This window comes from Pseudodesulfovibrio mercurii (assembly GCF_000189295.2).
GTDB classification, from domain to species: Bacteria; Desulfobacterota; Desulfovibrionia; order Desulfovibrionales; family Desulfovibrionaceae; genus Pseudodesulfovibrio; species Pseudodesulfovibrio mercurii.
Genome location: NC_016803.1, coordinates 1,184,915 through 1,299,215, shown reverse-complemented (window position 1 = coordinate 1,299,215; position 114,301 = coordinate 1,184,915). Strand labels below are relative to the sequence as shown.

General features: G+C 65.5%; 96 protein-coding genes and 1 tRNA gene (2 of these 97 cut by a window edge). 52 read left to right on the top strand and 45 right to left on the bottom strand.

Annotation, left to right across the window (positions count from 1 at the left end):
* Positions 1–38 carry the beginning of a ferritin-like domain-containing protein gene (locus DND132_RS06025; RefSeq protein ID WP_014321821.1) on the bottom strand. It extends 496 nt beyond the left edge of the window, so 38 of the gene's 534 nt are visible here — the first part of the coding sequence; its start codon is at positions 36–38; the stop codon falls past the left edge of the window.
* A 265-nt stretch (positions 39–303) separates the two neighbouring features.
* Here DND132_RS06025 and DND132_RS06020 point away from each other — a divergent pair, with 265 nt between their 5' ends.
* The gene (locus tag DND132_RS06020; RefSeq protein WP_014321820.1) at positions 304–768 is read left to right on the top strand and encodes a methylglyoxal synthase; all 465 of its coding nucleotides are present in this window, start codon (positions 304–306) and stop codon (positions 766–768) included.
* Positions 769–793: 25 nt separating this feature from the next.
* A complete protein-coding gene (locus tag DND132_RS06015; protein WP_014321819.1) occupies positions 794–1,498 on the top strand; it encodes a DUF6901 family protein in 705 nt (234 codons plus the stop codon).
* Positions 1,499–1,583: 85 nt separating this feature from the next.
* On the opposite strand, the gene nhaB is transcribed toward DND132_RS06015, so the two are convergent.
* From nhaB to DND132_RS06000, 3 genes are all read right to left on the bottom strand, one after another.
* Entirely contained in the window at positions 1,584–3,206 is a 1,623-nt protein-coding gene (gene nhaB, locus DND132_RS06010; RefSeq protein WP_014321818.1) for a sodium/proton antiporter NhaB, read from the bottom strand.
* A 183-nt stretch (positions 3,207–3,389) separates the two neighbouring features.
* Entirely contained in the window at positions 3,390–5,189 is a 1,800-nt protein-coding gene (locus tag DND132_RS06005) for an SLC13 family permease (RefSeq protein ID WP_014321817.1), read from the bottom strand.
* A gap of 45 nt (positions 5,190–5,234) precedes the next feature.
* Positions 5,235–5,705: a universal stress protein gene (locus DND132_RS06000; protein ID WP_014321816.1), complete on the bottom strand. Its 471-nt coding sequence runs from the start codon at positions 5,703–5,705 to the stop codon at positions 5,235–5,237.
* A 705-nt stretch (positions 5,706–6,410) separates the two neighbouring features.
* Here DND132_RS06000 and DND132_RS05995 point away from each other — a divergent pair.
* Positions 6,411–8,510: a S16 family serine protease gene (locus DND132_RS05995; RefSeq protein ID WP_014321815.1), complete on the top strand. Its 2,100-nt coding sequence runs from the start codon at positions 6,411–6,413 to the stop codon at positions 8,508–8,510.
* 4 nt (positions 8,511–8,514) lie between these two features.
* Here the strand turns inward: DND132_RS05995 and DND132_RS05990 are convergent, their stop codons facing one another.
* Together DND132_RS05990 and DND132_RS05985 are read right to left on the bottom strand one after the other, a co-directional pair.
* The gene (locus DND132_RS05990) at positions 8,515–9,846 is read right to left on the bottom strand and encodes a sigma-54-dependent transcriptional regulator (protein ID WP_014321814.1); all 1,332 of its coding nucleotides are present in this window, start codon (positions 9,844–9,846) and stop codon (positions 8,515–8,517) included.
* Positions 9,843–11,255 (bottom strand): sensor histidine kinase, encoded by a 1,413-nt coding sequence (locus DND132_RS05985; protein ID WP_014321813.1) that lies wholly within the window; start codon positions 11,253–11,255, stop codon positions 9,843–9,845. The genes DND132_RS05990 and DND132_RS05985 overlap by 4 nt, the downstream gene beginning before the upstream one ends.
* Positions 11,256–11,535: 280 nt before the next feature.
* On the opposite strand from DND132_RS05985, the gene DND132_RS05980 reads away from it, so the two are divergent.
* The 4 genes from DND132_RS05980 to ybaK are packed head-to-tail and all read left to right on the top strand — an operon-like array spanning position 11,536 to position 15,502.
* Complete coding sequence (locus DND132_RS05980) at positions 11,536–12,105, top strand: TetR/AcrR family transcriptional regulator (protein WP_014321812.1); 570 nt, start codon at positions 11,536–11,538, stop codon at positions 12,103–12,105.
* A gap of 60 nt (positions 12,106–12,165) precedes the next feature.
* Entirely contained in the window at positions 12,166–13,401 is a 1,236-nt protein-coding gene (locus tag DND132_RS05975) for an HlyD family secretion protein (protein ID WP_014321811.1), read from the top strand.
* Between the two features lie 2 nt (positions 13,402–13,403).
* Positions 13,404–14,978, top strand: a complete 1,575-nt coding sequence (locus tag DND132_RS05970; RefSeq protein WP_148266950.1) for a DHA2 family efflux MFS transporter permease subunit — start codon at positions 13,404–13,406, stop codon at positions 14,976–14,978.
* Positions 14,979–15,037: 59 nt separating this feature from the next.
* Positions 15,038–15,502: a Cys-tRNA(Pro) deacylase gene (gene ybaK, locus DND132_RS05965; RefSeq protein WP_014321809.1), complete on the top strand. Its 465-nt coding sequence runs from the start codon at positions 15,038–15,040 to the stop codon at positions 15,500–15,502.
* Positions 15,503–15,667: 165 nt separating this feature from the next.
* On the opposite strand, the gene DND132_RS05960 is transcribed toward ybaK, so the two are convergent.
* Positions 15,668–19,972 carry a VCBS domain-containing protein gene (locus tag DND132_RS05960; RefSeq protein WP_014321808.1) on the bottom strand — a complete coding sequence of 1,435 codons (4,305 nt, stop codon included), beginning with the start codon at positions 19,970–19,972 and terminating at the stop codon, positions 15,668–15,670.
* A 457-nt stretch (positions 19,973–20,429) separates the two neighbouring features.
* Between DND132_RS05960 and DND132_RS05955 the strand changes: the two genes are divergently transcribed.
* From DND132_RS05955 to DND132_RS05935, 5 genes are all read left to right on the top strand, one after another.
* Positions 20,430–20,687: a hypothetical protein gene (locus tag DND132_RS05955; protein ID WP_041915713.1), complete on the top strand. Its 258-nt coding sequence runs from the start codon at positions 20,430–20,432 to the stop codon at positions 20,685–20,687.
* Between the two features lie 128 nt (positions 20,688–20,815).
* Positions 20,816–22,819 (top strand): GNAT family N-acetyltransferase, encoded by a 2,004-nt coding sequence (locus tag DND132_RS05950; RefSeq protein WP_014321807.1) that lies wholly within the window; start codon positions 20,816–20,818, stop codon positions 22,817–22,819.
* A gap of 11 nt (positions 22,820–22,830) precedes the next feature.
* Positions 22,831–23,442 (top strand): SET domain-containing protein, encoded by a 612-nt coding sequence (locus DND132_RS05945; RefSeq protein WP_014321806.1) that lies wholly within the window; start codon positions 22,831–22,833, stop codon positions 23,440–23,442.
* Between the two features lie 162 nt (positions 23,443–23,604).
* Entirely contained in the window at positions 23,605–24,963 is a 1,359-nt protein-coding gene (locus tag DND132_RS05940) for a dihydrolipoyl dehydrogenase family protein (protein WP_014321805.1), read from the top strand.
* Complete coding sequence (locus DND132_RS05935) at positions 24,960–25,859, top strand: Lcl C-terminal domain-containing protein (RefSeq protein ID WP_014321804.1); 900 nt, start codon at positions 24,960–24,962, stop codon at positions 25,857–25,859. Before DND132_RS05940 ends, DND132_RS05935 begins: the two co-directional genes overlap by 4 nt.
* A 7-nt stretch (positions 25,860–25,866) precedes the next feature.
* On the opposite strand, the gene DND132_RS17550 is transcribed toward DND132_RS05935, so the two are convergent.
* Positions 25,867–29,223 (bottom strand): hybrid sensor histidine kinase/response regulator, encoded by a 3,357-nt coding sequence (locus DND132_RS17550; RefSeq protein ID WP_014321803.1) that lies wholly within the window; start codon positions 29,221–29,223, stop codon positions 25,867–25,869.
* 251 nt (positions 29,224–29,474) lie between these two features.
* Here DND132_RS17550 and DND132_RS05925 point away from each other — a divergent pair, with 251 nt between their 5' ends.
* Positions 29,475–30,515 carry an HD-GYP domain-containing protein gene (locus DND132_RS05925; protein ID WP_014321802.1) on the top strand — a complete coding sequence of 347 codons (1,041 nt, stop codon included), beginning with the start codon at positions 29,475–29,477 and terminating at the stop codon, positions 30,513–30,515.
* Positions 30,516–30,527: 12 nt separating this feature from the next.
* Here the strand turns inward: DND132_RS05925 and DND132_RS05920 are convergent, their stop codons facing one another.
* The 4 genes from DND132_RS05920 to DND132_RS05905 all read right to left on the bottom strand — a co-directional run bounded on the left by DND132_RS05920 (position 30,528) and on the right by DND132_RS05905 (position 35,564).
* Positions 30,528–31,313, bottom strand: a complete 786-nt coding sequence (locus tag DND132_RS05920; RefSeq protein ID WP_014321801.1) for a hypothetical protein — start codon at positions 31,311–31,313, stop codon at positions 30,528–30,530.
* Between the two features lie 4 nt (positions 31,314–31,317).
* Complete coding sequence (locus DND132_RS05915) at positions 31,318–33,255, bottom strand: DEAD/DEAH box helicase (protein WP_014321800.1); 1,938 nt, start codon at positions 33,253–33,255, stop codon at positions 31,318–31,320.
* 136 nt (positions 33,256–33,391) lie between these two features.
* On the bottom strand, positions 33,392–34,171 hold the full coding sequence (locus DND132_RS05910; protein WP_014321799.1) for an NAD kinase: 780 nt from the start codon (positions 34,169–34,171) through the stop codon (positions 33,392–33,394).
* Between the two features lie 64 nt (positions 34,172–34,235).
* Complete coding sequence (locus DND132_RS05905; RefSeq protein WP_014321798.1) at positions 34,236–35,564, bottom strand: citrate synthase; 1,329 nt, start codon at positions 35,562–35,564, stop codon at positions 34,236–34,238.
* Positions 35,565–35,952: 388 nt separating this feature from the next.
* On the opposite strand from DND132_RS05905, the gene DND132_RS05900 reads away from it, so the two are divergent.
* The 3 genes from DND132_RS05900 to DND132_RS05890 all read left to right on the top strand — a co-directional run bounded on the left by DND132_RS05900 (position 35,953) and on the right by DND132_RS05890 (position 37,947).
* Complete coding sequence (locus DND132_RS05900) at positions 35,953–37,050, top strand: 4Fe-4S dicluster domain-containing protein (RefSeq protein WP_014321797.1); 1,098 nt, start codon at positions 35,953–35,955, stop codon at positions 37,048–37,050.
* Positions 37,040–37,501 carry a hypothetical protein gene (locus tag DND132_RS05895; RefSeq protein WP_014321796.1) on the top strand — a complete coding sequence of 154 codons (462 nt, stop codon included), beginning with the start codon at positions 37,040–37,042 and terminating at the stop codon, positions 37,499–37,501. The genes DND132_RS05900 and DND132_RS05895 overlap by 11 nt, the downstream gene beginning before the upstream one ends.
* Positions 37,502–37,611: 110 nt before the next feature.
* Positions 37,612–37,947, top strand: a complete 336-nt coding sequence (locus DND132_RS05890; RefSeq protein WP_014321795.1) for a tRNA-binding protein — start codon at positions 37,612–37,614, stop codon at positions 37,945–37,947.
* 378 nt (positions 37,948–38,325) lie between these two features.
* On the opposite strand, the gene DND132_RS05885 is transcribed toward DND132_RS05890, so the two are convergent.
* The 3 genes from DND132_RS05885 to DND132_RS05875 form a co-directional block, all read right to left on the bottom strand.
* Positions 38,326–38,937 (bottom strand): nitroreductase family protein, encoded by a 612-nt coding sequence (locus DND132_RS05885; protein ID WP_014321794.1) that lies wholly within the window; start codon positions 38,935–38,937, stop codon positions 38,326–38,328.
* Between the two features lie 264 nt (positions 38,938–39,201).
* Positions 39,202–40,257, bottom strand: coding sequence for an N-acetyl-gamma-glutamyl-phosphate reductase (gene argC, locus DND132_RS05880; protein WP_014321793.1), 1,056 nt, complete (start codon positions 40,255–40,257; stop codon positions 39,202–39,204).
* 11 nt (positions 40,258–40,268) lie between these two features.
* Complete coding sequence (locus DND132_RS05875) at positions 40,269–40,556, bottom strand: DUF1844 domain-containing protein (RefSeq protein WP_014321792.1); 288 nt, start codon at positions 40,554–40,556, stop codon at positions 40,269–40,271.
* 252 nt (positions 40,557–40,808) lie between these two features.
* Between DND132_RS05875 and DND132_RS05870 the strand changes: the two genes are divergently transcribed.
* From DND132_RS05870 to DND132_RS18160, 4 genes are all read left to right on the top strand, one after another.
* Positions 40,809–42,050 (top strand): efflux RND transporter periplasmic adaptor subunit, encoded by a 1,242-nt coding sequence (locus DND132_RS05870; RefSeq protein WP_238528339.1) that lies wholly within the window; start codon positions 40,809–40,811, stop codon positions 42,048–42,050.
* 3 nt (positions 42,051–42,053) lie between these two features.
* Complete coding sequence (locus tag DND132_RS05865; RefSeq protein WP_014321790.1) at positions 42,054–45,206, top strand: efflux RND transporter permease subunit; 3,153 nt, start codon at positions 42,054–42,056, stop codon at positions 45,204–45,206.
* Between the two features lie 168 nt (positions 45,207–45,374).
* Positions 45,375–46,133, top strand: coding sequence for a substrate-binding periplasmic protein (locus DND132_RS05860; RefSeq protein WP_238528337.1), 759 nt, complete (start codon positions 45,375–45,377; stop codon positions 46,131–46,133).
* Between the two features lie 378 nt (positions 46,134–46,511).
* On the top strand, positions 46,512–47,378 hold the full coding sequence (locus tag DND132_RS18160; RefSeq protein WP_014321788.1) for a hypothetical protein: 867 nt from the start codon (positions 46,512–46,514) through the stop codon (positions 47,376–47,378).
* A 62-nt stretch (positions 47,379–47,440) separates the two neighbouring features.
* On the opposite strand, the gene polA is transcribed toward DND132_RS18160, so the two are convergent.
* The 4 genes from polA to cbiR all read right to left on the bottom strand — a co-directional run bounded on the left by polA (position 47,441) and on the right by cbiR (position 52,620).
* Positions 47,441–50,107: a DNA polymerase I gene (gene polA, locus DND132_RS05855; protein ID WP_014321787.1), complete on the bottom strand. Its 2,667-nt coding sequence runs from the start codon at positions 50,105–50,107 to the stop codon at positions 47,441–47,443.
* Positions 50,108–50,266: 159 nt separating this feature from the next.
* Entirely contained in the window at positions 50,267–51,262 is a 996-nt protein-coding gene (locus DND132_RS05850; protein WP_014321786.1) for a DHH family phosphoesterase, read from the bottom strand.
* A 3-nt stretch (positions 51,263–51,265) separates the two neighbouring features.
* A complete protein-coding gene (locus DND132_RS05845; protein ID WP_014321785.1) occupies positions 51,266–51,775 on the bottom strand; it encodes a bifunctional adenosylcobinamide kinase/adenosylcobinamide-phosphate guanylyltransferase in 510 nt (169 codons plus the stop codon).
* Complete coding sequence (gene cbiR / locus DND132_RS05840) at positions 51,772–52,620, bottom strand: cobamide remodeling phosphodiesterase CbiR (RefSeq protein WP_014321784.1); 849 nt, start codon at positions 52,618–52,620, stop codon at positions 51,772–51,774. The genes DND132_RS05845 and cbiR overlap by 4 nt, the downstream gene beginning before the upstream one ends.
* A 50-nt stretch (positions 52,621–52,670) precedes the next feature.
* Between cbiR and DND132_RS18445 the strand changes: the two genes are divergently transcribed.
* Positions 52,671–52,814, top strand: a complete 144-nt coding sequence (locus tag DND132_RS18445; protein WP_014321783.1) for a hypothetical protein — start codon at positions 52,671–52,673, stop codon at positions 52,812–52,814.
* Here the strand turns inward: DND132_RS18445 and DND132_RS05835 are convergent.
* Entirely contained in the window at positions 52,811–55,909 is a 3,099-nt protein-coding gene (locus DND132_RS05835; protein WP_014321782.1) for a UvrD-helicase domain-containing protein, read from the bottom strand. The genes DND132_RS18445 and DND132_RS05835 overlap by 4 nt on opposite strands.
* A gap of 95 nt (positions 55,910–56,004) precedes the next feature.
* Between DND132_RS05835 and DND132_RS05830 the strand changes: the two genes are divergently transcribed.
* Genes DND132_RS05830 through DND132_RS05815 form a run of 4 tightly spaced genes read left to right on the top strand, consistent with a single transcriptional unit; the run spans position 56,005 to position 61,232 of the window.
* Entirely contained in the window at positions 56,005–56,475 is a 471-nt protein-coding gene (locus DND132_RS05830; RefSeq protein ID WP_014321781.1) for a MarR family winged helix-turn-helix transcriptional regulator, read from the top strand.
* A complete protein-coding gene (locus DND132_RS05825; protein WP_014321780.1) occupies positions 56,472–56,984 on the top strand; it encodes a hypothetical protein in 513 nt (170 codons plus the stop codon). The genes DND132_RS05830 and DND132_RS05825 overlap by 4 nt, the downstream gene beginning before the upstream one ends.
* Positions 56,984–58,051, top strand: a complete 1,068-nt coding sequence (locus DND132_RS05820) for an efflux RND transporter periplasmic adaptor subunit (RefSeq protein WP_014321779.1) — start codon at positions 56,984–56,986, stop codon at positions 58,049–58,051. Before DND132_RS05825 ends, DND132_RS05820 begins: the two co-directional genes overlap by 1 nt.
* A gap of 10 nt (positions 58,052–58,061) precedes the next feature.
* Positions 58,062–61,232 carry an efflux RND transporter permease subunit gene (locus DND132_RS05815; protein WP_014321778.1) on the top strand — a complete coding sequence of 1,057 codons (3,171 nt, stop codon included), beginning with the start codon at positions 58,062–58,064 and terminating at the stop codon, positions 61,230–61,232.
* A gap of 74 nt (positions 61,233–61,306) precedes the next feature.
* Here the strand turns inward: DND132_RS05815 and DND132_RS05810 are convergent, their stop codons facing one another.
* Complete coding sequence (locus tag DND132_RS05810; protein ID WP_014321777.1) at positions 61,307–61,603, bottom strand: late competence development ComFB family protein; 297 nt, start codon at positions 61,601–61,603, stop codon at positions 61,307–61,309.
* A gap of 155 nt (positions 61,604–61,758) precedes the next feature.
* On the opposite strand from DND132_RS05810, the gene DND132_RS05805 reads away from it, so the two are divergent.
* Entirely contained in the window at positions 61,759–62,373 is a 615-nt protein-coding gene (locus DND132_RS05805) for a hypothetical protein (RefSeq protein ID WP_014321776.1), read from the top strand.
* A gap of 280 nt (positions 62,374–62,653) precedes the next feature.
* On the opposite strand, the gene DND132_RS05800 is transcribed toward DND132_RS05805, so the two are convergent.
* The 6 genes from DND132_RS05800 to DND132_RS05775 form a co-directional block, all read right to left on the bottom strand.
* Positions 62,654–63,829 (bottom strand): pyridoxal phosphate-dependent aminotransferase, encoded by a 1,176-nt coding sequence (locus DND132_RS05800; RefSeq protein WP_014321775.1) that lies wholly within the window; start codon positions 63,827–63,829, stop codon positions 62,654–62,656.
* A 76-nt stretch (positions 63,830–63,905) separates the two neighbouring features.
* Complete coding sequence (locus DND132_RS05795) at positions 63,906–64,334, bottom strand: FKBP-type peptidyl-prolyl cis-trans isomerase (protein ID WP_014321774.1); 429 nt, start codon at positions 64,332–64,334, stop codon at positions 63,906–63,908.
* A 69-nt stretch (positions 64,335–64,403) separates the two neighbouring features.
* On the bottom strand, positions 64,404–65,393 hold the full coding sequence (gene trpS, locus DND132_RS05790; RefSeq protein ID WP_014321773.1) for a tryptophan--tRNA ligase: 990 nt from the start codon (positions 65,391–65,393) through the stop codon (positions 64,404–64,406).
* 24 nt (positions 65,394–65,417) lie between these two features.
* A complete protein-coding gene (locus DND132_RS05785) occupies positions 65,418–66,059 on the bottom strand; it encodes a site-2 protease family protein (protein WP_014321772.1) in 642 nt (213 codons plus the stop codon).
* A gap of 74 nt (positions 66,060–66,133) precedes the next feature.
* Positions 66,134–67,102, bottom strand: coding sequence for an HD-GYP domain-containing protein (locus DND132_RS05780; protein WP_014321771.1), 969 nt, complete (start codon positions 67,100–67,102; stop codon positions 66,134–66,136).
* A gap of 180 nt (positions 67,103–67,282) precedes the next feature.
* On the bottom strand, positions 67,283–67,654 hold the full coding sequence (locus DND132_RS05775) for a response regulator (RefSeq protein ID WP_014321770.1): 372 nt from the start codon (positions 67,652–67,654) through the stop codon (positions 67,283–67,285).
* Positions 67,655–67,872: 218 nt separating this feature from the next.
* On the opposite strand from DND132_RS05775, the gene DND132_RS05770 reads away from it, so the two are divergent.
* From DND132_RS05770 to lepB, 6 genes are all read left to right on the top strand, one after another.
* Positions 67,873–68,070, top strand: a complete 198-nt coding sequence (locus DND132_RS05770; RefSeq protein ID WP_014321769.1) for a hypothetical protein — start codon at positions 67,873–67,875, stop codon at positions 68,068–68,070.
* 11 nt (positions 68,071–68,081) lie between these two features.
* Positions 68,082–68,999, top strand: a complete 918-nt coding sequence (locus tag DND132_RS05765; RefSeq protein ID WP_014321768.1) for a PP-loop family protein — start codon at positions 68,082–68,084, stop codon at positions 68,997–68,999.
* A gap of 4 nt (positions 69,000–69,003) precedes the next feature.
* Positions 69,004–70,023 carry a glycosyltransferase family 2 protein gene (locus DND132_RS05760; RefSeq protein WP_014321767.1) on the top strand — a complete coding sequence of 340 codons (1,020 nt, stop codon included), beginning with the start codon at positions 69,004–69,006 and terminating at the stop codon, positions 70,021–70,023.
* A gap of 64 nt (positions 70,024–70,087) precedes the next feature.
* Positions 70,088–70,480, top strand: a complete 393-nt coding sequence (locus DND132_RS05755) for a RidA family protein (protein WP_014321766.1) — start codon at positions 70,088–70,090, stop codon at positions 70,478–70,480.
* Complete coding sequence (locus DND132_RS05750; RefSeq protein WP_014321765.1) at positions 70,477–71,595, top strand: threonine synthase; 1,119 nt, start codon at positions 70,477–70,479, stop codon at positions 71,593–71,595. Before DND132_RS05755 ends, DND132_RS05750 begins: the two co-directional genes overlap by 4 nt.
* 16 nt (positions 71,596–71,611) lie before the next feature.
* The gene (lepB, locus tag DND132_RS17545) at positions 71,612–72,460 is read left to right on the top strand and encodes a signal peptidase I (RefSeq protein ID WP_014321764.1); all 849 of its coding nucleotides are present in this window, start codon (positions 71,612–71,614) and stop codon (positions 72,458–72,460) included.
* A 7-nt stretch (positions 72,461–72,467) separates the two neighbouring features.
* Here lepB and DND132_RS05740 read toward each other — a convergent pair whose 3' ends face one another.
* From DND132_RS05740 to DND132_RS05710, 7 genes are all read right to left on the bottom strand, one after another.
* Entirely contained in the window at positions 72,468–73,496 is a 1,029-nt protein-coding gene (locus DND132_RS05740; RefSeq protein ID WP_014321763.1) for a Ppx/GppA phosphatase family protein, read from the bottom strand.
* Between the two features lie 82 nt (positions 73,497–73,578).
* Positions 73,579–74,646, bottom strand: a complete 1,068-nt coding sequence (gene mltG / locus DND132_RS05735) for an endolytic transglycosylase MltG (protein ID WP_014321762.1) — start codon at positions 74,644–74,646, stop codon at positions 73,579–73,581.
* Positions 74,619–75,035, bottom strand: coding sequence for a Holliday junction resolvase RuvX (gene ruvX / locus DND132_RS05730; RefSeq protein WP_014321761.1), 417 nt, complete (start codon positions 75,033–75,035; stop codon positions 74,619–74,621). The genes mltG and ruvX overlap by 28 nt, the downstream gene beginning before the upstream one ends.
* Positions 75,036–75,446, bottom strand: a complete 411-nt coding sequence (locus DND132_RS05725; RefSeq protein WP_014321760.1) for a PaaI family thioesterase — start codon at positions 75,444–75,446, stop codon at positions 75,036–75,038. It abuts the gene before it with no gap.
* Between the two features lie 16 nt (positions 75,447–75,462).
* On the bottom strand, positions 75,463–76,413 hold the full coding sequence (locus DND132_RS05720) for an AEC family transporter (RefSeq protein ID WP_014321759.1): 951 nt from the start codon (positions 76,411–76,413) through the stop codon (positions 75,463–75,465).
* A 61-nt stretch (positions 76,414–76,474) separates the two neighbouring features.
* Positions 76,475–79,996 (bottom strand): FAD-binding and (Fe-S)-binding domain-containing protein, encoded by a 3,522-nt coding sequence (locus DND132_RS05715; protein WP_014321758.1) that lies wholly within the window; start codon positions 79,994–79,996, stop codon positions 76,475–76,477.
* 141 nt (positions 79,997–80,137) lie between these two features.
* Entirely contained in the window at positions 80,138–82,084 is a 1,947-nt protein-coding gene (locus tag DND132_RS05710) for a HAMP domain-containing methyl-accepting chemotaxis protein (RefSeq protein ID WP_014321757.1), read from the bottom strand.
* 329 nt (positions 82,085–82,413) lie between these two features.
* On the opposite strand from DND132_RS05710, the gene DND132_RS05705 reads away from it, so the two are divergent.
* Positions 82,414–83,553, top strand: coding sequence for a pyridoxal-phosphate-dependent aminotransferase family protein (locus DND132_RS05705; protein WP_014321756.1), 1,140 nt, complete (start codon positions 82,414–82,416; stop codon positions 83,551–83,553).
* A 117-nt stretch (positions 83,554–83,670) separates the two neighbouring features.
* On the top strand, positions 83,671–84,855 hold the full coding sequence (locus DND132_RS05700; protein ID WP_014321755.1) for an NAD(P)-dependent oxidoreductase: 1,185 nt from the start codon (positions 83,671–83,673) through the stop codon (positions 84,853–84,855).
* A 64-nt stretch (positions 84,856–84,919) separates the two neighbouring features.
* On the opposite strand, the gene DND132_RS17540 is transcribed toward DND132_RS05700, so the two are convergent.
* The 3 genes from DND132_RS17540 to DND132_RS05685 are packed head-to-tail and all read right to left on the bottom strand — an operon-like array spanning position 84,920 to position 88,922.
* A complete protein-coding gene (locus tag DND132_RS17540; protein WP_014321754.1) occupies positions 84,920–85,630 on the bottom strand; it encodes a DUF3298 and DUF4163 domain-containing protein in 711 nt (236 codons plus the stop codon).
* 9 nt (positions 85,631–85,639) lie between these two features.
* Positions 85,640–87,958, bottom strand: a complete 2,319-nt coding sequence (hypF, locus tag DND132_RS05690; protein ID WP_014321753.1) for a carbamoyltransferase HypF — start codon at positions 87,956–87,958, stop codon at positions 85,640–85,642.
* Positions 87,959–87,998: 40 nt separating this feature from the next.
* Positions 87,999–88,922 carry a DUF362 domain-containing protein gene (locus DND132_RS05685; protein ID WP_014321752.1) on the bottom strand — a complete coding sequence of 308 codons (924 nt, stop codon included), beginning with the start codon at positions 88,920–88,922 and terminating at the stop codon, positions 87,999–88,001.
* A gap of 79 nt (positions 88,923–89,001) precedes the next feature.
* Here DND132_RS05685 and DND132_RS05680 point away from each other — a divergent pair, with 79 nt between their 5' ends.
* The 4 genes from DND132_RS05680 (at position 89,002) to DND132_RS05670 (ending at position 91,592) form a co-directional block, all read left to right on the top strand.
* The gene (locus tag DND132_RS05680) at positions 89,002–90,498 is read left to right on the top strand and encodes an ATP-binding cassette domain-containing protein (RefSeq protein WP_014321751.1); all 1,497 of its coding nucleotides are present in this window, start codon (positions 89,002–89,004) and stop codon (positions 90,496–90,498) included.
* 245 nt (positions 90,499–90,743) lie between these two features.
* Positions 90,744–91,010 (top strand): RNA recognition motif domain-containing protein, encoded by a 267-nt coding sequence (locus DND132_RS05675; protein WP_014321750.1) that lies wholly within the window; start codon positions 90,744–90,746, stop codon positions 91,008–91,010.
* 104 nt (positions 91,011–91,114) lie between these two features.
* On the top strand, positions 91,115–91,267 hold the full coding sequence (locus tag DND132_RS18440; protein WP_014321749.1) for a hypothetical protein: 153 nt from the start codon (positions 91,115–91,117) through the stop codon (positions 91,265–91,267).
* A gap of 94 nt (positions 91,268–91,361) precedes the next feature.
* Entirely contained in the window at positions 91,362–91,592 is a 231-nt protein-coding gene (locus DND132_RS05670) for a cold-shock protein (RefSeq protein ID WP_014321748.1), read from the top strand.
* On the opposite strand, the gene DND132_RS05665 is transcribed toward DND132_RS05670, so the two are convergent.
* A complete protein-coding gene (locus DND132_RS05665; protein WP_014321747.1) occupies positions 91,589–93,550 on the bottom strand; it encodes a molybdopterin biosynthesis protein in 1,962 nt (653 codons plus the stop codon). The genes DND132_RS05670 and DND132_RS05665 overlap by 4 nt on opposite strands.
* A gap of 177 nt (positions 93,551–93,727) precedes the next feature.
* Positions 93,728–94,930, bottom strand: a complete 1,203-nt coding sequence (locus tag DND132_RS05660; protein WP_014321746.1) for an aminopeptidase — start codon at positions 94,928–94,930, stop codon at positions 93,728–93,730.
* A gap of 288 nt (positions 94,931–95,218) precedes the next feature.
* On the opposite strand from DND132_RS05660, the gene DND132_RS05655 reads away from it, so the two are divergent.
* From DND132_RS05655 to DND132_RS05635, 5 genes are all read left to right on the top strand, one after another.
* Positions 95,219–95,407, top strand: coding sequence for a ferredoxin (locus DND132_RS05655; protein WP_014321745.1), 189 nt, complete (start codon positions 95,219–95,221; stop codon positions 95,405–95,407).
* A gap of 283 nt (positions 95,408–95,690) precedes the next feature.
* The gene (locus DND132_RS05650) at positions 95,691–96,509 is read left to right on the top strand and encodes a YkgJ family cysteine cluster protein (RefSeq protein ID WP_014321744.1); all 819 of its coding nucleotides are present in this window, start codon (positions 95,691–95,693) and stop codon (positions 96,507–96,509) included.
* A gap of 3 nt (positions 96,510–96,512) precedes the next feature.
* The gene (locus tag DND132_RS05645) at positions 96,513–96,878 is read left to right on the top strand and encodes a hypothetical protein (protein ID WP_014321743.1); all 366 of its coding nucleotides are present in this window, start codon (positions 96,513–96,515) and stop codon (positions 96,876–96,878) included.
* A 15-nt stretch (positions 96,879–96,893) separates the two neighbouring features.
* Positions 96,894–97,520, top strand: a complete 627-nt coding sequence (locus tag DND132_RS05640) for a tetratricopeptide repeat protein (RefSeq protein WP_014321742.1) — start codon at positions 96,894–96,896, stop codon at positions 97,518–97,520.
* An 84-nt stretch (positions 97,521–97,604) separates the two neighbouring features.
* Positions 97,605–98,294: a DVU0298 family protein gene (locus tag DND132_RS05635; RefSeq protein WP_014321741.1), complete on the top strand. Its 690-nt coding sequence runs from the start codon at positions 97,605–97,607 to the stop codon at positions 98,292–98,294.
* A 63-nt stretch (positions 98,295–98,357) separates the two neighbouring features.
* Here DND132_RS05635 and DND132_RS05630 read toward each other — a convergent pair whose 3' ends face one another.
* Both DND132_RS05630 and DND132_RS05625 read right to left on the bottom strand, forming a co-directional pair.
* Positions 98,358–98,762, bottom strand: coding sequence for a VOC family protein (locus DND132_RS05630; protein WP_014321740.1), 405 nt, complete (start codon positions 98,760–98,762; stop codon positions 98,358–98,360).
* A 44-nt stretch (positions 98,763–98,806) separates the two neighbouring features.
* Positions 98,807–99,532 (bottom strand): NYN domain-containing protein, encoded by a 726-nt coding sequence (locus DND132_RS05625; protein WP_014321739.1) that lies wholly within the window; start codon positions 99,530–99,532, stop codon positions 98,807–98,809.
* 179 nt (positions 99,533–99,711) lie between these two features.
* Between DND132_RS05625 and DND132_RS05620 the strand changes: the two genes are divergently transcribed.
* From DND132_RS05620 to DND132_RS05575, 9 genes are all read left to right on the top strand, one after another.
* Positions 99,712–99,786 (top strand) — tRNA-Val (locus DND132_RS05620).
* A 215-nt stretch (positions 99,787–100,001) separates the two neighbouring features.
* Positions 100,002–101,939: a threonine--tRNA ligase gene (thrS, locus tag DND132_RS05615; protein ID WP_014321738.1), complete on the top strand. Its 1,938-nt coding sequence runs from the start codon at positions 100,002–100,004 to the stop codon at positions 101,937–101,939.
* Between the two features lies 1 nt (position 101,940).
* The gene (infC, locus tag DND132_RS05610) at positions 101,941–102,471 is read left to right on the top strand and encodes a translation initiation factor IF-3 (protein WP_081475893.1); all 531 of its coding nucleotides are present in this window, start codon (positions 101,941–101,943) and stop codon (positions 102,469–102,471) included.
* Positions 102,472–102,512: 41 nt separating this feature from the next.
* Positions 102,513–102,710, top strand: a complete 198-nt coding sequence (gene rpmI, locus DND132_RS05605; protein WP_014321736.1) for a 50S ribosomal protein L35 — start codon at positions 102,513–102,515, stop codon at positions 102,708–102,710.
* A 184-nt stretch (positions 102,711–102,894) separates the two neighbouring features.
* Complete coding sequence (rplT, locus tag DND132_RS05600; RefSeq protein ID WP_014321735.1) at positions 102,895–103,248, top strand: 50S ribosomal protein L20; 354 nt, start codon at positions 102,895–102,897, stop codon at positions 103,246–103,248.
* Positions 103,249–103,251: 3 nt separating this feature from the next.
* The gene (gene pheS / locus DND132_RS05595) at positions 103,252–104,304 is read left to right on the top strand and encodes a phenylalanine--tRNA ligase subunit alpha (protein ID WP_014321734.1); all 1,053 of its coding nucleotides are present in this window, start codon (positions 103,252–103,254) and stop codon (positions 104,302–104,304) included.
* Between the two features lie 231 nt (positions 104,305–104,535).
* Complete coding sequence (gene pheT / locus DND132_RS05590; protein ID WP_014321733.1) at positions 104,536–106,938, top strand: phenylalanine--tRNA ligase subunit beta; 2,403 nt, start codon at positions 104,536–104,538, stop codon at positions 106,936–106,938.
* Positions 106,939–107,361: 423 nt separating this feature from the next.
* Entirely contained in the window at positions 107,362–107,670 is a 309-nt protein-coding gene (locus DND132_RS05580; RefSeq protein WP_014321732.1) for a MerR family transcriptional regulator, read from the top strand.
* 26 nt (positions 107,671–107,696) lie between these two features.
* On the top strand, positions 107,697–109,856 hold the full coding sequence (locus DND132_RS05575) for an AsmA family protein (protein WP_014321731.1): 2,160 nt from the start codon (positions 107,697–107,699) through the stop codon (positions 109,854–109,856).
* Here the strand turns inward: DND132_RS05575 and DND132_RS05570 are convergent.
* The 4 genes in view from DND132_RS05570 to fliF are tightly spaced (at most 3 nt apart) and all read right to left on the bottom strand, a layout consistent with a single transcriptional unit that may run on beyond the window.
* Positions 109,853–111,277, bottom strand: a complete 1,425-nt coding sequence (locus tag DND132_RS05570) for a FliI/YscN family ATPase (protein ID WP_014321730.1) — start codon at positions 111,275–111,277, stop codon at positions 109,853–109,855. The two genes, DND132_RS05575 and DND132_RS05570, sit on opposite strands and share 4 nt — an antisense overlap.
* A 1-nt stretch (position 111,278) precedes the next feature.
* Positions 111,279–112,028 carry a FliH/SctL family protein gene (locus tag DND132_RS05565; protein WP_014321729.1) on the bottom strand — a complete coding sequence of 250 codons (750 nt, stop codon included), beginning with the start codon at positions 112,026–112,028 and terminating at the stop codon, positions 111,279–111,281.
* The gene (fliG, locus tag DND132_RS05560) at positions 112,015–113,013 is read right to left on the bottom strand and encodes a flagellar motor switch protein FliG (RefSeq protein ID WP_014321728.1); all 999 of its coding nucleotides are present in this window, start codon (positions 113,011–113,013) and stop codon (positions 112,015–112,017) included. The genes DND132_RS05565 and fliG overlap by 14 nt, the downstream gene beginning before the upstream one ends.
* A gap of 3 nt (positions 113,014–113,016) precedes the next feature.
* A protein-coding gene (gene fliF, locus DND132_RS05555) for a flagellar basal-body MS-ring/collar protein FliF (protein WP_014321727.1) crosses the window boundary here: on the bottom strand, positions 113,017–114,301 show its 3' portion. The gene runs 308 nt beyond the window's last position; only the last 1,285 of its 1,593 coding nucleotides appear in the window; the start codon falls outside the window, past its right edge; it ends in the stop codon at positions 113,017–113,019.

Genomic DNA, 114,301 nt, shown 5'->3' with positions numbered 1-114,301 from the left:
TCGACGACTTTCGCGCGCCGTTCTTCCTTGGTAGCCATTGGTTCTCTCCTTTGATCGCCGGGGCGGCCCGCCTTGCGCGGTCCGACCGGGCTTTGTCGTTGCGGTTGCTCAATAGGTCATACCTGAGGCATACATTGATAGTGCGAATGGTAACTATCGACCCGCGTTGCGTCAAGGCGGGCAGGCGAATTTCGGAGCTGGGTCGCACGGTCCGGCCCGGCTTGTCGCGGCCCCCCGCAGGTGGTAGGAAACCCCTGGGGGCCGACGGCCCGTCGCGGCCCCGAGACCACGCCCGGAGGCGTCATGGACAGGATCAAGAACATCGCGGTGGTCGCCCACGACAACTGCAAGGAAGAACTGCTCGACTTCATCGCCTGCAACCGCGAGGCCATGATCCCGCACAACCTCATCGCCACCGGGACCACCGGGCGGCTGGTGGAGTCCCTGCTGGCCGAGGGCGTTGCCCGGGGACAGGAGCCCAAGCGCGTCCAGCGCCTCAAGTCAGGCCCCCTGGGCGGCGACCAGCAGCTCGGGGCCATGATCAGCGACGGCAAGGTGGACGTGCTCATCTTCTTCTGGGACCCCATGGAGCCGCAGCCCCACGACGTGGACGTCAAGGCCCTGCTGCGCCTGGCCGTGCTCTACAACATCCCCACGGCCAGCAACCGCTCCTCGGCCGAGTTCCTGATCTCCTCGGCCTATTTCGACCACGAATTCTGCATCAAGCCGGGGCGCTATTTCGAGTACGCCGATCGGGCCCTGAAGTAACGCACGCCCATCGAGGGAGGCCCGCATGAAGTTCACGTTTCTCGTCACCCTGGACGGCATCGAGCAACTGGAGGTCCAGGCCGACATCGCCCGCCTGACCGTGGAATTCCGGGGCAGGAAGCCTGCGGCGGACTTCGTCTGCCGCCGCACGGCCTACCACTGCGACCGCTGTCGCGAGGTGGACGCCGAGGGCCGGGAGACCGGGACCTGTCGCGCGGTCCTGAATATCTTCGAGCTGTGCCGCTACTTCGTGAACACCAAGTCCATCGACATGGTCGAGATGACCGCCATCCACAACGACCGCTGCCGGGTGACCTCCCGGCGTCGGGCCGACGACGCCCTGGTGGAGATGATGCTGGTCATCATCGCGGCTTCGGGCTGCGCCCGGTTCGGCAGGCTGCGCTGGGCCTGGGACTACTGGAACTACGAGTCCGACCTGGACCATCTCTTCTACAATCTCTTCTCCGCCTTCCTGGTCCTGGAGAGCCTGACCGGCGACGGCCGCGACTCCCTGAACAAGGCCATCGGCCACGTGCACGCCAAGATCGACAAGGTCCAGCAGTTCGTGGGCGCGACCATCGATCAGGTCCGGGAGGACTACACGGCCGTCCGTGCCGACGCGGCATCCACCGCCTTGGCGACCATCTGGGCCATCGGCGACATCTTCCGCCTCCAGACCAGCGACCGTCTCGACCGTCTCCGCGAGCGCATCCTGGCCACCCAGCCCTGACCGCATTTCCCGCCGACCCGCGAAAAAAGGGCTCCCGAGATGGTCTCGGGAGCCCTTGCGCATTGGATGACTTGGGAATGAAGGCCTAGAGGAAGACGTACACGGCCATCAGTCCGGTCAGGGACATGGTGATGGTGTACGGCAGCGCCAGCCAGACCATTCTTCCGTAGGAGAGACGGATGACCGGGGCGAGCGCCGAGGTCAGCAGGAACAGGAAGGCCGCCTGGCCGTTGGGGGTGGCCACGGACGGGATGTTGGTCCCGGTGTTGATGGCCACGGCCAGCTTGTCGAAGTGCTCCATGGTCTCCTTGACCAGGGCCGCCGCGTTCTGCGGCAGGGTGGCCAGCACGTCGGCCCGCGCCAGGTGCGGATCGGTCATCTTTTCCATCAGGGCCTGCCCGGTCATGCCGATGTCCGGGATGGCGCCCAGCACGTTGATGAAGTGCAGCTTGGTCTCGGAGATGTAGACCGTGGCCACGAAGACGTTGTCGGAGATGGAGGAGAGCAGGCCGTTGGCGACGAAGTAGGCCACCAGCTGGTTCTGTCCCTTCAGGCTGAGGACGAATTCGATGATCGGGGTGAACAGCTCCTGGGAGTGGATGACCGCGACCACGGAGAAGAAGACCACAAGCAGGGCGGTGAACGGCAGGGCCTCCTCAAAGGCGTGGCCCAGCTGATGCTCCTCGGTGATGCCGGTGAAGGCGGTCAGCAGGATGATGACCGACAGGCCGATGAGGCCGACCGCGGCCAGGTGGAAGGCCAGGGCCAGGATCAGCCAGATGCCGGTGCAGGCCTGGAGGACCAGCTTGAGCTTGCCCTTGGCGCCCTGCTTTACCTCCATCTGCACGGCGGTCTCCAGCAGGAAGGAGCGGATGTTGCCGGGCAGCTGGTAGCCGTAGCCGAAGATGTGGAACTGCTCCACGGCGAGGCAGGTCAGCAGGCCCATGGCCAGGACCGGCATGGTCACGGGCGCGGCATGCAGGAAGAAGGGCACGAAGTGCCAGCCCATCTCGCCGCCCACCAGCAGGTTCTGCGGCTCGCCCACCAGGGTGCACACGCCGCCGAGCGCGGTGCCCACGGCGCCGTGCATCATCAGGTTGCGCAGAAAGCCCCGGAACTGGAGCAGCTCTTCGCGGCTGGTGTCCTTGACGCCGTCGTCGTCGATCAGGTCGTGGGTGTCCCCCGCGCCCTTGCCGGACACGAACCGGTGGTAAATGTTGTAGAAACCGAAGGCCACGGCCATGATGACCGCGGTCACGGTCAGGGCGTCCAGGAAGGCGGACAGGAACGCGCCGGCCAGGCAGAACAGCAGGGCGATGACCTTCTTGGAGCGCACGCGCACCAGGATGCGGGTAAAGGTGAACTGGAGGAAGTCCTTCATGAAGTAGATGCCCGCGACCATGAAGATCAGGAGCAGGATGACTTCGAAGTTCTTCAGGGCTTCATGATACACGGTCTCCGGGGAGGTCATGCCCATGATCACGGCTTCCAGGGCGAGCAGGCCGCCCGCCGGCAGCGGGTAGCATTTGAGCGCCATGGCCAGGGTGAAGATGAACTCGGCGATGAGCGCCCATCCGGCGATGAACGGGCCTACCGTGAGCATGAGCACGGGGTTGAGCACGAGAAAGGCGATGATGGTCAGTTTGTACCATCCGGGCGCGTTCCCGAGGAATGTTTCGACAAAGGTCTTCGACAACGGTGTCTTCATTCGTTTCTCTCCTTCAATACGGCAAAAACGCCCCGGGCGGCCGTGATGGATGGACAGTCGTCCTTCCTGGCCGAGGCGTAATGTCGATGAAAAAATCCTTTGCGGGCTATAGGTTACAGGGGGCCTGGTCCTCATTTGCCAAAAAAAGGGCGCCGGTAATGATTACCGGCGCCCCGTCGGATGTCAGTAGAATAGCATCAAGGCGGACAACATGACAACCATGTAAAGCACGGTCATCCCGGCCCCGCTCTTGACGTAATCGATGGTGCGGTACCCGCCCGGGCGCATGATCAGCGCGTTGACCTGATGGGTGGGCAGAACGAAGGTGTTGGACGCGGCCACGGCCACGGTCAGGGCGGCCACCCTGGGGTCCACGCCCGCATTGAGGGCCATGTTCATGGACAGCGGGACGAGCAGGACCGTGGCACCCACGTTGGAGGCCACCAGGGTGAAGAAGGAGGTCAGCACGCCGATGACCGCCAGCAGGACCAGGGCGGACGGCGTGCCCAGGGCCGCCATGATGGTGTCCGCGATGAACTTGGCCGCGCCCGTGTTCTCGAAGGCCATGCCCAGGGGAATGAGCCCGCCGAGCAGGAACACGGTCATCCAGTCCACGGACTGGTAGGCCTCGTCGATGGTCAGGACCTTGGTCAGGACCATGCCCAGGGCGCCGGTCAGGAGCGCGATGGACAGCTGGACGTGGAAGCCCAGGATCATGACCAGGGACACGGCCAGCCACATCAGCGCGATCTTGGCCTTGTCCGTGCGCAGCAGCTCGCCCTTGACGGTCTCGGTGAAGACCAGGTCGGGCAGCCCCTTGAGCATGTGGAACATCTCCCACCGTCCGTGCAGGAGCAGGGCGTCGCCGGACTCGATGATGATGTCCGAAAGCCCGCTGACGAAGATCTTTTCGCCCCGGAAGATGGCCAGGGGAGAGACCTGGAATCGTTCCCGGATGCGTAGTTCGGCGATGGTCTTGCCCATGAACTCGGACCGGGGGGTGACGATGCCCTCCATGATGCCCGCGTTGTTGGGGGAGAGTTCCTCGGCAAAGGTGGTCAGTTCCGGCCGCAGTTCCCAGCCGAGGTCCTCGGCCAGGTGCTCCACGAACTCCTGCGGGCCCACGACCACGATCTGGTCGCCCGGCCGGATGATCTCGTCGGGCAGGGGCGCGAAGATGTGCTGCTTGCCGTTCTCGCGGCAGATGGCCACCAGGGTGCAGAAGTAGATGGGTCGCAGGTCCAGGGCCTTGAGCGGGGCGTCGTTCCTCCAGTCGGCGGGCACTGCCAGCTCGAACAGGGAGCCGACGTTGTTGTAGGTCCCGGTCAGGATGGAGGACATGGGGCCGGAGCTTTCGTCCTCGGACCGGTTGGGCAGGATGAACCGCCCGAGCAGGATGAAGTAGAGCAGCGCGGCGGCCACGAGCAGCAGGCCCACGGGGGTCACGCTGAACAGGCCGAAGGCCTCGTACTTCTTGCCGCCCACGACCATCAGGTCGTTGAGCAGGATGAGCGGGCTGGAGCCGACCAGGGTCAGGCAGCCGCCGATGATGGCGCAGAAGCCCATGGGCATGAGCAGCCGCCCCACCGGCACGCCGGTCTGGTTGCCGATGCGCTTGGCCGCAGGCAGGAACAGGGCGGCCGCCCCGATGTTCTGCATGAAGCCGGAGATGAGGGCCACCGTGCCCGCGATGAGCGTCATGATCCGCGATTCGCTCTTGCCCGCGAAGCGCAGGATGACGCGGGCCATGGAGTTCATGACGCCGGTCTTGTCCAGCCCGGCGCCGATGATGATGACCGCGATGATGGAGACGACGGCGTTGCTGCTCAGTCCGCTGATGGCCTGTTGCGGCGTGACCAGGCCAAGCAGGGGCAGGAGCACCATCATGATGATGCCGACCACGTCCACCCGGACCCATTCGAAGATGAAGAGAAGTACGGCGAATACGAGAACGGCCAGAACCGTTATGATTTCCGGGGTCATGTTACGTCCTTGGGAAACGTGATGTTTCGACGTTGCGGGCGGAGTTTATCTCGCCCGCAACGTGGCTCGGGTGTACACGGGAATGCTGCTCCTGTTCTTGCAGACGGCTGCGGAGTCGTCCATGACGTAACGGAAGCTCGGATCGGTTTCGTGCATCCGGGCGACGATGGCGTTCTCGTCCCCCTGCTGGATCTCGTGACGGAAGGTCAGGCCCGCGTCGGCCGCCTTCTTGTTGAAGTATTCGATGTTGCGTTCGGCCTGGCTGCGGAACCCGGCGAAGTCCCTGCCGGACTCGTCGATGTTCAGGGCCACCAGGGAGCTGCGGGTCTTGCAGGCCATGTCCACGGCGTAGTCGGCGATGCCCCGGGAGAACTCCTGGCCCTTGCAGACGATGAGGATTTTGCACTGCTGCTTCTCGCGGCAGCCGCAGTCGGCGGCGGCAGCCGCCGCGACAGTCGGAGCGGTGGTGACGGGTTGGCGGCGGGTGCCGGTGATTCGCTTGAAAAATGCCTTCATCGAAGAGCCTCCCGATTTCTCCAATAAATGATTTTCATGGCAGACGACCCACGTGCCCACACTGCACGTGTTGCAGTTTGCCGCGGCCTGCGCCGCATAATGCCTGTCCACAACTTGCTTGACTGCATTGAAGAGGGCCATGTCTCAACTCCTAGCTTTTAGGTTTGGAGGTTGCCTGTTCACCTCTGCGTTCAGGCTTGTGAATCAAAACACATGCCAAGTCCGATATCCAGTGCAACATGTTGAAAAATATAGATTAAATAAAAAGACGACCCTGTGTGGGGACTCAGTGTGATGCCAAATGCAACGGTCGCCCCCCGATTTCCAGCCGGAATATGGCTATACGCCGCCATTCGGCGGTTTCCGGCGGTGATGCAGGATGCAACGGTGTCGCGGCTGAAGTGGCCCCGGTGGTGACACGGGCGAAAAAAGCGGTTTTTCCCCGGTAAACGGCTTTTCGGAAGGGCCTGGATCGAGTGGGGTGAAAATGCGGTATGCCAAGGAGTTAAGCCCTTTTTACCGGGCGGCGCGGTTCCTGGAAAAAGTTGGTTCGGATCGGGGTGGGGCAAAATGGGCCGATGTTGCTTATTGCAACCTTAACAACTTCAAGTTAGCGTGATAGGTAACTATTATAGGCCAATAAGGCGTCATCGCTTGTGAAAAGGCGATGTTTCTCCGTTCAACGGGTAGCAGGAGGCAACGGTCATGGGCTGGTTCGGCAAACGCAAGGCTTCCACCCCTCGGGAAGCGGCGCCCGTCGCGGTGGAGACTCCCTCCGCACCGCCCGCCGCCGCCCCGGTCCGGGCCCACGACTCCCTGCGCGAGCAGGTGGAATCCGCCGGGCTGCCGCCGGAAATCCTGGATACGGCCCGCGCCGAGTGCGACCGCATGGACAGCGTTGACCCGGCCTCGCCCGAATACGCCATCAGCCTCAATTTTCTCGAGGTCATCCTCTCCCTGCCGTGGAACACGGCCACCCGCGACAACCTGGACATCGCCAGGGCCGAGGAGGTCCTGAACGCCCGCCATTACGGATTGCAACGGGTCAAGGACCGGGTCCTGGAGTTCCTGGCGGTCAAGAGCCTGTGCGCTCGGCGCAATCCGCGCATCCTTTTGGTGGATGATGAGCTCATCGCCCGCGAGAACCTGACCATCGTGTTCGAGGCCGACGGCTACGACGTGGAGGCCGTGGGCAACGGGCTCGAGGCCGTGGCCGCCATGGAGCGCGAACCGGCCAACATCGTGGTCTCGGACCTGAAGATGGAGGGCATGGACGGCATGGAGCTGTTGCAGGTCCTGCGCAGGCGCTGGCCCGACACCAAGGTCATCATGATCACCGGCTACGCCACGGTGAAGACCGCGGTGGACGCCATGCGCCGGGGCGCGGACCAGTACCTGGGCAAGCCGGTCAACCTGACCAAGCTGCGCCGGTACGTGGCCGAGCTGTGGGAGCAGAGCCTGCGCGCCCAGCACCTGCGCGGGTTCGTGCTCTGCTTCACGGGCCCTCCGGGCATGGGCAAGACCTCCATCGGCAAGGCCATCGCCGAGGCGTTGGGGCGCAAGTTCATGCGCCTGTCCCTGGCCGGACTGCGCGACGAGGCCGAGCTGCGCGGCCACCGGCGGACCTACGTCGGGGCCATGCCCGGCCGGATCATCCAGGGGCTGCGCAAGGTCGGCACCCGCAACCCGGTGATCATGCTCGACGAGGTGGACAAGGCGGTCCAGGACTTCCAGGGCGACGCCACGTCGGTTCTGCTCGAGATGCTCGACGCCGAGCAGAACACCGCCTTCGTGGACCACTACCTGGGGCTGCCCTTCGACCTGTCCGGAGCCCTGTTCATCTGCACGGCCAACGGGGTGGAGCGTTTGCCCGCGCCGTTGCGCGACCGGTTGGAGGTCATCGAGTTCCCCAGCTACACGCCGGGGGAGAAGTTGCAGATTGCAACCCGCTACCTCATTCCCGAGGTCCTGGCCCAGCACGGCCTGGACGAGAAGCTGGTGACCGTCCCGGACGAGACCGTGGACCTGCTCATCCGGGGCTATGCCCGCGAGTCGGGGTTGCGCAGGCTCAGGCAGCAGATCGCCTCGCTCTGCCGCAAGCTGGCCAAGCGGGTCCTGACCGAGGGCGCGGGCGCGGTCACCGTGGACCGGGCCATGCTCCAGGAACTGCTCGGCGCGCCGCCGTTCACCTCCACCGCGGCCCAGAAGCGGCCCAAGGTCGGGCTGGCCACCAGCCTGGTCTGGACCGAGATCGGCGGCGAGATCATTTTCGTGGAGGCGGCCCGCATGCGCGGCTCCAAGCAGCTCATCCTGACCGGCTCCCTGGGCGAGGTCCTGCGCGAGTCGGCCCAGACCGCCCTGAGCTTTTGTCGCAGCCACGCGGCCGCCTTCGGCATCGACCCGGAGTTCTACGCCACCTCGGACATCCACGTGCACATCCCGGCGGGCGCGGTCTCCAAGGAGGGGCCCTCCGCAGGCGTGGCCATCACCATCGCGCTCCTCTCCCTGCTCACCGGACGGCCGGTGCGCCAGGACGTGGCCTCCACCGGCGAGCTGTCGCTCCTGGGCGAGGTCCTGCCCGTGGGCGGGGTGCGCGAAAAGCTCATGGCCGCCCGGAGCGCGGGCATCCCCGTGGTCATCCTGCCGCGCGGCTGCGAGGCCGGGGTCAGGTCCATCGAGGACGAGGTGGTCGAGGGGCTGGACATCCGCTACGTCACGACCATGGAGGAGGCCGCCGCCATCGCCCTGTGTGATGCGGACAATGCGGACCTTGCGGACGGCGCGGCGGAGAACGCCGCGCAGTAGGGCGCTATTCCAGGTGGTAGCGCTTGATCTTGCGCCACAGGGACACGCGGTCGATGCCCAGGATGCGCGCGGCCTGGGTCTTGTTCCCGGCCGATGAGGCCAACACCTTCTTGATGTAGGATTTCTCCATGTCCTCCAGGGTGGGCAGCGGGGCCTTGGTCTCGGTCGCCGCTATCTCGGCGGGCAGCAACTCGGGCGTGAAGGTCGTGCCCTGGCCCAGGGCCAGCGCCCGCTGGACGATGTTTTCCAGCTCGCGCACGTTGCCGGGGAACGGGTAGGACATGAGGATGTCCAGGGTGTCCTGGTCGATGGCGTTGATGGTCTGGCCCGGCTGGCGGTGCTTTTCCAGGAAGTGGCCGATGAGGATGGGGATGTCCTCGCGGTGCTCGCGCAGGGGCGGGGCGTGCAGGGTGACCACGTTCAGCCGGTAGTAGAGGTCCTGGCGGAACTCGCCCTGCTCCACCAGTTCGTGCAGGTCGCAGTTGGTGGCCGCAATGACCCGGATGTCCACCGGAATCTCCTTGGTCCCGCCCACGCGCAGGAAATTGCGCTCCTGCAACACCCTGAGCAGCTTGACCTGCATGTTCAGCGGCAGCTCGCCGATCTCGTCGAAAAATACCGTGCCCCCGTCGGCCGCCTCCAGGATGCCCTTCTGGCCCCGGTTGGCCCCGGTGAAGGCCTCCTTTTCGTGGCCGAACAGCTCCTTGTCCATGAGTTCGGCCGTGAAGGTCCCGCAGTTGATGGCCATGAACCGCTCGCCCGAGCGCGCCGAGAGCATGTGGATGCCCTGGGCCACCAGCTCCTTGCCGGTGCCGGTCTCGCCCTGGATGAGCACGTTGCAGTTCATCTGGGCCAGCTGGCGGACGTCCTTCTTGAGCTGGATGAAGGCGTCGCTCTCGCCCACCAGGGGCAGGTCGCGCTTGCCTTGGGCGATGATCTCCCGCAGGCGGCGGACCTCCACGGACAGGGCGTGCTGCTCCAGGGCGCGCTCCACCTGGAGCCTGAGCTCGTCGAGCTTGAGCGGCTTGGCGATGTAGGAGTGTGCGCCCTTCTGCATGGCCTTGACCGCGTTGGCCACGGTGGCGTGGCCCGTGACCACGATGACGATGGTCAGGGGATGGTGGGCGCGGATGTGTTCGAGTATCTGGATGCCGTCCATGCCGGGCAGCATCAGGTCGGTGATGACCAGGTCGAACTCCTTCTTGTCCAACTCGCGCAGCCCCTCCTCGGCCGAGGCGATGGCCGTGACCTCGTAGCCGCTCCCGGTCAGGACGTGGGTCAGGTTCTCGCGGGCGATGCGCTCGTCTTCAATGACCAGGATGGACGCGGCGGTCATGCGTTCTCCTCGGGTTCAAGGGGCAGTTTGATGGTGAAGGACGTCCCCTCGCCGGGTGTGGAGTCCACCCGGATGGTCCCCCGGTGCTCCTCGATGATGCCGTAGACGATGTACAGGCCGAGCCCCGTGCCCTGGCCCACCTCCTTGGTGGAGAAGAACGGGTCGAAGATGCGTTGCAGGGTATCCGGGGACATGCCTGGCCCGTTGTCGGCGATGGTCAGGACCTTGTGGTCCGTCTCCCGCGAGGTGGTGATGGAGATGGTTCCCTCGGCGTCGCCGATGGCCTGGATGGAGTTGATGATCAGGTTGAGCAGGGCCTCCTGGAAGCGCTGCCGGTCCAGGTACAGGGTCACGTCGTCCGGCACGCGGATGTCCACGTTGATGCGCGGCCCGAGCTGGCCCGAGACCAGGCGCACCGCGCTTTCCAGGACTTCCTTCAGATTGCACGGCGCGGGCGAGAAGTCCTTGTGCCGGGAAAATTCGAGCAGCCCCTTGACGATGTCCCGGGCGCGCAGGGTCTCCTGGATGATGTTGTGCATCATCTTGTCCGCGAACTCGTCCTGTCCCCTGGTCTCCTCCTCCAGGATCTGGGCCGAGGTGGAGATGTTGTTCAGGGGGTTGTTCAGCTGGTGGGCGATGCCCGAGGCGAGCGTGCCGATGGACGAGAGCTTCTGGGCCTGGACCAGCTGGGTCTGGCGCTTCTTCAGCTCCTCGACCATGGAGTTCAGGGCCACGAAGACCTGCTGGATCTCGTCGCCGTCCTCGCGCACGGCCAGGGGCACGAAGGTCCCCTGGGCGATGCGCCGCGTGGCCGCCTGGACCTGGGTCAGCGGCCCGAGGATGGCCTTGGACACGAAGAAGACCAGGGCCAGGACCACCAGGGCCACCACGCCCATGGAGATGAACAGGGTCATGCGCAGCCGCTGGTTGATGTTCAGGATGTTGTCGCGTTCCAGCTCGGCGATGGCCCTTGAGTGTTCCACCAGGCTCTGGCCGGTTTCGCGCAGGGCGTGGGCGGCCGGGGAGTCCTCGCCCACGTCCACCGAGCCCGCGCCGAACCGGGCGAGCCACTCGCCGTACTGCTTCATGCCCCGCGCCAGTTCCGTGCCGTGGGCCTGGCCGTGGAGCGCGGCGATCTCGCCGGACAGCTCGTCGAGGATGGTTCCGGCCCGGTCCAGGTTGTCCCGGCCCACGGAGAACAGGGCCGCGTCCTGGTACAGGAAGAAGTTCTTTTCCTCGCGGCGGATTTCCAGGATCAGGTTGCGCAGGTCGTCGGCCCGCTCCACCAGGAGCACCGCCTCCTGCAACCGGTTCAGGTTCGACAGGGAGAGCAGGGCGATGGAGCCGAAGGCCAGGGTGAAGATCGCTATCCCGAATATGATGGTCTGTCGCAAATTGGGTCTAACCACTGCCGTATCCCTTCATCCGTATGATTTGCATGTGTTTTTCACACTATGCCGCAGCGGTCGAAAAGGCAAGGGGGGCGGCCCGCCAGGGCCTGCCGGTCGGTCCGGAACCGGCCCCTTGGTGAAGAAATGCGAAAAAATCCCAGTACCCGGGGTCAGTAGTTGACAATGCAACTAATTCGGGCGTAGTCCATGCCTCTCGAAAACTGACCGGTCAGTACCGGGATCGAAACGGCCGCCCCAAGCCGGGCGGTCCCGGCCGCCGACGTCGCGGAGAGGGCTCATGAAGGAAGACAAGGAAAAGGAACAGCGCATTCTGGACACGGCGGCGGAGCTGTTTTCCCGGCAGCCCTTTCACAAGGTTCTCCTGAGCGACGTGGCCCGGGTGGCCGCCGTGGGCAAGGGGACCCTGTACCTCTATTTCAAGAGCAAGGACGACCTCTACTTCGCGGTCCTGTTGCGGGAGTTTTCCTCCCTGGTCGCGTCCATGCAGCGGTTCCTGGACGAGAACGACCTGACGCCGGACGAGGAACTGGCGGGCGTGGTCGGCATCCTGGCCAGGCACGTCTACGCCCGGTCCTTCAACATCGAGCTCATCGGCTACGTGGTCACCTGCCCGGTGACCGAGGAATGGCAGCGGCTGCGCGCCAGCCTGTGGGACCTGTTCGAGGGCATCATCCAACGCGGCATCGACCAGGGGCTGTTCCGCGATGAGAGTCCCGCCCTGACGGCCCGGTACATCTCCGGCCTGGTCCGGGCTGTCTGCCTGTTCACGCCCGCCGGGGCCGACCTGGACGAGCTGTGCCGCCACGCGGCCACCTTCGTCCTGCGCGGGCTCGGCGTGCAACGCTGACCGGAGCGCATGTCCCGGCCGGTTCCCGAGCGCATAAGCAATTTCATTTGAGAGAGATAGATGACTAGCGAGAAGACGCACGACAACGCCGCTTCCGGCGGGCCCGCCTCCGCGCGCAGCCGCCTGAAGTCCCGGAAGACCCTGTTCGCCCTGGGCGCGGCGGTCATTGTCCTGACCACGGTCCTGGGCTACCCCCTGTATCTGCGGATCATGTCCCACGCAACCACGGACGACGCCTTTGTGGAGGCCCACGTGATCTCCATGAGCCCCCGCGTGGACGGCCACGTGGCCGAGGTGCCGGTGCACGACAACCAGTGGGTGGAGAAGGGCGACCTGCTCGTCCGGGTGGACCCGCGCACCTTCGAGGTGGCCTTGGACATCGCCCGCGCCCGGTTGCAGTCCGCCAATGCGGCCAGGGAGGAGGCCGAGGCCGAGGTGGCCGCCGCCCGCTCCCTGGTGGACCAACGCAACGCGGCCCTGTCCTCCAACCGTTCCGAACTGGCTCAGGCCAGGGCCGGGGTGGAGGAGTACGCCGCCGGGCACGACCGCGACCAGAACGACTTCAAGCGCATGGACGAGATGGTCGAGGCCGGGGCCGTGTCCCGCCAGGAATACGACCACGCCCGCGCCCAGGCCGCCGTGTCCAGGGCCAAGCTCCTGTCCGCCCGGAAGAGGATCGACACCCAGTCGGCCCAGATCCGCCAGGCCGTGGCCTCGGCCCAGGCCGCCGGCGACGGGTTGCGCCAGGCCCAGGCCGCCGTGGTCAAGCGCCAGGCCGAGGCCCGCGAGGCCGAGGCCGAGGTCCGCCAGGCCGAGCTGGACCTGTCCTACACCCGGATCACCGCCCCGTGCGCGGGCTTCGTGACCAAGAAGTCCGTGGAGCCGGGGGCCTACGTCCAGGTGGGCCAGAAGCTCCTGTCCGTGGTCGGCCGCGACGTCTGGGTGGTGGCCAACTTCAAGGAGACCCAGATTGCAGGCATGCGCCCCGGCCAGCCCGTGGACATCGAGGTGGACGCCTATCCCGGCAGGACCTTCGAGGGCCACGTGGACTCCATTCAGCGGGGCACCGGCTCCCGCTTCACCCTGCTGCCGCCCGAGAACGCCACCGGCAACTTCATCAAGGTGGTCCAGCGCGTGCCGGTCAAGATCGTCCTCGACCATCCAAACGGCGAGGGCGGCTGCCTGCTCGCGCCCGGCATGTCCGTGATCCCCAGCGTTGACGTGGCCGCGCGGGCCGACGCCCGCCACGCCGAATCCGCCTGCGCCGATGCGGTCCCCGCGACCGCCGTGCAATAGCCGTGAGCGCGTACAGGGACCCGGAGCACATGGCTCCGGCCGAGCGGTGGGTCATCGCCCTTACCGTGGTCTTCGGGGCCTTCATGTCGGTCATGGACACCAGCGTGGTCAACGTGTCCATGCCCCACATGATGGGCGGCTTCGGCACGGACCTTTCGGCCATCACCTGGGTGGCCACCAGCTATTCTATCGCCGAGATCATCATGGTCACCATGTCCGGCTGGTGGAGCGCGCTCATCGGGCGCAAGAACTTCTACCTGCTCTCGTTCGCCCTGTTCACCATCGGCTCCATCCTCTGCGGCACGGCCGTCACTTTCCCCCAGATGATCGTCTACCGGGTCATCCAGGGCATCGGCGGCGGGGCGCTCATCCCCGTGTCCCAGGCCATCCTGCGCGAGACCTTTCCCCCGGCCCAGCAGGGCATGGCCATGGCCCTGTACGGCATGGGCGTGGTCCTGGCCCCGGCGCTGGGGCCCATCTGCGGCGGCTGGCTGACCGACGCCTGGGGCTGGCCTTGGATCTTCTACATCAACGTGCCCGTCTGCGCCCTGGGCATGCTCCTGACCATGCGTTTCGTGCACGACCCGCCGTTCCTGCGGCGCGGCATCCGCTCCGTGGACTGGCTGGGCATCGGCCTGTTGACCGTCTGCCTGACCGGTATGCAGGTGGTCCTTGAGCGGGGCAACGACGAGCAGTGGTTCGAGTCCCCCATGATCGTCTGGTGGACCGCGGCCACGGTGGTCTCCCTCGTCGTCCTGGTCTTCTGGGAACTAAGGAGCGACGAGCCCGTGGTCAACTTCCGGGTGCTCAAGGACCGCAACCTGGTGCTCGGCTCGGTCATGGGGTTGGTCTTCGGCGTCTCCCTGTTCGGGACCACCTTCGTCCTGCCCCAGTTCACCCAGAAGATTCTCGGCTATCCGGCCTTCGAGTCCGGCCTGGTCCTGGCCCCGCGCGCCCTGGTCCTGCTCGCGTTCATGCCGCTGGCGGGCTGGGCCTTCCAGCGGGTGGGGGCCAAGCCGCTGCTCTTCGCGGGCATCGGGGTCATCGTCCTGGCCTACTACGAGCTTATGCGGCTCTCCACCACGGCGGGCTACCTGGACCTCATTCCGCCCCTGATCATCATGGGGATCGGCATGCCGTTCATGTTCGTGCCCCTGTCCACGGTCTCCCTGATCTCGGTGGACAAGAGCCTGATCACCGACGCGTCCTCCATCTATACCCTGACCCGTCGGGTGGGCGGCAACATCGGCTACAGCCTGGCCGCCGTGCTCCTGGACCGGGGCGTGGCCATCCACCGCGTCTACCTGACCGATCACATCAGCGACCTGAACCAGGCCACCCGCGACTATCTGACCCAGGCGGTCCAGACCCTGCTGGCCAAGGGCGTGGGCGCGGCCCAGGCCCTGCCCCTGGCCCTCGGCCTGCTCGAGAAGAAGGTCATGCGCCAGGCCACCATGCTGGCCTACAACGACATCTCCTTCGCCTTCGGCTGCCTGTTCTTCGTGCTCGTGCCCATGGTCTTCCTCATGCCCGGCCGGGCGACCATCCGGACCCTGACCGGCAGGCGGGGAAAATGATCCCGAAACCCGCCGCGCGTCCCTTGCGCGAACGGGCTCCATTCGATAGGTAACCGTCCATGACGCCAGCCATCAACGCGGCCAAGAAGGCCAAGATTCCGTACACGGTCCACGAATACGAACACGACCCCGCCGCCCCTTCCTTCGGGGTGGAGGCGGCCGAAAAACTCGGCGTATCGCCCGAGCGGGTCTTCAAGACCCTGGTGGTGGACGCAGGCGGCACCCTGGCCGTGGCCGTGGTCCCGGTCCTGCTCAAGCTCGACCTGAAGGCCGTGGCCAAGGCGCTCGACGCCAAGAAGGCGGCCATGGCCGAGGTCAAGGTGGTCGAGCGGACCACGGGCTACGTGGTCGGCGGGGTCTCTCCCCTGGGCCAGAAGAAGCGGCTGCCCACGGTCATCGACGAGTCCGCCCTGGCGTGCGGGACCATGTTCGTCAGCGGCGGCAGGAGGGGGCTCGACATCGAGCTCGCTCCCAATGACCTGGCCGGGCTGACCAGGGCGTCCTTCGCGCCCGTGGCTCGCTAGCCCCGGCCGCTCCCCGCACTTTTTCCCGCAGGTCGCCCCGCACCACGCGGGAGAGGCCCGGAAGGGGGGTCTTCCAGGCCTCTCGGTTTACGGGTTCTCCGTTCATCCGCGCTCGTCCGTTTTGCCCGCGTCATCGACTGGGAGGACCTTTCCGGCCCCGATCCCCTAGAGGATGCTGTCGTTGCCGGAGTCGATGATCGTCTGGATGAGCTGGTTCAGATCGTCGCTGGTGGTGATTTCCACCGTCTGATCCACAGCGTCGTGCACCGGGGCAACCCCCAGCAGGTTGACCGTGATGTCGTCGCTGCCGTCAATGTCGGAGAACACCAGATTGACGTCGTTGCTGTCCGAGGTGATGGTCACGTTCGCCCCCTCCATGTTGCCGAGCACCAGCCGGTCGCCGTCGCTGAAGTCCGTGACGTTGACCGTGCCCGCGTCGCTGCCCAGGTAGACCGGGTCGATGACGATGGCGTCGTGGCCGGACCCGGAGGACACGGTGTCGCCGTCCGCAGCGAAGAGGACGTCGTTGCCGTCGGTGCCCGACAGGGTGCCGGAGCCGCCGGTCACGCCCGTGGTGTTCACGTTCAGGGAGACCTCGATGGAGGCGGTGTCGGTCCCGCCCGAGCCGTCGGACACGGTGTACTCGAAGACGTCGGTCGCGCTGTGGTCCAGGTTCTGCCAGCCGCCCTCGCCGTCCGTCTGTTCGGTCGGGGTGTACGACCATTCGCCGGTCTCGTAGATCTTCAGCGAACCGAACTCGCCGTCCACGATCCAGTAGTTGCCGTCCAGGTCGCTGCCCGCGCTGGGGGCGTTGCCGGGCACGTTGGTGGAGTCGATGTCGGACACGGACAGCTCCATGAGGCTCGGGTCGCCGCCGGCCGCCGCGTCGTCGAAGGTCACGTTGTCCACGTCGTAGTCGTTGGCCAGGACATTGCCTTCGGCCGTGCCCATGAGCAGGTTTTCGCCGCCGGTGACCGTGGTCAGGCTCTCCATGCCGAAGGAGCCGTCCGGGATGAAGACGATGGTGTCGAAGTCGAAGCCGGGGGTGATGAATACCGCGTTGCCCACGTTTTCGTACATGACCGGAACGCCGCCGCCGATGGGATAGACCCAGGCGTTGACGTGGTTGTTGCCCTGGGCGATGAACTCGATGCTGAAGGAGCTCTGCGGATCGTCGAACTCGAAGGTGATCTGCTCCTTGCCGTCCAGGTCATCGACCTTCTGGTCGTCGCCGGTGCCGTTGGTGTAGATGCCCAGGTGCTGGTCGTTGCCCCAGGTGGTGAACTGGACGTCGCTGATCGGGTTGTTCTCGGCGTCGAAAGCCTCGGCGGTCACGGTGTAGCCCGGACCGTAGATGACCGAGCCGGACACGCCGCTCCAGTCGTCGATGACCGTTTCCACGGTGTTGGTGATGAAGATCTCGTGCGAGCCGTCATGCACCGCCACGGGCGAGTCGTTGGCCGGGTCGATGGTGATGGTCAGAGTCGCGGTGTCGGTCAATGCGCCGCCCGCCTGGTTGTCGCTGACCACGTAGGTGAACACGTCGCTCACCGGATCGTCGCCCACGTTCAGCGGGTCGGTCACATCCTTGTCCTCGACGTAGTGGTAGCTGCCGTCGTTGTTCAGGTACAGGGTGCCGTACTGGCCTTCCACGATGTGGTCCGCCGTGTAGGCGTCGCTGACCCGCACGGGCGGGGTGCCCGCGCCGGAGTAGGCGATGTCGGTCACGGACAGTTCGAGCCCGGTGTTGTCGATGTCGGTGTCATTGGCCAGGATCTTGCCGGACACGTCGCCGGGGGCCGCGTCGTCCACGGCCTCGGTGAACGAGTTCACGTCAACCGTGGCCACGGGCGAATCGTTGGCCCCGCCGATGGTGATGGTCAGGGTGGCGGTGTCGCTCAGCGCGCCGCCCGCCTGGTTGTCGCTGACCTCGTAGGTGAAGACATCGGTCACGGCCGCGTCATCGCTGTTCAGCGGATCGGTGGCCGTCTTGTCCTCGACGTAGTGGTAGCTGCCGTCGTCGTTCAGGTACAGGGTTCCGTACTCGCCCTCGATGACGTGGTCCGCCGTGTAGGCGTCGCTGACGCGCACGGGCGGGGAGCCCGCGCCGGAGTAGGCGATGTCGGCCACGGACAGCTCCAACCCGGTGTTGTCGATGTCCGTGTCGTTGGACAGGATGTTGCCGGACACGTCGCCGGGCAGCGCGTCGTCCACGGCCTCGGTGAACGAGTTCACGTCAACCGTGGCCACGGGCGAATCGTTGGCCCCGCCGATGGTGATGGTCAGGGTGGCGGTATCGCTCAGCGCGCCGCCCGCCTGGTTGTCGCTGACCTCGTAGGTGAAGACGTCGGTCACGGCCGCATCGTCCGTGTTCAGCGGATCGGTGGCGGTCTTGTCCTCGACGTAGTGGTAGCTGCCGTCGTTGTTCAGGTACAGGGTGCCGTACTCGCCCTCGATGACGTGGTCCGCCGTGTAGGCGTCGCTGACGCGCACGGGCGGGGAGCCCGCGCCGGAGTAGGCGATGTCGGCCACGGACAGTTCCAACCCGGTGTTGTCGATGTCCGTGTCGTTGGACAGGATGTTGCCGGACACGTCGCCGGGCAGCGCGTCGTCCACGGCCTCGGTGAACGAGTTCACGTCAACCGTGGCCACGGGCGAATCGTTCGCGCCCGTGATGGTGATGGTCAGGGTGGCGGTGTCGCTCAGCGCGCCGCCCGCCTGGTTGTCGCTGACCTCGTAGGTGAAGACGTCGGTCACGGCCGCGTCGTCGGTGTTCAGCGGATCGGTGGCGTTCTTGTCTTCGACGTAGACGTAGGAACCGTCGTCGTTCAGGTACAGGGTGCCGTACTGGCCTTCCACGATGTGGTCGGCCTCGTACAGGTCGCTGACCCGCACGGGCGGGGTGCCCTCGCCGGAGTAGGCGATGGCCTCCACGGTCAGTTCGGGGGTGCCGGGATCGCCGAAGTCCACGTTGTCTACGTCCGCATCGTTTTCGAGCACGTTGCCGGACACGGCGTGGGCGGTGGCGTCGTCCACGGCCTCGGTGAAGGCGTTCACGTCGACCTCGGCCACGGGCGCGTCGTTGGAGCCGATCACCGGGATGCGCAGGTAGGCGTAATCGTACTTCTCGCCGTCCCACATGGCGTAGCCGAAGTGTTCGTCCGGGGCGTCGCCGATGTTCAGCGGGTCGGCCTCGGCCTGGTCCAGGGTGTACTGATAGGAGCCGTCGGCGTTGATGACCAGGGTGCCGTATTCGCCGTCAACCGTGAGGTTGCCGTCCCCGTCCGGGGTGCTGTCGAATTGGCCGGTGCCATAGCTGTAGATGCTGGTCACGCCCAGCTCGACAAGGTTGTCGGGGTCGGTGGGCAACTGATCCCTGTAGGTCGGGTCCAGATCCTCGTACCCCACGTTGTCCACGTCGGAGTCGTTGTGCAGCACGTTGCCGGTCACGACCGCGACGCCGGCCACCTCGGTGCCCTGCTCGACGACGTCGGGGGAAACGTCGTCCAGGGCGTCGGGCGCGTCGTTGGTCCCGACCACGGTGATGGTCAGGGTGGCGGTGTTGCTCTCGTTGCCGTCCGGGTCCATGGCCGTGTACCGGAACTGCTCAAGCACTTCCTGCCCCTGGCGCAGGGGATCGGCCAGGGTCTCGTCCAATAAATATTCATAGGAACCGTCGGCGAACACGGTCAGGGTGCCGTATTGGCCGTTGACCTGGGTGCCGGTGTCGGTGACGGGTTCCGGGCCGGGATTGTCGCCGTTGAAGTCCGGGCCGGGGAAGTCGATGGAACTGACGACCAGCTCGGTCTGGACGCCGCCCGTCTCGGGGTAGTCGATGTTGTCGCCGTCATAGTCGTTGAGCAGCAGGTTGCCGGTGGCCGAGCCGTAGTATTCCTGGCCCTCGTAGTGGCCGTTCTCGCCCTCGCGGTTCCAGCCGCTCTCGATGATCTGGTTCACGTCGTCCACGGCCACCGGGGGAACTGGTTCCGTCTCGGGCAGGCCGACGGTGATGGGTTCCAGGGTGGGGAAGAGGTGGGTGCCGTAAGCGTCGCCCTGCGGGCCCAGGGCGTTCAGGCCGTCGAACAGCGCGCCGGGGTCATCGTTGTATTCACCCGCGCCGGAGCCGGAGGTGGCCCCGCCCGCCGCGGTTTCGATGTCCTGCTGGGTCACGGGCTGGTCGCTTTCAAAAGCGAAAAGATACACCCCGCCCGGCACCTGCTGGCCGTCGAGCATCTCAAACACGGGAAGGGTGTCGGCCTCGGCCAGGACCAGATAGTCCTGGAGGATGATCCGGCCGCCGCCTTCCACAATGATTTCAAGGTTGTTGCCATTGCCGATGAATTCCGCTTCCGCGAGGTCAAAGGCGAACCGTACCGTTGCGTCCGCCGTCAGTCGATACGACGCGGACCGGCCCGCACCAGGCAGCGAAACCTGGATTTCCGGGCGTTGGGTGGTGCTGGTGTCGGTCATGATGTCCTCCCATCAGGGTATGAAATATATCGAGTCGTTGTGTTGTATCGGTGTCTATTAAAATATACGAACTGCGTGTGGGGAATGGTACCAAAATAAAGGCTGTAATACTTGATGGTTAAATTGTGTAAAACATGAGATAAAACCCCGCTTCGGCCCGGGTGGAGACCACTGTTGAAAGTGCTGATTTCGTCATTCCCCAGCCGCATCAAGCAATTGTTTACACATGAGCATGTGGAAAACTATTTTGACGAAAATGGGTTTTTCACCGTTCAAACAAATGATTGAGAATGATTATCAGTTTGATTTTATGGAGTATTTTACCCGGATCAAAATATAACGGGAAATTTCTCTGCCGATGGCGGAGGGAATTGTCCCCTGGCCGGGCTGCGTAAAGCGCCGTTTTCCGTTGTTCGGATTTCCGGCTCCTGTCTGGCCGTCCCGATGCCGCTGGGCCGTGGTGCTCATCGGCCACGACATGGACTTCGTGGCCGAAAACTGCGAGCGCGGCGTCTGCCTGGAGGCCTTGCGGCTGCGCTTCGACGGCCCGGTGGCCGAGCTGTTCACCCGCGCGAAACTGCTGCGTTCCTGCGGCCTTCTGCCGTGCCGGGTGGCCCGGCTCCGCGACCGCTTCGCGGTCCGCCCGGAGCGCTGTGCGCCCGACGCATTCCTGGCTGCCCTCGGAGGCCGGGGAGGGGGCTTCGGCGGGGCCTGATCCGTGCCGCAAAAAAGGTCCGGCGCACCCCCGCGATTTGTGTTTACCTGCCGCAGGACCCGGTATATGGGATGTCCATTCTCGGGCGCGTCATGCGGCCCGGGTGTCCTGCAACTTCGGGAGGCTTCATGAGCCTTGCGTGCGAGACGTCCTCCGTCTCCTTTACGTCCTCGTCCGTCCGTCCGGCGACCCTGGACGACCTGCCTTTATTCGAGGCCTGCGAACAGACCGGATTCAGCGAGAACCGGCGCAGTTCAAGGGCCAGCCTGCGGCACAGCATACTGAGTCCCACCCAGACCGCCTTGGTCATCGAGGGCAAGGTCCGGCGCAAGAAGCCGGTCCCGGCCGGGTGCGCCGTGGTCTTCCAGTACAAGCGCTCCCTGCGCGTCTACTCCCTGGCCGTGCTCAGGGAGCACCGCATGCTCGGCCTGGGCGAGGCCCTGGTCCGGCACATCGTCGAGTTCGCCGCCAGCCACGGGTACGAGCGCGTCACCCTGGAAGCGGACATGAACAACCCCAAGCTGGTCAACTGGTACCGCAAGTTCGGCTTCGAGCCGGTGCGCACCCTGCCGGACTACTATGGGCCGAACGAGCCCGCCGTGCGCATGGTCCTGTCTCCGGCGAACCGCGACGGCTCGCCCGAGAGCGTGGTCATCGTGGTGGACGAGCCGGGCCGGGTCCGGGACTGCTGCCCCGGCGTCCAGTTCGTTTCGGCCACGGACTACCTGGCGGACACCAACTACGCCGGGTCCAACCGGTTCCACGTCCTCAACCTGTGCACCTCGTACAAGACCCACTCCATGGGTTACTACGTGTCCCTGCTGGCCACGGCCCGCAACCACCGCGTGACCCCCTCGGTCATGACCGTCAAGGACGTGACCACGCCCCTGGTGGCCCAGAGCCTGCTCGACGAGATCAAGGAGTCCCTCCATCCCCGGCCCCTGCCGGACAAGGGGGCCGTCCTGGAGCTGACCATCATCCTCGGCCGCACCCCGGACCCGTGCCGGGCGGAGCTGGCCCGCAAACTTTTTTCCCTGTTCGCGGTCCCGTTTTTCACCATCACCATGGAGCGCCAGGAGGACGGCTGGAAGTTCCGCAGGGTCAAGCTCCTGCACCTCAAACAGGTGGCCCGGCTCCATCCGGACCTGCTGCGAACGGCCCTGGAGGCCTTCTGCCTGCGCAAGCGCTACAACCGGCCCCGGCTCAAGAGCTACCAGTACGATCTGGCCATCCTGGCCGACGCGGCCGAACCCACGCCGCCGTCCAGCCCCATGGCCCTGGAGAAGTTTCGCAAGGCCGCGGAAAAGGTGGGCTTCTTCGTGGAGTTCATCACCAAGGCGGACCACCGGCGCATCTGCGAGTTCGACGCCCTGTTCATCCGCGAGACCACGGCCATGGACAACCACACCTACGCCATGTCCCGCCACGCCTACACCGAAGGGCTGGTGGTCGTGGACGACCCCTGGTCCATCATGCTCTGCTCCAACAAGGTTTACCTCCAGGAGCGGCTGGCCCACGCCGGGGTGAACCAGCCGCGCGGCTGGCACCTGACGCGCAAGGAGTGCACGCCCGCCTTCCTGCGGACCCTGCCCCTGCCCCTGGTCCTGAAGCTGCCCGAGAGCTCCTTCTCCCTGGGCGTGTTCCGGGTGTCCTCGGTGGAGGAACTGGGCGACAAGCTGGTCGATATGTTCAAGCACACGGACCTGGTCATCGCCCAGGAGTTCCTGGTCTCGGCCTTCGACTGGCGCGTGGGGCTGCTCGACAACAAGCCGCTCTTCGCCTGCCGGTACTACATGGCCAAGAACCACTGGCAAATCTACAACTGGCAGGAGAGCGACGACCAGGACCGCGAGGATTTCAGCGGCCGGTCCGAGACGCTGCCCGTGGAAGAGGCCCCGGCCCACATCCTCAAGGCCGCGGTCCAGGCCTCGTCCCTCATCGGCAACGGCTTCTACGGGGTGGACCTCAAGGACATGGGCGGCAAGGCCTACGTCATTGAGGTCAACGACAACCCCAACGTGGACGCGGGCATCGAGGATCTGGTCCTGGGCGACGAGCTTTACGAACGCATCATGCGCTCCATCTACAACCGCATCGAGGCCGAACGGCACCAGGTGCGCTACATCTACTAGCGAGGACGCAAGTGATCCATCCCCATACCAGGGTCCTGTCCGGGGACCCGGCCATCGGCGTGGGCGTGTATGCCACCCGGCCCATCCCCCGGGGGACCATCGTGGTCGTGCGCGACCGCTTCGACATGACCATGAGCCCGGAGGCCTTTCTTGCCCTGCCCGAGCCCCAGCGCGCGGCCATGGAGACCTACATGTACCACGACAAGTGCGGCAACCTGGTCCTCAGCTGGGACCACGCCCGGTACATGAACCACAACTGCCTGCCGAGCACCATGATGACCGACTACGACCTGGAGATCGCGGTCCGCGACATCGCGGCCGGGGAGGAGCTGACCACCGAGTACGGGCTGCTCAACATCCAGGAGCCCTATGCCATCTGCTGCGGCTGCGAGCATTGCCGCGAGCACCTGCGCCTGGACGACATCGACGTGTACGGCGACGAGTGGGACGTGCGCATCCGTGAGAGCCTGGCATGCATCCCCCTGGTGGAGCAGCCCCTGCTGCCCCTGATGACCGGCGCGCCGCGCGCCCGCCTGGACGCCTTCCTGACGGGGAAGGCCCCTTATTCGTCGGTACGCAACCTCAAGTGGCTGGCCGAGCCGGTCTGCGGCCCGGACGCATAGTCCCGCCGCCGCTCGATCTTTTCGCCATGGGGCGGGACCGCTCCGCACGGGGTGGTCCCGCCCTTTACATTCCGGGCGAATGTGCGAGGATGGACGAAAGATGCCCGCCTCGGGCGGTCGTCTCCCCGAATCGCAATTTGGAACGGAATCCGGAGCGGAATAGTGACTCGACAGACATTCGACGTGATCGTGATCGGTTCCGGCCCGGCGGGCGGCATCGTCGCCCGCAGGCTCGGCGACGCCGGGCTGGACGTGGCCGTGGTGGAGAAGGACGGCTGGGGCGGGGTCTGCCCCCTGCGGGGCTGCGAGCCCAAGAAGACCCTGGCCGACATGGCCCACGAGGTCGTCCGGGTGCGCGACATGGCCGCCCACGGCGTGGCCGGGACCGTGCGCGTGGACTGGTCCGCGCTCATGCGCTACAAGCACTCGGTCATCGATCCCATCGCCGGCAGGGTCTTCGACTCCTTCCACGGCCGGGGCATCACCACCTTTCACGGCCGGGCACGGTTCACCGGCCCGGACACGGTGGAGGTGGACGACCTCGGCCCGCTCACGGCCCGGCACATCGTCGTGGCCGCCGGGGCCGTGACGCGCCCGCTGGGCATCCCCGGCGAGGAACTGCTTCTGACCAGCGACCAGTTCCTCGACCTCGAGACCCTGCCCGAATCCATGCTCTTCATCGGCGGCGGGTTCATCTCCTTCGAATTCGCCTGCATCGCGGCCGCGGCCGGGGCCAGGGCGACCATCCTGCACCGCAGCGGGCGCGTGCTCAGGGGATTCGACGAGCACCTGGGCCACAAGCTGATCCGGGCCATGCAGGACCAGGGCATTGCCGTGCACGTCGATCACCCGGTCAAGGCGGTGATGCCCTTTGACGACGGCGTGCGCGTCGTCGTCAACGGTCCGGACGACGTGGAGATGGAGTTCGTGGCCGCGGCCGCCGTGACCGGGGCGGGCCGGGTGCCCGACCTGGACGGCCTCGGCCTGGACAAGGCGGGCGTGGACAGCGGCCCGCACGGCATCCGGGTGGACGAGTACATGCGCAGCCCGACCAACCCCGTGGTCTACGCCGCCGGGGATTGCGCGGAGCCGGGCCACTCCCTGACTCCGGTGGCCGCCCTGCAGGCCGACACCGTGGTCCGCAACATCCTGGAGGAGGGCTCGGCCCGGTCCGACCTCAGGGGCACGGCGGGCGCGGTCTTCACCCATCCGGTCCTGGCCTGCGCCGGGCTCCTGGAGGAGCAGGCCCGTGAGCAGGGGTACGACTTCAAGGTCTACGAGGGCGACGCGGCCAAGTGGGCCGAACATGCCCGGCTGGGCATGACCCACGCGGGCTACCGGATACTGGTGGAGCGGTCCACCGGGCGCATCCTCGGGGCGCACTACCTGGGCGCCCACGCCGAGGAGGTGGCCAACATCTTCGGCCTGGCCATCCGCTACAACCTGACCCGCGAGGACCTCCTGGCCCAGCCGTGGGCCTATCCGTCCTTCGGCTACGCCGTGCGGTACATGCTGGGATGACCGGCCCCGTCGATCCGCCCCGGTTCGCGGTCCGGGACGAGGTCGTCGAGGACCGCGCCACCGGCCTGGTCTGGCCCCGGTTGGCCCAGCCCGCCGAGACCGGGCTGTCCTGGCCCGAGGCCTTCGACTTCGTGGCGGCCATGAACCGCGACAAGCGCTTCGGGTTTTTCGACTGGCGGCTGCCCAACCGCCGGGAGCTGTATTCCCTGGTGGATCACGCCGAGCGCGAACCCGCCCTGCCGTCTGGCCACCCCTTCGAGCACGTCTGGGCGGGCAAGTGCTGGACCGCCACCACCTCGGCCCGCGACCACGCCTATGCCTGGTGGGTCCAGTTCAGCGGCGGGCGCATGTTCTTCGGCCGGAAGGCGGACGACGCCGTGGTCTGGCCCGTGCGCGGTATTTCCGGGACCCTGTGGGCCACTGGCCAGACCGGCTGCTTCGACGTGAACGGCCGTCCCGTGGACTGCGCCGGGACCGGCCAGGACGGGGCGTTGCGCCTGGGCCGCGCCTGGCCCGAGCCGAGGTTCGAGCCGCGCGGCGGCCAGGTCCTGGACCGCATGACCGGGCTGATCTGGCGGCGGAACACGGATCTGGCCGGGGGTATGGTCGATTTCGACGCGGCCCGGCATGCGGTGGCTGCGCTGGCCGGGGAGACGGGCCTGGCCTGGCGGCTGCCCGCCATCATGGAGCTGGAATCCCTGACCGACTGTTCTCGGGCCGACCCGGCCCTGCCCCAGGGCCATCCCTTCGAGGCCGTGCGCGAGGCCTACTGGTCGGCCACGGACAGCGGCTACGACCCGACCTGGTCGTTCTGCTGCTACCTGCACAAGGGCGCGGTGGGCGTGGGTTTCAAGGAGAAGGCCGAGTTTCACGTCTGGGCCGTGCGTTCGGCCTGAGCCGGAATCAGGCGTCGGGGTCGGAATCCGGGGCCGTGCCCCCGCCGCTCCGGCACTGATCCTCCAGCTCGCGAAGGGTTCCGGCCGCGGTGGTGAAGTCGAACTGCTCGATGAGCCGGGCCAGTTCCCCGGCGTAGGCCGGAGCGTTTTCCCACAGCCGCCCGCGCAGGGCGCGGAACTGCTTCCGGGCGTCGATATCGTGGCGCTGGAGCAGTTCGAGCAGGGCGTCCAGTTCGGGGAGCATATCCCGAATCTCCTCCTCCCGCACCAGCTCCCGGTCGTTGTCCCCGGTCTCGGCTTCCTTTTCGGACGGGAACGCCTCGTTGATGCCGGCGATGACCCGGCGGGACTCGCCCACGGCCTCGTTCAGGCGGGTGTGCAGGTCCCCCTGGCCACCGAGCAGGGCCTGTTCGAGCCGGGCCAGGGCTTCGCGCATGCGCTCGGCTCCGATGTTGGCCGCCACGCCCTTGAGGTTGTGGGCCACGGCCCGGCAGGCCTCGAACCGTTCGTCGTCGGCGTCGGCCGAGAGCTTTCGGAGGAGCAGGTCGCCGTCCTGGGCGAAGTCCCTGAGCAGCTTGCGGTAGAGCCTGTCGTTGCCGCGCAGCCGGGCCAGGGCCTGGTCCGTGTCCACGCCGGGCAGGCGAGGCATGGCCTCGTCCTCGGCGGGATGGAGGGCGGGCCGGGGCGCGGCCTTGGGCCGAGACGCCGCCTTGCCGTCGCCGTCCGGCAGCCAGTGGGACAGGGTCCTCATCAACTCGTCGGGGTCGATGGGCTTGGTCACGTGGTCGTTCATGCCCGCCTCGAGGCTCTTTTCCCGGTCGCCCACCAGGGCGTGGGCGGTCATGGCGATGATCGGCAGGGCGGTCTTGCCCCCCGCGCGGATACCCCTGACCGCCTTGAATCCGTCCATGACCGGCATCTGGATGTCCATGAGCACGGCGTCGAAGTCCCCGGCCAGGGCCATCTCCATGGCCTTCCGTCCGTTGTCCGCGATGGATACGCGGATGTCCGCGCCCTCCAGAATCTCGCGGGCCACCTGCTGGTTGATCTCGTTGTCCTCGGCCAGGAGGACGTGCGCCCCGCGCAGGTTTTGCGGCACCCCGGACGGGTCCGCGCGCGGGGTCAGCCTGGCCCGGCTCTCAATGCCGCCGCTCAGGGCGTCCATGACCGTGTCGAACAGGATGGAGCGGTTGAAGGGCTTGAGCATGTACCCGTCCAGGCCGATCTCCTCGGCCCGGCGTCGGATGGACTCCTGGCCGTAGGCCGTGAGCATGATGATCCTGGGCTTGCGCCGGATGTTCGCGGCCGTGCGGATGCGCAGGGCCAGCTGGATGCCGTCGATGTCCGGCATGTTCCAGTCCGTGATGACCAGCTTGAAGGGATCGTCCGCGTCCCGCGCTTCGAGCAGCTTCAGGGCGTCGGTTGCGCAGCTCGCCTCGGTCACCTTGAAAGTGAAGGATTCGAGCATCTTGCACAGCACCATGCGGGACATCCTGCTGTCGTCGACCACCAGCACGGGCAGCCCTCGGATTTCGGTCGGATATTCGAAGGTGTCGTTGGCGTGGTCGGGCTGGAGCTTCAGGGGGAGGGTGAAGGAGAACTCGCTGCCCTTGCCCGGCTCGCTGACCACGGCCATGTCGCCGCCCATCATCTTCACCAGCCTCTTGGAGATGGACAGGCCGAGGCCGGTCCCGCCGAACTGGCGGGTGATGGAGCCGTCGGCCTGGCTGAAGGGCTGGAACAGCTGGTCCAGGTGCTCCGGACCGATGCCGATGCCCGTGTCCCGGACGCTGAAGCGGATGACCGCCGTGGTCCCGTCCTGCTCCAGGAGGTCGGCCTGCAGGATGACCTCGCCCTTTTCGGTGAACTTGATGGCGTTGTTGGTCAGGTTGAGCAGGACCTGGCCCAGCCTGAGGGCGTCGCCCCGGACCCGGTTGGGCACCGTGCTGCGGACCAGGAGCAGAAATTCGATGCCCTTCTGTTCCGCGGACAACCCGAGCATGTTGATGATGTTGTTGAGCACGTCGTCCAGGAGGAAGTCCGCCTCGTCCACGGTCAGCCTGCCCGCCTCGATCTTGGAGAAGTCCAGTATGTCGTTGATGATTCCGAGCAGGGAATTGGCCGACAGGGATACTTTGGCCAGGTAGTCCGCCTGCTTGGCGGTCAGTTGGGTCTTGAGCGCCAGGTGGGTCAGGCCGATGATGGCGTTCATCGGTGTACGGATCTCGTGGCTCATGCGCGCCAGGAAATCGCTCTTGGCCCGGTTGGCCTCTTCGGCCGCCCGCCGGGCGGTTTCGAGTTCACGGCCGTTGCGCTCCCTGGCGGCGATGAACCGGGCCCGGGTCAGCCCGATCAGGGCCGACATCAGGAAGATGCCTCCTAAGATGGCCAGGTAATGGCCGCGCACGGGGTCCACGTGGGCCCGGATCACGGCCGTGGAGGTCATGCAGACCACCTTCCAGCTCTGGGCGTTGGCCACCTTGACCGTGGCGCCCGCCGTGGGAGCGACGCTGATGGTGCTGGTCGTGTAGATGCCCGTCGGGGTGGTGAACTGGCCCTGGTCCATGGCCTGGATCCTGGCCCAGGCCCTGGGGTGCTCCAGACTGAAGCGCAGGTCCTCGCGGCCCTTGAACATGAAGGCCCAGTTGCGCTCAGGGTAGGGCGAGGCGAGCCAGTAGCCGTCCTCGTTGAGGAGCATGGTCACGCTGTCCTGGGTCGTCTTGTCGTCGTTCAGGCGGTCGATGATCCTCTGGCCGAGGTAGTTGAGGATGGCGATGCCGATGCGGCGCCCGGTGTCGTCGTATATGGGGGTGGAGACCCGGATCATCGGCTTCAGGGGTACCTCGATCTTCTTGTTCTCGATGTTCAGGTCAAAGGGGGAGACGTAGATCTCGCCGTTCTCCAAGGGCAGCGATTCCTGGAAATAGTAGCGGGCCGCCTTGTTCTGGAGCCTGTCGGGCGCGACCGCCTCGGGATGGCCGCCGTTGTAGTTGACCCGGACCAGTTCCATGCCGTCGTTGTCCAGGATGCGCAACTGGTCGTAGGCCCCGGTGATGGCGCACAGGGACAGGAGTTCGGCCTCGAGGTCGCGGCGCGTCCGGTCGGTGCGGTATTGCAGGAAGTGCCTGGTCTCCACGTAGTTGGCCACCAGGTAGAGGTCGATGAACAGGGTCTTGAGATCCAGGTTGACGCTTTGGGCGATCATCCGGTTGTGCAGGGATTCGTTCAGCTTGAGGGAATCCGTGATGGACGTGGCCTCCCGGTCGTAGAGAAAGTAGAGGCCCAGGGCGGCGAGCCCGGTCAGGAACAGGACGGTCCCCAGAAAGCTGCGGACAGCCAGAGAAATGTCGGAGTAATGCTTCATGGACTTCTCAAGTGGCGCTTTCGTCCCGGTTCATCGGTTTGAGTATATATATCCATAAAGAGTGTGCGCGTTGTATTATAATCGATTTTTTTTCGGTTCATTCGCACATCCCGTTGATTCCCCCGGGACTTGTCCGCCACGCAGGGGCCGGGAAACGGTCCGGGAACAATAAAACGATTATAATTGCCTGCGGTTCCTCCGGTGAGGAAGATTTCAGACAGACAGAGTCGGAGAAGAGACAGGGAGCCCGCATGGGAGACAGGGAAAAGCAGACCGTACTGGTCGTGGACGATATCCCGACCAACCTCGATCTGCTCGTGGAGACCTTGAAGGACGAATATCGCGTCCTGGCCGCGCTCAACGGCCGGGAGGCCCTGGAAATAGTGCATTCGGCGACCCCGCCGGATATCGTGCTCCTGGACGTGATGCTGCCCCACATGGACGGTTACACGGTCTGCCGGGAGATCAAGGCGGACCTGCGTTCCCGGAACATTCCGGTGATCTTCGTCACGGCCCGCGACCAGGAGGAGGACCAGACCAGGGGGTTCGAGGCGGGCGGCGTGGACTACATCGCCAAGCCCATCAGCCCGGCCGTGGTTCTGGCCCGCGTGCGCACCCACCTGGCCCTGCACAACCAGAACCTGGCCCTGGAGCGTCAGGTCACCGAGCGCTCGCGCGACCTCTACCGCACCCGCATGCAGATCATCCGCAGGCTCAGCGTGGCCGCCGAGTACAAGGACAACGAGACCGGCCTGCACATCGTGCGCATGAGCGGCTGCTGCCGGGCCCTGGCCCTGGCCGCCGGGCTGGACGAGGGCGCCGCCGACCTCATCCACAGCGCGGCCCCCATGCACGACGTGGGCAAGATCGGCATTCCGGACCATATCCTGACCAAGCCCGCCAGGCTCGACCCGGACGAGTGGGAGATCATGAAGACCCACACCACCATCGGGGCCAAGATCATCGGCGAGCACGACAACCGGCTCATGGTCATGGCCCGGCGCATCGCCCTGACCCACCACGAGCGGTGGGACGGCTCGGGCTATCCCCTGGGGTTGGCCGGGGAGGCCATCCCGCTTGAGGGGCGCATCGTGGCCCTGGCCGACGTGTTCGACGCCCTGACCTCCAGGCGGCCCTACAAGGAGGCCTGGCCCGACGACAGGGCGTGCGACTATATCCGCGAGGAGCGGGGGCGCCACTTCGACGCCCACCTTGCGGATCTCTTCCTCGACAACCTCGAGACCATGCGCGAGATCAGGGCCAACGCGGGCGAGGACGTCTTCGACGAGTAGACGGCCGCCGGATCAGGCGAACCGTTCCCGGATCATCCTGAAGAGCGACGGCTTGCGGTCGTATTGGTGGATCAGGTGGGCCACGCGTCCGGCCCGGTTCAGGACTTCGCCGCGCCCGTTGACCTCGGGTTCGCCGCGGGTCTGGGCCAGGGTCAGGATCGGGCCCGTGTTGTCGAACAGGGTCGGGTCGCCCAACGCCCCGGTGTGGATCAGGTAGTTGTGCACGCCCTGGTCGTACCCGGCCATGCACTCGCCCGTGGACGGGGGCAGGAGCCGTCCGGTCATCCGCTCCAGGTAGGCGACCATGGCGGCGTGGTCGGCCACGGTGGTCCCGGAGCAGGACACGGGCCGGTCCGCGATGCGGTTCAGGGCCTCCGCGCCCAGGTGTTCACGCACCCAGCGGCCGTTGAACGGGCAGGACCCCACGGTGGCCGAGGGGTCCTCCAGGGTGCAGCACAGGCCGTCCGGCCAGGCGAAGGTGAAGGGATCGCGCTGGAAGACCACATCGCGCACGTCGCTGATCAGGATGCGCTCCCAGCGGACGTCGGCCCCCTTCAGGAAATCCAGGTACAGGAAGTAGCGCAGGGCGTTGCACGGCACGTCCTCAAGGCCCGGCCGCCGGACCATGGGCAGGAGCTCCGCCCCGTGGGCGCGCAACCGCTCGAGGTCGCGGGTGGTTTCCGAGACGAATAAAACGAGATCGCCCGCATACGCCGCCCTGTCCAGGGAGGCGAGAAACGGGCGAACGTCGCCGTAGTGGTAGCCCGCGGCCAGGCCGAGGACCAGGGTTCGGCCCACCGGCCTAGCTGCCCGAGGGCTTGCGCCGACGCCTGCGCCTGCGCCGCTTGATCTTGGCCTTGCCTTCGTCGCCCTCGTCGTCGGACGGCGCGGTCGCGCGCGCGGCCCGTGCGGGGCGGTCCTCCTCGGAGCGTGCGGGGCGGTCCTCCTCGAAACGTGCGGGGCGGTCCTCCTCGGAACGTGCGGGACGCTCCTCCTCGGAACGTGCGGGACGCTCCTCTTCGGATCGGGCCGGACGCCTGCTCCGGGACCGGGGCGGGCGTGACTGCTCCCTGGCCGCAGGGCTCGGCTGCTCGGCCTCGCCGGGCCGGGCTTCGGGTTCGCGCTCCTCGCGGGGCTGCCTGTCTTCACGAGGCTGCCTGTCTTCACGAGGCTGCCTGTCTTCACGAGGTTGCCGTCCCTCGCTGGGCCGGGGCTTGGCCTGGCTGGGCTCGTCGGCCGTCTCGGCCGGCGCGGGCCTGGCCTGGCGCCGTTCCCCGGAGGGCTCGTCGGACCTTCGGTTGCGGCCGCCGCGCTTGCGTGCGGGCCGTTCGCGCTGCGGTTCGCGTTGCGCTTCGGAGGCGGTGTCGGGCGCGGCGGGCTTGCCGTGCAGGGTGGGCTGGTACAGCTCGTCCAGGAGCATGGCCAGCAGGGCCAGGGAGTCCTCGTGCTCGGCGTAGGTCTTGGCCACGGGCAGGAAGCGGGAGACCCGTTCCTTCTGGAGATTGGTCAGCTTGCGGAACTTCTTTTCGAGCATGGCGGTCAGCCGTTCGCCGATGATGGCCGTGACGTCCTCGTCGGTCGGGTCCTTGATCTCCTCGAATTGGATCTTGAACCGGGCCGCGATGCGCTCCAGCTCGATGCGCTGGATGACGTCCACCAGGGTGATGGCCGTGCCCGTGGCTCCGGCCCGGCCGGTGCGGCCGGCGCGGTGCACGTAGGACTCCGGGTCCTCGGGCGGCTCCATCATGAACACGTGGGACAGCTCCGGGATGTCGATGCCGCGCGCGGCCACGTCCGTGGCCACCAGGAAGCGCAGCTTGCCCTCCTTGATGCGGGCCATGAGCGCCTCGCGCTTGTTCTGGGTCAGGTCCGAGGTCAGCCCCTCGGCGTCGAACCCGAACTGGGAGAGCAGGGCGGCGGTGAATTCCACGTTGCGCTTGGTGTTGCAGAAGATCAGGGCCGAGGTGGGGTTCTCCAGCTCGATGAGCTTGATGAGCTTGCGCTCCTTGCCCATGGCCGGAACCTCCACGAACTGGTGGGCGATGGCCGAGACGTTTTCCTCGTCCGAGGAGAGGCTCAAAAATTCCGGCTTGACCATGAACTCCTCGGCCAGGCGCAGCACGCTGGGCGGGAAGGTGGCCGAGAACATGTACGCGCCGTCGATGTTGCGCGGCAGGTAGCGCTTGACCTCGACCATGTCCGGATAGAAGCCCACGGAGAGCATGCGGTCCGCCTCGTCGAAGATGACCACGCGCAGGTCGTCCAGCGTCAGGTTGCGGCGCATGAGATGGTCCAGGATGCGGCCGGGGGTGCCGACCACCAGGTTCGCGCCCTCGCGGAAGGCGTCGAGCTGTTCCTTGTAGCCCACGCCGCCGTACACGGCCACGACCCGGAGGTTGTCGCCGGCCAGGGTGCGCGCCTCCTGGGCGACCTGCTTGGCCAGCTCGCGGGTGGGGACCATGACCAGGGCCTGGCAGGTGTGCCGGGACGGGTCGAGTTTTTCCATGAGCGGCAGGACGAAGGCGCCGGTCTTGCCGGACCCGGTGCGGGCCTGGACCATGACGTCCTGGTTGTCGAGGAGGAAGGGGATGGCGCGTTCCTGGACGGGCATGAGCCTGTCCCATCCTGCGCGGTCGCAGGCCTGCCGCAGTTTTTCGGGCAGGTTGTCGAAGGTGATCGGCGCGGGGCCGTTTTCCGGTGTGTTGGTCCCGTTTTCGGGATGCAGGGTGTCGTTTTCCATTGGTACCTACTGTGTGATGTGGATTCCGGCCATTGATGACGTTGTTGCAGGGGCCGGAATGGGAAATTCGTTCGTTGCGGGGAACACTATACCGTATTTGCCCGGTTGTACAATACGCCCGTGGGGGGTGCCCCGGTCAGTGGACGAACTGCTCGTTGAAGATACGCTCCTCCAGGGAGTGGTCCGGGTCGAACAGGACCAGGGCGGGCCGGGAATGGTCCTCGACCACGCGCACTTTGGCCACGTCGCGGACCTCGAAGGAGTCGGCGGCCGCGCCCACGGGCCGGTGATCCGGGTCGAGGATGGTGAACTCCACCACGGCGGAGTGGGGCAGGAGCGCGCCGTTCCAGCGCCGGGGCCGGAACGGGCTGACCGGGGTCAGGGCCAGGACGTTGGACCCCAGCGGGATGATCGGGCCGTGGGCCGACAAATTGTAGGCCGTGCTGCCCGCCGGGGTGGCGACCATGATGCCGTCGCAGACCAGCCGGTCGAGCCGCTCGCGGCCGTTGATGCACAGCCGGATGTTGGCCGACTGCTGGGAGTAGCGGTGCAGGGCCACCTCGTTGAAGGCCAGGGCCGAGCAGACCTGCCCCGAGACGGTCTCGGCGGTCATGACCAGGGGGTTGAGGACCAGGCGGTGGGCCCGGTTGAGCCGCTCCAGGAGCCCGTCGGGCCGGAAACGGTTGAGCAGGAAGCCGATGGTCCCCCGGTTCATCCCGTAGATGGGGATGCCCGAGTCCATGTGGTCGTGCACGGTCTGGAGCATGAACCCGTCGCCGCCGAGCGCCACCAGGGCGTCGGCCTCGTCCGCCGGGACCAGGTCGTACAGCCCGGCCAGCTGTTCGAGACCGGCCTGGGCCTTGGGCGTGTCCGAGGCCACGCAGGCGATTTTTTCTATGGGTCCTAGGGTGTGCATGGGCAGGGCGGTTCCCGGTGGGGAATGGACGGAGGCCCCTTGCCGGGGCCTCCGGTCGGTTTCGCTAGAGCCGGGAATCCAGGGGGATGTAGGCCCTGGTCTGGCGGCCGGTGTATATCTGGCGCGGGCGGTGGATCTTGGTGGTGCCGTCCGCGTAGGCCTCGTACCAGTGGGCGATCCAGCCGGGCATGCGGCCGATGGCGAACATCACGGTGAACATGTTCACGGGGATGTGCAGGGCGCGCAGGATGATGCCCGAGTAGAAGTCCACGTTGGGGTAGAGCTTGCGCTCGATGAAGTAGTCGTCGCTCATGGCCGCGTCGGCCATCTCCAGGGCGATGTCCAGCAGCGGGTCGTCGTTGCCCGTGGATTCGAGCATGTCGTGGGCCGCCTGGCGCAGGATCTTGGCCCTGGGGTCGAAGGACTTGTAGATGCGGTGGCCGAAGCCCATGAGCTTGCATTCCTTCCTCTTGACCTTTTCGAGGTACTCGGGGATGGACGTGCCGCCCGCGTGGATGTGCTCGAGCATCTCGATGACCCCCGCGTTGGCCCCGCCGTGCAGCCGCCCCCACAGGGCGCAGATGCCCGCCGAGACCGAGGCGAACAGGTTGGCCTCGGTGGACTGCACCATGCGCACGGTGGAGCAGGAGCAGTTCTGCTCGTGGTCGGCGTGGAGCAGGAAGAACAGGGTCAGGGCGCGCACCTGGGCGTCGGTCGGCTCGAACTGGCGGTGCGGGATGGAGTGCATCATGTGCAGGAAGTTCCGGCAGTAGGAGAGCTTCGGGTCCGGGTACATGAACGGCAGCCCCTGGGCCTTTCGGTAGGACCAGGCCGCGATGGTCCGCACCTTGGAGATGATCTTGGCCGCGGCCCGCAGGAAGTCCTCCTTGGAGGTGATCTCCAGCAGGTCCGGATGGTAGCAGCCCAGCGCGTTGATCACGGCGGACAGGATGGCCATGGGGTGGCCCGTGGACGGGAACCCCTCGAAATGATGCCGGAGCCCTTCGTGGAGCAGCTCCTGCTCGCTCAGCAGGTCGCGGAATTGCTGGCGCTGGGCCCTGGTGGGCAGCTCGCCGAAGATGAGCAGGTAGGCGGTCTCGATGAAGGTGCCGTGCGCCGCCAGGTCCTCAATGGGGTAGCCGCGGTAGCGCAGGATGCCCTTTTCCCCGTCCACGAAGGTCACGTCGCTCTTGCACGACCCGGTGTTGGCATAGCCGGGGTCGAAGGTGATGTACCCGGTCTCGCTCCGCAGCCGGGTGACGTCGATGGCGTGCTCGTTTTCGGTGCCGATGATCACCGGCAGTTCATAGGTTTTGTCGTCGATAATGAGTTTGGCGGTCTTGGCGCCGGCGCATTTGTCGTCTTTGAGCATCTCGTTACCTCTGGAAGTCATACGTCAAGCCTCCCGGCCGTTGTCGGGTTTCGAAGGAAATTCGGTCGTCTGGCCTGGTTCCGGTCGGCCCTCGGAGGTCAGGCCGTACCATGCGATGGAAGCTTCCGATCAAGAATGGACTTACAATCCGAATGGAATACCTATAATAAAAAGGATTGCGGTGTCAAACGCTCTGTTGGGGAGTATGGAGACAAGTGCAATAATTACTGCGTGTTGAATTGAAAAATTGACTGGTTTGCGGCGTCCGCAACGGATCGTTTTCACGGGATTTCCGCCAAACCGGTCCCTCGGGGTTGACTTTCCGGATTATACCCCTATAGGGTATTTGCACGAAGGCCGGAAGGATGTCCGGTCCGCAAACAGCATCAACAAGAGGTTGCAAAGCGACATGGCAGAGAAGAAACATCGGACGGGGACCGTCAGCCGACGCGGGTTCCTCAAGGCCTTGGGCGTCGGTCCCGCCGGGGCGCTGGTTCCGGCCGCGCCCGTCCTGGCCGCGCAGGAGCGCGTGCCCGCCCCCTCGGACGGGGAGCTGGCCACCTTGCTCGACCTGTCCAAGTGTATCGGCTGCGGCGCCTGCGTCGAGGCCTGCCGCGAGTCCAACGCCGACAAGTTCCCGGAGCCGGTCAAGCCGTTTCCGGCCATGCTCCCGTCCCGCCGGGCCAAGCCCGAGGACTGGTCCGACCTGCGCGACGTGGACGACCGGCTGACCCCCTACAACTGGCTGTTCCTGCAGAACGCCCAGGTGGAGTACGAGGGACGGTCCTACGACATCAACATACCCCGGCGGTGCATGCACTGTCAGAACCCGCCCTGCGCCAACATGTGTCCTTTCGGCGCGGCCAACAAGCAGGTCAACGGCCTGACCCGCATCAGCCCGGACCTGTGCATGGGCGGGGCCAAGTGCCGGACCGTCTGCCCGTGGCACATCCCCCAGCGCCAGTCCGGCGTGGGTCTCTATCGCCACCTCATGCCGCGCCTGGCGGGCAACGGCGTCATGTACAAGTGCGACCGCTGTTACCAGCTCCTGGACAAGGGCGAGATGCCCGCCTGCATCGCGGTCTGCCCGGAGAACGTCCAGACCATCGGCCCGCGCGCCGAGATCGTGGCCCGGGCCAAGGCCCTGGCCAAGGAAATGAGCGGCTTCATCTACGGTCTGGAGGAGAACGGCGGGACCAACACCCTGTATGTCTCCCCGGTGCCCTTCGAGCTCATCAACCAGGTCATCGACAAGGACTCCGGCCCCGGCGCGGGCCAGAACTCCGGCAAGAACGGGGGCAAGAACGCCGGCAAGGGCAAGCAGGCCGGCAAGCGCAGCCCGCTGGGCCCCGGCAAGCCGCACATGGGCCCGGTCAAGGACGTCATGGCCGACGAGACCAACCTGGCCACGGCCGCGTTCATCGCGCCGGTGGCGGGCATCGCCGCGGGTGTGCTCGGCCTGGGCTCCAGGCTGCTGAACAACGGGGAGGACGACCATGAAGGCTAGACCCTATCCGGCCTGGATATCCCGGCTGTTTATCCTCCTGGTGGCCGCCCTGGCCTTCACCGGGCTCCTCCAGATGCCCCTGGCCAAGCGCTACGCCCTGACCACCATTCCGGGCATGGCCTGGACCGGCGATTTCTACCTGGTGCACAAGATTCACTACGTGCTCGGGGCCGCGCTCCTGTTCCTGGCGGCCCTGGTCCTGGTCAACTGGCTCAAGTCCTGGAAGCACCATTTGGCCCTGACCGGCCTGGGGCTGGCCCGCGCCGTGGTCGTGGGCGGCCTGCTCGTCTCCGGCCTGCTGCGCGTCTACCGCAACCTGCCCGGCGTGACCCTGGACCCGGCCGCCATCTTGACCATCGAGTGGACCCATCTCACCCTGGTAATGGTCCTGGGCGTGCTCGCCCTGGTCGCTCTGATCCGCCGGGCTTCGGCCTACGCGGTCCGTAAATAGTTCCCACACACTCCATTCCCATAGCCGGAAAGGGGGCCTTCGGGCCCCCTTTCTTGTGCCGTGCAAACATGGTACCCCCACCCGAACACACCGCAACCGGAGGACCCCCGATGGAAACCATATCCTGGAACGATTTCGAAAAAGTGGAACTGCGCGTGGGCACCATCGTCAAGGTCGAGCCCTTTCCCGAGGCCCGCGTCCCGGCCTACAAACTCCTGGTCGATTTCGGCGAGGACATCGGCACCCGCAAGTCCAGCGCCCAGATCACCGCCCTCTACAACCCCGAAGAACTTCTGGGCAAACAGGTCGTCGGCGTGGTCAACTTCCCGCCCAAACAGATCGGCCCCATGCGCTCCGAATGCCTCGTCACCGGTTTCTACCGCCCTGACGGCGTCGTCCTCGCCGTCCCCGACAAACCCTGCCCCAACGGCCTCAAGTTGGGATAGGAATGCCTCCGGCGGCCGGGGGAAGGGGAGAGGGAAACCCTTTGGAAAAGGGCTTTCCCTCTCCCCTTCCCCCGGACCCCCATCCCCTCTCCCTTCCTAAACTTTTCCTATCCGCTTCGCGGGGCGCAAGCACATAAAAAAGGCCTTCGACTCGGTGTTGAGTCGAAGGCCTTTCCTTCTTCAATTTTTCTGGAGCGATTCGGGTGCGCAGCACCCGACAGCGGCTCTCCGCGCTGGCACAAGGCTTTCGAGAGTGGGTCAGCTGTGCATTTTCTTCCGGCCGCGACAACCGCAGCGTAGCCGTCTACGTGAGGATTGGCGCGGCCGGAAAAAATGTGCAGATGGCCCGCTATCGGAAGCCGCTCCCCGTCCAAACGCCTACTTCAAAATCATCTCATCCACGGATTGGCGCCAGGCCTTGGGGTGGACGACTAAATCAGGGGTGCGGTGGCCCACGGCGATGAGCATGGCCAGCCAGTAGTTGTCCGGGATATTGAACTCCTTGCGCACCGCATCGCGGTCGAAGCCGTCCATGGGGTGGGTGTCCAGGCCATGGGCGCAGGCCGCGTACATGAAGGACATGGCGAACAGCCCGGCGTTCTTGGTGGCGAAGGCCAGGGAGGCGTCCGGGGAGCCTCCGTACAGGGCCTTGGCGGAGTTGACCAGGTAATCGCGCTGCTCCGGCTTCATGTTGTGCTTGAAGTGGCCTTCGAAGGTGGGGTTGCCTTCCTTCCAGCCGTCTTGATCGGCCAGGACGATGAGCACCACCGGGGCCTCGGTCACCTTGGCCTGGTCGAATGCCAGGGCGCGCAGGGCGGCCTTGCGTTCCGGGTCGCGGACGACCTTGACCTTCCACGGCTGGAGATTGAAGCTCGACGGGGCCTTGCCCGCCTCGGCCAGCACGGTGCGCAGCAGGTCGTCGGGCACGTCCTGGGAGGGATCGAAGAAGTTGATGGCTCTGCGCCGTTCAAGGATGTCGTTGAAATCCATATGTATATCCTCCGGATTGTCGGTCGGGGTGAAAATATCTCCCACCAATATAACCACTGCCGGAAAAAAGAAAAGGCCGTCTGAACGACGGCCTTTGATTTCCGACGGTGCTGTTGCCATTTACTTTTGTCTCCTCCCGCAGGCTGTGCAATAGCGTGCGAGTGCAAGGCGCGAAAAAACGGCAAGACCGAAGCGTACTCTTTTGTACGCGAGGGTTTGCCGTTTTTAAAGCAACGCAGCAATCGTGCGTTTTTCAACAGCCTGCTAGGGCATCATCGGGGCCATGGGCAACCCCTCGTCGATGTCCAGGCCGCAGATGAGGTTTGCGTTCATCAGCGCCTGGCCGGACGCGCCCCGGCAGAGGTTGTCGATGGCGGACAGGATGATCAGCCGGCCCGTGCGCGGATCGACCACCAGGCCGATGTCGCAGAAGACCGTGCCGCGCACGAAGCGGGTCTCGGGCAGCTGCCCCTTGGGCAGGACGCGGACCAGCGGCTTGTCGGCGTAGAATTCGGTGTAGGCGGCGTGCACCGCGTCCAGGGAGGTCTCGGCCCTGAGCTTGGTGTAGATGGTCGACAGGATACCCCGGTCGATGGGCAGCAGGTGGGTGCTGAACGAGACCGTGATGTCGGTCCCGCCGAGCTTGGAGAGTTCCTGCTCGATCTCCGGGGTGTGCCGGTGGGTGGGCAGGCCGTAGGCCCGGAAGGAGTCGGCCACCTCGCAGAACAGGTTGCCCACCTTGGCCCCGCGTCCCGCGCCCGAGGCTCCGGACTTGGCGTCTATGACGATGTCCGAGGTCTCGACCAGTCCGGCCTTGAGCGCCGGGGCCAGGCCGAGGATGGCGGAGGTGGGGTAGCAGCCGGGGTTGGCGATGAGCCGCGCGCCCATGATCCGGTCCAGGTACAGCTCGGGCAGGCCGTAGACCGCCTCCTTGAGCAGGTCGGCGCGGGTGTGCTCCACCTTGTACCAGGCCTCGTAGACCGCCTTGTCGTTGATGCGGAAGTCGGCGGACAGGTCCACCACCTTGACGCCCGCCTCGATCAGCTCGGCCGCGATCTCCATGGCGGTCTTGTGCGGCACGGCCAGGAAGACCACGTCGCATTCTTCGGCCAGGTCGGCGGCGTCGGGCTGGGTGATGACCAGGTCGCCCAGGGGCAGCCGGTTGAGAAAGGGGTAGATGTCGGCGAGCTTTTTGCCCGCCTCGGACCGGGAGGTTGCCCGGACCAGCTCCATGGAGGAGTGGTGGACCATGAGCCGGGCCAGTTCCATGCCGGTGTAGCCGGTGACGCCCACCAGCCCGGCCTTGATGATCTGAGACATTGGTTTTCCCGCTATTTAGTCTTGTTAACGTAGGCCATCCGCAGATTGTACACAATCTCGCACAGGAGCTTCTTCTCGTCCGCGTCCAGGCCGTTGTCGAATTTTTCCTTGAGCATGCCGAGCACGTCGATGGTGTTTTTGGCCAGCTCCTTGTTGAACTCGACCTTGCCCGAGCCCGGATCGGCGGCCTCGCCCAGGGCGACCAGCGCCGAGGACGACAGGGAGTAGATGAAGGTGGTGAAGTTGATGCCCAGTGGGATGCCCTTCATGGGGTTTTCTTTGCAGGTGTTTTCGCCCATTTTCCTCTCCGTGCTGATGAAATGCGGTTGTCGCTGACCGATAAGTACGGTTTGGCCGGGCCGGAGTCAATACGGGAGCATCGGTCGAACCGCGCCGTCATGACGCAACTATACGCATTCTGTGAAAATAACCGGTATACATACTTGCGCGAAGAGGCTAAGGTGGGCACAATTGCCCATGATGATGAGAGGAATTTTTTCACAATACCATAACGCAAGGTTTTCGAGATGGTGAGCTCAGTATTGCGTTCCGTGACGGTCAGTTGTGTCGTTCTGCTCTTTTCACTGGTCCTGGCCGGGTGCTCCGGCGACAAGAAGAAGGATCAGGCGGTCGAGCAGGAACCGGTGCCCATGAAGGTTGTCAAGGCCCTGACCCGCGACGTGCCCATCTGGGGCGAGTGGGTCGGCCAGATCAGCGCCCATGAGACCGTGGAGGTCCGGGCCAGGGTGGCGGGTTTCCTGATCAGGAAGAATTTCGAGGAGGGCCGGAGCGTGAAGCAGGGCGACCTGCTTTTCGTCATCGATCCCAAGCCGTTCGAGGAGGACCTGAAGCAGGCCCAGTCCGGCCTGGAATACAATCAGGCCCTCTACGCCAAGGCCGCCAAGGACTTGCAGCGGTTCAAGAAGCTTTTTGACGAGGGCGTCGTCAGCCGCGACGAGTACGAGAGCTACGAGACCCAGGCGGCCACCTACAAGGCCCAGCTGGCCGACAACAAGGCCAAGGTCGAGAACGCCCGCATCCAACTCGGCTACACCAAGATCTATTCGCCCATCGACGGCATCATCGGCCGCGTGCAGGTGGACGTGGGCAACCTGGTGGGCCAGGGCGAGAACACCCTGCTGGCGACCATTTCCACCATAGACCCGGTCTACGTCAGCTTCAACGTCAGCGAGACGGACTACATCCGGGCCATGCGCGACACGAAGGCGCGCGAATCCGGCGAGCGGCCCATCCACCTGATTCTGGCCGACGGCAGCGAGTATGAGGAGCCCGGCAGTTACGACATGGTCAACCCGACCATCGACCCGCAGACCGGCACCCTGGGCATCCGCGTGCTCTTCCCCAATCCCGGCGACCTGCTCAAGCCCGGCCAGTACGCCAAGGTCCGGGTGTGCGTCGCCAACAACAAGAACGCGGTGGTCATCCCGGTGCGCGCCATCATGGACGTGCAGGGCATGAAGTCCGTGTACCTGGTGGACCCGGACGGGACCATCAGGAACCAGCCCGTCAAGCTCGGCACCGAGTCCATGAACCTGGCCGTGGTCGCCGAGGGCGTCCAGGCCGGGGACATGCTCCTGTCCGAGGGCATCAACCGGGTCAAGCCGGGCATGAAGATCAAGCCGGTGGTGGTCCCCATGGATCCCGACGCCCAGCAGCCAGCGGCCCAGGGCTGTGAAGCGGGCGCGTCCTCGGCCCAGGACAGTGAAGAGAGCGTGCCCGCGCCCGTGCCCGCCGCCGGCGGACAGGACGGGGCCAAGACCGCGGCGGAGTAGCCCATGTTCGTCCGTTTCTTCATTGACCGGCCCATTTTCGCCTCGGTGGTGGCCATCATCATCCTGCTGGTGGGCGTACTCTCCCTGTTCGCCCTGCCCATCGCCCAGTATCCGCAGATTTCGCCGCCGTCGGTGTCCGTGCGCGCCACCTACACGGGCGCCGACGCCGCCACCGTGGAGCAGTCCGTGGCCGCGCCCATCGAGGAGCAGGTCAACGGCGCCCAGGACATGATGTACATGAAGTCCATCTCGGCCAACGACGGCTCCCTGTCCCTGACCGTGACCTTCCAGTTGGGCCGCGACCTGGAGCTGGCCACCGTGGACGTGCAGAACCGCGTCAACCTGGCCACACCCCAGCTGCCCCAGGAGGTGCGCAACACCGGCATCTCCGTGCTCAAGCAGTCGCCGGAATTCGTGCTCATCGTCTCCCTGACCTCGGACAAGCCGGAGTACGACACCCTGTTCCTGAACAACTACGGCAAGATCAACCTCTACGACGCGCTCCGGCGCATCGAGGGCGTTGGCGACGTGAACATGTTCGGCGACCTGGACTACGGCATGCGCCTGTGGCTCGACCCGGACAAGCTGGCCGCCTACAACCTGACGGTCAGCGACGTGATCAACGCGGTGGAGGAGCAGAACACCCAGGCCCCGGCGGGTCAGATCGGCATGCCGCCCACGCCCAAGGACCAGCAGTTCCAGATGACCCTGCGCGTCAAGGGGCGGCTGGCCGATCCCGAGGAGTTCGGCAACATCATCCTCAAGGCCGAGGCGGACGGGTCCACCGTGCGCATCCGGGACGTGGCCAGGGTGGAGCTGGGGGCCAAGAACTATTTCACCTTCGCCCGCCTGAACGGCAAGGCCAACGCCTCCATGCTCATCTACCAGCTGCCCGGGTCCAACGCCCTGGACGTGGCCAGCCAGGTGCGGGCGACCATGGAGGACCTGTCCCGGTACTTCCCGGAGGGGGTCCACTATTCCATCCCCTACGACACCACCCGGTTCGTCAACTCGTCCATCGAAGAGGTCATGTCCACCCTGTACGAGGCCCTGATCCTGGTCTTCCTGGTGGTCTTCATCTTCCTGCAGAACTGGCGCACGACCATCATTCCCATGGTCTGCGTGCCCGTCTCCCTGATCGGCACCTTCGCCCTGTTCCCCATGCTCGGGTTCTCCATCAACACACTGACCCTGTTCGGCCTGGTCCTGGCCATCGGCATCGTGGTCGACGACGCCATCGTGGTGGTGGAAGCGACCCAGCGAAACATCGACGAGGAGGGCATGACCCCCAAGGAGGCCACCAAGAAGGCCATGAGCGAGGTCACCGGCCCGGTCATCGCCAGCACGCTGGTGCTCATCGCGGTGTTCATCCCCGTGGCCTTCATGGGCGGCATCACCGGCCAGCTGTACAAGCAGTTCGCCCTGACCCTGTCCGTGTCCGTGGCCATCTCGTCGGTCAACGCCCTGACCCTGTCGCCCGCCCTGTCGGCCCTGATCCTGCGGCCGTACAAGCCCATCCGCGGGCCGCTCGGCTGGTTTTTCGACAAGTTCAACGCCACCTTCGACTGGGTCACGAAGCGTTACAACGCCGCCGTGGCGGCCATGGTCCGGCGCGCCTTCATGGGCGTGCTCGTGGTGGCCGTGCTTGTGGGGGCCTGCGGCGGGCTGTTCGCCATCCTGCCGTCCAGCTTCGTGCCGGACGAGGACCAGGGGTATTTCATCATCAACGCCTCGCTGCCCGAGGGCGCGTCCCTGGAGCGGTCCGACGGGGTCATGCGCAAGATCGAGGCCTACCTCAAGGACGCGCCGGGCATACACAACTACGTGGTGCTCGGCGGCTTCAACCTCCTGACCGGGGCGTACTCCTCGTACACCTCGGCGGTCTTCGTGGTCCTCGACGACTGGGCCGATCGGACCACCCCCGACCTGTCCCTCAAGTCCATCATGGGCAAGGCGCAGAAGGCGTTCTGGGGAATCCAGGAGGCGGTGGTCATGGGCTTTGCGCCGCCGCCCATTCCGGGGTTGTCCTCCACGGGCGGGCTCCAGTTCGAGTTGCAGGACCGTTCGGGCAACACCGTGTCCGATCTGGCCGCCGTGACCAGGCAGTACATGGCCGAGGCGTCCAAGCGTCCGGAGATAGCCAACCTGTTCACCACCTTCAGCGACAGCGTGCCGCAGTACTTCGTGGAGATCGACCGCGACAAGGTCAAGAAGCTCGGCGTGCCCATCTCCGACGTGTTCAAGACGTTGCAGACCTACCTCGGCGGCTACTACATCAACGACTTCAACAAGTACGGGCGCACCTACCGGGTCATGGCCCAGGCCGAGTCCCAGTTCCGCACCCGGCTTGAGGACCTGAACCGGTTCTACATGCGCTCCAACACGGGCCAGATGGTCCCGCTGTCCACCCTGAGCCACGCCAAGCGCATCACCGGCCCGGAGTACATCCAGCGCTACAACGTTTTCCGCACGGTGGAGATCAACGCGGCCACCCCGGCCGGGTATAGCTCGGGCCAGACCATGGCCGCCATGGAGGACGTGGCCCAAAAGAACCTGCCCGACGGGTACGGCTACGACTGGACGGCCATCGCCTACCAGGAGAAGGCCGCCGGGGGCCAGACCGGGCTTATCTTCGGCCTGGCCATCGTCATGGTCTTCCTGGTCCTGGCCGCCCAGTACGAGAGCTGGACCACGCCGTTCGCGGTCATCCTCTGCGTGCCGCTCGGCATCTTCGGGGCCATGTCGGCCCAGTGGATGCGCGGGCTGGACAACAACGTCTACGCCCAGGTGGGGCTGGTCATGCTCATCGGCCTGGCCGCCAAGAACGCGATCATGATCGTGGAGTACGCCAAGGACAAGCACGACTCGGGCATGTCCATCCTGGATGCGGCCAAGGCCGCGGCCTCTCTGCGCTTCCGGCCCATCCTGATGACCTCGTTCGCCTTCATCCTGGGCGTCATCCCCCTGGTCCGGGCCTCGGGCGCCGGTTCGGCCAGCCGCCACGCGCTCGGCACCTCGGTCTTCGGAGGCATGATCGCGGCCACGGTGCTCGGCGTGCTCGTTGTCCCGTCCCTGTATACCGCCATCCAGGGCGCGGGCTCGTGGATCGGCCGGTTCCTGCGGAGCGAGGGCATCGCCAACAAGAAGGAAGAATAGTCCGACATGGACGGATGGATTTGAAAAAGCCGCCTTCGGGCGGCTTTTTCATCCGCATGATTTTTCTCGTTGCGAGAGGCCGTATCTTGTTGACTGACCGTAAAAATCTGCTACCGTTGCAGCATGTTCCACTATTTCTTGCGAAGATTGTCCGGCCGTGCCGGACGGATGCGGGCGACCCTTTGCCTGGCCGCCGCATTGCTGGTCTTCGCTTCGGGAGCCCTGGCGGCCGAGCCGCTGAAGGTGGTCTATCCCGACTACTGGCCCTTCTTCACCCGGAACGACCAAGGGGTCATGACCGGTTTCTTCTACGACATCGTCCATGAGGCCCTGGAACGCCTGGGCATCGAGTCCACGTGGCGGACCTATCCGTGGAGCCGCTGTCAGGCCCTGGTCCGGGACGGCGAGGCCGACGCCATGATCACGGTGCCCACGGCCGAGCGGCTGGTCTACGCGGCCACCCACGACGATCCCTTCTACCTGAAGCAGCTCAAGGTCTTCACCACAGTGGACCACCCCAAGCTGGCCGAGATCCGCGCCATCCGCTCCATCGACGACATCCACCGCCTGGCCCTGGTGGTGGTCACCTACCACGGCAACGGCTGGAACGACAAATACATCCGCTCAAGGGGCATCAAGACCTACGACTCCCCGCTGCTCAAGAACGTCTGGCTCATGCTGGCCAACCACCGGGGCGACATCGCCATCGAGTGGCCCCTGGCGGCCTGGCCGCTCATCAAGGACGGCGGGGTGGCGGGCCGCATCGTGGAAACGGACGTCTCCCTGGAGGCCATGCCCTTCCACCTGCTCATCAGCCGCGCCTGCCCCTGTGCCGACCTGCTGCCCGAGTTCAACGAGGTCATCAAGCGGATGCAGGCAGAGGGCCGGATCGACGACATCATAGGGAAGTACGTGGTCCGGCAATAGCGGTCGCCGGGGTCCGCCTTCGAGCAAGAATGAAAAGAGAAGAGCAAGAGAGAAGAATAAAGGAAGGCCCCGCCCAGCGGGGCTTTTTCTTTGGAAGCGGAAGAGGGCAAGCCTGCGGCTTCCCGAAAGGCCGGGCCGCGGGCGGGAAAGCCGCTGCGCGGGCTACGCAAGCCGCTCCTAGCTTCCGCTCAGACCGTTCCGTTTCTGCTACAGTCGCCCGCTCCGCTCTCTCTAAGGTTCGAAGAACTGCTCCGCCGTTCCGTCAGTTCTAGGCCCGACGGAGAGATAACTGAAATAGATTTTTATACATAGTTTTTAAAATTAATTGGACATATAATTAAAAATCAACTACGTATAAATTAAAAAACGGTGGGATTTATGAGAATCAGATTGTATGCTCAGGGCGGAGATTTTGAAGGTAAACCGATTTTATCAGCAACTATTAGCCTTCTAAGTGGTCTTGAGACGACATCATATTATTGTCTTACTAAATCATTCGAAAAGTATTCTTCGTCAAAATATCGACTTCCACAGCCTAAAATTTATTTAGAAAAGTTGAAGCAGGGGTCGTTAGAAACACTTATCACATGCGATATACCTCAATTTGCAGCTTTGATCGCTCCAGTTATCAATTCATACTCTTGGGAGTTATTTTCAGCTACTTTTGAATATATTAAATTTGCAGTTGAGCATTTCAAGTTTACAGGTAAACCGTTAAGCCCAGAAATTGATAATTCGCCAAATTCAACAAATCTGATCGTTGTTAACAACGGCGAAATAACAGTAAATAATAGTGTATTACTGGCGGCTAATAGATTAAGCAAAGATATTACTGGGTTAGCTGAACAAATTGGAAGTAATGGTCCCAATTCAATTCTGTTTGAGAATATTGAAGACGAATCGCAAAGAGTTTTAGGTTCATTTTCTATCGATGAAAACAATTGTCAACTGTATAAAGTTAATGATGAGCAAAGAAAAGGGTCAGAAGAGATTGAAGTACAATGCCAAGTGTATAAGTTAAATAAAAAAACTAAGAATGGGGGATTAGAAATAGTAGATGATGAAGGAGAATCTAGAATAGTTCAATTTACTATTCATAAAGATGTTGAGAGTATGCGTGACTATGTTAATGCGATGAGCTGTAACCGGTCGTTTTTAAAAGGATTTCCTGAATACAAAATAAATGCTTTGGGTGAGAGCTCATTAATACATATAACGGCTACCGGAATAAAAAATATCACATAGATAGGCTGTCAGGGCCTTTTGGCTAGTTATATGGGAAAGTGTGAGTAAGCCCCCTAATTGTTCTAATGCGCTTCCGCCCAATTCTTCCCAACCCCCATATCCACCTTGAGCGGGACGTCCAGTTTGGCGACGGTCTGCATGATTTCCAGTAGGCGCCCGCCCGCTTCCTTGATGTTCGCTTCGGGGGCCTCGATGATCAGTTCGTCGTGGACCTGGAGGATGAGTTGGGCCCCCAGTTCGCGGAGGCGCTTGTCCTTGTGGGCCTGGACCATGGCCATCTTGATGATGTCGGCGGCCGAGCCCTGGATGACCGTGTTGACCGCCTGGCGGCGGGCCTGGGCCGAGAGCTGGTTGTTGCGGGAATGCAGCTCGGGCAGGAGGCGGCGGCGTCCGGCCAGGGTGGTCACGAAGCCGTGGGTCTCCGCGTCCTTGACCACCGTGTCGTAGTACGCCTTCAGGGTGGCCATCTTGGCGAAGTATTTTTCCGTGAATTCCTGCGCCTCGGTCTGCTTGATCTGAAGCTCGCGGGCAAGCTTCTGCACGCCCATGCCGTAGATCAGGCCGAAGTTGATGGTCTTGGCCCCGCGCCGTTCGTCGGGCGTGACCGCCGAGATGTCCTTGTCGTGGATCAGCGCCGCCGTGCGCGCGTGGATGTCCTCGTCGTGCCGGAAGGCGTCGATCAGCTCCGGGTCCTTGGAGAAGTGGGCCAGGACGCGCAGTTCGATCTGCGAATAGTCCGCCGCGGCCAGCATGTTGCCCTCGGCCGCGTTGAAACAGGCGCGCATACGCGGGCCGTGCACCCCCCGGATGGGGATGTTCTGGAGGTTGGGCTGGGAACTCGACAGCCTGCCCGTGGCCGTGGACAGCTGGTTGAAATGGGTGTGCAGGCGGCCGTCCTCGCCGACCATCTTGGGCAGCGGCTCCAGGTAGGTGGAGCGCAGCTTTTCGAGCATGCGGAATTCGAGCACCGCGTCCACGATGGGGTGCTGGTCGCGGATTTTTTCGAGCACCTGGTTGGCCGTCGAGCGCAGCCCCGTGGAGGTCTTGGACCCGGCCTTGATGCCGAGCTGGTCGAACAGGACCACGGCCAGCTGCTGGCTGGAGCGGATGTTGAATTCCTCGCCCGCGTACCCGATGATGGACCGGGTCAGTTCGTCCAGCTGCGCATTCACGTCATTGAGGAACGCCTGGAAGGCCGCGTCGTCGATGGAGATGCCCGCCCGCTCCATGGCCACCAGCACCGGGATGAGCGGGATTTCCAGCTCGCGCATGAGGGTGTTCAGGTGCGCCCCCTCCACCTGGCCCCGGATGCCGGTCATGTAGGCCAGGGCGGCCAGCCCCTGGGAGTGGGGATGCAGCCCGCGCGCGGCCTCGGCGAACTCCGGGCGGCCGTCCTGGAACATGGACTGGCGCAGCCGCGCCCAGGTGTAGTTGCGCGACTCGGGGTCGAGCAGGTAGGCGGCCAGGCTGAGGTCGAACCACTGGCTCGACAAAATGTAGCCCCACGCCGGGTCCGCGCGCAGCAGGTCCTGCACGCTCGGCGTGGCGATGATCGAGGCGTGCTGGACGGCCCGCACCAGCTCCCCGGCCGGACCGGCGTAGCGGTACTCCGCGCCGTTCACGCCCAGGAAGAAGGCGTCGTCCTCGAAGGTCAGGCCCACGTCCTCGCCGCCCAGGTCGGGCAGGTCGTCCACTGTGGCGGCCACGTTGACCTCCAGCGGCTGCTCCGGCTCCTTCTTGTCCGGTGCGGCCATGGTGTCGCCGAACAGGGAGAGCATGCCGTCTTTGGGCGTGGCCTTGGCCGCCTGCTTGACGGTCTCGGCCAGGGGGGCCTTGGGCGCGGCCGCCGTGTTCCTGGGCAGGAGCTGTTGCAGGCCGCGCAGCTCGTATTCCTCGAAATAGCCGTTCAGGGCGGACAGGTCCGGCGTCTGCAGCCGGAAGAAATCCAGGGCCTGCTCGCAGCAGTTGGTCTTCATGCGCGTCAGCTGGCGGTAGGTGAAGACCTGGTCCAGCTCGGGCTCGACCTTGGCGCGCAGCTTGTCGGGCAGGGAGGCCAGGTTGTCGCGCAGCTCCTCCAGGGTGGGGCCGGTGGCGGCGAATATCTTGCGCGCGGTCACCGGGCCGACGCCGGGGATGCCGGGGATGTTGTCCGCCGAGTCGCCGATGACCGCCTGGAAGTCCGGCCAGGTGGCGGGTTCCATGCCCTCGGCCTCGCGGAAGGAATCGAGGGTGTGGATGGTCTCCTTGCGGCCCATCTGGCTGACCATGACCACCTGGTCGTCCAGGCACTGCTTGATGTCCTTGTCCGTGGCCAGGATGATCACCGGGCGCTCCGCCTTGTAGCGGTCCGCCAGGGAGCATATGCAGTCGTCCGCCTCCACGCCCTCGGACACGAGCAGCGGGATGCCGAGCAGCCCCACGCCCCGGCGCACGGGCTCCACCTGTTCCACCAGCGGCTCGGGCATGGCCGGGCGGTTGGCCTTGTACCCGTCGTACAGCGCGTTGCGAAAGGTCGGCCCCTTGCCGTCCATGACGAAGCCCACGTGGAGCGGGTCCTCGTCCTTGAGCAGGTTCATGAGCACGCGCATGACCGTGTTGATGGCGTTGGTCGGAAACCCGTCCGAGCGCGACAGGTCGGCGCGGGCGTAGAAGGCGCGATAGAGCAGGGCGGTACCGTCGATGAGGTACAGCGGGTCCTTATCGAAATTGAGGCGTTCTTTTAACGACATTCGTTCCGCTCTTTTTTCGTTTTTTTATAGGAAAACAGCTGGCTGTTCCAGGGGGTTCGGGTGCAGGGCGCAAGAAAAAATCAGGGCCGAAGCGTATGGCGCGATACGTGAGGGGCTGATTTTTTCGCGGCAACGCGGCAATCGGGCCCGCTGGGACAGTCAGATTCTGCGGATGGGCGACTTGCGCCCGTGCCCGAGGCGCTTGAGCATGAAGATTTCCGGGTCCACGCCGTCCAGGGCGGACAGCTCCACCTCGGCCCGCGCGGCCTGCTTGTGCCCGCCCGCCGAGCCGAGCCCGTTCATGATTTTCTGGGCCATGGTGCCCATGTCGCGCCTGAGCCCGTCGCCCCGGAAGATGCACACCAGCTTGTCGTCCGCCGTGCCCGAGACCACCACCCAGGCCACGTTGTGCGCCCGGGTGAAGAAGTCGGCCACGATGACCAGGATGTCCGGGTTGTCCACGTTGCCGCAGTGGGCGAACAGCCCGTGGCCGATGCGCCGCAGGTTGTAGAAGGCGCGCGAGAAATAGCGCATCCAGTCCAGATGGAATTCGCTGCGGCTGATGCGGTTCATCAGCTTGGAGTCCGCGAACTTGCTCAGGTACTTGAAGGCGGCCATGTCCGCGTCGATGAACTCGCGCTCGAAGGTCCTGGTGTCGCAGCGGATGCCGTACATGAGCGCCGTGGCCAGCAGCTTGGCCGGGCGGATCTTCATGTTGTACAGGTACTCGGTCATCATGGTGCAGACCGCGCCGTACTTGGGCCGGATGTCCACGAAGTCGGCGCTGACCAGGTTCTCCTGCTGGATGGGGTGGTGGTCGATGACCACCGTGAACTGGAAGGGCTTGAATTCGGGGTTGTGGTGGGGTTGGGAATCCACCAGGGCGAATTTGTCGTACTGGGCCGCGAGGTTCGGGATGAGCTTCTGGGTGGGGATGCGGCAGTAGCGGATCATGGACAGGTTGTCCGGGCGCTTGATCTCGTTGATCTGCGCGATGGCCGCGGCGTTCACCCGCCGGGTCATGATCCGTTTGAGGGCCAACGCCGAGCCCAGTGCGTCCGGGTCGGCGTTGATGACGATCAGCCAGTTGTCTTCTTTCTTGAACAGGCCGAGCAGTTGATCGACCTGGTCGTCAAGTTGTCGGAAAAGTGCCACGTATTATCCCTGTTTCAGGGTTAACGGCAAGCCGGCCGCCACCAGGTACGCCTGGTCGGCCCGCACGGCGACAGCTTGGTTGAGCGCGCCGAGGCTCCGCACGAAGGCCCGGACCGCACTGCCTGCGGGCAACGGTCCAAGCCCTGTCTCACAGGAGACGAGTATCAAGTCCGTGGAGCCCCAGTCGTTGAGAACTCCGAGGAATTCCGCAACATTGTCCGGCTCGCATCCGGCCTCGCCGCAGGCGAACAACCAGTAGTCCAGGCTGTCCACCAGAATGGCCGGAAACGAGAATTTAGCCTTTTGAAGCCGTTGAGGCAAGTCCTCGGCCGTTTCCATCACTTCGATTTCCGGCCCCCGGCTGACCCGGTGTCGGCGTATCTGCTCGCGAAATTCCATGTCCCGTGCCTTGCCCGTGGCCACGAACAGGGCCGGACCGGGGCATCGGGCCAATAAATCGAGGGCGAAATCGGATTTTCCGGATTTGTTGCCGCCGAGCACCAATGTGATCATTTTTTTTCGCTCCAGTCGGCAAACCATCGGCCCAGGAGGTCCAGGGAGTCGAACAGCTCCTCCTTGCGAAAGAGTTCGATGGTCACGGTGAAGTCCGACGCCCGGTCGAGCATGGCCCGCAGCAGGACCTGGCCCACGGGGTCCAGCTCGCGCAGGGGCCAGTGGCGCATGTCCCGTTCGGCCCCGTAGATGTGGAGCATACGCACCCGGTCCCACAGGCCGGGCAGTTGCAGGATGTCGCGCTGGCCGTAGGCCTGGATGTGGCCGATGTCCAGGCAGGCCGAGTAGCCGCCCTCGACCACCTCGTCCCAGACCCGGGTCAGGTTGCACTGGCCCACGTTCTCGATCAGGAAGCGGGCCGGGTCCACGCCCTTGTCGCGCAGCCGGTCGGCCAGGGGCAGGAGCATGTCCGGCGCGGTCGGCGGATGGAGCACGTAGACCCGGGGCGAGACCGGGGCGAGCTTGTCCACCAGCCCGTCGATCTTTCGCCACACGGTCTCGAACCCGGCCTGCCACGGCAGGTCCAGCGGCATGTGCACGTGCCAGGTGCAGGGCAGGTCGGCCAGGCTCGGGGGCATGTCCTCCTCGGTGTAGGCCAGGCAGGCCTCGGTCTCGAAGAAGAGGATGGCGATTTCCGGGAAATAGTCGGCCAGGAACACGCTGTTCTCGGCCAGGCCCGCGCGTAGCACGGACGAGGGAGCGGCCAGGGGGAAGGGGAAGCGCACGCCCCATTTTTCCTCCACCTGGCGCACGGACAGGGTGTCGGAACCGGCATGTTTTTGCCGGTCTGGTCCGGGGGCGGGCGGGGAACCCGCCGGTTTTGTTGACTTGGGATTTCGGGGCATGGTTATTGCTGGATTATTTGGACGATGAACGATTTGCCGAGGTTTCGCATATGACCACGTTTCGCGAATATTGCCAACACAGGTTCAACCCCCTGCATGTCTTCTGCCGGTTGCGCCGCCTCGGCCTGCCGCGCGCCGCGGCCCGCAACGTTTGCTGGGTCTACGAGCGCGGGCTGTACCGCCTCCTGCTCTAGTCGAGCAGGCCGAGCTGTTTTTCCTTGGTCACCTTGCGCGCGGCCAGTGTGGATCGGGTCAGGAGGTTCTCGGGGATTTCCCGCAGGTAGCGCGACCTCGGCAGGATCAGGGTCTTGCCGAAGAGCTGCCGCTGGCCGGCGTGGCTGAGATAGAGGTTGCGCCGGGCCCTGGTCATGCCCACGAACATCAGCCGACGCTCCTCGAAGAACCGCTGGCCCCGGCCCGGGGTCAGGGTGACCTTGGCGGTGAGCAGGTCCATGCCCGCGAAGGGCAGGATGCCCTCTTCGCAGGCGGGCAGGAACACGGCCTCGAATTCCAGCCCCTTGGACGCGTGCAGGGTCATGATCTGGACCTTCTCGGCGGTCTTGCGGACCAGCTCCAGCTCGGTCTGGAGGGACACCCAGTTGACCAGTCCCTGCCAGCCGCCGCGTCGGTCGAACTCCTTCTTGAGTTCCTTGAACTGGCGGCTTTCCCAGAAGAACTGGTCGAACGGCGGGGTCTCGCTGAGAAAGGCGGCCAGCCCCACCGGGCCCTTGGCCAGGATGTGGTCCGGGATCTCGATGGTGTCCTCCACGCCGGACAGGGTCATGCCCAGAAAATGCTCGGCGGCCTTGAGGATGGCGGCCACGCGCGGCTCCTGCCAGAACCCTTCCAGCTCCGGGGTGGAGACCGGCACGCCCGCCCGCTTGAGGGCCTTCTCGTAGACCGGGATGAGCGCCTTGAAGCGGACCAGCACCGCGATGTCGCCCGGCGCCAGATCGCCCGCCCCCTCGCTGTCCACGATGGAGTGGCTGGTGGCCCCGATGAGCCCCTTGATCTTGTCGCTGATCCAGGTGGCTTCGCGCATGGCGTCCGGGGCCTCGAACAGGTGCATGGTCGCGTCCACGTCCCTGCGTGCGATCAGGCGCGGGGAGTCCGGGAAAAGATTGCCCGCCCCGTCCAGGATGACCTGGCCCGAGCGGTAGTTGTCGGTCAGGGTGACCTGCTCCATGTTCGGCCAGAGCCCGTTCAGGTGCGTCTGGACGTCGCTCACGGCCCCCCGGAACCCGTAGATGGACTGCTTGGGGTCGCCGATGCAGAACAGCCCTTCGCCGGACGCACCGGCGATGCCCCGGACCACGGCCAGTTGCAGGGGGGTGAGGTCCTGGACCTCGTCCACCAGCACGTGGGCGTAGGGCATGTGGAAGGTCGGCGCGCCGGACTGTTCGAGCATGAATTCCAAAAGGTCCGTGTAGTCCACCAGGTCCCAGTGGTTCTTCTGGTTGCCGTAGTTGATATGGGCGTCGGCCAGGTCGGCGGGCAGCTCGGTCAGCTGCTCGCGGGCCAGGATGTACTTGGTCCAGTAGTGGTCCAGGTTCTTGCCCGCGAACTCGGGATTGACCTCGGCGAAGAGCTTCTTGGCCGCGATCTCGGGGACCACGATGGGCGTCTCGGAGTAGGCGTGCTTCCAGTAGTCGAAGCACAGGGAATGGAGGGTCCCGGCCTGGGGCATGTCCGCGTTCTCGCCGCGCAGGGCGCGCAGCCTGTCGCGCAACTCCTGGGCCGCCCGCCGGGTGAAGGTCAGGGCCAGGATGCGCTTGGGGTTGACCCCCTCGTCCATGAGCCGCTCCACCCTGCCCATGAGGGTCTGGGTCTTGCCCGTGCCGGGGCCCGCCAGGACGAGCACCGGGCCGGGACCGGCGTCGATGGCCGCCTGCTGGGCGTCGTTGTAGGCCAGGGGCACGGCCTCGACCTTGGGCCGGGAGACCACGCGGCAGGGCGCGGTCAGGCCGGGATCGGGCCGGGTCTCGGGCCGGGGGATGTGGATCAGGGTGGCCCCGTTCTTGATCTGGGCGCGCTCCTTCTCGGAGAAGACCGAGATGACCCCGTACTCGCCGTCGAACCCGGCCTTGCGGATGACCTGGCCGTCGCGCATGCGGGTCAGGCCCTCGGCCAGGTGGCAGGAAAAGCGGCTCAGGTCCTCGGCGGGCACCCGCTGGAGGATGTCCAGCTCGTTGCCGAACTCGAGGATGAGCTTCATGTACAGGTGGTTGACCTTCTTGGACCCCGCGCCCACGCCGAGAACCTCCGACAGGATTTCCTTGAGCGGGATGAGCGAGACAAAGCCGGGCGCGCCCGAGGGCTGGACCGGCTCTTCGCGGTCGGCCAGCTCCAGGATGCGGTTGTACACGCCCACGGTCACGGGCTTGCCGCAGACCGGGCAGATGCCGTCCCGGGCGATGGTCTCGTGGGGGTCCATGACCACGCCGCACTTGCGGTGGCCGTCCATGTGGTATTTGCCTTCCTCGGGGAAGAACTCCACGGTGCCGAGAAATTTGTGGCCCAGCCCCTCGCCGCGCAGGGCACGGTAGATGCCCTCGTAGGAAATTTCGCCCCGGAACAGGTTGGCCTCGCGGCCGAGCTTTTCGCCGGAGTGGGCGTCGGAGTTGGAGATCAGCCGGATGCGGTCCAGCTCGGACCAGGTCCAGTTCATCTCGGGGTCGGAGGACAGCCCGGTCTCCATGGCGAAGATCTCCTCGGCATAGTCGCCGAAGCACTCGCGGATGGAGTCGAAGCCGGACTTGGAGCCGAACAGGGAGAACCACGGGGTCCAGATGTGCGCCGGGACCAGGAAGGCCTGGGGGTGGGTCTCCAGGACCATGTCCAGGAGGTCGCGGGAGTCCAGGCCGAGGATGGGGCGGCCGTCCGAGGCCAGGTTGCCCACCTGGGCGAGCTTCTCGTTGAACCTTCTCACCGCGTCGAGGTTGGGCATGTAGACCAGATTGTGGACCTTGCGGACCTTGCCGCCGCGCTTGTAGATGGAACTGATCTCCGTTTCGAGCATGAACCGGGTCCGGCCGGGGATCTCCCCCTCGAACTCCGGGATCTCCTTTTCCAGCCCGTCGGGCTCCCTGAGGACGAACAGACCCTTGCCGTTGTCCTCCAGCTGCTCCTCGATTTCGGCCAGCCATTCGGGGTGGGTGAAGTCGCCCGTGCCCAGCACCGAAAGTCCCTTCATGCGTCCCCAGGCGGCCAGGTTCCGGATGGTCAGGTTCTTGCTGGTGGCGCGCGAAAAACGGGAGTGGATGTGCAGGTCGGCGGTGAATCTTTCCATGGGGTGAACAGTATAGGCATCCTCCTATTATTGCAACCCGTGTACCCGCCCAAAATGGGTTGACGCATGTGTTTGTTGCAGATACAACAATCGCCATGTTTCTCGAACGATTGAATCCGAGGGAGTCCATCGGCTTCCTTGCATGGAAGGTGGCCCGCATCTTCGCCAACGACCTTGCCGCCCGCTTCGCCGAAGCCGGGGTCAAGGTCACGGTGGAGCAATGGCGGGCCTTGTTGCCGGCGTACAAGGCCGACGGCCTGACCCAGGGAAAGCTGTGCGACATGCTCTCCCAGGAGAAGACCGGGGTCAGCCGGCTGGTGGCGGCTCTGGAAAAGCAGGGGCTGCTGCGCCGCGAATCCGGGGACGAGGACCGGCGGGTGAAGTACATCTACATCACGGACAAGGGTCGTGAGCTGGTGGACTTCACCCTGGAGATCGTCCTGGAGAGCCGGACGGCGATCACCAGGCACCTGGACCCCGAGGAGTTCGCGGTGTGCAAACGGGTCCTGTGGCAGATCATCGAACCCCACCTGGACGCAACCTGTTGCCTCAAGGACGGCTCATGATGAAACTCGGGACCACGGGACAAAAGTGGCTGAAGGGGCTGCACATCTGCGCGGCGGCCTGCTGGGTCGGCGGCGGCGTGGCCCTGATCCTGCTCTATTTCCTCAAGCCGGGCGTGACGGACGGGGGCGTGCTCTACGGCATGAACCAGGCCATCCACCACGTGGACACCTTTGTGGTCGTCATCCCCGGCGCCTTCGGCTGCCTGCTCACCGGGCTGGCCTATTCCCTGTTCACCGGATTCGGATTCCTCAAGCACGGCTGGGTCATCCTCAAGTGGGTGGTCACGGTCTCGGCCATCGTTTTCGGCACGGTCTGCCTCGGGCCGTGGGAGCGGGCCATGATGGACATTTCGGGCGCCCTCGGCATCGGCGCCCTGGGCGACGCCGCCTACCTGTACAACGAAAGGATGAACTTCATCTGGGGACTGGTCCAGGTGGCCATCCTGCTGGCCACGGTTTTCATATCCGTCTTCAAGCCTTGGAAAAACATAGGAAAAAAGGGAGCGTGATGGTGAGAGTCCTGGAGAGTGCGGCAGTCTTTTGTCTGGCGGTCCTGCTGGCCGCCACGGCCTTCGCTCAGGGGGGCGAGCGGCCGCCGTCCCCCGTGGTCACGGCCAAGGTCACCAGCGGGGACATGGCCCCGGAGACCGAGTTCATCGGCACGGCCTATTTTTCCGAGATATCCAACGTGGCCGCCGAGGTCGAGGGCAAGGTCGTGTCCCTGGACGTGGAGGACGGCCAGCGGGTCAAGCGGGACGCGCCCCTGTTGACCCTGTCCTCGGACATCCTGGACAGCAGCATCGCCAACGCCCGCGCCCTCGTGGACCAGGCCCAGGCCGACTTCGAGCTGGCCAAGCGCGAGAACGAACGGACCACCAAGCTGTTTCAGAGCCGCACCGTGGCCGAGGGCGAGTACGATTCCAAGCGGCTGGCCGCCCTGTCCTCCGAAAAGAAGATGATCGCGGCGAAAGCCATCCTCAACCGGCTGCTCACCGAGCGCGGCAAGAAGACCATCCGCGCCCCCTATGACGGCGTGGTCCTGGAGCGCAAGGTCTTTCGCGGCGACTGGGTCTCCGTGGGCTCCGTGGTCACGGTCATGGCCCGGGACGAGGACTTCGACGTGGTCGTCAACGCCCCGCGCGAGGCTTTCGGCGTGGTCAGCCCCGGTCTTGAGGTGACCGTCAAGGTGGCGGGCAAGGAACTGCCCGGCGCGGTCTTCGCGGTCATCCCCAAGGGCGACGTGGCCACCCGCACCTTCCCGGTCAAGATCCGCGTCCACAACGACGGCTCCCTGGCCGAGGGCATGGAGGCGCGCGTGGTCCTGCCCAAGGGGCTGGGCGGCAAGACCATGATCGTGCCCCGCGACGCGATCATCTCGACCCGCGGCCAGGTGGTCGTCTGGGTCGTGGCCGACGGCAAGGCCGTGCCCATGCCCGTGTTCGTGGTCGGCTACCGGGGGCTGGAGGCGGGCGTCAAGTCCAAGACCCTGCAGGAGGGCATGGACGTTGTGGTCAAGGGCAACGAGCGGCTTCAGCCGCAGCAGCCCGTGGCCGCGCAACCCGTGAAACAGCCGTAGGGGGTCCACGATGGATATCGTCGGAACCTCCATTCGCAAGCCGGTGGCCGTCCTGGTGGGCGTCATCCTCGTCGTCATGTTCGGCGTGGTCGCCCTCATGGGGCTGCCGTATCAGCTTTCCCCCAACGTCACCGAGCCGGTCATCACCGTGACCACCACCTGGACCGGGGCCACGCCCTACGAGATGGAGCGCGACGTCATCGAGGAGCAGGAAAAGGTCCTCAAGGGCATCCCCGGCCTGATCCAGATGGAGAGCTCCAACTACAACGCCCGCTCCGAGCTGACCCTCAAGTTCGAGATCGGCACCGAGATCGACAAGGCGCTGCTGCGCGTGTCCAACAAGCTCGACGAGGTGCCGGAATACCCCGACGACGTGGATCGGCCGATCATCTCGGCCACGGGCGCGTCCACCTCTCCGGTCATCTGGCTGACCATGGAGACCCTGCCCGGCAACGACCGGGACGTGACCACCTACCAGACCTTTTTCGAGAACGACGTCCGCCAGTACATCGAGCGCGTGGAAGGCGTGGCCGACCTGTTTGTGGGCGGCGGCCGCGAGGACGAGATGGACATCATCGTCGATCCCGTGAAGCTGGCCTCCTACAACCTGACCGCCACCGAGCTGATCAACGTGCTCAGGAGCGAGAACGTGTCCGTGTCCGCGGGCACCCTCGGCGTGGGCCGCCGCGACTACCGCATCCGCACCCCCGCCGAGTTCAAGACCCCGGAGGACATCGAGTCCGTGGTCATCTCCTCGTCCGGCCAGTACCGCGTCACCCTGGGCGATGTGGCCACGGTGGAGCGCGGCAACGAGAAGCCCACGGTGGCCATGCGCCACAACGGCAAGACCGGCATGGTCGTGGGCATCCGGCCCGAGCCGGGCATCAACGTCCTGACCATGACCGACCGGGTCTACAAGGTCATCGAGGACCTCAACGACGGCCCACTGGCCGAGCAGGGCGTGCGCTTCAACTGGATCTACGACCAGCGCCCCTACATCAACGGGGCCATCGACCTGGTCAAGCGCAACATCCTCATCGGCTCCATCCTGGCCATCGTGGTCCTGTTCGTCTTTCTCCAGTCGGTCAGCTCGACCATCATCGTGGCCGTGTCCATCCCGGTGTCCATCGTGGGCGCGTTCATCATGTTCGCGGCCGCCGGGCGGTCCCTGAACATTGTCTCCATGGCGGGCATCTCCTTTGCCGTGGGCATGCTCGTGGACAACGCCATCGTGGTCCTGGAAAATGTGGACCGCCATCGGCGCATGGGCAAGAGCCCGTTCCACGCGGCCTATGACGGGGCCAGCGAGGTCTGGGGCGCGGTCCTGGCCTCCACCCTGACCACCGTGGCCGTGTTCCTGCCCGTGGTCTTCATGGAGCAGGAGGCCGGGCAGCTGTTCAAGGACATCGCCATCGCCGTGACCTGCGCCATCGCCCTGTCCATGTTCGTGTCCATCCTGGTCATTCCCATGCTGGCCAACCAGTTCTACCGCATCGCGGACAACAAGAAGCGCCGTAGGGAAGGGACCGACGGTCCGCGCTCCCCGGCCGGGCTTTCACTGGCCAAGCGGGTGCTCAAGCCCCTGACCGCCCTGGGCGGCAGGCTGGCCGACGGGATCATCCGGCTTCTCGCCCTGGCCATCGACAACTGGAAGAGCCGCCTGCTCACGGTCTTCACCCTGACCGCCGCGTCCGTGGTCATGGTCGTGACCATGTTCCCCAAGATGGAGTATCTGCCCCAGGGCAACCGCAATCTGATCCTGAACATCCTCATCCCGCCGCCGGGCCTGTCCTTTGAGGAGCGCGACGACATCGGCAAGTACATCTTCGACCAGGTGGAGCCCAACTTCCGCAAGGAGGTGGACGGCGCGCCCGGCGTGCAGGACCTCTTCTACGTGTCCGCGCCGACCATCAACCTGTTCGGGGCCATCTCCACCCAGGAGCAGCACGGCGCGGCGCTCATCCCTGGCTTCATGCGCATCATCGGCTCCATCCCCGGCATGTTCGGCGTGTCCCTCCAGGCCTCCATCTTCGAGCAGGGACTGGGCGAGGGCAGGGTCATCAACGTGGACTTCTCGGGCGACGACCTGAACCAGTTGGTGGCCGCGGCCGGGACCATGTTCGGCATGACCATGCAGGCCATCCACGGCGCCCAGATCCGGCCCATCCCGTCCCTGGAGCTGCTCTATCCCGAGGTCCGCTTCCACCCGTACCGCGACCGGCTCAAGGCCGTGGGGCTGTCCTCCGAGGACCTGGGCACCGCGCTGGACGTGATCATGGACGGCCGCAACGTGGGCGACTTCAAGGAGGAGGGCAAGAAGAAGATCGACCTGGTCCTCAAGGCCTCGGCCAAGGACGCGGCCACGCCCGAGGAGCTGTATTCCCAGCTGGTGGCCACCCCCAAGGGGTGGGCCGTGCCCCTGTCCTCCCTGTCCTCCATGGAGAACACCTACGGCGTGACCCAGATCCGTCACCTGGAGCGCAGGCGGACCATCACCCTCCAGGTCACTCCGCCCGTGGACATGCCGCTCCAGTCCGCCATGGAGGTCATTGAACAGCAGCTCCTGCCCAAGGTGACGCAGGCCGGGCTCATGCACGGCGTGACCGTGCGTCTGTCCGGCGCGGCCGACAAGCTGACCGTGACCCGCGACGCCCTCAAGTGGAACTTCATCCTGGCCCTGATCATCACCTACCTGCTCATGTCCGCCCTGTTCGAGAACTTCATCTATCCGCTGATCATCATGTTCACCGTGCCCCTGGCCGGCGCGGGAGGCTTCCTGGGGCTCAGGCTCGAAAACCTGCTCATCGCCCCGCAGGCCCTGGACATCCTGACCATGCTCGGGTTCGTCATCCTCATCGGCGTGGTCGTGAACAACGCCATCCTCATCGTCCACCAGTCCCTGGGCAACGTGCGCGAGCGGGGCATGGACTACAAGGAGGCCGTGCTCGACGCCACCCGCACCCGGCTGCGGCCCATCTACATGTCCGCGACCACATCGGTCTTCGGCATGCTCCCCCTGGCCGTGGCCCCCGGCCCCGGCTCGGAGCTCTATCGCGGCCTGGGCGCGGTGGTCCTGGGCGGCCTGGCCCTGTCCACGGTCTTCACCGTGTTCGTCATCCCGGCCCTGCTCATGTTCGTCATCCCCATGGAGCGGAAGGGGACCGGGCGGGAAGAGGCCTGAGCCCCGCAACGGAAAACGAAACGGCCCGCCATGCTGGACATGGCGGGCCGTTTTTCGTCGGTCTCGGGGTTGGCCTAATCGCTCGCCCGGGTGGGGTTGTCCAGGACGCGTTCCACCGCGTTGCGGATCTGGGTGCGGATCTCGTAGTCCGAGATGCGGTCCGAGAGCACGATGGACCCGGCCTGGGCGTAGCCCGCCGGAAGCAGGTTCAGGGCCAGGGCGTAGATGTCCTGGATGTCCAGGTCCTCGAAAATATAGTCTTCGTAATATTCCGCGATGATCTGCGGGACCAGTTCGGCCACGCGCCGTTCGTTGCGGTTGACGATCTTGGAGACATCCACGCCGAGTATCTTCAGCGGCTTCTTGAGCATGTTCGGCCCTCCCTCTGCGGCTGCCGTTTTTCCCAGGAGTGCTGGCATACTAACCTCGATTCTCGCCCCTTGGCAATCGAATGGTACATTTCATGCTAAGAATATAGGGTGGACGTCTGCGGTTTATCGGTAAAACGCCTGCGCGGGAAGGCACCATGGCCACGCAACCTATTGAACAGGCTGTACAAGGGTACACGTATCGCCGCCCGAGGAAGACCGCCCCGGACAGCGAATTTCCCCTGGGCCCGGAACAGTCAAAAACCCGTCGGGACGAGTCCCCGGCCTCGGGTTCGGTCATGCGCGGCTATCTCCGCGACCTTCTGGCCGACGCCGTGCCCGACACCACCGGGCAGCTGACCTTCGGCGACGTCGAGACCCGCCACGCCGAACTGCTCGAAACCTGGAACGACGAGGTCAAGGCCGATCTCGCGGCCCTGGGCGTGGACACCGCCACCGTGTTCCGCCTCTCCTACGACCCGGCGGGCGCGGCCACCGTGGTCGGCGATCATCCCGACAAGGACATGATCAACGCCTATTTCGCGGCCAACCCCGACAAGGTCGAACAGCTCGGCCGCACCCTCCAGTTCGGCAAGCTCGCCGCCACAGCCAAAAACCGCCTGTCCGAGCGGGACATGAACCGGCCCCTGTCCACCGACGCCATGGCCTGGTGGTATTCCACCAACATGGATACCCAATCCCTCTTTGATGCGGGCGGCATCGTGGTGGGGGCCGGCGCTGCCCCGTACAAGGGGCTGGACATCCGGGTTTGAGGAGGGACGCGAACGCGGGGGGCGGCTTTCGATAGCGGGCCATCTGCACATTTTTTCCGGCCGCGCCAATCCTCACGTAGACGGCTACGCTGCGGTTGTCGCGGCCGGAAGAAAATGCACAGCTGACCCACTCTCGAAAGCCTGGTGCGAGTGCGGAGAGCCGCTGTCGGGTGCTGCGCACCCGATTCGCTCCAAAGAGGGAGGGCGTTGGAGAATCTATGAGGCGTAAAAAAAGGGAGCATGTTGTCATGCTCCCTTTTTATTGATCAGATTCTTGAGGCTACTTGAAGTCTTGTAAATACTGTTCCAGCCGATTCATGCCTTCCTCAATGTTAGCCATGGACGTCGCGTAGGAGAAGCGGATGTAGCCCTCGGCGCCCTGGCCGAAGTCGATGCCGGGGGTGACGGCGATGTGGGCCTTGTCGAGGATGTCGTAGGCCAGGGCCAGGGAGGAGCCGTCGAACCTGGCGGCTTGAGGGCGCATGTTCACGAGCACGTAGAAGGCGCCGGTGGGCTCGTGCTTGACGGGCAGCCCCATGTCCTTGAGCCGTTCGAGCATGTAGACGCGCCGCTTGTTGTAGGTGGCCTTCATGCGCTCCACATCCGGCCCGGCCTCCTTGAGGGCGGCCAGCCCGCCCCATTGGGCCATGGTGTTGGCCGAGATGAAGAAGTTCTGGCAGAGGTTGCGCAGGGTGCGCATGAAGTGGGGCGGGGCGATGAGGTAGCCGAGCCGCCAGCCGGTCATGGCGTAGAGCTTGGAGAAGCCGTTGAAGACAAAGGCGCGGTCCGTGTATTCGAGGATGGAGTGGGCGTCTCCCTCGTAGACCAGGCCGTGGTAGATCTCGTCGGAGATGACCCACAGGTCGTGCTCCTCGGCGATCTCGGCGATGGCCTTGAGCCGCTCCTCGGACAGCAGGGTCCCGGTGGGGTTGGCCGGAGAGTTGATCAGGATGGCCTTGATCCGGTCGTTCTGGTCGAGGGCCTTGCGGATGGCGGACACGCGGTACTGGAAGCCGTCGTCCTCGAAGACCGGGACCTTGACGGGCGCGGCCCCGGCAAAGGTGATGAAGTTGTCGTAGCAGGCGTAGCAGGGGTCCGAGGTGATGACCTTGTCGCCCTGTTCGAGGATGGTGGAGAAGAGCACGAGCATGGCCGGGCTGGTGCCCTGGGTGACGACCATGTTGTCCGGGTCGAGGGTCACGCCGTAGCGCTTCGCGTAGTCCTCGCAGATGGCCTCGCGCAGTTCGCGGATGCCCAGCGAGTGGGTGTAGTGGGTCTTGTTGTCCGCAAGGGCCTGGCAGGCGGCCTTCTTGGCGCATTCGGGCGTGTCGAAGTCGGGTTCGCCCACGCACATGCGGATGACGGACTGACCTGCGCGCTCCATGGCCTCGGCCTTTTCGTTGATTTCCATGACCAGGAACGGGGTGATGTTGCAGCAACGGTCGGATATGCTCATGGCGTGCCTCGTAAAAAGGAAACCCCGCCCCTCGCCGATGCAGCAAGAGGCGGGGAGTTAATCGAAGTTTAATTATTTATGCTACTTCTACGATCTCAATATCAAACACCAGGGTCTCGCCCGCCAGGGGGTGGTTGCCGTCCAGGGTGACCAGCTCGTCGTCGAACTCGGTCACGCGGACATAGGCGGGCTGGCCGTTCTCGGTGCGGATTTCCAGCATGATGCCCTCTTCCAGCTCCACGGTGGGCGGCAGCTGTTCGCGGCGGACCTGGAAGACCAGCTCCGCGCTGGGGGAACCGTAGCCCTCTTCGGGCGGGATCTCCACGGTCACGGTGTCGCCGGCGGACTTGCCGAGCACGGCCTTTTCGAATCCGGCGATGACCATGCCTTCGCCCAGTTTGAACTCCAGCGGCTCGCGGCCTTCGCTGGAATCGAACTGGCTGCCGTCCTCCTTGAGGGTGCCGGTGTAGTGTACCTTGACGGTGCTGCCGTTCTGCGCAGTCATAGAATCTCCTGGATGGTGGTTTGGCCCGGTCTCGTCCGGGTGGATTGCGTCACCCTAGCCTGTTTTCGCCTAGAAGTCGAAGTTGAGGACCTTGCGGACCTCTTCCATGGTCTTGACGGCGTAGGCGCGGGCCTTGGCGTTGCCCTGCTCAAGGATTTCCCGGACCCGCTCGTCGGTGCAGGCGGCGCGGCGCTCGTGCAGGGGCGTGAGAAATTCCTCCAGGGATTTCATGAGCAGCTTCTTGCAGTCCACGCAGCCCCAGGACGCGTCCCTGCACCCCTTGACGATCTCGGGGAGTTTGGCCGGGTCGGTCATGAGCTTGTGGTAGGGGAAGAGGTTGCAGATGTCGGGGTCGCCCGGATCGGACTTGCGCAGCCGGTTCTCGTCGGTCTTCATGCCGCGCACTTTGGGCATGATCTCGTCCAGCGGCTCGGAGAGCATGATGGAGTTGCCGTAGCTCTTGGACATCTTGCGCCCGTCCAGGCCGGGCAGGACCGGCGCTTCGGTGAGCATGTCCGCCGGTTCCGGGAACAGGTCGGTGTTGTTGAGATGGTTGAACCGGCGGGCGATCTCGCGGGTCAGCTCCAGGTGCGGCAGCTGGTCCTTGCCCACGGGCACGGCCAGGGGCTTGTACATGAGGATGTCCACGGACATGAGCACCGGGTAGCCGAGGAAGCCGTGGGTGTTCAGGTCCTTCTGGGTCAACTGCTCCTTCTGGTCCTTGAAGGTCGGACAGCGCTCGAGCCAGCCCAGGGGGGTGTACATGGACAGGATCAGGTTGAGCTCGGCGTGTTCCTTGATCTGGGACTGCTGGAAGATGGAGCACTTTTCCGGGTCCAGTCCGGCGGCCACCCAATCCTTGACCAGGCCGGGGATGAACCCCTTGATGCGGGTCGGGTCGGCGTATTCGCTGGTCAGGGCGTGCCAGTCGGCCACAAAGAAATAACAGTCATATTCTTCCTGCATCTTCAGCCAGTTGGCGATGACGCCGAAGTAATGGCCGAGGTGCAGGGGGCCGGTGGGACGCATGCCGGAGAGGATTCGTTGTTTTTCGCTCATGATGAAGTGGTCTGCGGTTGGAGGTTAGAGGGGCACGCCCAGCAGGGCGCCCAGACCCTGGACCAGGGGGACGATCACCCGGCCGACGATGTCGAGCCCGGTGTAGCGCCCGAGCAGGATGATCGCGATGAGGATGATGAACCCGTAGCGGCTCATGGACATGTACCTGTAGGCGGCTCGCGGGGAAAGAAAGTACGCCAGGACGTTGCTGCCGTCCAGCGGCGGGATGGGCAAAAGGTTGAAGGCGGCCAGGATCAGGTTGACGAAGACCCCGTAGTAGGCCACGGCGTACAGGGCGTTCTGCGGGTTCAGGTTGAACAGGGACATGAGGTGGAACGCCCCGGCGAACAGGGCGGCCAGGATGAAGTTGATGCCCGGTCCGGCCATGGCCGTGTACATCATGCCCTTGCGCGGGTCCTTGAAGTAGCGGGGGTTGATGGGCACGGGCTTGGCCCAGCCGAAGTGGACGAAGAAAAAGGCCAGGGTGCCGATGGGGTCCAGGTGCTTGAGGGGGTTGAGGGTCAGCCGTCCTCGGGACTTGGCCGTGGGATCGCCCAGCATGTAGGCCACGTAGCCGTGGGCCACCTCGTGGAAGACCAGGGCGATGAGCAGGCCGGGCGCCAGGGTCAGGTAGACCTGGATGTCCTGTGCGGTGATGTCGAACATCAGGAGCGGCTACCATGCAACGGGGTGGGGCGGCAAGGGATTTCAGCCCGGCGGGCCGCCCGTGCCGGGGGTTGTCACACGATCTCCGCCCTGGACAGGAGCTTGATGAACCGCTTGAGCATGTCCGGCTCCACCAGCCCCTTGTCGTCGGTCAGGGATTTGAGGGCGTCGAAGGGCTTGACGGCCCGGCTGTATGGCCGGTTGCGGGTCAGGTCGTCGTAGCGGTTGCACAGGGCGACCACGCGGGTGGGCAGGGGAATCTCCTCGCCCGAGGCCTGGGTGGGGTAGCCCTTGCCGTCGATGCGCTCGTGGTGGAACAGGATGCAGTTGGTGGCGATGATCGGCAGGTCGAAGTGGGCGCAGACGCGCACGCCGATGAGCGGGTGCATGGTGAATATCTGGCGGCTGGCCGGGGACATGGCGGCGGGGTCGGTCTCGAGCAGGGCCTTGTCCATGCCCACCAGGCCGATGTCGTGCAGCAGGGCGCCCATGCCGCAGGCCAGGACCTCGTCGTCGCCGAACTTGTACTCCTGCATCAGGTTCACGGCGTAGATCATGGTCGAGATGCCATGGTGGTAGGTCTCGTACCCCTTGCCGATGAACCGGGTCAGGTTCCGGAGCGGTTCCGGGGAGCTGAGGAAGCCCGCGCTGCTGCGGATCAGTTCCTGGAAGCGGACGTAGCGCTTCTTGAAGGCCGGGCCCGGCAGGTTGGTCTCGAAGAGTTCCTTGGACAGGGCCGTGGCCGCGTTGGTCCAGGCCTGGGCGCGCTCGGTCAGGGAGATGGACTCGTCCTCCAGCAGGTCGAGGAGGTTGGCTCGGATATAGTCGTGGTAGAGCCTGCGGGAGCGCTTGTCCACGTAGATGGTCACGATGCCCGCCAGGGCCAGCTCCTTGCGCTTGGCCTTGGTCATGGTCCGGCCGCTGGCGTTGAACAGGACGTGGCTGTCGTCGTGGCGCAGGAAGATGTCGAAGGGCACCTTGAAGTCGGGCCGCAGGATGAGCGGGGAGATGGGGAAATATTCCGCCTTGGTCGCTTGTGTCATGGGTGTGATCCGCCTTTGCCGGGGCGCACGGGGCCGGACGCCCTCTCCCCCGGAGCCTGTCAGGTACCCATGAAAATCGTCCACTGTCAATTATAGCCGCGAGGCCGGGCCGGGCAAAAAAACGGGACGCCCTCCCGCGTGGTAAGGCGTCCGTCTCCGGGTCGGTCGAGGATGGTCCGGCTAGGCGCCGGCCTTGTTCAGGGCCATCCGGACCTTGTCCTTCAGTTCGGTCAGGTCCACGGACTTGACCACGTAATAGTCCGCGGCGATGGATTTGAGATCGTGCTGGAAGGAGTCGTAGGCCGTCGAGAGTATGACCGGAATCTGCTGGTCCTTGGTGCGGATTTCCTGCAACAGGTCGAGGCCGGAACGGTTGACGCCCAGCTTGATGTCCAGAATGACGATGGTCGGATTTTCCCTGGCGATGACGTCGAGGATGTCCTCTTCGCCGTCGGACGTGGCCACCTTGTAGCCGTCCGCCTCCAGTTCTTCCCGATAGAGCATGCGGATGTGTTTTTCGTCGTCCACTACGAGAATTTTGGGTTGGCTCATGGCTTCCTCCTTGGAATTAGCCCTTGGTACGAGCATAGGCGATAGAACACTTTAGGGTCAACAGCGGTTTTGAATTTTATGGCGAATTATCATCATTTGGCCCGGACCGGCGGACCGGGTCGGCGGACCGGGCCGGGCGGGGTTGAACTCGGCCGCCATCCCGGCTACTGTCCCCCCGGTCGTTGGCCGTCAAAATGGCCTGCGGCAAAGGAGAACCCATGATCATTGTCAATCTGGAACCGGACGGGAAGCGCATCGAGCTGAACGACACGCGCTCGGTGCTCGCCGTGCTGAACAAATTGCAGCTCCGTCCCACCATGGCCCTGGTCGCCCGCAGGGGCGAACTGCTCACCCCGGACCGCAGTCTCGTCCACGGGGACGAGCTCCTGGTCCGCAAAGTCACGTCGGCCGGGTAGGGGGTACTCATATGAAATGCACCCGCTGCCGCAAGACGGCCCACGTGTCCCTGCCGAGCCACCATTCCGGCTTCTGCGCGGACTGCTACCCGCTCTTCTTCACCAAGCAGGTGGAGACGGCCATCCGCCGGGAAAAGATGTTCACCCATGAGGACCGCATCCTGGTGGCCCTGTCCGGGGGCAAGGATTCCCTGGCGCTCATGCTCGAACTCAAGCTCCAGGGCTACGACGTCACCGGCCTGCACATCGACCTGGGCATCCCGAACTCCTCGGAAAAGGCCCGCAGGAAGGTCGAGGATTTCTGCACGTTGCACGGCCTGCCCCTGCGCGTCTTCGAGATGGCCGCCTGGGGGCTGCCCATCCCGGACGTGAAGAAGTACGTCAAGCGCCCGGTCTGCGCCGTGTGCGGCAAGATGAAGCGACACCACTTCAACCGCATCGCCGTGGAGGAGGGCTTCGACGTCCTGGCCACGGGCCACAACCTGGACGACGAGGTGGCCCGTCTGTTCGCCAACACCCTGCGCTGGGACACGGCCTACCTGTCCGACCAGGGCCCGGTCCTGCCCGCGTCCGAGGGGTTCGTGCGCAAGGTCAAGCCCCTGTTCCGCCTGAGCGAGTACGAGACCGCCAATTACGCCTTTCTCAAGGGCATCGAGATCCACTCCGACCCCTGCCCCTATGCGGGTGGGGCCAGCTTCACCGGCCACAAGGAGCTGTGGGGCGAGCTGGAACACCGCTCCCCCGGCCAGAAGCTCCAGTTCTACCAGGCCTTCCTCAAGAACGGCAAACCGGCCTTCGCCCGCCAGGAGAAGGAGACCGGGGCGGTGCTCGCGCCGTGCACCGAATGCGGTTCGCCCACCAGCGCCGAGATCTGCTCGGTCTGCCGCATCCGGGCGGCCGTGGCCGAAAGCCGGGCGCAGGAGGGCTGATCCCGTGGCCGCGCCCCGGATATCCGTGACCATGCCCTGCTTTGACTGCGGGGACACCGTGGCCGGAGCGCTCGACTCGCTCCTGGCTCAGGAGGGCGCGGACTTCGAGGTGGTGGCCGTGGACGACGGTTCAAGCGACGACACTGCGGGAATCCTGGCCGAATACGCGCGCCGGGATTCCCGCGTCCGCTTCCTGTCCATTCCCCACGGCGGGGTCATCCGAGCGGCCAACGCGGCCATCGAGGCGGCGCGGGGGACCTACATCGCCCGTATGGACGCCGACGACGAATCTCTGCCGGGCCGTCTGGCGGTCCAGGCCGGGCTTCTGGACGACCACCCGGAGGTCGGCCTGGTGGGCTGCCGGGTGCGCTTCGGCGGCAGCCGCAGCCGCTGCCGGGGGTACGCCCACTACGTGGACTGGACCAACACCCTGCTGACCCACGAGGCCATCAGCCTGAACCGGTTCGTGGAGTTCCCGGTGCCCAACCCGTCCATCATGTTCCGGCGCGACTGCCTGGAGACGCACGGCCCCTACCGTGAGGGCGACTTTCCCGAGGACTACGACCTGCTCCTGCGCTGGCTGGAGGGCGGGGTCCGCATGCTCAAGGCGGACGCCGAGCTGCTCGTCTGGAACGACCTGCCGGACCGGCTGTCGCGCACCCACCCGCGCTACGACGTGGACGCCTTCTACCGCATCAAGACCGAGTACCTGGCCCGCTGGCTTGCGCGCAACAACCCGCACCACCCGGTGGTCCACATCCTCGGCTCCGGGCGGACCACCCGCAAGCGCGCCGACCTGCTCCGGGCGCACGGCATCGAGTTCGCGGCCTACTACGACGTGGACCCGAACAAGATCGGCCACCGGGTCCACGGCGTCCCGGTACGGGATCGCATGGACATCCCCGGTCCGGGCGAGGGGTTCTGCCTCCCCTACGTGGCCAGCAGGGGCGCGCGCGAGGAGATCGCCGCCTTTCTCGGGGCGCGCGGCTGTCGCCTGGGCCGCGACTACATTCCGGCCGCCTGATTTCGGCTCCTTCTAGCCAAACGTGTCGGAATCTGGCACGGTTGGCCTCAGAAAAGGAGTCTCCATGAAGTACGTATCCACCCCGGATTGTCCGCCCCCGGCGGGGCATTATTCCCAGGGCGTCGCGCACGGCGGCCTGGTCTGGGTCTCGGGCATGCTCCCCGTGGATCCGGCCTCGGGCGAGAAGCTGCTCGGCGACGTCGAGGAGCAGACCCGGCAGGCCCTGGCCAACGTGGACGCGGTCCTGCGCGCCGCCGGGACCACCCGCCAACGGGTGCTCAAGTGCACCTGTTACGTCGCGGACATCGGCCTGTGGGACCGGGTCAACGCGGTCTACGCCGAGTTCTTCGGCAGCCACAAGCCCGCCAGGGCCGTGGTTCCGACCCGCGACCTGCACCACGGCTTCCTGGTGGAGATCGAGTGCGTGGCCGCCGTGGACGAGGGGGCGAGCGCATGACCCGGTTCGTCTGCCGCGACTGCGGCCTGGCCTTCGACGTCATGGTTCCGCGCTGGCGCTGCGACTGCGGCGGGCTGCTGGACCTGGAATTTTCTCCGCGCCTGGACCCGGCCGAGGTGGCCGGGCGGCCCGCCACCCTGTGGCGCTACCGCGAGGCGCTGCCCGTGCCCGAGGGCGCGGAGCTGACCCTGGGCGAGGGGTTCACCCCCATGCTCGAGGTGGACCTGGGCGGGCGCAACGTGCTGGTCAAGCAGGAGCAGCTCTTCCCCACCGGCTCGTACAAGGACCGGGGCGCGGCGGTCATGATGGCCATGGCCGCGCACATCGGCGTGACCGACGTGGTCGAGGACTCGTCCGGCAACGCGGGCTGCGCCGTGGCGGCCTTCGCGGCCAAGGCGGGCATCCGCTGCCGCATCTTCGTGCCCGCCGACAACTCGCCGGGCAAGCTCGGCCAGATCGAACTCTACGGGGCCGAGCTCAACCCCGTGCCCGGCACCCGCGAGGACACGGCCGCCGCCTGCATGGCCGCGGCCGAGGACCGCTACTACGCCAGCCACGTGTACAACCCGTTCTTCTTTCACGGCACCAAGACCTTCGCCTTTGAAGTCGTCGAACAGCTCGGCTGGCGCGCGCCGGACACCGTGGTCCTGCCCGCCGGGAACGGCACCCTGCTGCTCGGGGCGCACATCGGCTTCACCGAGTTGAAGGCCATGGGGCTCATCGACCGCGTGCCCAAACTGGTGGCCGTGCAGTCCGCCCGCTGCGCACCGCTCTGCGCGGCCTTTGAGGCGGGCGCGGCCACGGTGGCCCAGGCGTCCTCCGAACCGACCCTGGCCGAGGGCATCGCCATCGCCCTGCCCATGCGCGGCGAGCAGATGCTCCGGGCCGTGCGCGACACGGGCGGCGTCTGCCTGGCCGTGTCCGAGGAGGCCATCCTGGCGGCCTTCCGCGACATGGGGCGCAAGGGGTTCTGCATCGAGCCCACCTCTGCGGCGGTGGCGGCCGGGGCCGCCGAATACGTCCGGACCGCGCCCCGTGACGAGGTCGTGGTGACCATGTTCACGGGCCACGGGCTCAAGGTCGGGGACAAACTGCACAAGCTGGTCAGCGACTGACCGGGAGGATGACGGCATGGCCGAGACGCAACCCCTGAACGCGCTACGCGAAAAGCCCCGCAACCCGTGGCTGGCCATGGTCCTTTCCCTGGTGGCCGTGGGCTTGGGCCAGGTCTACAACGGCCAGTGGCGCAAGGGCGTGGGCTTCTACGTGGCCGAGATCATCCTGGCCCTGTTCATGATCCTGTTCTGGGCGGATTTCGCGGCCATGCTGCTGTGCGTGTCCATCCTGCTCGGCTACAACCTGTTCGCGGCGGGCGAGGCCTTCGCCACGGCGCGCAGGCTTTCCGGCTACACCCTCAAGCCGTGCAACCGGTGGTGGGTCTACCTTCTCTGCCTGGCCGTCAGCCTGGGCTCGGGCGCGGTCTTCGAACAGATCGTCAAGGGCTGGTTCTTCATGGCCTACCAGGTGCCGTCCGCGTCCATGCTGCCGACCATCCGGGTGGGCGACCACTTCATGGTCGAGGTCCTGGAGCCCGGCGACGCGCTTGAGCGGGGCGAGATCGTGATTTTCTCCCTGCCCGAGACCAATGGGCGCGACTTCGTCAAGCGGGTGGTGGGGCTGCCCGGCGAGACCGTGGAGATCCGGGAGCGGAAGGTCTTCATCGACGGCACGCCCCTGAACGAGCCCTACGTGTTCCACTCCAAGGAGGATTTCCTGCCCCTGCGCGACACCTTCGGGCCGGTCGTCCTGGGGCCGGACGAATATTTCCTCATGGGCGACAACCGCGAGGACAGCTACGATTCTCGCTGGCTCGGGCCGGTCAGGCGGGAACGGATAACGGGGAGGGCCGGGTACATCTACCTGCCCGGCGACCTGGACGCGCCCGACTGGGCGGACAGGTTGGGAGCGCCCCTGCGTTAGGCGCGGCCTACCAGAACTCGCGGGCCGCGAACAGCCCGTCCGCCTGGTTGATCTTCAGCGGGCGCACTTCCTTGATGCCCAGGGCGTCCATGTAGCCCAGGACCAGGATGAGGTTGGTCAACCGGCTCTCGGCGTACTCGCTGTCGAAGTCCTTGTCGGACTTGCCGGTCCATTTTTTCAGGGCCGCGGCCACCTCGTCGCGGGTGTAGACGGCCTTGCGCCCGCCCAGGACCTCGGGCACGGAATAGTAGTGGACCCCGCCGATGCCGGCCACGGTCAGGCCCGGGTGGGCGACCTGGTCGGCGATGTACCGGGGCACGGTGATGGTCGCGTGGGCCCGGATGTAGGCCAGGGCCTGGGCCACTTCCTCGGCGCTGACCGGGTTGGGGCTGGCCGTGGTGTTGATGTCCTTTTTCTGGATGGTCCGGATGACCACGTTCTTGCAGGCCACCGAGGCCATGGGGTCGATGTAGAAGAGCAGCCCGCCGTCCGGCTTGCGGATGGTCATGTGCATGGAGTTGCCGCCGATGTCCCAGACCAGGAGGTCCTCGGTCTTGTCGTCCAGCTCCTGGCGCACGGCGTGGTAGCTGAGCATGGCCGCCTGCTGTTCGGAGATGACCCGCGAGGGGATGCCCGTCTCCTGGCGGATGCGCACGAAGTACGCCCGTCCGTTCTGGGCCTTCTGGAAGATGCGGCCGCCCACGGCGGAGTACTCCAGGGCGTTCTTTTCCACGGCCACGGCCTTGAGCTTTTCCAGGGTCTGGATGCCCTCGGCCATGACTTCCTTGCTCAGGTTGCCGTCATAGGAGCGGGCCAGGTCCTCGGCGAAATCGACCTTTTCGGACAGGGTGTCCACGGTCTTGACGATGAGCCCGGTGGAGAGGTCCACGTCCGCGATGATGCATTTGATGGCCGCCGAGCCGATGTCGAAGGCCGCGCGCCGGACCACGGTGGCGTCCTGGGCAAGGCTCGTCGAGACCATGCACAGGCACAGGATCAGGCCCGCCAGCAGTGTGTAGATCAATTTCGGCCGCATTGTACTCCCCCATATCTCCATCACGCGTACCAGTGTAACCTATAGAAAAAATGAAGGACCCGCAACGCCAAGACAGGACATGTCACTGCCTGGTGGAACGATAGTTGGAGCGGTCGCGCCGGATCTGGTACCGGCGCACGGCCCGGTTGTGCTCCTCCAGGGTCTTGCTGAACTGGTGCGAGCCGTCGCCCTTGGCCACGAAATAGAGATACCCGTGCTCCTCGGGATGGGCCGCGGCCAGGAGGGAATCCAGGCCGGGCGAGCAGATGGGGCCGGGCGGCAGGCCGGGGTGCACGTAGGTGTTGTAGGGGTTGTCCCGGTCCTGCAGGTCGCTCTTCCTCAGGTTGCCGTCGAAGTTCGGGCCCAGGCCGTAGATGACCGTGGGGTCGCACTGCATGAGCATGTGCTTTTTGAGCCGGTTGCGGAACACTCCGGCGATGCGCGCCCGCTCGGTCACGTCGCCGGTCTCCTTCTCCACCAGGGAGGCCAGGATCACGGTCCTGTGCAACTCCTCGAAGGGCGGCAGCCCCTGCGGCCAGACCTTCTGCGCGTTCTTGAGGAATTCTCGGATCATGACCTCGGCCATGTGGCGCGACGGGTGGTCCTTGGGCGGGGTCAGCAGGTAGGTCTCGGGGAAGAGGTACCCCTCGGCGTCGCGGGCCTCGATGCCGTGGGCGGCCAGCAGCGCGGGGTCGGCCACGGCCGCGGCGAATCCCTTGGCGTCGCCCAGGCCCGCCTCCTCGATGATCCCGCCGGTCTGCCACCAGGTCAGCCCCTCGCGCACGGACACCCGGCGCAGGACGCCGGAGGACGAGGTCAGTTCGGTCAGGACGCGCTCCGGCACCCAGCCCGTGGACAGCCGGAACACGCCCGCCCGCACGGCCGAGCCCTTGCCCGTGCGCACGGCCAGGCCGTAGAAGCGGCGGGTGTCGGTGATCAGCCCCTCGGCCTTGAGGTTGGCGGCGATGGTGGTGAATATCTGGCCCGGCTCCACGCGGAACAGGATTTCGCGGCCGGGGGTCTCGGGCGGGGTGGTCAGGAACTTGTCCTCCTGCCACGCCTTGTACCACCTGTACCCGCCCGCGCCGAGTCCGGCGAGAACGGCCAGCAGGACCGTGACGATCAGGATATAGCGGCGGAATCGAGCCATGAGCGTAGGATGACCACGGCGGCCTGGCTGTCCAGGGCGGCCTTGCGTTTTGCGCCGCGCAGTCCGGCGGCGTTGAGTTCCTCTTCGGCCTGGGCCGAGGTCAGCCGCTCGTCCATGAGGTGGACGGGCGCGTCGATCCTTCTCCCCAGGCTCTCGGCGAAGTTGCGGGCCTGCCGAGTGGTCAGGGTGTCCTCGCCGCTGAGGGCCAGCGGCAGGCCGACCACCACGGCCTCGATGGCTTCATCATGAATGATTTCGGTCAGTTCGTCAAAGAGAGCCTGGCGCGTGGTGCGCTCCAGGGTCTTCAGCGGCGAGACCAGGGTGCCGGTGCGGTCGCTGACCGCCAGCCCCACGCGTTTCAGGCCGAAGTCTATGCCCAGCGCCCGCATCTAGACCTCCTCCAGGGGGATCTTGGTGCGGTAGCCCATGGCCTGGACGTCGGCCACGAGCGCGCCGGTCTCGTCCGTCACCCGGACCGAGTAGGTGGCCATGTGCCCCCCGGCGGACAGCTCCAGGGCCTTGGCCGTGAGCAGCTTGCCCGTGGCGGGCTTGAGGTAGGCGATGGACAGGTTCACGGCCAAGGTGACGTTGCCGTGCCCGTTGGCCGCCGCGCCGAAGGCGGTCTCGGCCAGGGTGTAGATGGCCCCGGCGTTGACCGTGCCGAAGGGATTCAGGTGCTCGTCGCCCACGGCCAGGCGGCAGACGGCCGCGCCGGGCGAGACCGAGATCATCTCCACGCCCGCGTGGTTGGCGAAGTTGTTCCGCCGCCCGAGCAGTTCCTTCACGCCGTTGCTGTCCATGGCCGCCTCCCGGGGCCTAGCCGAGCAGTTCGAACATGATCGGGATGGTCACCGCGCCCAGGGCCGTGGTCAGGAAGACCATGCGCGAGGCCAGCCCCGCGTTGCACCCGTAGGTTCGGGACAGGGCCACGGTCAGCAGGGCCGAGGGCATGGCCGCCTCCAGGATGAGAATCTGCACCTCCCAGGAAGGCACGGACATGGCCAGGGTGGGCAGCCAGATGATCAGCGGCTTGAGGATCAGCTTGTTGGCGGCCACGGCCAGTCCGGGCAGGGCCACGGCCCAGATGCCCTTGAAATGCAGCAGGAGGCCCACCAGCAGGGTGACCATCATGGTGTTGGCCGCTCCGGCCAGGTCCAGGGCCTGGATGATCGCCCCCATGACCGGACCTTCGGTGGGCAGCTTGAACCAGGCCCAGATCAGGCCCGCCGCCACGGATATGAAGATGGGCGAGCGGAAGAATTCGAGGGCCGCCTTGAGCCGAGCGTCCCTACCCGCGTCCTCGTTGCCGTAATAGATGGCGATCATGGTGCCCAGGGTGAACAGGAGCGGGCCCACGCCGATCTCGGAGACCACCACGGCCTCGGTCATGGCCGCCGTGTTGCCGGGAAAGACCTGGCTGATCAGCGCATAGCCCAGCAGCGACGAACTGCCGAATCCGGAGACCAGGATCAACGCCCCGGTGGAGGGCCGGTCCAGGCGCAGGAGCCGGGCACCCACCCAGCCCAGGGACAGGGCGAACAGTTCCGCCACGACCATGATCAGGGCCAGCCAGGCCTCGGACCAGACGATGGTGGTCCGGGCCAGGGAGGTGAAGATGAGCGCGGGCAGGGTGGCGTGGGTGACGAGCTTGGCGAAGATGCCGCCGTGCTCCTCCTTGATGAACTCCCTGCGGCGTAGGTAGGCGGCAAAGCAGATCAGGCCGAGCAGGACGAAGACGGACGTGATCAATCGGGCGTATATGCTCATCATTGCTCCTCTATGAGCAATGTCTACACCGCCGGGGAAGTGCGGTCAACGCGCCGATGGGTCACGCCCCCTTGCGCTCCACGCGGTCCAGGAGCTGCCGGAGTTCCTTTTCCCACTTGGGGCCGCCCACGCACTCGGCCAGGTACTCCACGGCGTGCAGCACCCGGTTGGGCCGCTTCATCTGGAGCAGGGACCGCTTGATGCCGATCTTGCACGACGGGCAGCCGACCACCACGGGGCGCTCCCGGTCGAAGCCGAGGTCCTCGCGCAGCTGTTCCTGCTTGCGCTCGCGCAGCCGGTTGTAGATGGCCGGGCTGGTCATGGCCCCCAGGCCGGACTCGCCGCAGCAGCCCGGAGACAGGCCCACGTCCGTGTCGGTCAGTTCGGCCAGGGCCGCGCGGTACATCTCCGGGGCCTTGAGCTTGGGCACGCCGGTCCACTCCATGTGGCAGGCCGAGTGGTACAGGACCGGTTCGGACTGGCGCACGGCGGGCAGCCGCTCCATGAGGAACTGGACCACGTCCAGGTGCTTGAGCGGGTCGGCCAGCTCCGAGGAGAAGTCGTAGGTCTCCAGCGACTCGCGGCAGGTGCCGCAGGCCGTGAGCAGGGTGGTGGCCTTGAGCCCCGCCTTGCCGGTCTTGACCAGCAGGTCCAGGAATTCCTGGAGGTTGCGGTGGCGGTTGGTCTTGTAGGCCTCCTCGCAGCCCGAGGCGAGCAGGGGGTAGCCGCAGCACATGTGGTGGTCGGGCAGGACCACGTTCACCCCGCTCTTGAGCAGCAGGTAGACCGAGGCCATGCCGATGGACCGGGAGAACAGGGACGCGCCGCAGCCCGGGAAGTAGAGCACGGTCTGGTCGCGTTCCGCGCCCGGGTTCCGGAAGACCGAGCCCAGTTCCAGGTGCAGTCTTTCCGAGAGGTTGTGGTAGTCGATGTTCGGGCTGTGGTGCTTGACCACGGGCGATTGGATGCGCGACAGCCAGCGGGCCGGGATCATGCCCAGCGTCTTGTCCTGGATGGACTGGCCCACGGACAGGACCTTGGCGGCCACGGGCAGGGTCTGGGCCGGGTTCTTGGCCAGGTTGCGCAGCACGATCTGCTTGAGCGGGTGGCCGGACTTGCCCTTGGAGTCGAGGAAGGAGCGCATGGACAGGGCGGCCCCGGCCGAGTCGATCTTGACCGGGCAGGCGGCCTGGCACTTGCCGCAGGCCGTGCAGTGGTCCATGAGGTCGCGCAGTTCCTTCATCAGTTCATGGGCGGGCTCGCCGGTCTGGATCTGCGAGTAGTAGATGCCCTCGATGAGCGCGCCGAGCGCGATGTTCTTGTTGCGCGGGTGGTACATGAGCCCGCGCGCGGGCTGGTACATGGGGCAGACCTGCTTGCACTTGCCGCAACGGGTGCAGGTCTGGATGTTCTTCAGGAGCCCCATGAGGGCCTCCTTGTCCTTCAGGGCCGTGCCGTCCAGGTCTTGGATGAGCCGGTTGAAGGAGAAGGTGAAGGGCGTGCTCGGCAGGGTCCGGGACGTGAGCTTGCCGGGGTTGAAGACCCCGTTGGGGTCCACGACCTTGCGGTATTCGGCCAGGGCCTTGATCTTTTCGTCGCTCAGAAAGCCGATCTTGGTGATGCCGATGCCGTGCTCGCCGGACACCTGGCCGCCCATCTCCAGGACCTTGGACATGACCGTGTCCGCGGCCTCGTGGGCGGCGGCCAGCATTTCGGCGTCGTTGGAGTTGACCGGCAGGTTGACGTGGCAGTTGCCGTCGCCCGCGTGCATATGGTTGGCGATGACGATGCGCTTGAGCTGCAGCTCCTGCCACAGCGCCTTGATCTCGCGGTCGAGCTTCGGGTAGGTGTCGCGCAGCTTGAGGAACAGGAACCGGCACTGGGCCTCCTGCTCCACGTCCGAGACGTCGCGGGAGGTGATTTCGCCGTCCAGGATGGCCCGGATGCGCCCGCGCGCCTCCTTCACGTCCGCGTCGTCGGGGTTGACCCCCTCCAGGTCCACGGCCTTGTCCAGGGTGGCCGAGTAAATCTTGGCCAGGTAGACGAGGTTCAGGTCCTCGAGAAATTCCGAGAACTGCGGGATGACCTCCATGGGGATGACCACGTCCTCGTTGATCTTGAACCCCGAGGTGCGCCGGGCGATGGCGGACAGCTTGTGGCGGTCCTCCCAGAACAGCTCGGCCTCGCGCTCGTCGCGGGCGGCGAAGATGTCCACGCCGTCGTAGGGCTGGGCCAGGGCGAGGACGGTCTGGCAGGCCGCGTCCAGGGCCTCCTTGTCGTCCGAGTCGAGCTGCATGATGATGACCGAGATGGGGTCGCCCTCGTACTGGGTGGACTTGGTCTGGTACTCGATGGCCTGGACGTACTTGGGCCCGAACTCCTCCAGCGCCGATATCTTGACCAGGTCGCCCTCCTCGCGGATGGCGTCGCGCATGGCGACCACATCCTTGATGACCAGCATGGCGTTGCCCATGGAGCGGCCGAAAAATTCCAGGCAGAGGACCCGGGAGTGGGCCAGGGTGGGGTAGCAGACGAAGGTGGCCGTGGTGATGATCCCGTCCGTGCCTTCCTTCTGCACGCCGGGCAGGCCGCCCAGGTACTTGTTGGACACGTCCTTGCCCAGGCCGGGGCCGCGTATCTCGTCGCCCTTGAGGGTGACCGTGTCCGTGAGCCGCCCCTTCTCGTCCAGAATCTCGAACACGGCCGTGTCGAAGGGATAGATCTTGTGGCGCGGATGGTCCTTGCGCCGGACCTCGATGAGCGAGCCGTCGGGCCGGACCATGCGGTAGCTCAGGATGTTGTCGATGGTCGTGCCGTATTCGAAGGCGAAGGGCCCGCCCGCGTTTTCCGAGATGTTGCCGCCGAGCGACGAGCCCGCCTTGGAGGCCGGGTCCACGGTGAAGAGCAGTCCCTTCTTGGCCGCGGCCTGGATGGCGTTCAGGGTGATCACCCCGGACTGGGCGGTCATGGTCCGCGCCTCGGGGTCGATGTTCAGGATGTCCTTGAAGCGGGACAGGGACAGGATCACGCAGCGCGCCTCGGCCGGGATGGCCCCGCCGGTCGCGCCCGTGCCGCCGCCGCGCGGGATGACCCCGAAGCGCATCTCGTTGGCCAGCTTGACGATCCCCTGGATCTGCGCCTCGTTCTCGGGAAAGAGCACGAGCATGGGCAGCTCCATGCGCAGGTCCGTGGCGTCCGTGGCCGACTCGATGCGCGAGTGGGCCTCGTCCCCGATGGCGTCCTCGGGCATGAATTTCCTGAGCCGGGCGATGATCTCGTCGCGGAAGGCCATCTCGCGGCCGTGGCGCTCCCAGAACAGTTCGATGCCCTTGGTCAGGATGGTGGCGAACTCCCGGTCGAGCATGGGCCGGGACATGTTCAGCCGCCGGTCCACGGCCGTGCGCACCAGCTCCGGGTCGATGAACGGGTTGTAGCGCACCAGGAACAGCTCGGCGGCCAGGTTCGAGGCGAGTTTCTTGACCTTTTCGGGCCAGTGCTGAAACTGCTCCATGTCCACCACCCCGAAGGCGCGGGTGATAAGCTGTTCGTCCGAGATCGATATATGGGGTCCAAGCTGGGCCATGTCTTATTACTCCATGGGTGGTCGTTGAAGGGAAGAGGAGTAAGACCTTTTGGCCCGAATGGCAAGTTCACAAAAACCGGAAAAAGGGCGCGGCACCCGTCATGGATGCCGCGCCCCGTCATGCGTGTCGGTCGCGTCCGGCTAGAACCGTTCGAAGCCCTCGGTCCCCTGGTCCAGGGCCGGGGGGGACTGCCGGGCGGAGCGGGTCGCGCCGGGCAGGGGCCGGGGGCGGGCCGGGGCGGCATGGATCTGAACGGTCGGGCCGTCGCCCACGTTGAAGAAGGCCATGGTGGACTGCAACTCCTGGCCTTGGGCCGAGAGCTCCTCGCTGGTGGAGGCCATCTCCTCCGAGGCCGAGGCGTTCTGCTGGATGACCTGGTCCAGCTGCCCGATGGCCTGGGTGATCTGGGTCGCGCCCGCGTTCTGCTCGTTGCTCGACGCGGTGATCTCCTGGACCAGGGAGGCGGTCTTTTCGATGTCGGGCACCAGCTGACGCAGCATCCGCCCGGCCTTGTCGGCCACGGCCAGGCTGCTGCTCGACAGCTCGCTGATCTCGGCCGCGGCCACGCCGCTGCGTTCGGCCAGCTTGCGCACCTCGGCCGCGACCACGGCGAATCCCTTGCCGTGCTCCCCGGCCCGGGCCGCCTCGATGGCCGCATTCAGGGCCAGGAGGTTGGTCTGCCGGGCGATTTCCTCGATGATGGAGATCTTTTCGGCGATGCTGTTCATGGCCTCCACGGTCTTGACCACGGACTCGCCGCTCTCGCGGGCGTCGTCGGCCGCCTTGTTGGCCAGGTCCTCGGTCTGCCGGGCGTTGTGGGCGTTCTGGCCGATGTTGGCCGCCATCTGCTCCATGGAGGACGAGACCTCCTCGATGGCCGCGGCCTGTTCCGTGGCCCCCTGGGCCAGGGATTCGGCCGAGGCGGAAAGCTCCTCGCTGCCCGAGGCGATGTTTTCCGAGGCCTCGCCCACGGTCTGAACCACCTCGCGCAGCTTGACGACCATGTTGTTCAGGGCCGCCGCCAGCACGCCGATTTCGTCCTTCTGGTCCACGTCCAGCATGCGGGTGAAGTCGCCGTCGGCCATGCCTTCGGCAAAGCGCACGCCCTTGGCCACGGGCCGGGTGATGGACAGGGTCAGGAGAATGGCGGCGGCCAGGCCGATGAGCAGGGACGCGCCCGCCGCGCTCATGCCCAGGAGGTTGGCCAAGGCCATGTCGTCGAGCATGGCCTGCTTCTGCTCGGCGCGCGCCTGGCGGCAGACCTCGTCGGCGGTTCGGGCGGCCTTGACCATGGCGTCCTCGGCCATGGTCTGGCTCTGCACGCACTGGTAAAAGGTCTCGAATCCCTTCCTGTAGTTGGTCACGGCCTCGGCGACGCGCTTGAGCTGATCCAGATTGCGCTGGTCGTTGAAGCGGGTCTCCAGGTCGGTGGTCAGGGACAGGATGTTGCGCATGTCCTCCAGGTTGGCGTCATGGTAGGTGCCGTTCCCGGAGACGATGTATTCCTTCTCGTTCTTGCGCGCGTCCAGGAGCAGCTTGATGATCCGGTTGGCGTCGTCCGCCTTGGCCAGCTTGGCCTCCAGATCGGACCGGGGGGCCGTGCCCGAGGCGAGCAGGGCGGAGAACTGCCCCTTCTGTTCGCTGCGCAGCGCCTCGGCCAGTTTCAGGGCCGTGTTGGCGCTCTCGCGCATCCCGGCCAGGTTGTCGTTTTTCTTTTTCTCCAGGGCCGTGTAGTCGGCAAAGGCCTTTTCGTATTCCTTGACCGCCGTGGCGGTGGCGGTCATCTGGTCCTTGTTGGCCTGGTTGGCGAACTTGTCGCTGGTCGCGGCCGCCTGGGCAAAGAGATTCTTGAGGACCGCGGCGTGGGCCTCAAGATTCTTGGCGTCGCCCCGGAGCATGAAATTCTTTTCCTGAATGCGCCCTTCGAGAATGAAGCGGACAAGCCGGTTGGCGTCGTCCGCCTTGTCAACGCGATCCCGCACGCTCGACATGCCCAGGAAGCTGACGACGGCGATGGCGGCCGTCAGCACCAGGACGATTCCAAAACCGATGCCCAGCTTCACGCCCAGGCGAAGATTCTTCAACATGGATCTGCCCCCTTCTCTGGATTGGCAATGAATGAGAATTGGCCGAACTAGGCCTCACGGGGCACAGTCTCTTCCTCAGGATAGAATGGAGATATTATAAATTGAGGGGTATATTCACTCGGAACGGACCGTTCAAGCGGCCCGTCCGGCCCCTCCGGGCCACTGTGCCCATACGCCCGAAAGCCCCGGAAACCGGGCGCTGCCGTGGGATCGGGGCCCATCCCGGTCCGTCTTGCCTTTCGGCCCCTCCCGTTATACTGATCGAAAACATTTTTTATGGTATGGGGCCGACTTTTCTTTTCCGTCACAATCACCGAAGGGTAGAGACTATGAGCAAGCCGAATTTTGCGCCTTTGAAACTGTTCATCACCGGGCCGACCTACATCCGGCAGGATGTCAAGGAAGCGGGCTTGTTGCCCGAGTTCGGGCATCGCGACAAGGAGAACGACCTGCGCTTCGTGCCCATCCGCGAGAACCTGCGCAAGCTCGCCGGGTGCGGCGACGACTACGAGCCCATCCTGTGCCTGGGCTCCGGTTCCACGGCCATGGAGGCCTCGGTCCGCTCCCTGGTGGCCGAGGACGAGACCATCCTGAACGTGTCCGTAGGCTCCTTCGGCGACATGTACTACAACATCGCCGCCAGCAACGGGAAGAAGGCCGAGAACCTCAAGTTCGACTACGGCCGGGCCATCGACCTGAACGTGCTCGAGGACAAGCTCAAGGAGCTCAAGCCGCAGGTGGTCTCCTTCACCCACAACGAGACCTCCACCGGCGTGGTCAACGACATGAAGGCCATCTGCTCGCTCATCCGCCGCTACGGGGCCATGCCCCTCGTGGACGGCGTGTCCATCTTCGGCGGGGCGGACATAGCCCTGTCCGAGTCCGGGGCCGCCATGTACTCCACGGCCACCCAGAAGTCCCTGGCCCTGCCCGCCGGGTTCGGCATCGGTTTCGTCTCCAAGGAGGCCGAGGAAAAGGCCGCAAGGGTGACCAACAAGGGCCATCACCACGACATCATCAAGCACCTGGACCGGGCGCGCAAGAACCAGACCCTGACCACCCCCAACACCACCCTGGTCAACATGATGTGGTATCAGCTCGACCGCATCGTCAATGAGGAAGGCATCGAACGCCGCTTCGCGCGGCACGCCGAGATGCGCGGCATCGTCGAGAAATGGGTCGCCGGGCTCGACGGCTTCGACATGTTCGCCCCGGAAGGCTACCGCTCGCCCACCATGTCCACCGTGCTCTGCCCCGAGGGCGTGACCGCCGCGCAGCTCAAGGGCACGGTCAAGGAGGCGATGCGCGGTCACGGGTACCTCATGGACCCGGGCTACATGAAGCTGAACAATCAGCTGGAAGAGGCGGGCCGCCGCCTGGTCTTCCGCGTGGGCCACATGGGCGACATCACGCCCGACATGCTCACCGAATACCTCGGCACGCTCGAAGCCGAGCTGAAGAAGCTCTAACCGGGACCTCGGTGGCCTTGGTCCACTTCACAACACTTCAACCGATTTGAGGAAGCGCCATTTGATCTAGGGAAGCTCACAACGTCCGACAATTCAGCATATCAAGGGGAAGTGACTATGCGGATACTTGCCAATGACGGCCTCGTCGAAGAGGCGCAGAAGTACTTGAAACAGCAGGGCTTCATCGTGGAGACCGAGAAGCGCGACGAGGACGACCTCATGAGCGAGATCGGCTCCTTCGACGCCCTGCTCGTGCGTTCCGCCACCAAGGTCACCCGGGCCCTGCTCGAGGCCGGGGTGCGGGACGGGGGCAAGCTCAAGATCGTCGGCCGGGGCGGCGTGGGCACGGACAACATCGACCTGGAGGCGGCCAAGGAGCTGGGCGTGATCGTCAAGTTCGCGCCCAACGGCAACACCAACGCCACGGCCGAGCACGCCCTGGGGCTGATGTTCGCCATCGCCCGCAAGGTTCCCTTCGCCCACCGCACCCTCATGGGCGGCACCTGGCACAAGAAGCGGTTCAAGGGAGTGGAGCTCTTCGGCAAGACGCTCGGCGTCATCGGCTGCGGCCGCATCGGCCAGGCTCTGGCGGCCAAGGCCGGGGCCTTGGGCATGAAGGTCGTGGGCTACGATCTCTACCGCTCCATCGACGCGCCCCTGACCTACGTGGACTCCATCCCCGAGCTGCTCGGCATGTCCGATTTCGTGTCCCTGCACTGCGGCGGCACCGAGCCGGTCATCAACACCGAGGAATTAGCCCAGATGAAGGACACGGCCTTCCTGGTCAACGCCTCGCGCGGAAAGAACGTGTCCGAGGACGCCCTGTATCACGCCCTCAAGACCGGCCAGATCGCGGGCGCGGCGCTGGACTGCTACGAGACCGAGCCCAAGCGCGAGGGGCTGCCCTTCGTCAACAAGCTCCAGGAGCTGGACAACATCGTCATGTCCGCGCACCTGGGCGCGTCCACCAACAACGCGGGCATCCGCACCGGGCTCGAGATCGCCGAGGTGGTCACCGGCTACCTCAAGCGCGGCGAGTACGGCAACTCCGTGAACGTGGGCGAGACCGTGGAGGAGGAGGGCACCGAGGTCTTCACCATCTTCATCACCCACGAGGACAAGCCCGGCATGTTCGGCAAGTTCGGCACCCTCATGGGCGAGATGGGCGTGAACATCCGCGAGAACAACTCGCGCAAGCTCGGCGAACAGGTCCAGACCGTGTACATGGTCCACGCCCGGCCCACCGAGGAGGTCCGCGAGGCGTTGAACCGTATCGAGGGCGTCAACCGCGTGACCATCTAGTCCTTCGCTGCGGAAGAAATCAACGGGCCGGGGAGACTCCCCGGCCCTTTTTTTTGCGTTTCGGCTACTCCGCCCGGACGGCGGCGGCGATGTTGGGGGCGATCAGTCCGCCCAGGTGGTCGAAGGGGATGGTCACGACCTGTTCGCCCGCCGCGTAGGGGGCCACCTGGTAGGGCGCGAAGAAGAAGGCCACGCCCTCCCCGGTCAGGATGAACCGCTTGAAGTTGTCCTCCACGGGCCGCACGCCCGCGTCGAGCATGTCCGGCACGAGCATGCCCCCGAGGGAGGCGGACAGGACCTTTCGGCACAGGGCCGAGACCCGGTCCAGGGCGGCCTCGCGGTCCGGGAACAGGCGGTTCAGGGTGATCTCCCCGCCGTCGGCCATGTCGAAGACCCAGGTCATGGGCCAGTTGTTGGGGTGGGCCCCGCCGGTATAGGCCATGACGTGGAGCTTGACCGAGACGAAGCGGCCTTCGGCCGTGGGCCAGACCGCGTAGCGCGTGAGCAACTCGTAGGGGTGCGGGAACACGCTCAGGTCGTGGCCCGGATCGACCTTCTTGAAATCGAAGATGGTGTTGGAGACGAAGTCGCGGATGACCCGGCTGGGCTCGGCCCGGCAGAGCACGGGGTATTCGGCGTCCACCGTGAAGCCGGGGGTGCGCTCCTCGATGGCCACGGCGGTCAGGACCGGCGGATCGCAGAACGGGGCGGCCCGGAGCGGCGACGCGCCGAGCAGCAGGATGAGCACGGTCAGCAGCGTCGGAATCCGGTACATGGTCCCTCCCTAGGGTTCGTTGAGCAGCTTGCGCATGCCCCAGGCCGCCTGGCCCAGGGAGATGCACCCGTCGTTGGGCGGCAGCTGGGTATGGACCAAGGGTATCAGACCGGCGCCTTCGAGGGCCAGCGGCAATTCGCTCGCCAGGGTCAGGTTCTGCATGACCCCGCCGGACAGGGCCACGTGGTGGATGTCCAGGAGCATGGAAAAGGAGAAGGCCATCTCGGTCAGGCCGTTGATCAGCCCCCGGTGGAAGCGGCGGGCGATCCTGCCCACGGGCTCGCCCCGCTCCAGGTCGTCGAGCGCGGCCGCCACCAGGGAGAGGGTGTCCAGGGCCACGGGGTCGTCGGACTTGAGCGGGCAGGGGTAGGCCCCGGCCTCGTCCATGTCCTGGGCCCGTTCCAGGAGGATGGCCGCCTGGCCCTCGTAGGTGATGGTCGAGGCCAGGCCGCACAGGGCGGCCACGCCGTCGAACAGCCGCCCGCAACTGGAGGTCCGGGGCGCGTTGATGCCCTTTTCCAGGACCTGGGGCAGGAAACGGCTCTCGGCCGCGAACTGGTTCAGCCACGGCCAGGCGTAGGCGCCGGGCTCCCGGACGCCCAACTCCCACAGGGCGGCCTGGGCGATGCGCCACGGCTCGCGGACCGCGGCCTCGCCGCCGGGCAGCCGGAAGCGCGTGAAGTGGGCCAGCCGCTGGTGGTCCAGGGTCGTCGGGTCCACCAGCAGGCACTCGCCGCCCCAGATGGTCCCGTCCTCGCCGAAGCCCGTGCCGTCCAGGGCCAGGCCGATGACCGGGCCCTCGAACCTGTTCTCGGCCAGGACCGCGTGGATGTGGGCGTAGTGATGCTGCAGGGCGGCCACGGGCAGTCCCCGCTTGCGGCCCAGCTCCTCGGCCAGGGCGGTGGTCATGTAGTCCGGGTGCAGGTCGCGGACGATGAGCCTGGGCTTCACCTGGAGGATGTCCTCGAGGTGGGCGCGGATCTCGTTGTGGAATTCCAGGGTCTCCAGGTTGGACATGTTGCCGATGTGCTGGCTGGAGAAGGCCTGGTCCCCCTTGGTCAGGGTCAGGGTGCACTTCAGCTCCGGTCCCACGCCCAGGACCGTTTCGCCCTTGGCAGGCAGGAAGACCGGGGTGGGCACGAAGCCCCGCGCCCGGCGCATGAACACGGGCGCGCCCGTGGCCGGATTGACTCGGACCACGGAGTCGTCCGTGCGGATGAGGATGTCCCGGTTGTGGAAGAGAAAGATGTCCGCGATGGAGGCCAGGCGTTCCAGGGCCTCGTCGTTGTCCAGGCAGATGGGCTCGGCGCTCATGTTGCCCGAGGTCATGACCAGGGCCGCCTCCGGACCTTTCAGCTCGGCGTAGTCGTGGAGCAGGATGTGGTGCAGCGGGGTGTAGGGCAGCATCAGCCCGACGAAATCCGTGTCCGGGGCCACGGAACGGGCCAGGGGGAAGGGGCGTTTCTTGGCCGTCAGGACGATGGGCCGCCGGATGCCGGTCAGCCATTCCTCCTCGGCCTGGGAGACCAGGGCCAGCCGCCGGGCCGTGGCCATGTCCGGGACCATCACGGCCAACGGCTTGTCCGGCCGGTGCTTGCGTTCGCGCAGCCGGGCCACGGTGCGCCGGGAACCCGCGTCGCAGACCAGGTGGAATCCGCCCAGCCCCTTGACCGCGGCGATGCGCCCGTCGGCCAGCTCGCGGGCCAGGCGGCGCAGGGATTCGTCGCCCTGGGCGATGACCAGGCCGTCGCGGTCGGTCAGCCAGGTGCGCGGGCCGCAGCGCGGGCAGGCATTGGGCTGGGCGTGGAAGCGCCGGTCCAGGGGGTCCGTGTACTCGGCCGCGCACTCGGGGCAGAGGGTGAACCGGGCCATGGAGGTCTGGGGCCGGTCGTAGGGGATGGACCGGGTGATGGTGTAGCGCGGCCCGCAGTTGGTGCAGTTGGTGAACGGGTAGCGGTAGCGCCGGTTGGCCGGATCGTTCATGTCGTCCAGGCAGTCCTGGCAGGTGGCCACGTCCGGGGAGATGAGCACGGAGTGGCCGGACTTGCGCGTGGATTCGAGGATGATGAACCCGTCCTCGCCGTCCACGGGCTCCATGGGTTCGGAATCCAGGGTGACGATGCGCGCCAGGGGCGGCAGCTTGGAGGTCAGGTCCTCGGCGAATCCGCCCACCTGCCCGGCGTCGCCCTGGATCTCGATGAGCACGCCGTCGGACGAGTTGTTCACCGAGCCGGTCACGCCCCGGTCCAGGGCAATGCGGTAGACGAAGGGCCGGAACCCCACTCCCTGTACCTGGCCGGTGATGGTGAATCGCTGGCGCATCCGCATGGTTGTCCATACCGCCCAACCCCTCAAAGCGCAAGGGGGATCAGCTTTTTGCGAGATGTTTCAGCAGGCTGCGCACCCGGCCACGGATAAGCCGCATGGGCGCGAAGGACAGCTCCCGCTCCTCGGACAGGACGAAGCCGTGCGTGTCGAAGGTCCCGGGCGCGTCCAGGGGGTAGTCGAGCAGCGCCGGGTCCGCCCCGTCCATGCCCCGGAGCCCGGCCTCCTCCCACAGGGGGACCCGCTCCGGGGTCAGCCCGAGCAGGGTGCAGGCCATGGTGTCCAGGGCCACGCCGTTTTTCGCGGCGGCCAGCATGCCCAGGGGGAACGGCTCGCCCTTGACGGGGCCGTCCCGGTGCATGGGGTGGACCGCGTCCATGAGATGCACGGTCTTGGGCAGGGCGCGGTACACGTCCATGATCATGGACCGGAAGACCGCGTGGCTGTGCCCCAGCCGGTGGTGGGCGAAGGCCTTGCGGAAGCCGACCACGCAGCCGAACAGGTTCTTGACCGCGCCGGACACGGTCATCTGGCAGTGGACCTTGAGTTTGGGCAGGTTCAGGATGCGGTCCGCCTCGAGCGCGTCGCGGGACAGGCCGATGGTCCCGCCCAGGGTCAGGCCGAGGGGCGCGGGCCGGGCCAGGCTCTGCACCGAAAGGCCGAGGTCCGCCAGGGCCGGGCCCAGTCCCGAGGCGCGGGCCACGTAGGCCGCCGGGCCGAAGGCCGGGGAGTCGGCCACGGTCACGCGGGCGCCGTGGTCCAGGAGCCAGGCGCAGGCCGCCCGCACGACCTGGGGGTGGGTGGTGCAGTGGGCGGCATTGCTGCCGTTGACCAGGTTGGGCTTGACCAGCACCCGCTCGTCGGGCGCGGGCGTGAAGCCGATGGTCTCGAAGAGCCGGTCCACGGCCGGGCCGAGCTGTTCGGACCGGTATTCCTGGACCCGCAGGATGGCGACGGTTTCGGGCATGGGGCGAAGCATAGGCCGGGGTGCGGATGATGACAAGTCGGGGGTTGCCAGCCGGGCCGGGAAAGGAGACAATCCCCGAATGAATCCACTCATTTCCCTCAAGGACGTGACCGTCACCCGCAACGGCGACCGGCTCCTCGGTCCGCTGACCTGGCAACTGGAGCGCGGCCGCCACACGGCCGTGACCGGTCGCAACGGCGCGGGCAAGACCACCCTGTTGCGTCTGCTGCGCGGCGAGTTCCCCCCGGACCTCGGCGGGGAGCGCGTCTACGATTTCGGCGATGGGCCCCAGCGGTCCGTGCTCGGCCTGCGCAGGCGCATCGGCCTGGTCTCGGCGGACATGCAGGACTTCTACTTCCTGCACACCCCCAGGGTGAAGGGCCGCGACGTGGTCCTGGCCGGGTTCTGCGACACCCCCATCCTGTACGACCGGGCCGAGCCCGGGGAGGAGGCCGCGGCCGACGCGGTCATCGACCGGCTGGCCATCCGCGACCTGGCCGAGAGCGAGATGCGCACACTTTCCACAGGCCAGGTGCGCAAGCTCCTGGTGGCCAGGGCCCTGGCCCCGGAGCCGGACGTCCTGCTCCTGGACGAGGCTCTGGACGGGCTGGACGCGGCCTCGCGCGCCGAGGTGGTCGAGCTGCTCGACCTGGCCGGGGAGTGGACCACCCTGGTCTGCGCCGCCCACCGGACCGGGGACCTGCCCGGCTGCGTGCGCCACGCCCTGGCCCTGGACCACGGCCGGGTCCTGGCCGAGGGGCCCCGCGAACAGGCCGTGCGCGCCCTGGCCGAGGCCGCCCCGGACGTGATCGCCTGCGACCTGCCGCCCGCGCCCGCGCCCGAGCGGTTCGACTTTCTCCTGCGCATGAAAGGCGTGTCCGTGGTGGCCGACGGCAGGCGCATCCTGGACGACATCGACTGGGAGGTCCTGCCCGGCGAGCACTGGCTGGTGCTCGGCGAGAACGGAGCGGGCAAATCCACCCTGCTGAAATTGATCCTGAGCCTGATCGCGCCCTACGCCGACGACGAGAAGGGCACGGGCACGGTGGAGCGGCTCGGCGGCATGACCATGGACGAGGCCCGGCCGCTCATCGGCGTGGTCTCGCCCGAGCTTCAGGCGGGCTACGCCCGCGAACTGGGCTGGGAGGTGACCGCCGAGGAGACGGTCATGTCCGGGTTCCGGGGCTCGGTGGGCATGCTCGAGGAACCCACCAGCCGGGAGCGGATTGAGGCCGGGCTGTGGCTGGACGCGGTGGGCCTCAAAGGGCTCGGCGCCCGGCGGCTGCGGCACATGTCCTACGGTCAGCAGCGCCGCGTGTTCCTGGCCAGGGCCATGGCCCCCGGCCCGAAACTCCTTCTTCTGGACGAGCCGCTGTCCGGTCTGGACCCGGCCTCCAGGGCGCTGATGCTCCGGCTCATCGAGCGGCTGGCCGAGGCCGGAACCCCGCTGATCATGGTCTCTCATTACGCCGAGGACATGGTGCCCGCGGTCAATCGGATCATGGAGTTGGCGGGCGGAAGGCAACGTTTTTGCGGCGACAAAGAGGCGTTCGAAAGGGCCCGGTCCGGACGCTGAGAGTGGAAGCCTTGGGGATTATTCCGGTTTATTTTGTAAAAACCCCTTGACTTGTTTTTGTTTTTGGCCAACTGTGCCGACAAGTGTGTCAGCGTACCCCAACTGGGACGGCCCCATTCCGGCCGACGCTGACTGGGGAAAGGAAACAGGTATATCGAGGAGCAGTGTGCGCATCGTGTACGCTGCTTCTTCTGTATTTAGATCGATGCGTAAGCATCATATAGCATTCACCAGGAGTGAATAACATGTCCAAGAATATCTATGTCGGCAATCTGCCCTGGTCCGCCACCGAAGACGAAGTCCGCGCGGCTTTCGAGGCTCACGGCCAGGTTTCCTCCGTCAAACTGATCGAAGACCGTGAGACCGGCCGCCCGCGCGGTTTCGGTTTCGTGGAGATGGCCGACGACGCCGCCGCTCTGGATGCCATCGAGGCCCTGGACGGCAAGGACTTCGGCGGCCGCAACCTGAAGGTCAACGAAGCCAAGCCCCGCGAGCCGCGTCCCCGCTGGTAGTCCGGCGAACGCCATCAAAGGCAAACGTTGCCCGTCTCTCTCGAGGGAGGGACGGGCTTTGTTTTTTTCGGCCGTGAGGCCGTCACCCTCAACAGGGAGTTGTTTTGGCCAAGCCCAATTATCAGTTCGAAAAGCGGCAGAAAGAGTTGGCGAAGAAAAAGAAGAAAGAAGAAAAACTCAAACGCAAGCAGATGAAGAAGGACGGGGTCGAGCCGGACCGCGCGGACGACGCGGACGACGGCGAGGAGAATTCCTGATTCCTTCGTCGGGCCGGGGTCGCGGGTGCATTGCCAAGACTCCGGCCAACGGGTATCGTCGGACAAATCCATGCCACGGCATGCGGAGGCGATCATGCGACACACGGGCGAAGTGACCTGGTTCAACGAACAGAAGGGATTCGGCTTCATCACCGGCGATGACGGCAGGGACGTCTTCGTCCACTACACCGAGATCGTCCGCGACGGGTTCCAGACTCTGGAGCCCGGCGAAAAGGTCACCTTCACCCTGGCCGACGAGGAAACCGGCCCCAAGGCCGTGGAGGTCCGCATCCAGGAGGAGGCCCGGACCGCCTCCCTGATCTAGTCCTGCCCCAATCCCATGCCCGGCCGCATGATCCGGCCGGTCATGTCCGTCTCGTACCCGCCCTGGGCCTTGATTTTGGCCTGGACAGCGGGTTTTTTGATGATCTCGATCAGCGTCAGGATGCGCGGGTCGTCCGCGTAGGCTGCGGGGATGACCAGGTCGTAGCGCTCGTGGGCCAGGGGCACGAAGTCCAGGTCCAGGGCCTTGGCCGCCGCGTAGATGCCCAGCCCGCAGGAGGCCGCGCCCGTGAGCACGTTCACGGCCACGGCCATGTGGGTGAACTCCTCGTTTTCGTACCCGGCCACGTCGCGCGGGCTGATCCCGGCCTTTTTCAGATGATGGTCGAGCAGGATGCGCGTCCCGGCCCCCCGCTGGCGGTTGATGAAGACCACGTCGTCGCGCGTCAGGTCGTTCACGCCCCGGATGGACAGCGGGTTGCCCTTGGGCACGATGAGCCCCTGGTGGCGGATGGCCAGGTTGACCACGGTCACCGGGATGTCCTTGAGATAGCGTTCGATGAACGGAAAGTTGAAGTCCCCGGTCTCGGGGTCGAACAGGTGCGCTCCGGCGAACAGGGCCGAGCCCGCCTTGAGGGCGGTCAGACCACCCATGGACCCGGCGTGGCTCGACACCAGGCGCAGGGGTTCGGACAGGCCCATCAGCTCGTTTGCCAACAGATCCAGGGTGTTGTCGTGGCTGCCCACATGGACCAGCACCCGGTCCAGGTCGCCCTTGTGGACCAGCAGCTCGGCCCTGACCGTTTCGCCCTGTTCCACGCCCTCCACGTCCTCGGGAATGTAGGTCACGGCCTGGGCCTTGGTCATGGTCGTGATCATGCCCGCGCCGCGCGCCAGGGGCGCGCCCACGATGTTTTCGCCGATGCGCCCGGCGGCCAGCCGGATGGCCTCGCGCATGCCCGGTCGGGACGGGGTCTTGCGCGCCAGGACGATGTCCGCCTCGGGCCGTTCGGGCGTGGACTTGCCCATGAGCCAGTGGACCACGGGCGCGAGAATCTTTTCGTGACAGACGATGGCCGACACCGGATAGCCCGGCGCGCCCACCAGGAGCCTGCCCGGATACCCGCTGCGCTCGTCGGTCACGGCCAGCAGGCTGGGCTTGCCCGGCATGACCGAGATGCCGTGCACCAGGACCGTGCCGATGGATTCGAAGACCTTCTTGGAGTAGTCCTTGCTGCCCGCGCTGGAGCCCGCGCCGACCACGACCATGTGGCAGCCCTGTTTCAGGCCGTCCATGACCGCGTTGCGCAGGGCGTCCTCGTCGTCCGGCACCGGGGGGGCCCAGGCCGCGTCGATGCCCCAGCCCTTGGCGTAGGCTCGGAAGACCTGGGAGTTGGACTCGATGACCTGCCCGGCGCGCGGCTCGGGCCGGTCCAGGAAATTCAGCACCTCGTCGCCCGTGGGCAGGAAGATGGTCCGGACTTTTTCGCGGACCTCGATCTCGTAGATGCCCGCCGAGATGAGCGCGCCGATGTCCGACGGGGTCAGCTCGCGATTCTGGGGGATGAGCAGTTCCGTGGCCACGATGTCCTCACCGATGCGGCGCACGTGCTGCCACGGGAAGGCGGGCGCGTCGATGAGCACGGTGGTCTCGTCCTTCTGGACCACGTTCTCGATCATGACCACCGCGTTCTTGCCTTCGGGCAGGGGGTTGCCGGTGTTGACGAAGACGAACCCCTCGCCGAGGTCCAGGCTCACGGGCGCGTCCTCGCGGGCCGGGAAGGTGGACTCGGCCGTCACGGCCACGCCGTCCATGGCCGCCGCGTGGAAGGTGGGCGAGGAGTACCGGGCGTAGATGGGCCCGGCCGTGACCCGTCCGGCCGCCTCGTGGGTGGGCATCCGCTCGGTGCCGAGCAGTGCGTCGCGGTCCAGGTTGGCCTTGGCCAGGGCCACGGCCTCTTCGGGCGGGATGGTCTTCAGATAGATATTGCGTTTGCTCATGAGAATGCCTCCGGACTCCCCTTCTATGCGTTGGCCCGCGCTGCGCGGCGTCAATGAACAGATGTAGATGTATCGTTTCGACCGCGGGAATGGCAAACCCTTTCCCTCGTTCCTTCCCCGGAGGCGCCGTCCCGCGAAGCGGCGCCTACGGGGTCCGGAGGGAAGGGCGGCGGCGTCCTATTCGTACCGGAATTCGCCGTCCGCGTAGATGACCAGCTCCTCGCCGCCCTTGAGGGTGGCGGTGACGGTCTTCTGCTGCGTGTTGACCAGGTCCCAGTGCAGGGCGGAGTCGTTGAAGCCGAGCTCCTTCTTTCTGGCCTCGTCCAGGGTGGACTGGTCGCCGGAGAAGGTGTCGGCGTAGGACGCGCCCACGGCCACGTGGCAGTTGCCCTGGGGCCCGCCGAAGTTCTCGTCGAACAGGGTGTTGGCCATGAAGGCGTTGATCTTGGAGAAGCGCCGGTCGGTCAGGGAGAACTCGCCCAGCCGGTTGGCCCCCTCGTCCAGGGTCAGCTGCTTGGCCACGAAGTCGCCGCCGGTCTTGGCCTCGGTCTTGACGGCCACGCCCTTTTCGAAGGTCAGGCGCACGCCCTCAACGAAGTTGCCCGAGCGGAAGGAGGGCTGGTCGGCGTAGTACACGCCCTCGGTGCCGCGCCAGTCCGGGGAGAGGAATATCTCGAAGGACGGGATGTTGTGGCCGGACACGCCGAGCCAGCGGCGCTGCTCGCCGGGGACCACGATCAGGTCCGTGTCCTTGGATTGGATGCGCAGGTGCTCGATGGACAGCGCGTTGAGCCACGCCTTGACCTTTTCGGCCTCGGCGAAGATCTCGTTCCAGCGGGCGGGCGGGTTGCCGTCGTCCAGGTAGCACGCCTTGACCACCTGGGCCTTGAAGTCGGCCATGGACAGCTTGGCCGCCTCGGCCAGGGCCGGGGTGGGGTAGATGCACAGGGTCCAGCCGAAGTCGCCGGACTGTTCGCGCTTCTCCATGATGTCGCGCATGAACTTGCGGGCCACGGCGGCCTGGCCGATGCGCTTGGAGTCGATGTTTTGGAGATGGGTCAGGGAGGCCGGGGCGATGAGCGAGATGAGCCCGTTGAGCCCGCCGACGAATTCCCGGTCGCCCGAGGCGACGGCGGTCAGCTGGTCGTCGTTGCCCTTGCCGTAGAAGGAGACTTCCATGGGCGCGGACAGGTTCTGGCGCGGGATCGGGTTGATGCCCTTGTCCATGAGCAGGTCGAACATGGCCTCGGCCAGGGGCAGGGCGTCCGGGTCGAAGCGCAGGAGCACGAAGTCGCCCGGCTGATACGGTTTGGTCCGTGCGGTGGACAGTCCCCACCACAGGGTCTCGGCATATTTTTTCAATTCGTCCTTGGTGAACATATGGCTACCTCGTCTGGTTGGAATCGCTATTCGGTCCGCAAGAGTAAACGACTCCGGGCCGCACCACAAGCCGTCATCGCAGGTCACGTTTTTGTAGGACTTTTGAAAAGCGCTTTCATGGCTTGACACGCGGCGGGCATGAATATATCAGCAAGTTCGTGCCCGGTCCCGCGTGACCGGATTCGTACTTTGAAATGTCGTGTCTCGCCCGGGCCCAAGGCCTGAAGGGCAGCGCGAGAAACAGACCCGCATACGGCGGGCATCCCAAATTATTCTCTGGAGGGAAAAATGGGCTACACTATCACTATCGACACCGACAAGTGCACCGGCGACGGCGAATGCGTGGACGTTTGCCCGGTTGAAGTCTACGAGCTTCAGGACGGCAAAGCCGTTCCGGTCAACATGGACGAATGTCTCGGTTGTGAGTCCTGCGTCGAAGTTTGCGAAAACGACGCCATCACCGTCGAAGAAAACTAGTCTTTGCTATTCTGATATGGTTACGGGAGCGGCGGGTATCCGCCGCTCCCGTTCCATTTTGGGCCGCCGGAACGGTGGCCGCGCAGCGGGTCGCGGTCACGGGGAAACGCTCCGGGCCGGGCCGGACATCGCCAGAACCGTCGCCCGAGGGTTCTTTTCCCTCCGGGCACGCCCCCTTCTTTTGCGGCAGCGCGGTTGACGGCGCCGATTCACGACTTAATTGGTCGCAAGCGAAACCCCACCCATGGCCGGCGTTGTCGCCTGGCCGGTCCAGGAGCAGATAATGGCCCTTGATTTTACCGAGTATTTCAAAAAATACGAAGCCATCGTGGCCGAGGTGGACGCGGTCTTCCGGAAGTTCGAGACCGAGATGCCGGACCTGGTCAAATGCGGCAAGGGGTGCAGCGACTGCTGCTACGCCCTGTTCGACGTGACCCTGGTCGAGGCCATGTACATCAACGCCAAGTTCAACGAGAAGTATTCCGGCCTGGAGCGCTCGGCCATTCTGGAGCGCGCCGACCGGGCCGACCGGGACATCCACAAGCTCAAGCGCAAGGTCTACAAGGCGAGCCAGGAAGGTCGTCCGGTCAACGACATCCTTCTGGAAGTGGCCAGGGCCCGCGTGCGCTGCCCCATGCTCGGAGACGACAACCTGTGCGCCATCTACGAGCACCGGCCCATCACCTGCCGGCTGTACGGCGTGCCCACCTCCATCGGCGGCCGGGCCCACACCTGCAACCAGGCGGGCTTCAAGGGCGGCGAGAAATATCCCACGGTGAACATGGACATCATTCTGGACCGCCTCCTGGCCATCGGCAAGGAGCTCCAGACCGGCATCGGCTCCCGCTTCAGCGAGCTGGGCGAGATGCTCCTGCCTGTGTCCATGGCCATCGGCACGGACTACGACGAAGGGTACCTGGGCGTGGGCGAGAAGACCGCCCTGCGCGAGAAGTCTCCCGAGGAAGAGGATCGCCCCAGGGAGATCATCGCCCCGGCCGCGGCCAAGGGTCCGGGCAAGTCCTCGGCCTGCGCCTCCTGTTCCGAATCCGGCTCGGCCTGCGAGTCCTGCGGCGAGTCCATTGTCCTCGGCGGCAAGGAATAGCCCATGACCAAGACCGTCAACTACGAGGACATGGCCGACCACGAGGTCGAGGCCCGCAAGCGGTTCATGTACGAGAAGATGTCGCCCCGGCGGCGCAAGTTCGTGGACCGCTTGGGCTACGAGAACTGGGACCCGTTCGCTGCCCCCTTCGATCCCATCGACATCCGCGTGGAGAAGACGGGGTTGACCCAGGCCCAGCTGACCCAGCTGTTCATCCGGGAGACGGGCAAGCATTTGAACCAGGAGTACATCGACCAGGTCAACGAGTTCAACGTGATGCTGGTCATGAACTTCGAGAAGATCCGGCCCATCTACGACTTCTGCCTCTGGTACGCGGAGCACTGCAAGAAACACGGCGTCGAGCCATAAAGCAAGGATACCCTCATGGAACAATTCGACAATATTGACGACTACATCGCCGATCTCAAATCGAAACTGCGCGACAATCCGACCTGCGGCAACACCCACTACAATCTGGGCGTGGCCTATCTTTCCCGCCGCGATTTTCTGGAGGCCGAGCGCGAGTTCCTGGACGCCGTGGCCCACTCACCGCGCATGGCCGAGGCCTACGTGCAGCTCGGCGGCATCGCCCTGCAGCGCGGCGACATGGAGTCCTGCCTGAGCTACAACGTCCAGGCCACCCAGCAGCGCCCGTTCTTCGCCGTGCCCTGGGGCAACATCGGCTTCGTCTACATGCAGCAGGGCGACAACGACAAGGCGCACAAGTCCCTGAAAAAGGCCCTGAAGCTCGATCCCGACTTCGCCCAGGCCCAGGCGACCATGTCCAGCGTGCTCATCGCCATGAACGACTTCGAGGAGGCGGACAAGCTCCTCAAGACCCTGCTCGAAAAGCACGCCCACTTCGGCCCCGGCTGGAACAACAAGGCGATCATCGAGGCCGAGCGCGGCAACTGGGGCGAGGCCGCCGTGTGCATCAGGAAGGCCGAGGAATCGGGCTTCGACGTGCCCGAGGACTTCAAGCGGGAAGTGGAGGAGAAGTCCGGCAACTGATGCTTGTTTTCGTTGCCCATCCCGCAAAGATGATTATATTGAGGGGGCTGTCGCTTGACGGCCCCCTTTTGCATCGGAGGAAGCATGTCCCGTTTTCGCAGCGTCAAGAAGACCGTCCATGACATCCTGGCTGACGACGATTGGCAGATACGCCTCGCCGAGCTGGACGAATTCCGCCCCGTGGACCTGGTCCCGCCGCTCCTCAACCTGCGCCTGGACCGGCTGGAGACCGTGCGCTGGCACTCGGTCACGGCCTTCGGCCTGACCGCCGCCCGCATGGCCGAGGCCTCCATGGAAAAGGCCCGGATCATCATGCGCACCCTCATGTGGTATATGAACGAGGAGTCCGGCAACCTGGGCTGGGGCATCCCCCTGTTCATGGCCGAGGCCATGGTCAACAGCGAGCGCATCGCCAAGGAATTTTCCAAGATTCTGGTCTCCTACATCTTCTGCGACGAGGAGTGCGACGGCAACTTCCTGGATCACCCGGAACTCCGGCGCGACGTGCTCTGGGGGCTGGCCCGCCTGGCCGAGTACCGGCCCGAGTTCGTGGCCCACGGCGAGAAATTTCTCATGGTCGCCCTGGAGGACCCCGACGCCTACAACCGCGCCTACGCGGCCCGCGTGCTCGGGCTCATCAAGGCCGAGGGCGCCAGGGACGGACTCGAAGCCCTCCGCGCCGACTCGACCCCGATCCGCACCTTCCACCACCGCGAGCTCATCGACACCACGGTGGGCGAACTGGCCCGCATCGCCCTGGACGACCTGGGCTAGCCGCCCCGTCCCACCCGGAAAGACGAAGCCGCCCGAGAGGGCGGCTTTTTTTGTCGGTCCGATCTACAGAAAATACTGCCGGAACTCCTCGCTCGGCTCGATCTCCACGTAGACGTAGAGGGCCACGCCGTAGGGATCGAGGGTGCAGAAGCCCCGGTCGCCCCAGGGGTGGTCTTCGAGGGGCATGACCAAGGGCAGCCCGGCCGCCGCGACGCGCTCGTGGGCCCGTTCGACTGCGGCCGCGTCCGCCAGCAGGAGGTTGTAGGTCAGGCCGCCGCCGCCGTAGACCGGCTGGTCCGGGGACTTCGGCTGCATGAAGTGCAGGGTGGGGCCGCCTTGCCCGAACTGCAGGCCGATGTACCAGCCGCAGTCGAAGATCAGGCGGCCGTCGAGATGGGTGGTGTAGAAGGTCCGGGCCGGGGCCAGGTCCTCGACCACGATGGTGGGGGAGATCGTCTTGGGGAGCATGGTTGTTCCTTTGCGGGCCGCGTGCCCGCCGGGGCGGTTGTCGATCAGGCCTTGCGCTTCCTGTCCCGGACGCTCTTGTGGCCGCCCCTCGCCTGCCGGACCTCGAACAGGTCGATGGCCTCGAACAGGTCGGACAGCCGCTTGTAGCCGTAGTTCCGGGGGTCGAAGGAGGAGTGGTTGCGGATGTGCTGCCCGATGCGGCCCATAAGCGCCCATCCGTCGTCGTCCGCGCACGCCTCGATGGTGTTGCGCAGCAGGTTCATCAGCCGGGTGTCGCCCTTGAGGGTGTTCGCGTCCATGGGCTTGGGCTGCGCCTCGGGCTGGTCCTGGGGTTTGTCGTCCAGGTAGGAGAAGGTGGAGCAGGCGTTGGTGAACGCCTCCGGGGTCTGCCTGGAGCCGTAGCCGACCACGGTCTTGCCCTCGGCGCGCAGCCGGGTGGCCAGGGGCGCGAAGTCGCAGTCCGACGAGACCAGGCCGAACACGCCGATGTCCTTCTGGTAGAGGATGTCCATGGCGTCGATGGTCATGGCCATGTCCGTGGCGTTCTTGCCCTTGGTCATGTCGAACTGCTGCACGGGCTGAATGGCCTTGTCGAAGAGACATTCCTCCCACCCCTTGAGGTACTCGTTCTTCCAGTTGCCGTAGGCCCGGCGGATGGCCAGGGAGCCGTACTTGGCCAGGTCGGTCAGGATGAACTCGATGAACTTGGCCGGGGCGTTGTCCGCGTCGATGAAGAGGGCGATGTGCTGTTCGTCGGATCGGGTGGTCATGGCTCGTCCTTTGGTTTCGTCCGAAGGGGTTTCGGGACAGGTCTGTGGGACCACTATAGGGCCGGGCCGCCGGTCGTGCAACGGGGGCCGGGCAACGGACGTGAAAAATGAAAAAATCCGAATATCGTGCTTGACATCCGACCGACCCCCATATAGTTATTCACTCCGCTTCAACGAGAAGGCGCGTAGCTCAGGGGGAGAGCATTTGCTTGACGTGCAAAGGGTCGTGGGTTCAAATCCCTCCGCGCCTACCAGAACATCCCCGGAAGGGAGGCCTAGTGGCCTCCCTTCTATTTTTTCGTGGAAGCGGTGAAAACCGTCGGGCCGGGACGATGTCCCATTGACGGAGACGGGTTCCGTTCCTACTTTGCCTGGGATGGACCTGGCCGCCCGGCGGATCAGGAAATGTTTCACGGCGCGCCCGACGCGCCACAAGGACCCGGCGTGTCGCCGGTCAGGGAGAGCTGAAGTGCAAGTGGAAATCTCCGGTAAACAGGTTGAAGTGGCCGACGGCGCCTCCTGCGCCGACGCCCTGAAGGAAGGGCTGTCCAAGAAACAGTTCAAGAACGTCGTGGCCGTCAAGTGCGGCGATGCGATCCTGGACCTGTCCACCCCCGTTACCGAGACCTGCACTACCATCGAGCCCGTCTTCGCGGACAGCGAGGAAGGGCTCAAGATCATCCGTCACTCCGCGGCCCACGTCATGGCCGAGGCCGTCAAGAAGCTGTTCCCCACGGCCAAGGTGACCATCGGTCCGGCCATCACCGACGGCTTCTACTACGATTTCGACTACGAGCGCCCGTTCACGCCCGAGGACCTGGAGGCCATCGAGAAGGAGATGCTCTCCTCCGTGGGCGCGGACAAGCCGTTCGTGCGCACGGTCATGTCCAAGGCCGAGGCCAAGAAGATGTTCGAGGCCAAGGGCGAGACCTACAAGTCCGAGATCATGGACGACCTGGGCGGCGACGAATTTTCCATCTACACCCACGGCGATTTCGCCGACCTGTGCCGCGGCCCGCACGTGGCCCGCACCGGCCAGATCAAGGCCTTCAAGCTGCTCTCCGTGGCCGGGGCCTACTGGCGCGGCGACGAGAAGAATAAGCAGCTCCAGCGCATCTACGGCACCGCCTGGGAGGACCCCAAGGCCCTCAAGCAGTACCTGAACCGCCTGGAAGAGGCCAAGAAGCGCGACCACCGCAAGCTTGGCAAGCAGCTCGACCTGTTCTCCTTCAGCGACGAGGTCGGCCCGGGCATGTCCCTGTGGCACCCGCGCGGCATGCTCCTGCGCGCCATTCTCGAGGACTTCGAGCGCAAGGAGCACCTCAAGCGCGGCTATGACCTGGTCCAGGGTCCGATCATCCTCAAGCGCGAGCTGTGGGAGAAGTCCGGCCACTACGACAACTACCGCGAGAACATGTACTTCACGGAGATCGACGAGCAGGCCTACGGCATCAAGCCCATGAACTGCCTGGCGCACATGATCATCTATAAGAGAAAGATCATGAGCTACCGCGACCTGCCCCAGCGCTACTTCGAGCTGGGCGTGGTCCACCGCCACGAGAAGTCCGGCGTGCTCCACGGTCTCATGCGCGTGCGCACCTTCACCCAGGACGATGCGCACCTCATCTGCCGCCCCGACCAGGTGGAGGAGGAAATCCTCAACCTGATCAAGTTCTACAAGGACATCTACGCCCTGTTCAACTACGAGTTCGACGTGGAGCTGTCCACCCGGCCCGCCAAGTCCATCGGCACGGACGAGGACTGGGAACTGGCCACCGAGGGACTGCGCCAGGCGCTGGACAAATCGGGCATGCCCTACGCCATCAACGAAGGCGACGGCGCGTTCTACGGCCCGAAGATCGATTTCCACCTGCGCGACTCCATCGGAAGAAGCTGGCAATGCGGCACGATTCAAGTGGATTTCACCTTGCCAGAGCGCTTTGACATAGTATATGTCGGCGAGGACGGTGAGAGGCACCGGCCCGTGATGATCCATCGCGCCATGCTCGGCTCCATCGAACGCTTCATCGGCGTCTTGACGGAGCACTGTGCAGGTGCGTATCCTGTCTGGCTGGCGCCCGTGCAGGCACGTTTGCTGAACGTGACCGACGCGCAACTGGATTTCATGAAGAAAGCCGAGGCGTTCCTCGTTTCCAAGGGCATCCGCGTCGAAGCGGACACCCGCAACGAGAAGCTCGGTTACAAGATACGGGAAGCTCAGGTCGAGAAGGTCCCGTACATGTTGGTAATCGGTGACAAAGAGGTTGAGGCCGGGTGCGTCAATATCCGTTCACGAGACGGAGAGGACCCCGGGATGGTGACACTGGAGGAAGCCGCGCAGCTGATCCTGGAGGCTGCAAAGGCGCCCTTCAAAGCAGGAGGAATGAGCTATAGCTTTTCGGGGTAACATCCGCCGGGACCAGAAGAGGGAAGACCTGGTCCGGCGCAACGAAAGGATTCGCATCCCCAAGGTGCGGGTCGTGGATGATGACGGCGAGCAGCTTGGTGTCATGGCAACCCGCGACGCGCTTGATCGCGCACGGGAAAAGGGCCTGGACCTCGTCGAGGTCGCGCCCAACGCCGACCCGCCGGTCTGCAAGATCATGGATTACGGTAAGTTCAAGTACCAGCAGCAGAAAAAGTTGCAGGAAGCAAAGAAGAAACAGACCGTCATCAAGATCAAGGAAGTCAAGTTCCGGCCCAAGACCGATGAGCACGATTACCAGACCAAGCTCAAGAACATCGTCAAGTTTCTGGAAGGCGGCGATCGCTGCAAGGTGACCATCTTCTTCCGGGGACGCGAGATTGTCCACAAGGACCGCGGGCTGGCTGTGCTCGAACGGGTCGTGGTGGACACGCAAGATTTAGCCAAAGTCGAGAGCAAGCCCATGGCGGAAGGACGGACCATGACCATGATGCTTGCTCCGGTGAAAAAATAGAGACTTGAGTCGGGACCCCGGTCCCGTTCTAGGAGGATACCATGCCCAAGATCAAAACCCGCCGTGCGGCCGCCAAGCGGTTTTCCCAGACCGCTACCGGCAAGTTCAAGCGTCGTCGCAAGAATCTCCGGCACATTCTGACCAAGAAGAATGCCAAGAGGAAGCGTCGCCTCGGCCAGTCCACTACCGTGGACACCGCGAACATGAAGGCTGTCCGACGTCAGTTGCCCAACGGCTAGCATCCGCCTGATATGGCCCTCCGGCGGCGTCACAAGAGAGGCGGGGGAGTTCCCCGGTTCGCACGTGCGTCGGCAGCGCCCAGTCGAGATGTCCGTTGATTTCCATTAACCCTTAAAAGCTATCCACCTCGTCGGGGGAGTCCGTCCGGCCCGGGAGGTTCATCGAAGCGATGGAGGTTTTACCATGAGAGTCAAGCGTGGAGTTGCCGCCAAGCGGCGTCACAACAAATATCTGAAAATGGCCAAGGGCTATCGCGGCGCGGGTTCCCGCCTGTACCGCACCGCCCGTGAGCGCGTGGAAAAGGCCCTGTGCCATGCCTACAAGGATCGCAAGCGCAAGAAGCGCGAGTTCCGCAAGCTGTGGATCATGCGCATCAACGCGGCGGCCCGCATCAACGGCATGTCCTACAGCCGTCTGATGGACGGCCTGAAGAAGGCCGGCATCGAGCTGAACCGCAAGGTGCTGGCGGACATGGCCGTGCGCGACCCGCAGGTGTTCGCCAAGATCGCAGAGGCAGCCAAGGCCAAAGTGAGCTAGACAGTGAGTAGTGAATTGAAGTCCTTCCTGGAAGGACTCGACGGCCTGGCCCAGGATTGCGCATCGCGCAAGGGCCAGGCCTGTTCGTTGAAGGAACTGGAGGAACTCCGCATCGAGTTCCTGGGCCGGAAGGGCAAGCTCGCCCAGATCATGGGCAGGCTCGGCAAGCTCGACAACGCCGACAAGCCCGCCGCGGGCAAGAAGGCCAACGAGGTCAAGCAGGCCGTCACGGACCTGCTGGACTCGTGGGAGGCCGCCCTGCAGTCGGCCGAGGCCGACCAGGCGCTGTCCCGCTTCGATCCTTCCATGCCGGGCCGCAAGCCGTGGGCCGGCTCCCTGCACCCCGTGACCCTGGTCATGGAGGAGATCGCCTCCATCCTGGTGGGGCTCGGCTTCGACCACGTGGCCGGTCCCGAGGTGGAGAACGACTGGCACAACTTCGAGGCCCTGAACATGCCCCCGGACCACCCGGCCCGGGACATGCAGGACACCCTGTACGTGTCGGACAAGATCGTCCTCCGGACCCACACCTCGGGCATGCAGATCCGCAGCATGCTCGCGGGCAAGCCGCCGCTGGCGGTCATCGCCCCAGGCAAGGTCTACCGTCGCGACTCGGACCTGACCCACACCCCCATGTTCCACCAGATCGAGGGGTTGCTGGTCGACAGGAACGTGTCCATGGGCGACCTGCGCGGCACCCTGACGGTCTTCGTGCGCAAGGTCTTCGGTCCCAAGACCGAGGTGCGCTTCCGGCCGAGCTTCTTCCCCTTCACCGAACCGAGCGCCGAGGTGGACATCTCCTGCGCCGTGTGCGGCGGCAAGGGCGAGCTGGACGGCAAACCCTGCCGCGTGTGCAAGGGCACGGGCTGGGTGGAGATTCTGGGCTGCGGCATGATCGATCCCAACGTGTTCAAGTCGGTGGGCTACGACCCCGAGGTCTACACGGGCTTCGCCTTCGGGCTCGGCGTCGAGCGCGTGGCCATGCTCAAGTACGGCATCGACGACCTGCGCATGTTCTTCGAGAACGACGTCCGTTTCCTGGAACAGTTCGCCTAGATTTTGTGGCGGCACGGGAGGGCGTGAGCCTTCCCGTGTGCCCCGTTGAAATACTGAACCCGACAGGGTTCATCCCTTACGAAGACAACTTTTCCACCTCTCCCGGCTTGCGCGAAGCGCACATAAAAAGTTTAGGAGGGGAGAGGGGATGGGGGGCCGGGAGAAGGGGAGAGGGGAAGCCCTTTTCAAAGGGTTCCCCTCTCCCCTTCCCCCGGCCGCCGGAGGCACTCCATGTTAGTTAGCTTGAATTGGCTGCGTGAATTCGTCCCCTATGAGGGGGACATCCAGGTTCTCGGGGACAAGCTGACCATGCTCGGGCTCGAGCTGGACGGCATCACCGATCCCTTTGAGGCCGTGCAGGACATCGTGGTCGGCTTTGTGGCCGAGCGCGAGCCGCACCCCGAGTCCGACCACCTGTCCGTCTGCACTGTGGACGTGGGCGGGCCCGAGACCCTGACCATCGTCTGCGGCGCGCCCAACGTGGCTAAGGGCCAGAAGGTGCCCGTGGCCCTGGTGGGCACGACCATGCCCGACGGCACGAAGATCAAGAAGGCCAAGCTCCGGGGCGTCAAGTCCATGGGCATGATCTGCTCCGAGCGCGAGCTGGGCTTCTCCGAGGATCACGAGGGCATCTGGGTCCTGGACGACGCCCTCAAGGTGGGCGACAAGCTGGTGGACGCCCTGAACCTGGAGCGGGTGGTCTTCGACTTCGACATCACCCCCAACCGCGCCGACTGCCTGTCCATCCTCGGTTTCGCCCGCGAGACCGCGCTGGCCTTCGACCTGCCCCTGACCATGCCCGCGCTCAACCTGGTCGAGGGCGGCGGCAATGCCGCCGACGTGATCAAGATCCTGATCGACGACCCCGAGTACTGCCCGCTTTTCAACGGCCGCGTCATCAAGGGCGTGGAGACCCGCAAGGCCCCGGACTGGATGCGCTTCAAGCTGCTCGCCCTGGGCCAGCGTCCCATCTCCAACATCGTGGACGTGACCAACTACATCATGTTCGAGCTGGGTCAGCCCATGCACTCCTACGACCTCGACCTGGTGGAGGACGCCACCCTGCGCGTGGCCCTGGCCGAAGAGGGCATGAAGTTCACCACCCTGGACGACGTGGAGCGCACGCTCACGTCCAACGACCTGCTCATCCGGGACGGCAAGCGGGCCGTGGGCCTGGCTGGCGTCATGGGCGGTTCCAATACCGAAATGCACGCCGGGTCCACCAATGTTCTGCTGGAGGCCGCCGTGTTCCGCCCCGGCACCATCCGCAAGACCGCCCGTCGCCTGGCCCTGCCGTCCGAGGCGTCCTACCGCTTCGAGCGCGGTGTGGACCAGCAGCTCAACCGTTTCTGCATCGACCGCGCGGCCCAGCTCATGGCCGAGACCTCGGGCGGCACCGTCCTGAAGGGCGTGGTCACCAACGAGCCCCGGCCGTGGCAGGACCGTTCCCACGGCTACCGCCACAAGCGCTGCATGTCCCTGCTCGGTCTGGACCTGGAGCCGGCCTTCGCCAAGAAGGTCTTCGAGCTTGAGGGCTGCACCGTGGACGACGCGAACCCGGACAACTGGACCGTGAACTCCCCGTCCCATCGCCTGGACCTGGAGCGCGAGGTGGACCTGTACGAGGAGGTCGGCCGGGTCTACGGACTGGACCGCATCCCGGCGGTGCTGCCCCGTGTGTCCAAGTCCCTGGAGGGCGTGGCCGGAACCCCGGTCTATCATTTCATCCGCCGGGTCAAGGAATGGGGCCGCGGCGTGGGGCTGAACGAGACCATCAACTACAGCTTCACCGGCTCCGAGAACCTCGACCGGCTGCATCTGCCCGCCGAGGGCCGCGTGTACATCGCCAATCCCCTGTCCGAGGAACAGAACGTCATGCGCACCGAGCTGGCCCCCGGCCTGCTCAGCGCCCTGAAGCACAACCTGGCCAAGGGCAACAACCACATCCGCCTGTTCGAGGTGGCCAAGCAGTTCCTGCGCGACGAGACCTCGGAAACCGAGACCCGTGAGCAGAATCGCCTGGGCCTGTTGCTCTACGGCCCGCGTCACGCCGAGGAATGGCCCTGGACCCACGGCGACGCGGACTACCTGGACCTCAAGGGCCACGTGGAGCACCTGCTGGCCGACACCCTCAAGCTCGAAGCCCCGGTCTTCACCCTGGCCGAGGGTGAGCATCCCTATCTCGAGCCGTGCGTGCAGGTGGCCGTTTCCGGCGAACCCGTGGGCCTCATGGGCCGGGTGCGCGAGGACATGGCCGACTTCTACCACGCCCGCAAGGAGGTCTGGCTGGCCGACTTCAACCTGGACCAGCTGCGCGAGATGGTCGACGCCCACCGCATCGGCTTCCGGCCGCTGCCGGTCTTCCCGCCCAGCCGCCGCGACGTGACCGTCATCGGCCCGGTGACCCTGCACGCCGACGCCATCCTCGATACCATCCGGTCCGCGGGCGTGGACATCCTCGAATCCGTGGAGCTGGTGGCCGAGTTCGTGCCCCAGGGCCAGGACGAGGAGCGCAACCTGTCCTTCCGCCTGACCTACCGTTCGCCGTCCAAGACCCTCAAGGACAAGCAGGTGGACAAGGAGCACCAGACCATCCTGGACGCCCTGGCCAAGAACCTGCCCATCCGCTTCTAGGCGGCGCGAATACGAAGACAAGGCCCCGTTCCGCAAGGATCGGGGCCTTTTTGCGTCGCGCTGATGCCTCCGGCGGCCGGGGCGCCGCCCCAGGCCCCGCTTAAGAACCTCTTGGAAGAGGTTCTTAAGAATCTCCAGAACTTTTTGGGTGCCTTCGGCAAGGCCGTGCGTGCGCACCATCCGTGCTTCTTTATCTTTTGTACCGCTGCCGCACGGATTTGGGCCGGACCCAAAAGACACCCGCCCCCCACCCCGCGAAGCGGCGCTAAAAAGTTTAGGAAGGGAGAGGGGATGGGGGTTCGGGGGAAGGGGAGAGGGGAAACCCTTTTCAAAGGGTTCCCCTCTCCCCTTCCCCCGGCCGCCGGAGGCATCTTTCTCCTGAACCTTGTTGAAGGCGGCGGGGGGATTTGGTAGGGGTGTGGGATGGAAGATTTGCAGGAATTCAAACGGTACAAGATCGGCCAGGCCGCCAAGGCCATAGGGGTCAAGACCTACGTGCTCCGGTTCTGGGAGGGCGAGTTCGACGAGATCGACCCCATCCGCACCGAGAGCGGGCAGCGGCTGTACACCGAGGAGCACCTGGAGATCATCCGCGAGATAAAGCGGCTCCTGTACGACGAGGGGCTGACCATCGACGGGGCCAAGAAGAAACTGCGCAGCCGCGAGCACGCCGACATTTTGGGCGAGGTGCGCGACGAGCTGCTGGCCATCCGGAACCTGCTGAGACGTTAGCGGGGCAGGCCGCAAAGGGGCGGACCATGGGCAACTTCCTGAAATTCGGGCTGATCGGCCTGGGCGTATGTCTCGTCCTGTTCGTCATTTCGGCCGTGATCTTTGCGGCCGTGTTCGATCCCAACGACTACAAGGGCCGCATCAGCCAGGCCGTGCTCAAGGAGACGGGCAGGACCCTGACTTTTGACGGCGACATTTCCCTGACCTTCTTCCCCGGCCTGGGCGTGACCCTGGGCGGGCTCTCCCTGAGCAACGCCGAGGGGTTTGGACCCGCGCCCATGGCCTCGGTGCGTTCGGCCCGCGTGACCGTGCGCCTCCTGCCTCTGCTCATGGGCAAGGTCCGGTTTAACCGATTGGAGTTGGACGGCCCGGTCCTGAACCTGGGCCGCGACGAAAAGGGCGGGGCCAACTGGGACGACCTGGTGGGCCGCGAGCCGGACAAGGCGGACAAGGCCGACCAGGACGAGGACGCCGGGTCGGGCACCTTCGACCTGGACGTGGCGGGCGTGGCCGTGCGCAACGGCTCCCTGTCCTGGGACGACCGCAAGTCGGACACCCGGTTCCTCCTGCGCGGCCTGGACGTGACCACCGGGGCCATCAGCAAGGGCGGGCTGTTTCCGGTCAAGCTGTCCGTGAATTTCGACTGCAGCAAGCCCGACGCCAAGGGCGCGCTGACCCTTGAGGGCAAGTCCTCCATCGATCTGGCGAGCCGCCAGTACGGGCACATGGACGTGCACGCCACGGTCAAGGCCACGGGCGCGGCCATCCCCGGCGGCGTTCTGGACGGGAAACTGAACTTCCAGTTTTTGGCCCTGGACTTCAACAAGGAGACGGCCCAGGTCACGGGGCTGGAGTGCACGGCCTACGGGGCCACGCTCCTGGCCGACGGCACCATCCGGGGGCTGACCGACGGGCTCAAGGCGGCCACGGCCAGCCTGACCCTGCAACCGGCCGACCTGCGCACCGTGTTCGCGGCCCTGGGCGCACCGGCCCCGAACACCGCCGATCCCAAGGCCCTGACCGAGGTGGGCGGCACGGCCAAGGTGAATTTCAAAACCGGGCGGCTGGCCCTGGACGACGTGGAGCTGTCCGTGGACGGCTGCCGCATCGTGGGCAAGGGCACGGTGGAGCGGGGCCGGGCGTGGCCCCGGATCACGGCGCAGGTGGACGCGGGCGAGGTGGACCTGGACCGCTACCTGCCGCCCAAGCACGGCGAGAACGAGGGCGCGGCCCAGGAACAGGCCAAGGCGGGTGGGCTGGACGACACGGTCCTGCCCGCGGGCGTGATCCGGCGGCTCGAATTCGACCTGGACGCCAATGCGGCCGGGGTCAAGATCGGCGGGGCGAAGCTCGGCAAGACGGCCGTGACGGCCAAGGCCGAAGGCGGCCTGGTGACCGTCGATCCGATGGTCGCCGAGGCCTACGGCGGCACCGTCAAGGTCTCCGGCACGGTGGACGCCCGGCAGGGCGCGCCCGTGGTCCGGATCCGCTCGGAGGTGGTCCATCTGGACGTGGGTGCGCTGGCGGGCGACGTGACCGGCAAGAGCGAATACGCGGGCATCGCGGACTACACCTCCAGCCTGAACGCGCAGGGCGAGCGCATGAAGGATCTGCTCGGCACCCTGGGCGGCGAGTTCACCTTCAAGCTGTCCGACGGCGTGTTTCCGGGCGTGGACCTGGTCGGCATGGCCCGGACCACCCAGACGGCCAAGGGGCGGGACACGGTGGAGTCCGACCATGCCGATTCCACCAAGTTCGGCTCCATCACCGGCACCGGGACCATCAAGGACGGCGTGGTCACCAACCAGGACCTGGAGGTCATGGCCCCGGGCCTGCGCGCGGACGGCCATGGCGCGTTCTCCCTGGTCACCCGCCAGATCGATTACATGGTCAAGGCCAAGCTGGTGCCCACCGGCCAGGGGCAGGGCGGCAAGTCGTCGGACGAATTGTTCGGGGTCATGGTCCCCATCCACGTCACCGGAACCCTGGACAAGCCGCACTACTGGGTGTCGGTCAAGGAGTACGCCAAGGCCCTGGGCGGCGTGGTGGTCGATACCGTGGGCACGGTGCTCGGCGGGGTCAAGAACGTGGTCAAGGGCGTGGGCTCGGCCCTGGACAAGTCCTGCTGCGAGGACGGGGACCAGGCCGAAGAGCCGGAGCGGAAGAAGTTTCTCGGGATTTTCTAGCGGCCGCGCATCTTCACGGTGGGGGGTGGGGCTCCCTTGCGCGGCGGGGCTTTCTTGAGCTGCTGTCTCGGCTTGGCCTGGGGCTGCGGCGCGGCCTGCTTGGGCGGCGTCTCCGGGGCTTCGGCCACCAGTTCGTGCATGGCCTTGAACGCCCCGTCCAGGGTCTCTTGTTCCTCCACCAGCTGGCGCAGGAAGCGGTTGATGGGCCCGACCATGTTGATGGCCTTGTCCACCTCGGGGTTGGCCCCCTTCTGGTACGCCCCGATGTTGACCATGTCCTCCACGCGCTTGAAGGTGGCCATGTGCCGGAGCAGGGCCCGGCCGTCCGCCTGGGCCTCCTTGGTGGTGATGTCGCTTCTGAGACGGCTGATGGACCGGAGCACGTCGATGGCCGGGTAGTGGCCCAGGTCGGCCAGTTCGCGGGTCAGGACGATGTGCCCGTCCAGGATGGACCGGGTGGAGTCCGCGATGGGCTCGGTGAAGTCGTCGCCGTCCACCAGGACCGTGTAGACGCCGGTGATGGACCCCTTGCGGTTCTTGCCCGCGCGCTCCAGGAGCTGGGGCAGGTGGGCGAAGACCGACGGGGTGTAGCCGCCGCGCGTGGGCGGTTCGCCGGCGGCCAGGCCGACCTCGCGGCCCGCCATGGCGAATCGCGTGACCGAGTCCATCATCAGCAGCACGTCCTTGCCCTGGTCCCGGAAATATTCGGCCACTGCCGTGGCGGCGTAGGCCGCGCGCATGCGGATGAGCGGGCTCTTGTCCGAGGTGGCCACCACCAGCACGCTACGGGCCATGCCCTCGGGGCCGAGGTCGCGCTCCATGAATTCCACCACCTCCCTGCCGCGCTCGCCCACCAGGGCGATGACGTTGACGTCCGCCTTGGTGTAGCGGGCCATCATGCCGAGCGTCGTGGACTTGCCCACGCCGGAACCGGCCATGATGCCCACGCGCTGGCCCTTGCCCAGGGTCAACAGGGCGTTGACCGAGCGGATGCCCACGTCCAGGGGTTGGTTGATGCGCGGGCGCTCCAGTGGGTTGGGCGGCTCGCGGTGCAGGGGGGCGAAGGTCTGGGCGTGGATCGGGCCCTTGCCGTCCAGGGGGGCGCCGAAGGCGTCCACGGCCCGGCCGAGCAGGGCGGGACCCACCGGCACGTGCGGCGGGGTGGCCGCATTCTGGATGAGCGATCCGGGCCCGATGCCGCGCATGTCCGAGTAGGGCATGAACAGGCAGGCCCCGTCGCGGAAGCCGACCACCTCGGCCGGGATGGGCTCGTGGCCCGAGGGCAGGAGATAGCAGACCGAGCCGAGCGGGGCCTTGATGCCGTGCCCCTCGGCGATGAGGCCGACCACCTTGGTGACCTTGCCGAAGGTCTGGCAGGGATCGAGGTCTTCGAGCAGTCCGAGCTTCGAATCCGCGTCCATGCTAGTCCTTGTCGTCGGCGGTGATCTGTTCGGCCAGCTGGTCGAACAGGGGCTCCACGGATTTCCAGCGGGTCTCGATGGTGTTGTCCACCTTGCCCCCCTCGGCCTCCACGACCACGCCGCCCAGCTCGATGGCGGGGTCGGCCTTGACCACCCAGTACTTCAGCGACGGGTTGCGGTCCTGGATGGTGCGCACGAATTCGTCCAGCTCCTCTGTCTCCTCGGGGTTGCAGCGGATCTCGATGCGCCGCTGGGCGTCGATGCGCTCCAGGGCCTCGGTCATCAGGGCGTGCAGCGACTCGGTGCGCTTCTCGCTCAGCTCCACCTTGAGGGTCTTGGACAGCGCCAGGCGGATGAGCCGGACCACGTCCTGCCGCCGGGTCTGGTAAATCTTGTCGCCCTGGGCCCCGAGTTGGGCGAACAGGGCCTCGGCCTTGGCCGAGATGTCGCGGATGTGCCGGTCCACGAACTCCTGGGCTTCGGCCAGCCCCTGGGAGTAGCCCTCGTGCCGGGCCGTGGCGCGCAACGCCTCGGCCTCCAGCTCGGCCAGCATCTTGATCTCCTTGGCCGCGTCCCGGGCCTTTTCGCGCACGCGGGCCAGGTACTCCTCGTTGGTGGACTCGTCCCAGATGAGCTGGCGCTTGCCCTCCAGTTCCTGGATGGTCATTTCGTCGGGACCGGGCGTATCCATGCCGACCACGACCTTGCCCGTCATGCGCGGGCGGCGGGCCTGGACCTTAGATAAAGACATCGCTGCCACCTCGGCTGATGACGATCTTGCCCTCGTCCTCCAACCGGCGGACGGTCTTGACGATGGCCTGCTGGGCGGCCTCCACCTCGGAGAGCTTCTTGGGCGGCATGATCTCCAGGTCTTCCTTGATCATGGCCGAGGCGCGCTCCGACAGGTTCTTGAAGAACTTCTCGCGCAGCTCCTCGCTGGCGCCCTTGAGGGCCACGGTGAGGTCCTCGTTGGAGACCTCCTTGAGCAGCTCGCGGATGGCGATGTCGTCGATGCCCTTGACGTCCTCGAACACGAACATGAGGTTGCGGATGTCCTCGGCCATCTGGGTGGACTCCTCCTCGATCTCGGACAGGACCTCTTCCTCGGTGTTGCGGTCCACGGCGTTGAGGATTTCGGCCACGGAATTGACGCCGCCGACCTTCTTGCCTTCCTTGCCGCCCATGGCGATGAGCTGGCTCTGGAGGACCTTGTCCACCTCCATGAGCATCTCCTCGGCCACGGCCTCGAGCTTGGCCAGGCGCATGAGCACCTCGGCGCGCACGCCCGCGGGCAGGTTCTGGATGAGTTCGGCGGCCTGGTCCGGGTGCAGGTGGCCCAGGATGAGGGCCAGGGTCTGCGGGTGTTCGTTGCGCAGGATCTGCGCCAGGATGCGCGGGCTGACGTTCCCCAGCTCCTGGAAGGGCGTGGGCCCGGTATCCAGGTCCAGGGAATCCATGATGTATTTGGCGGTCTCCGCGTCCAGGGACTGGGTCAGGAGGCGCTTGACCTGTTCCGGTCCGCCCACCAGCAGTTCCGCGCCGTAGGCCAGGGCCTCGTTGTACTCCTTGAGCACTTCCAGGACCTGCTCCTTGGGCACGGAGTCGGTTTCGAGCATGGCCTTGGACACGGCGGCGATCTCGTTGCGTTCCATGCGCTTGAACACCTCGGCCGTGAACTTCTCGCCCAGGGCGAGGAGCACGATGGCCGTTTTCTGGGGGCCGCTGAAGTCAGCCATGTCTTACGCCTCCTGGGTAAGCCAGGTTTTGAGCAGGTGGACGGCCTGGTCGATGTTCTCGTCGGACAGCTGGATGGCGTGGTTCTTGGCGTTCTCGAGCCGCCGCGAGGCGTCCAGGGCCTCCTCGTCCATCTCTTCCTCCTCCAGGGCCAGCCGCTCGGAACCGGGCAGCCCGGCCATCTCCTCGATCTCCTGCTCGGCGACCCTCGGCCGGATCAGGGCCATGACCACCGGCCGGACAACCAGGATGAGGAAGAGGAAGATCAACAGGCCGTTGAGGAACGGCTTGCCCAGCCGCTGGGCGTATTCCAGCATGGTCCGCATGAGGGAGTCGCCGTCGGCCAGCTGCGGCTCGCCGAAGGAGATGTTGCTGACCTCGATGGTGTCGCCGCGCTGCGCGTCGAAGCCCACCGCGTTTTCGATCAGGGTGCGGATGCGGTTGATCTCCTCGGCGGAGCGGGGCACGTAGACCTGCTTGCCGTCGGCGTCCGTCTGCCACGTCCCGTCCACGATAACCGCAACGGTCAGCCGTTTCAATTCCCCGACCGGGGTGATGATGTTTTCTTCCTGCTTGTCGATCTCGAAGTTGGTGGTCCGGGACTCGCGGGTGGAGTCCTGGGTGGTCTTGGTGCCGGAGAAGCCGTCGCCCCGGAAGTTGACGTCCGGTGCGCCGCCGCCCAGGTCGGCCGCGCCGCTGGTGGTCTCCTCGTTGCGGGTCTCGGAGCGGACCACGGCGCTGTTCGGGTCGTAGACCTCCTTGCGCACCGTGCGCTGGCTGAAGTCGAGGTCCGCGTTGACCCTGGCGATGACCTTGTCCGGGCCCACGGCCGGGCCGAGCAGTTCGAGGATGCGGCGTTGCAGCTTGCCTTCCACGTCCGCCTTGTGCAGGAGCTGGGCGTTGGACATGGCCAGGCCGGTGGACTGGTCCTCCGGGGTGTACAGGGGATGGCCCTTCATGTCCGTGACCGTGATGTTCTTGGGTTCGAGCCCTTCCACGGCCATGGACACCAGGTTGACGATGCCCTTGATCTCGTCGGGTTCGAGTTTGCCCTCGCCCTTGAGCTGGAGGACGATGGACGCGGACGGCGCCACCTGATCCTCGATGAACAGGGATTTCTGCGGGATGACCAGGTGGACCCTGGCCTTGTCCACGATGGGAAATTCGGTGATGGTCCGGGCCAACTCGCCCTGGAGGGCCCGCTGGTAGTTGACGTGCTGGACGAAGTCGGTCTGGCCGATCTGGACCTCGTCGAAGATCTCGAAGCCGATGCCCTGGCCGTGCAGGTTG

What these genes read in the sequence shown, in the direction of transcription:
- DND132_RS06020 (WP_014321820.1), top strand. Translation starts at nt 304, where the DNA reads ATGGACAGGATCAAGAACATCGCGGTGGTCGCCCACGACAACTGCAAG.
- DND132_RS06015 (WP_014321819.1), top strand. Translation starts at nt 794, where the DNA reads ATGAAGTTCACGTTTCTCGTCACCCTGGACGGCATCGAGCAACTGGAG.
- nhaB (WP_014321818.1), bottom strand. Translation starts at nt 3,206, where the DNA reads ATGAAGACACCGTTGTCGAAGACCTTTGTCGAAACATTCCTCGGGAAC.
- DND132_RS06005 (WP_014321817.1), bottom strand. Translation starts at nt 5,189, where the DNA reads ATGACCCCGGAAATCATAACGGTTCTGGCCGTTCTCGTATTCGCCGTA.
- DND132_RS06000 (WP_014321816.1), bottom strand. Translation starts at nt 5,705, where the DNA reads ATGAAGGCATTTTTCAAGCGAATCACCGGCACCCGCCGCCAACCCGTC.
- DND132_RS05995 (WP_014321815.1), top strand. Translation starts at nt 6,411, where the DNA reads ATGGGCTGGTTCGGCAAACGCAAGGCTTCCACCCCTCGGGAAGCGGCG.
- DND132_RS05990 (WP_014321814.1), bottom strand. Translation starts at nt 9,846, where the DNA reads ATGACCGCCGCGTCCATCCTGGTCATTGAAGACGAGCGCATCGCCCGC.
- DND132_RS05980 (WP_014321812.1), top strand. Translation starts at nt 11,536, where the DNA reads ATGAAGGAAGACAAGGAAAAGGAACAGCGCATTCTGGACACGGCGGCG.
- DND132_RS05975 (WP_014321811.1), top strand. Translation starts at nt 12,166, where the DNA reads ATGACTAGCGAGAAGACGCACGACAACGCCGCTTCCGGCGGGCCCGCC.
- ybaK (WP_014321809.1), top strand. Translation starts at nt 15,038, where the DNA reads ATGACGCCAGCCATCAACGCGGCCAAGAAGGCCAAGATTCCGTACACG.
- DND132_RS05960 (WP_014321808.1), bottom strand. Translation starts at nt 19,972, where the DNA reads ATGACCGACACCAGCACCACCCAACGCCCGGAAATCCAGGTTTCGCTG.
- DND132_RS05950 (WP_014321807.1), top strand. Translation starts at nt 20,816, where the DNA reads ATGAGCCTTGCGTGCGAGACGTCCTCCGTCTCCTTTACGTCCTCGTCC.
- DND132_RS05935 (WP_014321804.1), top strand. Translation starts at nt 24,960, where the DNA reads ATGACCGGCCCCGTCGATCCGCCCCGGTTCGCGGTCCGGGACGAGGTC.
- DND132_RS17550 (WP_014321803.1), bottom strand. Translation starts at nt 29,223, where the DNA reads ATGAAGCATTACTCCGACATTTCTCTGGCTGTCCGCAGCTTTCTGGGG.
- DND132_RS05925 (WP_014321802.1), top strand. Translation starts at nt 29,475, where the DNA reads ATGGGAGACAGGGAAAAGCAGACCGTACTGGTCGTGGACGATATCCCG.
- DND132_RS05915 (WP_014321800.1), bottom strand. Translation starts at nt 33,255, where the DNA reads ATGGAAAACGACACCCTGCATCCCGAAAACGGGACCAACACACCGGAA.
- DND132_RS05910 (WP_014321799.1), bottom strand. Translation starts at nt 34,171, where the DNA reads ATGCACACCCTAGGACCCATAGAAAAAATCGCCTGCGTGGCCTCGGAC.
- DND132_RS05905 (WP_014321798.1), bottom strand. Translation starts at nt 35,564, where the DNA reads ATGACTTCCAGAGGTAACGAGATGCTCAAAGACGACAAATGCGCCGGC.
- DND132_RS05900 (WP_014321797.1), top strand. Translation starts at nt 35,953, where the DNA reads ATGGCAGAGAAGAAACATCGGACGGGGACCGTCAGCCGACGCGGGTTC.
- DND132_RS05895 (WP_014321796.1), top strand. Translation starts at nt 37,040, where the DNA reads ATGAAGGCTAGACCCTATCCGGCCTGGATATCCCGGCTGTTTATCCTC.
- DND132_RS05890 (WP_014321795.1), top strand. Translation starts at nt 37,612, where the DNA reads ATGGAAACCATATCCTGGAACGATTTCGAAAAAGTGGAACTGCGCGTG.
- DND132_RS05885 (WP_014321794.1), bottom strand. Translation starts at nt 38,937, where the DNA reads ATGGATTTCAACGACATCCTTGAACGGCGCAGAGCCATCAACTTCTTC.
- argC (WP_014321793.1), bottom strand. Translation starts at nt 40,257, where the DNA reads ATGTCTCAGATCATCAAGGCCGGGCTGGTGGGCGTCACCGGCTACACC.
- DND132_RS05875 (WP_014321792.1), bottom strand. Translation starts at nt 40,556, where the DNA reads ATGGGCGAAAACACCTGCAAAGAAAACCCCATGAAGGGCATCCCACTG.
- DND132_RS05865 (WP_014321790.1), top strand. Translation starts at nt 42,054, where the DNA reads ATGTTCGTCCGTTTCTTCATTGACCGGCCCATTTTCGCCTCGGTGGTG.
- DND132_RS05860 (WP_238528337.1), top strand. Translation starts at nt 45,375, where the DNA reads ATGCGGGCGACCCTTTGCCTGGCCGCCGCATTGCTGGTCTTCGCTTCG.
- DND132_RS18160 (WP_014321788.1), top strand. Translation starts at nt 46,512, where the DNA reads ATGAGAATCAGATTGTATGCTCAGGGCGGAGATTTTGAAGGTAAACCG.
- polA (WP_014321787.1), bottom strand. Translation starts at nt 50,107, where the DNA reads ATGTCGTTAAAAGAACGCCTCAATTTCGATAAGGACCCGCTGTACCTC.
- DND132_RS05845 (WP_014321785.1), bottom strand. Translation starts at nt 51,775, where the DNA reads ATGATCACATTGGTGCTCGGCGGCAACAAATCCGGAAAATCCGATTTC.
- cbiR (WP_014321784.1), bottom strand. Translation starts at nt 52,620, where the DNA reads ATGCCCCGAAATCCCAAGTCAACAAAACCGGCGGGTTCCCCGCCCGCC.
- DND132_RS18445 (WP_014321783.1), top strand. Translation starts at nt 52,671, where the DNA reads ATGACCACGTTTCGCGAATATTGCCAACACAGGTTCAACCCCCTGCAT.
- DND132_RS05835 (WP_014321782.1), bottom strand. Translation starts at nt 55,909, where the DNA reads ATGGAAAGATTCACCGCCGACCTGCACATCCACTCCCGTTTTTCGCGC.
- DND132_RS05830 (WP_014321781.1), top strand. Translation starts at nt 56,005, where the DNA reads ATGTTTCTCGAACGATTGAATCCGAGGGAGTCCATCGGCTTCCTTGCA.
- DND132_RS05825 (WP_014321780.1), top strand. Translation starts at nt 56,472, where the DNA reads ATGATGAAACTCGGGACCACGGGACAAAAGTGGCTGAAGGGGCTGCAC.
- DND132_RS05820 (WP_014321779.1), top strand. Translation starts at nt 56,984, where the DNA reads ATGGTGAGAGTCCTGGAGAGTGCGGCAGTCTTTTGTCTGGCGGTCCTG.
- DND132_RS05815 (WP_014321778.1), top strand. Translation starts at nt 58,062, where the DNA reads ATGGATATCGTCGGAACCTCCATTCGCAAGCCGGTGGCCGTCCTGGTG.
- DND132_RS05810 (WP_014321777.1), bottom strand. Translation starts at nt 61,603, where the DNA reads ATGCTCAAGAAGCCGCTGAAGATACTCGGCGTGGATGTCTCCAAGATC.
- DND132_RS05805 (WP_014321776.1), top strand. Translation starts at nt 61,759, where the DNA reads ATGGCCACGCAACCTATTGAACAGGCTGTACAAGGGTACACGTATCGC.
- DND132_RS05800 (WP_014321775.1), bottom strand. Translation starts at nt 63,829, where the DNA reads ATGAGCATATCCGACCGTTGCTGCAACATCACCCCGTTCCTGGTCATG.
- DND132_RS05795 (WP_014321774.1), bottom strand. Translation starts at nt 64,334, where the DNA reads ATGACTGCGCAGAACGGCAGCACCGTCAAGGTACACTACACCGGCACC.
- trpS (WP_014321773.1), bottom strand. Translation starts at nt 65,393, where the DNA reads ATGAGCGAAAAACAACGAATCCTCTCCGGCATGCGTCCCACCGGCCCC.
- DND132_RS05785 (WP_014321772.1), bottom strand. Translation starts at nt 66,059, where the DNA reads ATGTTCGACATCACCGCACAGGACATCCAGGTCTACCTGACCCTGGCG.
- DND132_RS05780 (WP_014321771.1), bottom strand. Translation starts at nt 67,102, where the DNA reads ATGACACAAGCGACCAAGGCGGAATATTTCCCCATCTCCCCGCTCATC.
- DND132_RS05775 (WP_014321770.1), bottom strand. Translation starts at nt 67,654, where the DNA reads ATGAGCCAACCCAAAATTCTCGTAGTGGACGACGAAAAACACATCCGC.
- DND132_RS05770 (WP_014321769.1), top strand. Translation starts at nt 67,873, where the DNA reads ATGATCATTGTCAATCTGGAACCGGACGGGAAGCGCATCGAGCTGAAC.
- DND132_RS05765 (WP_014321768.1), top strand. Translation starts at nt 68,082, where the DNA reads ATGAAATGCACCCGCTGCCGCAAGACGGCCCACGTGTCCCTGCCGAGC.
- DND132_RS05755 (WP_014321766.1), top strand. Translation starts at nt 70,088, where the DNA reads ATGAAGTACGTATCCACCCCGGATTGTCCGCCCCCGGCGGGGCATTAT.
- DND132_RS05750 (WP_014321765.1), top strand. Translation starts at nt 70,477, where the DNA reads ATGACCCGGTTCGTCTGCCGCGACTGCGGCCTGGCCTTCGACGTCATG.
- lepB (WP_014321764.1), top strand. Translation starts at nt 71,612, where the DNA reads ATGGCCGAGACGCAACCCCTGAACGCGCTACGCGAAAAGCCCCGCAAC.
- DND132_RS05740 (WP_014321763.1), bottom strand. Translation starts at nt 73,496, where the DNA reads ATGCGGCCGAAATTGATCTACACACTGCTGGCGGGCCTGATCCTGTGC.
- mltG (WP_014321762.1), bottom strand. Translation starts at nt 74,646, where the DNA reads ATGGCTCGATTCCGCCGCTATATCCTGATCGTCACGGTCCTGCTGGCC.
- ruvX (WP_014321761.1), bottom strand. Translation starts at nt 75,035, where the DNA reads ATGCGGGCGCTGGGCATAGACTTCGGCCTGAAACGCGTGGGGCTGGCG.
- DND132_RS05725 (WP_014321760.1), bottom strand. Translation starts at nt 75,446, where the DNA reads ATGGACAGCAACGGCGTGAAGGAACTGCTCGGGCGGCGGAACAACTTC.
- DND132_RS05720 (WP_014321759.1), bottom strand. Translation starts at nt 76,413, where the DNA reads ATGAGCATATACGCCCGATTGATCACGTCCGTCTTCGTCCTGCTCGGC.
- DND132_RS05715 (WP_014321758.1), bottom strand. Translation starts at nt 79,996, where the DNA reads ATGGCCCAGCTTGGACCCCATATATCGATCTCGGACGAACAGCTTATC.
- DND132_RS05710 (WP_014321757.1), bottom strand. Translation starts at nt 82,084, where the DNA reads ATGTTGAAGAATCTTCGCCTGGGCGTGAAGCTGGGCATCGGTTTTGGA.
- DND132_RS05705 (WP_014321756.1), top strand. Translation starts at nt 82,414, where the DNA reads ATGAGCAAGCCGAATTTTGCGCCTTTGAAACTGTTCATCACCGGGCCG.
- DND132_RS05700 (WP_014321755.1), top strand. Translation starts at nt 83,671, where the DNA reads ATGCGGATACTTGCCAATGACGGCCTCGTCGAAGAGGCGCAGAAGTAC.
- DND132_RS17540 (WP_014321754.1), bottom strand. Translation starts at nt 85,630, where the DNA reads ATGTACCGGATTCCGACGCTGCTGACCGTGCTCATCCTGCTGCTCGGC.
- hypF (WP_014321753.1), bottom strand. Translation starts at nt 87,958, where the DNA reads ATGCGGATGCGCCAGCGATTCACCATCACCGGCCAGGTACAGGGAGTG.
- DND132_RS05685 (WP_014321752.1), bottom strand. Translation starts at nt 88,922, where the DNA reads ATGCCCGAAACCGTCGCCATCCTGCGGGTCCAGGAATACCGGTCCGAA.
- DND132_RS05680 (WP_014321751.1), top strand. Translation starts at nt 89,002, where the DNA reads ATGAATCCACTCATTTCCCTCAAGGACGTGACCGTCACCCGCAACGGC.
- DND132_RS05675 (WP_014321750.1), top strand. Translation starts at nt 90,744, where the DNA reads ATGTCCAAGAATATCTATGTCGGCAATCTGCCCTGGTCCGCCACCGAA.
- DND132_RS05670 (WP_014321748.1), top strand. Translation starts at nt 91,362, where the DNA reads ATGCGACACACGGGCGAAGTGACCTGGTTCAACGAACAGAAGGGATTC.
- DND132_RS05665 (WP_014321747.1), bottom strand. Translation starts at nt 93,550, where the DNA reads ATGAGCAAACGCAATATCTATCTGAAGACCATCCCGCCCGAAGAGGCC.
- DND132_RS05660 (WP_014321746.1), bottom strand. Translation starts at nt 94,930, where the DNA reads ATGTTCACCAAGGACGAATTGAAAAAATATGCCGAGACCCTGTGGTGG.
- DND132_RS05655 (WP_014321745.1), top strand. Translation starts at nt 95,219, where the DNA reads ATGGGCTACACTATCACTATCGACACCGACAAGTGCACCGGCGACGGC.
- DND132_RS05650 (WP_014321744.1), top strand. Translation starts at nt 95,691, where the DNA reads ATGGCCCTTGATTTTACCGAGTATTTCAAAAAATACGAAGCCATCGTG.
- DND132_RS05645 (WP_014321743.1), top strand. Translation starts at nt 96,513, where the DNA reads ATGACCAAGACCGTCAACTACGAGGACATGGCCGACCACGAGGTCGAG.
- DND132_RS05640 (WP_014321742.1), top strand. Translation starts at nt 96,894, where the DNA reads ATGGAACAATTCGACAATATTGACGACTACATCGCCGATCTCAAATCG.
- DND132_RS05635 (WP_014321741.1), top strand. Translation starts at nt 97,605, where the DNA reads ATGTCCCGTTTTCGCAGCGTCAAGAAGACCGTCCATGACATCCTGGCT.
- DND132_RS05630 (WP_014321740.1), bottom strand. Translation starts at nt 98,762, where the DNA reads ATGCTCCCCAAGACGATCTCCCCCACCATCGTGGTCGAGGACCTGGCC.
- DND132_RS05625 (WP_014321739.1), bottom strand. Translation starts at nt 99,532, where the DNA reads ATGACCACCCGATCCGACGAACAGCACATCGCCCTCTTCATCGACGCG.
- rpmI (WP_014321736.1), top strand. Translation starts at nt 102,513, where the DNA reads ATGCCCAAGATCAAAACCCGCCGTGCGGCCGCCAAGCGGTTTTCCCAG.
- rplT (WP_014321735.1), top strand. Translation starts at nt 102,895, where the DNA reads ATGAGAGTCAAGCGTGGAGTTGCCGCCAAGCGGCGTCACAACAAATAT.
- pheT (WP_014321733.1), top strand. Translation starts at nt 104,536, where the DNA reads ATGTTAGTTAGCTTGAATTGGCTGCGTGAATTCGTCCCCTATGAGGGG.
- DND132_RS05580 (WP_014321732.1), top strand. Translation starts at nt 107,362, where the DNA reads ATGGAAGATTTGCAGGAATTCAAACGGTACAAGATCGGCCAGGCCGCC.
- DND132_RS05575 (WP_014321731.1), top strand. Translation starts at nt 107,697, where the DNA reads ATGGGCAACTTCCTGAAATTCGGGCTGATCGGCCTGGGCGTATGTCTC.
- DND132_RS05570 (WP_014321730.1), bottom strand. Translation starts at nt 111,277, where the DNA reads ATGGACGCGGATTCGAAGCTCGGACTGCTCGAAGACCTCGATCCCTGC.
- DND132_RS05565 (WP_014321729.1), bottom strand. Translation starts at nt 112,028, where the DNA reads ATGTCTTTATCTAAGGTCCAGGCCCGCCGCCCGCGCATGACGGGCAAG.
- fliG (WP_014321728.1), bottom strand. Translation starts at nt 113,013, where the DNA reads ATGGCTGACTTCAGCGGCCCCCAGAAAACGGCCATCGTGCTCCTCGCC.